Here is an 82,866-nt window from a genome sequence, read left to right on the forward strand (position 1 = left end):
GTGCCCGGCGTCGGCGACGTACGGCTCGACCTGTCCAAGAAGAACGTCACGTCCAAGAGCGCCGCGGCCACCGCGCTCGACCTGAAGGTCTCCGTCAACCCGCTCAAGCTCAACGTCGCGGACGTCAAGGGCCGGGTCACGCTCGCCGAGGCCAGCTGCACCACCGGCAAGGGCTCCGACGACGGCGGCACGGGCGGCGGCACCGGTGGCCAGACGTCCGGTGGCCAGACGTCCGGCGGGCAGACGTCCGGCGGACAGACCGGCGGCGGTGACTCCGCCGGCCAGACCTCGGGCGGGCAGGCCTCCGGCGGGCAGACGTCCGGCGGAGCGTCCGGCGGCAACGACGCGCACCCGCAGACCGGCTCCAAGCCCGGCGGCGGCGACCTCGCCGAGACCGGCAGCAGTTCGACCACCCCGTACCTCGCGGGCGGCGCGGCGCTGCTGGTCCTCGCGGGCGCCGGCACCCTCGGCCTCGCCCGGCGCCGCCGCAGCGCCGCGGCGCAGGGCGGCCGCGGCTGACAGACCCTCCCCCATTGCCTGAACGGCATGGGAGGGACCCCACCCGCTCCGGTGCCGTGGGGGCGCCGGAGCGGGTACGGCCGAGGCGCGCTGTACGGCGCGCCTCACCCCTCGCCGGGGCACCGTCGGAGCGTGGTTCGACGGGAGCCCCGGCGAGGCCGCCGGTGCGTTACGAGGCGAGCACCTCGGCCAGCGCCGCCACGAACCGGTCCGTCGTGGCCCGGTCCCGCACGGCCAGCCGGAGCCAGTCGTGGCCCAGGCCGGGGAAGGTGTCGCCGCGCCGCACCGCGAAGCCCCGGGCCCGCAGCGCGGTGCGTACCTCCGCCGCCCGTGGCAGACGGATCAGTACGAAGGGGCCTTCGGCCGGGCGGACGGCCAGGACCGAAGGGAACTCGTCCAGCCGGGCCAGCAGATGGGCCCGGTCGCCGGCGGTCCGCTCGGCCGCCTCGGCCGCCTCCGCGAGCGCCGCCGGCTCGCAGCAGGCCTCGGCCGCGGCCAGCGCCGGGCTGGAAACCGGCCACAGCGGCTGCGCCCGCTCCAGGGCCGCGATGGTGCCGGGCGCGGCCAGCACATAGCCGATCCGCAGTCCCGCCAGCCCCCAGGTCTTGGTGAGGCTGCGCAACACGACCAGCCCCGGCAGGTCGGTGCGCCCGGCCAGCGACGCCCGCTCCCCGGGCACCGCGTCCATGAACGCCTCGTCCACCACCAGGGTCCGGCCCGGCCGCGCCAGCCGGGCCAGCGCCCCCGCGGGATGCAGGACCGAGGTGGGGTTGGTGGGATTGCCGACGACGACCAGATCGGCGTCCTCGGGGACCGCGCCCGGATCCAGCCGGAACCCGTCGCGCTCATCGAGCAGCACCCGGCGCACCTCGTGCCCGGCGTCCCGCAGCGCCGCCTCCGGCTCGGTGAACTGCGGATGCACCACCACCGGCCGGCGGGCCCGCACGGCACGGGCGATCAGCACGAACGCCTCCGCGGCGCCCGACGTCAGCAGCACCCGGCCGACCGGCAGACCATGCCGCGCGGCGACCGCCCGGCGCGCCGCCCGGCCGTCCGGATACGCGGCGAGGCCGTCCAGCGACGCGGCGATCCGGGCCTTCAGCCAGTCCGGGGGAGTGCCGGAACGGACATTCACCGCCAGATCGGTGAGATCCGTCGGAGCCGTGGAACCGTCTGCCGCGTCCCGTACCTCGGCGTCACCGTGATGCCGCAGATCCGGTTCGTGCGGCGGGCCCGCCACGTCGGCGGGGGCCGGTTCCCGGAGCCGCGCGGGCTCAGCGGGCGCCGGCATGCTCACCGTGACCCTCGCCGCCCGGCAGCCCCGCGCCCCGCAGAGCGCCCGCCACCGTCTCCAGGTAGCGCTCCATGACCGCCTCGGCCAGCTCCGGACCCGGGCCGATCACATTGGCGCCGTACACCTCGGTCCCGGGGTGCGCCGCCGCCCAGCCCTCGGTCTGCATGCACAGCCGCTCCATCAGGCCACCGGAGAACAGGAAGTACGGCATCACCACGATCCGGGTCGGGCCGACCACGCCGGGAGCCGCGGTGGCCAGCGCCGCGCACCGGTCGAGCCCGGCCGGCACATCCGGCCAGGCCTGGGTGATGAACGCGGTCTCCACGCCCGCGAAGCCGCGCCCCTCGAAGAGCAGTCGCGCGGCCCGCGCCACCTCGGCGTTCGCCTGCGGCTCCGCGGCGCCCCGCCCCACCAGCAGCACCGTCGTACGGGCCAGGTCCTGCGGTCTGCGGGCCCCGCTGCCCAGCGCCTGCTCCACCCGCCGCTCCAGCGCGTCCAGCAGCTTCGGTCCCGGCCCCGGCTCGGCGGCGCAGGCGAAGCCCAGGCCCGGGTGGTCCTCCCGTATCCGCTCCAGCGCCTCGGGCAGGGCGGCCCGTACCTCACCGGTCGGTGCCAGCAGCAGCGGTACGGCGGCGATCCGGTCCGCGCCCCGCGCCACGAGCCCGGCGACGGCCTCGCCCAGCGTCGGCTCCGTCGGCGCGGGGCCGAAGAACCCGCCCGCGACGGGCACCTCGGGATGGCGTTCGCCGACCGTGTGCACCAGCGCCCGCAGGGCCTCGGCCCCGCTTTCGTCGCGTGTGCCGTGACCTGCGATGAGCAGAGCGGGAGGGGTGGTCACAACATCTCCTCGTTACCGGGTGTTTCGCTGTCGGGCACCGGACCGGTCGGCGGTGGCCGGTGCGGGGCGGAGTGTGGGGAGGTCATGACGATATCGGCAGCGTCCGCGCGGGCTGCGACCGCTCCCCGCGTACTGCCCGGCATAGCCGCATTTTCCGGACCGGTCGCCGCGGCGACGGCACACGTAGCCCCCGCCGGCCGGCCCTGCGGCGCCGACTTCCGCTTGCCGACGACCAGTTCGGCGCCCGGCCCCGCGGCCAGCAGCGCCGCCGCCTCCGCGACACTCGGAGTCCCGACGGCGTCCCGCGCGGCCGCCGACGGATCCGGCACCCGTACGGTCGCCAGCACCTCCGCGGGAAACGACCGCAGCGGCACACCGAGCGCCCTCGCAGCGCCGGTCAGCCCCGGCTCGCCGGCCTTGGCTGCCACCGTCGCCAGCGCGCCGACCGACCCCGGCGAACATCCGGCCAGCGCGAGCGTGTCCATGACCAGCTCCAGCACCTCCGCCGCCGGCACGCCCCGGCTCGCCCCGACGCCTACGATCAGGCGTCCCATGCCGCCGTCACCCGGCGGCACCCGGGACCGCCCGGACGGTGTGCCGTGCCGCGCTCGCCACCAGCCGGCTCGCCAGCGACGGCTCCGCCGCCCAGTGCACATGCAGATACGAGGCGTGCACGCCCCCGCTGACGAAGCCCTCCACCCGGCGCTCCGGATGCGTCAGACCCCACGCCGGGCGCTCGCCCGCGCCCGGCTCCAGCGTCGTGCGGTGGAACTCGTGGCCGCGCACCCGCGTCCCGGCCGCGGCCAGCGCGTTGTCCTCCAGCGCCACCGCCTCCCGGTAGCCGAGCGTGAGCCGCTCCGTCATCCGCGCCTCGGCGGGCAGCACTCCGCACATCGGCTTCCCGTCGATGGACCGGGAGAGATAGAGCAGCCCGGCACACTCGGCGGACACCGGCGCCCCGGAGGCGGCGAGCGCGGCCACCGCCGTACGCAGCGGCGCGTTCGCCGACAGATCCGGCGCGTACACCTCGGGAAAACCGCCGCCGATCACCAACCCCTGTGCACCGGGCGGCAGTTGCTCGTCCCGCAGCGGATCGAACAGTGCCACCTCGGCGCCCGCCGCGGCCAGCAGCTCGGCATGCTCCGCGTACGCGAAGGTGAACGCCGCACCGCCCGCGACGGCGATCAGCGGCCGGCCGCCGCCCGTCGCGCCCGCGGCGGGACCCACCTCCGCCGCCGGGTCCCACGCCGCGTCCGGCAGCTCCGGGACACTGCGCGCCAGCGCCAGCAGCGCTTCCAGATCGCAGCCCTCGCGCACCCAGGCGGCCTGCGCGCGCACCGACTCCAGCGCCTCGGCCCGGCGCTCGGCGACCGGCACCAGACCCAGATGCCGGGACGGCGTACGCGCCTGCTGGATACGCCGCAGCGCGCCCAGCACCGGCACCCCGGACGAGCCCATCGCGTCCCGCAGCAGTTCCTCGTGCCGGTCCGAGCCGACCTTGTTGAGGATCACCCCGGCCAGCCGCACCTCCGGGTCCCAGGACGCGAAGCCGTGCACCAGCGCGGCCACCGACCGGGACTGCGACGACGCGTCCACCACCAGCACCACCGGTGCCCGCAGCAGCTTCGCCACCTGCGCCGTCGACGACAGCTCGCCCATCCCCGACGCCCCGTCGAACAGCCCCATCACCCCTTCGACGACCGCGAGATCCGCGCCCGCCGCACCGTGCAGGAACAGCGGCGCGATCCGCTCGGTCCCGCACAGGTAGGGATCCAGGTTTCGGCCGGGGCGGCCGGTGGCCAGCGAGTGGTAGCCCGGGTCGATGTAGTCCGGGCCCACCTTGTGCGGGGACACCGCGAGACCGGCCTCGGCGAACGCCGCCATCAGCCCGGTGGCCACCGTCGTCTTGCCGGCGCCCGACGAAGGCGCGGCTATCACCAGCCGGGGGATCGCGGTCCCGTTCATGCCGTGCCCACCGTTCGACTCACCATTCGATGCCCCGCTGGCCCTTCTGGCCCGTGTCCATCGGATGCTTGACCTTGGTCATGTCCGTCACCAGATCGGCGAAGTCCAGCAGTGCCTGCGGGGCGTTGCGGCCGGTGATCACGACATGCTGCGTACCGGGACGGTCGCGCAGCACCGACACCACCTCCTCGGTGTCGATCCACCCCCAGTGCATCGGATACGCGAACTCGTCCAGCACCAGCAGCTTGTACGTCTCCGCGGCGAGATCCCGCTTGACCTGCTCCCAGCCCTCGCGCGCCGCGTCCTCGCTGGAGGTGATGTCGCGCTGCACCCACGACCAGCCCTCGCCCATCTTGTGCCAGGCGACGCTGCCGCCCTCGCCCGTCTCGCCGAGCACCTTCAGCGCCCGCTCCTCGCCGACCTTCCACTTCGCCGACTTCACGAACTGGAACACCCCGACCGGCCAGCCCTGGTTCCAGGCCCGCAGCGCCAGCCCGAAGGCCGCGGTCGATTTGCCCTTGCCCTGGCCCGTGTGGACGAACACCAGCGGGCGGTTGCGGCGCTGGCGGGTGGTGAGCCCGTCGTTCGGTACGACGGACGGCTGTCCCTGCGGCATTACGCGGCCTTCCTGTTGCCGTGAACGGTCCTGTTGCCCTGCGTGGTCCTGCTGCCCTGCACGGTCCGTACGAGCGCGGAGACGCTGTCCGCGCGCAGCTCGTCGAGGGTGACGGCGGTGCCCTGGAGCTCGCCGGCCAGCTCGCCGGCCAGCCCCAGCCGCACCGGGCCCGACTCGCAGTCCACGACCACCGAGGCGACGCCCTCACCTGCCAGCAGCCGCGCGGCCCGGCCGGCCCGCACCACGGGATCCGGGCCGCCGGTCGCCCGCCCGTCGGTCACCACGACCAGCAGCGGCCGCCGCGAGGCGTCCCGCATCCGCTCCACCCGCAGCACCTCATGAGCCCTCAGCAGCCCCTCCGACAGCGGCGTACGGCCGCCCGTCGGCAGCTTCTCCAGCCGCGCCGCACCCGCCTCGACCGACGACGTCGGCGGCAGCGCCAGCTCGGCGCCCTTCCCGCGGAACGTGATCAGGCCGACCTTGTCGCGCCGCTGATAGGCGTCGAGCAGCAGCGAGAGCACCGCGCCCTTGACCGCGCTCATCCGCTGCCGCGCCGCCATCGAACCGGACGCGTCCACGACGAACAGGACGAGATTGCCCTCCCGCCCCTCGCGCACCGCCTCCCGCAGATCGTCACGGCGCACCACCAGGCCAGGACCGCTGCGGCCGCGCGCCCGCTGATGCGGCGCCGCGGCCTGCACGGTCGCCGCCAGGTGCAGCTTGCCCAGGGCGCCTTGGGGCCGCCGGGACCCGGTCGTCCGGCCGTGCGCGGTACGCGCCCGCGACCGGCGGCCGTCCGCGCCCTCGCCCAGTCCCGGCACGTCCAGCCGCCGGGTCTTGAACGGCTCCGCCGCGCCGACGGCCGGCCGCTGCCCGCCGGAGCCCGCGGCGGGCTGTTCGGCGGGCTGCTCGGGGGCGTCCGCATCGGCCGGGTCCGGCGCGCCCGGGTCGGCCTCCGGGCCCGGCGGCGGCGCCTGCTCCGGCACGCCCTGCTGCCCGCTGTCCTGCGGGGGCTGTCCACCGCCGTCCGGGCCGCCGTCGGGACCCTCGCCGGGACCGTCGGGGCCGCCGTCCGGACCGTCCGGCTCCGGGTCGTCGTCACCGTCGGGACCGCCGAACTCCTCCAGCGTCTGGTCGAGCTTGTCCTCGTCCAGTCCTGGGGCGTCGAACGGGTTACGGCGCCGGCGGTGCGGCAGCGCCAGCAGCGCGGCCTGCCGGACGTCCTCCTCCAGCACCTTCGTCCGCCCCGCCCACGCGGCCAGCGCAGTCGCCGTCCGGGCCATCACGATGTCCGCGCGCATCCCGTCCACCTCGAACGCGGCACAGGTCGCGGCGATCTGCCGGAGTGCCGCGTCGCCGAGCTCCACGGACGGCAGCAGGGCACGCGCCGCCGCGATGCGGGCTCGCAGTTCCGCCTCCTCGGCCGCCCAGCGCGCCGCGAAGCCCGCCGGATCCGCGTCGTACGCCAGCCGCCGCCGGACCACCGCCACCCGCTGGTCGGGCTCGCGCGAGGCCGCGACCTCCACCGTCAGCCCGAACCGGTCCAGCAACTGCGGCCGCAGCTCGCCCTCTTCGGGGTTCATCGTGCCGACCAGGAGGAAGCGGGCGGCATGCCGTACGGAGACGCCCTCGCGCTCCACATAGGAGGCGCCCATGGCGGCGGCGTCGAGCAGCAGGTCGACCAGGTGGTCGTGCAGCAGGTTGACCTCGTCGACGTACAGCACACCGCGGTGCGCGTCGGCGAGCAGTCCGGGCTCGAAGGCCTTCACGCCCTCCGACAGCGCCCGTTCGATGTCCAGGGCGCCCACCAGCCGGTCCTCGGAGGCGCCGACCGGCAGCTCGACCATCCGCGTCGGGCGGTCCTCGGACGGGCCCGCCTCATGCGGCCCGTCGGGGCAGCCGGGGTCGGGCGCGGCGGGGGCGCAGGCGAAGCGGCAGCCGGTGATCACGTCCACGGTCGGCATCAGCGCCGAAAGGGCGCGTACCGCGGTGGACTTGGCGGTGCCCTTCTCACCACGGACGAGTACGCCGCCCACCGCCGGCGACACGGCGTTGAGCAGCAGCGCCAGCCGCAGATCGTCCATCCCGACGACCGCGGTGAAGGGGTACTGCGGGGTCGTGTTGTGCGCGCTTGTCATGCCTTGTCGTCCTCCACGTCGCCGGCCGGCTCCCGATTCGTCCATTGCGTACCCCTCATGGCGCCCCGGGAGGCACAAACGGCAGCCCCTCCGGCACCCCCTTCTCGATCAGCCGCAGCAGCGCGTCCGTGTCCGCGTGCTCCTCGATCAGATCGCCGAGGTGGTCCAGCTGCTCCTCGCGCAGCGTCCCGAAGCTGGTATCCGGGGCCGGGACGAACGCCCGGCCCGCGTCCGCCGCGACCCGGCGCAGGAACGCCCGCCGGAAGCCGTCGCTCTCCAGCGAGCCGTGCCAGTGCGTGCCCCATACGGAGCCGACCCGGCAGCCGTCCAAGAAGGCCTCCCCACCGGCGACTTCGGCGACCCCATGGTGGATCTCGTACCCCTCCACCGGCTCGCCCAGTGCCTCGCCGACCGGCCGGGCCAGCGTCTTCTCGGCCGCGAACCGTACCCGCACCGGCAGCAGCCCCAGCCCGTCGACCGTGCCCGCCTTCGACTCGACCTCGTCCTCGATGCGCTCGCCGAGCATCTGGAAACCGCCGCAGATGCCCAGCACCGGGCGGCCCTCGGCGGCCCGCCGGGCGACCGCGTCCGCGAGCCCGCGCTCGCGCAGCCACTCCAGCGCCCGTACCGTGCCCCGGGTCCCTGGCAGCACCACCAGATCCGCGTCGGCGAGCTCCTCGGCCCGGTCCACGAACCGCACCACGACGCCCGGTTCGGCGGCCAGCGCGTCGACGTCCGTGAAGTTCGACATCAGCGGTACGGCGGCGACCGCGACCCGCAGCACGTCGGCGCCGTGCGGCGGGGCCACCACGCTCTCGCGTACGGCACCCCGCAGGGAGACCCGGAGGCCGTCCTCCTCGTCGATGCCGAGGCCGTGCGCGAAGGGCAGTACACCCAGCGTGGGGCGCCCGGTGATACCGCGCAGCATCTCCAACCCCGGCTCCAGCAGCGTCACATCGCCTCGGAACTTGTTGACGAGATACCCGGCGACCAGCGCCTGGTCCTCCGGCGACAGCAGCGCCGTGGTGCCGAAGAAGGACGCGAACACCCCGCCCCGGTCGATGTCGCCGACCACGACGACGGGCAGTCGGCCGGCCCGTGCGATACCCATGTTCACGATGTCGGTACGGCGCAGATTGATCTCGGCGGGGCTGCCGGCGCCCTCGCAGATCACCGCGTCATGCGTACGCCGCAGCTCGGCCAGGCAGTCGGTCACCGTGCCCAGCAACTGCTCCTGCCGCCCGCTGTGGTAGCCCCGCGCGCTCAGCTCGCCCACCGGTTTGCCCAGCAGCACCACCTGGCTGCTGCGGTCGCTGCCCGGCTTGAGCAGCACCGGATTCATCAGCGCGGTCGGCTCGATCCGCGCGGCCGCCGCCTGCATCGCCTGGGCCCGCCCGATCTCCGCGCCCTCGCGCGTGACGAACGAGTTCAGCGACATGTTCTGCGCCTTGAACGGCGCCACCTTGACGCCCTGCCGGACCAGCCAGCGGCAGATGCCCGCCGTGACCACGCTCTTGCCCGCGTCGGACGTCGTACCGGCGACCAACAGGCCACCGCCGAGCTCCCCACCGGATGCCTTCAACCGCCCGTTCACCGCTGCCTCCCGCTCCTGTGCCGCACCGCGCCCAGCACGAACCGCCCCGCCACCGTCGCCACCAGCGCCAGTGCGCCCACCCGCCGCGAGAGCCGTACCGCCCGCTCGATATCGGGCACGCCGGGCGGCCGCGCCCCGCCGTTGAGCACCGGACGGTGCTCCACCCGCCCGCCGTACGCCAGCGTGCCGCCCAGCCGTACGCCCAGCGCACCCGCGAACGACGCCTCCACCGGGCCCGCGTTGGGACTCGGATGGGCGCCGCCGTCGGCCCGCCAGGCCCGCAGCGCACCGCGCCGGTCGGGCCCCGCGAGCACCGTCAGCGCGGCCGTCAGCCGCGCACCGGGCCAGCCGGCCACATCGTCCAGCCGCGCCGAGGCCCAGCCGAACCGCCGGTAGCGCGGCGACTTGTGGCCCACCATCGCATCCAGGGTGTTCACCGCACGGAACGCCACCAAGCCGGGCACACCGCCCAACGCGCCCCACACCAGGGCGCCCACCACCGCGTCCGAGGTGTTCTCCGCGACCGACTCCACCACCGCGCGGGCCATCTGCGGACCGTCCAGCGCCTGGGGATCGCGCCCGCACAGATGCGGCAGCCGCTCCCGTGCCACGTCCAGGTCACCCGCCGTCAGCGCACCGCCGATCGCCCGCGCCTCCCGGCCCAGCGAAGTGCCGCCCAGCACCGCCCAGACGGTGGCCGCGGTCAGCGCGACCCGGGCGGACGGGTGGCCGCGCACCGCACGGTGCAGCACCGCGGCACCGGCCGCCGCGCCGCCCGCGCACAGCGCCGCATGCGCCGCCCCGTACCCGCGGTGATCGCGCCACAGCCGGCGCTCGACGGCGCCCGCGGCCCGGCCGAACGCGGCCACCGGATGGCCGCGCCGGGGATCCGCCGCGATCAGATCGCCGAGAAAGCCGAGGGCCGCGCCGCACGCGTATGCCGCGTGTTCGCCGCGCATCGGATCAGACCGCCGTCGAGCCTCGAACGGCCGCCGCGGCGGCACTCGGTACAGGAGCCAGGGGGGATCTCGAACGGTGGCCGGGCATGGCGGTAGGTCCTCACTCAGGGTCCGCGCCCTGGCTCGACGTGTCGGCGACCAGAGTCTCCTGGCTCCCCGGATCGGCGCATCCCCCGGCCTTCCAGCCCGTACGCACCCGACCCTGCGGATCGAATTCGCGGCGGACCGTGGCCTTCGCTGGAGGAACGCTCCCCGGTGACAGTGGCGGGACCGCGCCGGATTCTCACCGGACTTCCTCAACTGTCGCCGAATGGCCCGCGCAGTCCACCATGGCCCGCGAAGGCCCGTCAACTCACCCTTGACCTGCGACGCAGCCCCTTGGCGGAGGGTGTGGCCAATGCCACAGGGTGGCCGTGGTGTCACGCAAGGTTGCCCACGCACCTGATCCCACGTCACTATCTGGAGGCACGGCGGGCGACGGGGCCGCCGGAAGGGGGCCGGGGGATGCCGGAGAGCGCTGACCGCCAGGAGATCCGTATCCGGATCACGGGCACCAACAATCCGCAGCAGGACAACGCGGACCTCACGGCATGGCTGGAGCGCGAGCCCTGGCTGACGCGACAGCGGCACGAATGGGTGACCCGGACCCGGCCGGTGGACAAGGCGGATGGACCGGACGGGCAGGACGGGTCGGGCGCAGCGGACGGGACCGACCTGGGGGACATGGCGGTCGGTGTCGACGATCTCGTCCTGGTCATCGTCGGCGCGATCACCGCCGAGATCACCAAGAGTCTGAGCATCGCCGTGCGGGAGTGGCTGCGGCGGCGCAAGCAGGACCGCGCGGCCGGCGAACAGCCCGCCGTCGCCGTCGGCGGTGACGGCGGCGCTCCGGCGCCCGGCGACGCGTCCCCCGAGCACCCCGATCCCGGCGGCCCGGCAAGCGAGGGCGGCAGCACCCGCGAGGGCTGAGCGGGATGTCCGAATACGACGCGCGGGGCAAGGCCAACCGGGCGCTGCTGATCTGTGTCGGCGACTACCAGCACCTGGACAGGCTGCCCGCGGCGAAGGCCAACGCCGGGGAGCTCAAGCGGGCGCTGACCGCGCCCGGCAGCGGAGTGTTCACCAAGGACGAGGTCCGCATCTGCCGGCCCCAGGAGCCATGGGAGGTGGAACAGGCGCTGGACGCCGTCACCGAGCAGGCGAGCGGACTGCTGCTGGTGCACTTCTCAGGGCACGGCTGGGTCGGTTCGGACGGCGGCAATCTGCAGCTCATGGTCGGCAGATCCGAGCCGCGCCACAAGACCGTCTCCTGGCAGAACGTGCTGTCCCGCCTCGACAAGGCAGCGGCCGACCGCATCGTGATCGTCCTGGAGTGCTGCTACGCGGGCAACGCCGACGGCGCCTTCCACTCCCTCCGCAAACCCATGTCCCTGCTGATGGCCGCACAGCCCAACCGCCGTATCTTCAGCGGCCACGAACCGGCCGGCGGCAGCCTCTTCACCCGCGCCGCCGTGCAGATCCTGGAATCCGGCATCCCCGGCAGGCCCTGCGTCACCTTCGAGGATCTCGTCCAGGCGCTGCGCGACCGGCTCGCCCACGAGCGGACCCCGATGGGCGATGTGTGGGAGCCCCGCTCGGCCAAGCAGAACACCGTCGACGACGTCGTCCTCTCCTTCGCCGCCCCGGCCGACCCGCCGGCGCAGAGCCCGCCGCGGATCCCGTCGCGCCGCCGGCTGCGGCCGTACTTACGGCACTGGCTGCGGCTGCTGCTCACCCTGGCGATCATCCTCGTACCGGCCACCGCCGGTGTCGTCCTGCTCACCGTCAACGGCGCGGAGCCGGCCTGCCCGCCCGCCCTCGAACTGCGGCTGCTCACCGCCCCCGAGGCCGAACCCGCCCTCCGCCGGGCGGCCTTCACCTACGAGATGTCCGACCTCAACACCCACCCCCTGAACGGCGAGAGCGATCTGCCGGACGGCTGCCGGCGCGCCCAGATCACCGTCTACTCCGCGGCCAAGGACCAGATCGGCCAGGGCTTCGCGGCCGCCGACCGCTGGCAGGGCGAGGCCCACGGCGCGGGCACCGGGCAGGGCCGCCCTGACGACGAGGGCATCGAGCCGCTCCACCGGCCGGGACCGCAGCCCGACGTGTGGATCCCCGAATCCACCGCCGACTACGAGGAGGCCCGCCGCGGGATGCCCGACGGCTCCCCGGCGACCCTGCGCAACACCGGTCCCGTCGCGTACACCCCGCTGGTCGTCGGCATCCCGGCGAACGCCCGCCTCGCCGACGTCGAACAGGTCGGCGCGTCCTGGCAGGACCTGCTGACCGGGACCGACGGCGACCACCGCCATCTCCAACTGCTGCGCCCCAGCCCGGTACTGTCCGGCACCGGCCTGCTGCACACCATCGGCCTCTACCTCGCCCACGACGGCTCCGAGATCGGCTCGGCGGGCCCGCCCGACGCCACCTTCGCCCAGGACGCCGAGGGCCGGCTCTCCGCCCCGGGCAGCCAGTACGCGGGGAGCACGGAGCTGCTCTGTTCGCTGCGCCCGGCCGACGCGGGCGGCCCGCCGGGCGGCGCCCTGCACACCCGCGCCGCGCCGCTGGTCTCCGAGAAGTCCCTCGCCGACTTCAACCTCGGCCGCGCCATCGGCAGTTGCCCGGCCCTCGACGCCCCGCTCGCGCCCGGCAGCCGCTACGCCGCCTACTACCCCAGGAACGTCCCGGCGCTCGACCACCCGCTGATCCGGGTCGACTGGGACGGCGCCGCCGACGCCACCGCCCGGCAGGCCGCCGTCGACCGCTTCGCCGCCTGGCTGCGCGACCCGGACGGCGGCCAGCGCACCCTCACCGCGCAGGGCTACCGCGGGGTGCCGGGCGAGGACGACCGGATGCCCCGCCCCGGCCCCGGCTCACCGCTGCTCAACAGCCGCGCCGACGCCGACCTCGACGCCCCCGTCGTCCCCTTCGACGCGGGCGGCGACCAGGTGGCGCGGGTGCTGGACGGCTACGACAAGGCGCAGAAGTCCAGCCAGGTGCTGATCCTCTTCGACACCTCCACCTCCATGGCGGAGGGCGGCAAGCTCCCGGTCGCCCTCGGCGCGGCCGCCCGTGCCCTGGAGATGGCGGGCCCGCGCCACACATACGGCCTGTGGACCTTCCCGGACCGTACGCACCCCACGGACCCCGAAGCGGTCCGCCGGGCCGTGCCGCTCGGCAGCGCCGACCCCGCCCTCGGCAAGGCCGCGCTGGACCGGATCGCCGGAAGGGGAAGGGACGAACTGGTCGACCACGGTGCCGCGATGGAGGAGGCGCTGACCGCCGCCGTACGGGAGATGAAGAAGTCCGCCGGCACCAACAAGGCCGTGGTGCTCATCCTCGACCAGGACGACGGCGGGCCGCAGCGTGCGGCGGGTGTGGAGAAGACCCTCACCTCGCTCCTGAAGGAGGAACCCGAAGTGCCGGTCCTGACGCTGGCATTGGGCAAGGACGGCTGTGACACCTTCACCCTCCAGGGGCTGGCCGAAGCCTCCAAGGGCCGGTGCGTGCCCGGCGGGCCCGACGCTCCCGAGCAGCTGGCCGGCCTGGTCGCCTCCATCGGTACGGCGGGCAAGGAGGACAGGTGACCGCCCTGCGGAGGACCGCCCCGCGCCGCACCGTGCCCGCCGCCCTGCTGTGCCTGACCCTGACGATGGCGGCCAGTGGCTGTACGTCAGGACCCGGGCCAGGGCCCGAGAAGGGCGCCATCGTCCTGGCCACCGGCAGCGATCTCAGCAGCTCCGGCGTCCGCCAGGACCTCATCCGCGCCTGGGAGAAGCGCACCGGCCGCACCGTCCGGATCGTCAGACTCCCGGACACCGCCGACGGCCAGCGCAGCCAGCTGCTGGCCGCGGGCCAGTCCGGCGACAGCCACTACGACGTGCTCAACATCGACGTGGCCTGGACGGCGGAGTTCGCCGAGGCCGGCGTCATCCGCCCCTGGGGCACGAGCCTGGACGCCGACTTCCTGGACAGCGTGGTCAAGACGGCCGAGTACGAGGGCAAGGTGTGGGGCGTGCCCTTCAACACCGACGCCGGGCTGCTCTACTACCGCAAGGACATCCTCCACGAGTACGGGCACGACCAACCCCCCTCCAACTGGGGCGAGTTGAAGAACGTGGCCATCCAGGTCGCGGACGCCCACAACCGCAAGGCGGCCAGGGCGGCCAAGCACGGGAGGAAGCCGCCCACGATGTACGGCATGGTCGCCCAGCTGCGGCCGTACGAGGGGCTGACCGTCAACACCCTGGAGTCCACCTGGGCCAACGGCGGCGACCCCGAGGCGACCAGCTTCACCAAGGGCGAGCAGGTCGGCGCGCTCCAGCAGGGCGTCGCCGATGTCAAGGACCGGCTGGACTCGATCATGCCGCACGAGGCCACCACGATGGACGAGACGGAGAGCCGCCGCTGGTTCGCCGACGGCCGCGCGCTGTTCATGCGCAACTGGCCGGTGGAGTACGCCTCGGTCGCCGAGAAGCTCAAGGAAGGCGTCCAGTTCGCGGTGGCCCAGCTGCCCGGCCGGCCCACCGACGGCAAACGGATGTCGGTCCTGGGCGGGCAGAACCTGGCGATCTCCGCCGGCAGCACCCGCCCGGCGGGCGCCCGCGCGCTGATCGAGGCGCTGACGAGCCCGGGCAGTGAGCGCTGTCTGCTGGAGCGGGGCTTCGCCGCCACCCGCGACTCGGCGTACCGGGAGGCGGCGAAGGCGCCCGACTGCCCGCTGCCGCCCGGGGACGCCGAGCGCGGCGAGCGGGGCGCCACCGGGCGGCCGGCACCGGCACCCGCCCGGGAACCGGCCTACACCCGGACGCTGTACGCCGCGCTGCGGGCCGCCGAACCGCGCCCGCGCAGCGCCCATTACCAGACCTTCAGCAAGGTCGTACAGATCCGGGTCTCGGAGTACCTCAACAGCCGTGGCGGCGCGGCCATCGCGGACGCCCTGGCCAGAGAAGCGGACGAGGCGCTCAGCGGCCGCGGCTGATGCCGCGATCGCTGAGCGCCTCGGGTGCTTCTCCGGTCGTGTCCGGTGGTGTCAGCCGGCGACGATGAGATAGATGCCGTACGACACGGCCGCCGCGCACAGTGCGAAGGCCACCACCGCGCCGGTCCGTGCGCCCGCGCCGGGCGCGGTGGCCGTGGCCGTGTCGCCCTCCACGGCCGGCTTGCGGGACGTACCGACGATGCCGACGGTGAACAGGCCCACGATCCCGACCGTCACCGCGAGGCTGACGCCGAAGACCTGGCCGAGAGCTGCCCAGTCGATGCTCATGTGAGTGATCCTTAGAGGAAGGCCGCTGGGTGAGGGCCGTTAGCTGGTGGCCGAGGCGGCCTTGGCGCGCCGGGCAGCCGGAGTGGGGGTTTCGGTGGCGGTTTCGGCAGGCTCCTCGGCGGCGTCCGCTTCCGCGGGCCGGGGAGCCACCACGCCCGCCGGGGGCGGGGCGACGGTCTGCAGCGCGGCGGTCACCACGCCGGCCGGCTCCGCCGCCGGGCCTTCGTTGACATTGGTGTGGTCGATCGGCTTGCGCCGGGACGCGGCCCAGATCGCGCCGCAGGCGGCGAGCGCGAGCACGGCGACCGCCGTCACGCCCCAGTCGCCCCGGCCGGCCAGGAACGCGGCGCCCGCGGCGACCAGACCGGCGGCCGGCAGGGTCAGACCCCAGGCGGCGATCATCCGGCCGGCCGTGGACCAGCGCACCACGCCGCCCTTGCGGCCCAGACCCGAACCCATCACGGAACCGGAGCAGACCTGGGTGGTGGAGAGCGCGAAGCCGAGGTGCGAGGAGGCCAGGATGGTGGCCGCGGCGCCGGTCTGGGCGGCGAAGCCCTGCGGCGGCTGGATGTCGGTGATGCCCCGGCCCATGGTGCGGATGATCCGCCAGCCGCCCAGGTACGTACCGAGCGCGATGGCGAGACCGGCCGAGACGATCACCCACAGCGGCGGGTCGGCGTGCGGTGCGACCACACCGCCGGTGATCAGCGCGAGCGTGATCACACCCATCGTCTTCTGCGCGTCATTGGTGCCGTGGGCGAGCGAGACCAGCGCGGCCGAGGCGATCTGGCCGGCGCGGTAGCCCTTGGCGGTGTCCGACTCGTCGCGCTTGCGGGCCAGCCGGTAGGTCAACCGGGTCGCCGCCATCGCCGCGAGGCCGGCGACGACCGGGGCCGCCACGGCCGGGATCAGCACCTTCATCACCACGGCCTCGCCGTGCACTCCGCCGGTGCCGACGGACACCAGGGTGGCGCCGATCAGACCGCCGAAGAGGGCGTGGGAGGAGCTGGAGGGGAGCCCGGCGAGCCAGGTGAGGAGATTCCAGACGATCGCGCCGACCAGGCCGGCGAAGATCACTTCAGGTCTGATGCCGGCGCTCTCGTCGATGATCCCGCCGGAGATGGTCTTGGCGACCTCCACCGACAGGAACGCACCGACAAGGTTGAGTGCCGCAGACATCGCCACCGCGGTCTTGGGTCGCAAGGCGCCGGTGGAAATGGTGGTGGCCATCGCGTTGGCCGTGTCGTGGAAGCCGTTCGTAAAGTCGAACACCAAGGCCGTGACGATCACGATCCCGATGAGAAGCGTGATGTGTTCCATTCACCCAGGCAATCAGTTCGAAGACGGTGGTCGCTCGGGACCGTACGGAGAGTGGGTGAACGGAAAGTGAACTGGAGCGGGCTCGGCGGTGACACCACCGCACTGTTCACGAGGAGGTGCCCCTCTCGTCACTTCTGTATCACCCTGCGGCAAACCTTTTGAGCTCTGTCAGCGACCCGTTCCAGCGGTCCTGGTCGCCCGGCAGCGAGCCGTGTCCGGCGTACTGCCAGAAGGTCGGCAGCGACCAGCCGGCCGGCAGCCGACCCGGGGCGGCGCGCCAGCTCGCCAGCCACAGCGGGTGGGTCGCGCCGAACGCCCGGCTGCGGCCCGTGCACCGATTCCACCAGTGCGCCGTGGTGTAGATCACAGGACGCCGCCCGGTGCCGTGGCGTATCTCGTCGCTGAACGCGTGGATCCAGCGGACCATCGCGGCCCGGCTCAGCCCGTAGCAGGGCTTCTCGGCGTCGTACGGGTTGTGCTCGATGTCCAGGGCCGGCGGCAGCGTCCAGCCGTCCGGCTTCCAGTGGCCGCCGTGCCGTAGGAAGTGCCGGGCCTGCGCGGTCCCGGAGGAGGTGTCCGGCAGCGCGAAATGGTACGCGCCGTGCAGCAGGCCCGCCTCGCGCGAGCCGCCGTACTGCCCGTCGAAGCGCGGGTTGCGGTAGCCGTCGGACTCGGTGGCCTTCACGTAGACGAACCGGCCGCCCTTCGCCCGGACGGCGGGCCAGTCGATGCGCTTCTGGTACGAGGAGATGTCGTGCCCCAGGGGCCGGTCGTGCGCGGCGGCCCTGGCGGGGGGTCCGGCGAGTGCGGCGCCGGTGAGGGCGACGGCGATACCGGTGGTTATCAGGCGGTGGGGGGTGCGGTCACGGGCCATATGGGTCCCCCTGAATGGCGACGTGCATGACAAGCACTACGAAGGTAGCGGGCGCCCGGTGCAAGACGGTCGAACTTCGGTCAATTGCCCCAAGTAGCACCACACTCCCCATATGGCGGATACCGGGAGAATGAATCCGTCGCGTACAGTGCCCCGGCCGACCCGTACGGTGGCGCGCACCGCATCTGTTTCCCTTCCGCTCATGCCGCCACCGCGCCGGAGGACACCATGACGCACCACGCCGACCGCCTCGCCGACGCCTGGACCGAGCTGGTCGCCACCGCCCGCCGAACGGCCGCCGAGGGCCTGGTGGTCGGCACCTCGGGCAATGTCTCGGTCCGCGTCAAGGACCTCGTCCTGGTCACGCCCAGCGGCGTCCCCTACGACCGGCTCGGACCCACCGACACCACCGCCGTCGACCTCGACGGGAACCAGATCATCGGCCGGCTCCGGGCGACCAGCGAACTCCCCATGCACCTGGCGCTCTACCGCGCCACCAACGCCACCGCCGTCGTACACACCCACGCCCCGCACGCCACGGCCGTCTCCACCCTCGTCCCCGAACTCCCGCCGGTCCACTACATGACCGCCGAGCTCGGCGGCCCCGTACGGGTCGCCCCGTACGCCCTCTACGGCAGCGAGGAGCTGGCCGCGAACATGCTCGCCGCGCTCCGCGACCGCACCGCCTGCCTGCTCCGCAACCACGGCACCATGGCGTACGGCGACAGCCTCGGCCAGGCGCTGGACCGCACCACCCAGCTGGAGTGGATGTGCCGGGTCTGGCTCACCGCCGCCTCCGTACCGGGCCATACGCCCAGCCTGCTGTCCCCCGATGAGCTGGCCGAAGCCGGTGCCCGGCTGCGCGGCTACGGCCAGCAGAAGGATCGCCTGAACTGAACCGCCTGAACTGAACCGCCTGAACTGAACCGCCTGAACTGAATCGCTTGAAGTGAACCGCTCGGCCCGGGAGGCCGGGGCCGGCCTCCGGCGGGCCCGTCACCCGCCCGCCCCGGCCCGCTGGCCGCGACCGGCGCCCCTCCGCACACTGAGGAGGTGCGCCTGCGTACCGCGGCGGCCGCGGCCGCCACCACCGCGATCGGTGCCGGGGCGGCCGCCGTGGCGGTCGGCCGGTACGCCGGCGACGTTGCCCTCAAACCCTCGCCCGACCGCCCCCTGCCGGGCGACTCCCGGCTCACGGTGCACTCCGCCACCGACGACCTGATCACCCTGACCCGCAGCCTGGCGTCCCTGCGGCCAGGCGTCTACGGGCTCACCGGCGCCGGCTGCCACGCGGTGCTGGGCCCCGTCGTCCACGGCAGCCCGCACCCCGCCGACACCGTCGTCCGCCGACTGACCAAGGTCACCCACGGCGTACTGACCCCCGGCGCCCGGATGCGGCTCACCCCGCAGGTGCACATCGGCAACCCCCGCGACGCCTTCGGCGCCGAGTGCGCCGACGTGGACATCCCCGGCGAACTCGGCGCCCTTCCCGCCTGGTTCCTGCCCGGCGTACGCGACACCTGGGTCATCACCGCACACGGCCTCGGCACCACCCGAGAGCACCCCATGGTCGTCATGCCGTTCCTGCGGCGTCACCAGCTCCCCATCCTCGATCTCGCCTACCGCAACGACGTCGGCGCCCCGCGCACCGTCGACGGCATGAACCACCTCGGCGACTCAGAATGGCGCGATCTGGACGCTGCGATCCGCTACGCGGTCCGGTACGGAGCCCGCGATGTCGTCCTGCACGGCTGGTCCACCGGCGCCACCATGGCGCTCCGCGCCGCCGTCAACTCCGCCCTGCGGGACCGGATCAGCGGCATCGTCCTGGACTCACCGGTCCTCGACCGGCAGGCCAGCATCCGCGCCCTGGCCGCCGCCCGGGGGGTCCCGCGCGCCCTGCTGCCGCTGGTCGTCCGCGCCGCACAGGGCGCCACCGGGCTGCCCGTCGACCGGCCGGCCGTCGACCCCGAGCGGCTGACCGCGCCCGTACTCCTCTTCCACGGCCCGGACGACACCATCGCCCCCTGGACGGCCTCCCGCTCCTTCGCCGCCCGCCGCGCGGACCTGATCACCCTTCAACCCGTCCCGCACGCGCCGCACGCCGCGATGTGGAACGCCGACCCGGCCGGCTACGAAGAGGCGCTCCGCCGCTTCCTCACCCCCCTCATGTAGCCACCCCTCCGGACCCGCCACGCGGGCCCCCGCCGCCCCTGCCGTCCCGATGGCCCCCAGGCGTACAGAGGGACAACTCCCCACATCGGGGATGGGTCGCCAGGGTGACGCCGCCCGGAAAGATCGCAAGCCCGGTTCCGATTGGGCTTTCGGGCTCACAGCGGCAAGACTGCTCCTGTGACGTCCCGTACCCCGCGCGACTCCCGGCTCCGACTCGTCCCCCGTCAACCGATTGCGGCCGCCCGCCGGGCGGTGACCACCCGGGCCGCCCGCCCGGCACCCCGCCCGCCCGAGGGCACCCCGCCGCCCGCGGAACTGGCGCGCCAGGCCCGCGCCGTCCTGGCCGGCGCGGTCCGGCTCGCCCGCTGGGCCGACGGCGCCGGCGGCACCGAAGCGGGCCTCCGGGCCGGCCCGGACGGAGCACTGCCGGCCGCCGACGTGGAACGCGCCGCCGCGGCGCTGGCACTGACACCGCAGCAGGTCCGCGCCGACTGGGACCGCGCCAGACTCGCCGGACTCGTCGAGCTGCACGGCGGCGTCGCCCGCCCCGGCTGGCGGCTGCGGGCCTGGGAACGCGACGACGCCGCCGCGCTGCGCGGCTGGGTCGCGCTGTTCGACGCCTGGTCGCTGGCCCGCGCCACACCGGACGGCGCCGGGCCGACGATCGTCGCCGAAGTCGTCGAGGCCGTACCGCAGTTGCTGTCCCTGCTGCATCTGTCGGCCGGGCCCGTCCGGCTGCCGGTCCTGCTGGACATGCTCGAACAGCGCGTCGCCGAACTGCGCACGGAGCGCTGCGAGGTCCCCTACGGGCAGGACCAGGCCGCCGACGCCGACGGAGGGGAGAGCGACGCCGCGGGGGCGTCGCTCGCCGAACTCCTCGGCTGGGCTCTGGAGGCCCTCACCGCCGTCGGAGCGCTGGTACCGCCGGACGCCGCGCGCGACGGTGCGTACGACAGCGGCCACGCCGGCCACGACGGCCCCGAGGCCCAGCTGACGCCGCTCGGCAACTGGTCGGTGTGGGTCAAACTGGAGCAGATCTGCGTGGCCGCGCAGAGCCCGGCGGGCCATATCGAACAGTCCGCGGCGGCGATGCTGCGCGGCTGCGCCCGGCTCACCCCCGGCCCGGCCCGCGCCGAATACCGCGCCTGGCTCGCCGCCCGCTCCGTCGGCGCAGCCGTCGAGGAGCTGCTGACCGTGGCCCGCGGCGAGGACGCGCTGCTGCGCGGTCTGGCCTTCGAGGCGCTGCGCGCGGTCGGCGCCCCGGCCGAGCCCGCCGTCCGCGCCGCCGCCGACGAGCCGGGCCTGCGGCCGTACGCCCTGCTGTGGCTGGTCGAGCACGAGGGCGGCGACCCCGAGGACGCCCCCGACGTGCTCACCCGCGAGGAGCTGACCTGGCTGTGGGTGGACACCGCGGCGGCCGTCGCCGACCACGGCGAGACCCAACTGCTGGTCCGCCACCTCGACTCGGCGGTGCAGGGCTCCGTGCCGCGGCTGCTGGCGGAGGTGCGCGCCGTGGGGCATCCGCGCACCGTCCAGGTGCTGGTCGCGCTCGCCGCGGCGCATCCCGACCCGGCGCTCGCCAAGGCCGTACGCCGCGCGGCGTTCCAGGTCCACACGGGCGGCGCCTGAGCGCCGCGGCGGGGACGGTGGGGGCGGCGGGCTCATCAGGTCAGCCCGCGGCCCCCGGGGCATACGTCCCGAAGCTCCAGATGTTGCCCTCGCCGTCCCGCGCCATGTAGTCCCGCGAGCCGTAGTCCTGGTCGGTGGGTTCCATGAGGATCTCCACCCCGGCCGCCCGGGCCCGTTTGCAATGCGCGTCGGTGTCCTCGACGACGATGTAGACACCGGCCGGCCCGGCCTCGCCCATCGCCTTGTCGAAGACGCCGCCGCGCCCCTTTGTGCCGAGCATCACCCTGCCGTTGCCGTACGACAGCTCGGCGTGCAGCACCGACCCGTCCTCGCCCTCGTACACCGCTTCCCTGCTGAAGCCGAAGGCCTCGGTCAGCAGCCGGATCGCGGCCTGGGCGTCGCGATAGAGCAGCGTCGGAAAGATCGTGGGCGAACCGGAGCTCGCGGTCGCGTCGGCCATGACGTTCACCATCCCTGGGCAGAGATCACCGACTCGGTGAGAGGGCCGGCGCAGGGCACCACAACCCCTCGACCGAGCAGTCTCTTTGAGACCTGCATCACAGTCTTGCAGCAGGGTCTGACAACGCATCCGCAGCTGCCGGGCGGATCGCCGTACAACCCGCCCCGCCGGCCGACGGATTCGGAGGCCGCCCGGAAATAAGCGCTTGCCCCGCACCGTTAGACTGCCCGTATGGCAGTTCTCCTTTGGGTTCATTAGACGGCGTAGACCGCTCTCGGACCGTCCGTCCAACCCGCCGTCTTCCTGCCCTGGAGTTTTTCCGTGATCACCGCCTCCGGCCTCGAGCTGCGCGCCGGCGCCCGAGTCCTCATCGAGTCCGCTTCCTTCCGCGTCGCCAAGGGTGACCGCATCGGCCTGGTCGGCCGCAACGGCGCCGGCAAGACCACCCTCACCAAAGTGCTCGCCGGCGAGGGCATCCCCGCCGGCGGCTCCGTCGCGCGCTCCGGCGCCGTCGGCTATCTGCCGCAGGACCCGCGCACCGGCGACATGGACGTGCTCGCCCGCGACCGCATCCTCTCCGCCCGCGACCTGGACTCCGTGCTCCGCAAGATGCGCGAGAACGAGGACCGGATGGCGAACGGCAAGGGCGCCACCCGCGAAAAGGCGATGAAGAAGTACGAGCGCCTGGAGACCGAGTTCCTGACCAAGGGCGGTTACGCCGCCGAGGCCGAGGCCGCGACCATCGCCGCCAGCCTCGGACTGCCCGACCGCATCCTGGGCCAGCCCCTCCATACGCTCTCCGGTGGTCAGCGCCGCCGCGTCGAGCTGGCCCGGATCCTCTTCTCGGACTCCGACACCCTGCTCCTCGACGAGCCGACCAACCACCTCGACGCCGACTCCATCGTCTGGCTGCGCGACTACCTCAAGACCTACCGCGGCGGCTTCATCGTCATCTCGCACGACGTCGACCTGGTCGAAACCGTCGTGAACAAGGTGTTCTACCTGGACGCCAACCGCTCCCAGATCGACGTCTACAACATGGGCTGGAAGCTCTACCAGCAGCAGCGCGAGGCCGACGAGAAGCGCCGCAAGCGCGAGCGGGCGAACGCCGAGAAGAAGGCCGCCGCGCTCAACAGCCAGGCCGACAAGATGCGGGCCAAGGCCACCAAGACCGTCGCCGCCCAGAACATGGCCAAGCGCGCCGACAAGCTGCTCGCCGGGCTGGACGCGGTACGGGTCTCCGACAAGGTCGCCAAGCTGCGCTTCCCGGACCCGGCGCCGTGCGGCAAGACCCCGCTCACCGCCGAGGGCCTGTCGAAGTCCTACGGCTCCCTGGAGATCTTCACCGACGTCGACCTGGCCATCGACAAGGGCTCCCGGGTCGTCATCCTCGGCCTCAACGGCGCCGGCAAGACCACACTGCTGCGGCTGCTCGCGGGCGTCGAGCAGCCGGACACCGGCGAGGTGCGCCCCGGGCACGGCCTCAAGCTCGGCTACTACGCCCAGGAGCACGAGACCCTGGACCCGGACCGCACGGTCCTGGAGAACATGCGCTCGGCCGCGCCCGACATGGACCTGGTCGCCATCCGCAAGACGCTCGGCTCGTTCCTCTTCTCCGGCGACGACGTCGACAAGCCCGCCGGGGTGCTCTCCGGCGGGGAGAAGACCCGTCTCGCCCTGGCGACGCTGGTCGTCTCCTCCGCCAACGTCCTGCTCCTCGACGAGCCGACCAACAACCTCGACCCGGCCAGCCGCGAGGAGATCCTCGGCGCGCTGCACACCTTCACCGGTGCGGTGGTCCTGGTGACGCACGACGAGGGCGCGGTGGACGCGCTGGCGCCGGAGCGCATCATTCTGCTGCCCGACGGCGTCGAGGACCTGTGGGGCCAGGACTACGCGGATCTGGTCGCGCTGGCTTGATCAAATCCGGATGGATCTTTTGATCAAGGCCGTCTGGATCATTCGGCCGACGCGTGATCCATCATCTGAGTGAGAACGGCTCGTACATCGGCGAGCCTGCGGCGCACGCCCGTGCCCCCTGGGGCCCGGGCGTCCGCTTTTCGGTCGCAGCTGCCCTGACCTGCCCATTCTCGGAGAAAACGGCGTCAGGACGGCTCGTGGGACAGCCGGAATGCATGATTCCGGCCGCTGCCGCCGGGCGCTAGGCGGCAAAGGATGTCGCACGGACCTTGGGGAAGGGGTGGCCAGGAAGCCGGGGAGGGGTGATCATGAGAGTCCAGAGCGCACTTCCCACGAGGAGGCACGGGTGGCCGAGACTCTGAAGAAGGGCAGCCGGGTGACCGGCGCCGCGCGCGAGAAGCTCGCGGCAGACCTGAAGAAGAAGTACGACTCCGGAGCGAGCATCCGGGCGCTGGCCGAGGAAACCGGCCGCTCCTACGGATTCGTGCACCGGATGCTCAGTGAATCCGGTGTGATCCTGCGCGGTCGGGGCGGAGCCACGAGGGGCAAGAAGGCCGCCTCGGCCTGACGACCGCGACTCCGAGTGCAGCGGTGCCCCCGGTCGGTCGAGCAGCCGGCCGGGAGGTTACCGTTCAGTCACTTACGCACGCGATGTGCGGCCGGCTGACTCGGAGGCGCCTCATGACTCTGCTCGACAAGGACGGTGTGCGGCTCACCGTGGACGACGCGATCGCCACGGTGACCCTCGCCAACGCGGCCAAGCGCAATGCGCAGTCGCCGGCCATGTGGCGGGCGCTGGCCGAGGCGGGTTCGCTGCTGCCCGGAAACGTACGGATCGTGGTGCTGCGCGGTGAGGGCAAGTCCTTCTCCGCGGGCCTCGACCGGCAGGCGTTCACGCCCGAAGGGTTCGACGGCGAGCCGTCGTTCATCGATCTGGCGCGCGGCTCGGACGGCGAACTCGACGCCACCATCGCCGAGTACCAGGAGGCGTTCACCTGGTGGCGGCGCAATGACCTGGTGTCCATCGCCGCCGTACAGGGACATGCGATCGGCGCCGGCTTCCAGCTCGCCCTCGCCTGCGATCTGCGGGTCGTCGCGCAGGACGTGCAGTTCGCGATGCGCGAGACCAGCCTGGGACTCGTACCCGACCTGACCGGTACACACCCCCTCGTCTCCCTCGTCGGCTACGCCCGCGCGCTGGAGATCTGCGCCACCGGACGCTTTGTGCACGCCGACGAGGCCGAGCGGGTGGGCCTCGCCAACCTCGTGGTCCCCGGCGACCAACTCGACGGCGCGGTGGCCGACTTGGCGGCCGCGCTCACCGCCGCCCCGCGCGACGCCGTCATCGAGACCAAGGCCCTGCTGGCCGGCGCCGCGGGCCGCACCTACGAGGAGCAGCGCGTCGCGGAGCGAGCCGCCCAGGCGCGCCGGCTGCGCGATCTGGCGGGCGTGGGGGAGTAGTCGCCCCCCGGGGCCCGGACGCTACGCCGTCCGGCCCGGCTCCACCGCCGTGACCAGTACGGCGACCGTCAGCGGTGCGGGCATCGCGGATGTCACCGCAGCCCGTACCGCGGCGGCGACATCCAGCGTGCGATGACCGGCCGTGGTCGCCAACTGGATCAGGGCGTGCCCGTCGGTGACCCGCACCGGGCGGGACAGGCTGCCGAGGACGGGGGCGAGACGGGCCACACCCGGAACGGCGAGCGCCGTCGCGGCGATCCCTCCGAGGCCGGACGCGGTGGACCCCGTACGGCCGCCCGGAGCGTCGGCCGGCCCGGCCTCGGCCGATGGCGGGCCGGTCTCCGCGCCCGCCGGTGACGGACCGGCCTGTCCGCCCCCCGCACCTTCGCCCTCGGCCTCCCCCTCGCCCCCGGCCTCACCCTCCTCCAAGAGGTCGCTCACCCGCAGGTCGACCGTGCTCACCACCAGACCCAGCTCGCGGTCCGCCGCCGCCAGCAGTGCCGCGCGCAGCCCTTCGGCGACGGCGGGCAGCGGGCGGTCGGCGACCGCGGCGAAGTCCGCCTCGATGCGCAGCGGGCCGGGCGGCAGCGCGCTCGGCGGTGGCGGGACCGCCGGTTCCGGGGCGCTGTCGGGGTCCGCGACGGCCAGCCGCAGCGCACCCAGCCGTACGCCGGCCAGACCGCCGACCGCCGTCCGCAGCACCTCCGCGGCAGCGCGCTCGGTGATCCAGGCCCCGTCCTCGGGCCCACCGAGGGGCAGCACCCGGCCGATCCCGAGCTGCTGCCGCACCGTCTGCGCCAACTGGTTCGCAGCCACCGCGCACCCCTTTCCCGGACTCTGCCCCCAGCCTGCCGCAGACCGGCCCGTACGGCAGGAGCTGCGCCGAACGGTGGCGGACGGAGCACTCCGCTGCCGCATCCCCGAAGCGGCCCCGGGCTGCCGGATCTACTGTGGGAACGACGCAGGCAACCCGCTTTTCCCCTTGGAAGGGATGAACGGTGATGACCGAGACCCAGCAGCAGTCGGATGTGAAGACGCTCAGCGGCAAGCGGGGCGGCGGTGATCCCGCGACCCGTGGGCGTACCACCATCGCCGATGGCGTCGTGGAGAAGATCGCCGGAATGGCGGCGCGCGACGTCGTCGGCGTCCACACCATGGGCAGCGGACTCGCCAGGACGCTGGGCGCCGTCCGGGAGCGGGTGCCCGGCGGCGGCCGGGCCGCGTCCGCGACCCGCGGGGTGAAGGCAGAGGTCGGCGAGGTGCAGACCGCGCTGGACCTGGAGATCGTGGTCGAGTACGGGGTGGCCATCGCGGATGTCGCCCGAGCCGTCCGGGAGAACGTCATCGCCGGCGTCGAGCGGATGACCGGCCTGGAGGTCGTCGAGGTCAATATCGCGGTCAGCGATGTGAAGCTGCCCGAAGAGGAAGAGGAAGAAGAGGGGCCGCGGATCCAGTAGCAGGTCCCGGCCGGAGTGGGAGCGAAGGAGCGCACGATGAGCATGGCTGTGATCGGCCTCGTGGCCGGTATGGCGCTGGGCTTCGCCGGATACTTCGGCGGCTTCGGGGCCTTCGTCCTGGTGGCGGCGCTGGGCGCCATCGGGTTCGTGGCGGGCAAGTTCCTGGACGGCGATCTGGAGCCGGGCGATTTCTTCCGGACGCGCGCCGGCGACCGCGACGACCGGCGGCGGTGAGGCCGAGTGGCGACCGTTTCCCCGGCCGCCGCCGTCTCCCCCGTACCGGCGGAGGAGCGGGGCGCGACCAGGATCGCCGACCGGGTGGTGGCGAAGATCGCCGCTCAGGCGGCGCGCGAAGCGCTGCGCAAGGAGGCCCCCACCGCGCACACCGATGCCCATGCCTCGGTGACCGTCCACCGCCATGACGGTCAGCGGCACTTCGGCGAGGCCCGGGTACGGCTGGCCGTGGAACTCGGCTACCCCTCCGACATCGGCGCGCAGTGCGCCGTGGTGCGTCGTCAAGTCACCGAACGGGTAAAGGTGTTGACGAGTATGGAGGTGCCCGAGGTCGTGGTGGAGGTCGAGCGCCTGCACTCGCCGCAGCTGGCGCCGACGGGTCGGAAGAGGGTGCGATGAGCGACGACGACGCGCAGTCGGCGGACACCCGGAGACTGCCCACGCTCGAGAAACAGCCCGGCGACGGCGGCGGGCTGGAGCAGTCCGAGTCGTCCGCCGCCTACACGGACCCGGCGGACGGGCACGGAGCCAGGCGCTTCTGGTCGGCCCGCCGCGTACCGGCCGGGCTCGTCGCCCTGGTGCTGCTCGGCGCCGCCGGACTGCTGCTGTACGACGTGATCGCGGTGCGCGCCGGCCGCCAGGCGATGGCCTGGCGGATCTGGCTCGCCGGCAAACTCGACACCGTCCACCTGGACAGTCCCTGGGAGCTGGGCGGCGCGTCGGCCGCCATGCTGATCGGGATCTGGCTGATCGTGCTGGCCGTCAGCCCCGGCCTGCGCGAGCTGCTGCCGATGCGGCGCACCGCCCCCGGCATCCGGGCCGGGCTGGACCGCTCGGCCGCCGCACTGGTGCTGCGCGACCGCGCCATGGAGATCGCCGGGGTCCAGTCCGTACGGATGACCGTCGGCCGCCGCAAGGTCACGGCACGGGCCGTCTCGCACTTCCGGGAACTGGACGAGGTCCGCGGCGACCTGGACGAGGCGCTCGGCGAAGGCCTGCGGCAGCTGGGGCTGACGCATCCGCTGCACCTGTCCGTTCATGTCCGGCGCCCGAAGAAGGGGTGAGCGCGCGATGCGTACGGGACGCAGAACCGCCAACCGGGTCCTGCTGGGCCTGATCGGTGTGGTGCTCCTGGGCACCGGCGGGCTGGTGCTGATGGGCGGACTCGACCTGCCCGCGAAATGGCACCTGGGGCTGCCCGCCGGCTGGCCCTGGACACAGCCCGGCGACGTACTGCTCTCCGCGCAGAACCGCACCCGCTGGAAGGACAGCGGCTGGTGGTGGCCGACCGTCATCGCCGCTCTCGCCGTCGTCGTCCTGCTCCTGCTGTGGTGGCTGCTGACCCAGCTCCGCAGGCACCGGCTGAGCGAGATCCTGGTCGACAGCGGCGACGGCGAGGGCGCCCTGCTGCGCGGCCGCGCGCTGGAGGCCGTCCTGGTGGCCGAGACGGAGGCGCTGGACGGCGTGGAACGGGCCGACGTGCGGCTGACCGGCCGCCGGATGGAACCCCGGGTGCGGGCGGTCCTGACGCTCGCCCCGCACGCCGACCCCGGCACCGTCCTGCTGCGCTTCGCGGACGAGTCGATGGCGCATGCCCGCGGCTCGGCGGGCCTCGACCGGCTGCCGGCCGACGTCCGGTTGCGCGGCGCGCGGCACCGGGCGGAACGGGTCAGCTAGCGGGCGCCGACGGGGACCGGGAACACCGCCCGCCGGCGGTAGGGCGTGCCGCCCGCCGTCCGCGGGAATACCGCGCCACGGCCCCCGCGTTGTGGCCCGCAAGGGGGCCTCCCAACCCCTAGGGGATCCGTTCGACCAACCCTTACGGGTCGCCTCCTACGGGTCACCTCCCACGGGTCGCCTCCTACAGGCCGGCCGCCGGTGCGACACCGGACGGCCCCACCCCGCGGCCCCCGCCCAACGCCCCGCCCCGCCCCCGGTACGTCAGAACCCGTGCCGTGCCCCGCCGTCCACCGGCACCATCACCCCGGTCAGGTACGAGGCGGCCGGCGAGAGCAGGAACGCCGCGGCCCGGCCGAACTCCTCCGGCTTGCCGTAGCGGCCCAGCGGAATCGACGCGGAGTTGCGCGCTCGGGTGCCCTCCGGGTCCCCGGAGAGCGCGTCGAGCTGGGTCATCCGGTCGGTGGCGATCCGGCCGGGCAGCACGCCGACGACGCGGATGCCGCGCGGGCCCAGCTCGTTGGAGAGCGACTTCGCGAAGCCGGCGAGGCCGGGGCGGAGCCCGTTGGAGATGGTCAGGTTGGCGATCGGCTCGTACACGGAGCCGGACAGGACGAAGCCGATCACGCCGCCCTCCTCCAGTTCGGCGGCGGCCGTACGGGCCAGCCGTACCGCGCCGAGGAAGACCGCCTCGAAGGCCGCCTGCCACTGGTCGTCGGTGTTGTCGGCGGCCGTGCCGGGTGCCGGTCCGCCCACGCTGATCAGCACCCCGTCGAAGCGGCCGAACCGCTCACGGGCCGCCGCGACCAGGCGCGCGGCGGCGTCCGGGTCGGCGTTGTCGGCCGCGACCCCGAGGGCGCGCTCGCCCAGCGCGGCGGCCGCCTTGGCCGCGCTCTCCTCGGTGCGTCCGCTGATCACGACATTGGCGCCGTCGGCGACCAGTTCACGCGCGCTGGCGAAGCCGAGGCCGCGGGTCGCTCCGGTGACGATGTATGTCCGGTCGGTGAGTCCAAGATCCATGGCCCTAGTCTGCCCCGGGGCCGTCCAGCAACCCGAAGGCGGTCCCCACCAGTCCGATATGGCTGAACGCCTGCGGGAAGTTGCCCAACTGGCGCCGGGACGCCGGGTCGTACTCCTCGGAGAGCAGGCCCACGTCGTTGCGCAGCGCCAGCAGCCGTTCGAACAGGGCGCGGGCCTCGTCGCGGCGGCCGGTCAGGGCCAGTGCGTCGGCGAGCCAGAACGAGCAGACCAGGAAGGTGCCCTCGCCGCTGGGCAGGCCGTCGATCGGGCGGCCCTCGGTGCTGTAACGGCGTACCAGACCGTCGTGGGAGAGCTCCCGGCGTACCGCGTCGATGGTCCCGGTGATCCGTGGATCGCTGGGCGGCAGAAAGCCCACCCGGGGGATCAGCAGGGTCGCGGCGTCCAGTTCCGTCGAGCCGTAGGACTGGGTGAAGGTGCCGCGTTCGGCGTCGTAGCCCTCCGCACAGACCTCGCGGTGGATGTCGCTGCGCATCGCCCGCCAGCGCTCGACGTCCCCGCGGAGCCTGGGATACGCCTCGATCGCGCGGATCGCCCGGTCCGCGGCGACCCAGGCCATCACCTTGGAGTGCACGAAGTGCCGGCGCGGCCCGCGGATCTCCCACAGCCCCTCGTCCGGCTCTCGCCAGGCGGACTCCAGGTAGTCCACCAGCGCGCGCTGGATGTTCCAGGCGTGCGGCTCCGCCGGGAGCCCGGCCGTGCGCGCGATGTGGAAGGAGTCCAGCACCTCGCCGTAGACGTCGAGCTGGCGCTGTTCGACGGCGGCGTTGCCGATGCGTACGGGCGCGGAGGCGGCGTATCCGGACAGCCAGGGGAGCTCGGCTTCCGGCAGCCGCCGCTCGCCGGCCAGCCCGTACATGATCTGCAGATCGTCGGGTGCGCCGGCCACCGCGCGCAGCAGCCAGTCCCGCCAGGCGCCGGCCTCCTCCAGATAGCCGGCGGAGATCAGGGAGTTCAGCGTGAGGCTGGCGTCGCGCAGCCAGCAGTAGCGGTAGTCCCAGTTGCGGACGCCGCCGAGTTCCTCGGGCAGCGAGGTGGTGGGGGCCGCGACGATGCCGCCGGTGGGCGCGTAGGTGAGGGCCTTGAGGGTGATCAGCGAGCGGATCACGGCGTCGCGGTGCGGACCGTCGTAGCGACAGCGCGCGGACCAGGCGTGCCAGTCCTCCAGGGTGGTGTCGAGCGCCTCGAACGGTTCGATCTGGCGCGGCCGGGGCTGGTGGGAGGGGTGCCAGGTCAGCACGAACGCGGCGCGCTCGCCCGCGGCGACGGTGAAGTCCGAGCGGGTACTGAAGTCCTTCCCATAGGTGCTGGACCGCTTCGGGGTGCGCAGCCACACCGAGTCGGGTCCGGCGATCGCGACCCTGTGTCCCCCGTGCTGCCGCACCCAGGGCACCACCCGTCCGTAGTCGAACCGCAGCCGGAGCACCCCGCGCATCTCGACGCTGCCGCTGAGACCCTCGACGATCCGTACGACATCGGGCATACGGTCGCGCTGCGGCATGAAGTCGGTGACCTTGACGGTGCCGGTGGACGTCTCCCAGACGGTGTCGAGGACCAGCGAATCGCCGCGGTAGGAGCGCTGCCGGCGGGCGTCGGAGGAGCTGGGGGCCAGACGCCAGTGGCCGTTCTCCTTGCTGCCGAGGAGGGCGGCGAAGCAGGCGGCGGAGTCGAAGCGGGGCAGGCACAGCCAGTCGATGGAGCCGTCGCGGCCGACGAGAGCGGCGGTCTGGAGATCGCCGATGAGCGCGTAGTCCTCGAGATGTGGGTGCACGCAGCGGGTCTTCCCGCCGGGTCGGCCCGCTACTCGGTGGTGGCGGCTGTCCGGGCTACGGGGTCCGGGGCGGCTGCCCCGTCAGCTGTCGGGGCCACGGGGGCGGGCGCCGCTTCCTCGCCCGCCTCGCCTGCCTGGTTCTCTGCGGCCTGGTTCTCGCCTGCCTGGTTCTCTGCGGCCTGCTTCTCGGCGGCCGCCGCCCGGTCGCGGCGCTCGCGGCGTACCAGGACGACCCAGCCGACCGGCACGGCCGCCGCGAACAGCCACCACTGGATCGCATACGCCATGTGCGGGCCGATGCTGTCGTGGTCCGGCTCGGGCACCAGCTCCGGCTTGCCGCCGGACGGGTCGGGCGCGGTCTGCTCGATATAGCCGCCGAGCACCGGCCGGCCCAGCCGCTTCGCCTGCTCCGCGCTGTTGATCAGCATGACCTGGCGGGCGGGCAGGCCCTTGGTGTTCTTGATACCGCTGTCGGCGGTGGTCTCGTCGGCCAGCATCCGGCCGGTCACCGTGATCCTGCCCTTGGGGGCGGCCGGGACGGTGGGGAACTTGGTGAGGTCGTTGCCCGCGGTGATCCAGCCGCGGTTGACCAGGACGGTGCCGCCGTCGCCGAGGTCCAGCGGGGTCAGCACGTAGTAGCCGATGGACTGCTCGTCGGCGGCGGTGCGCTGGCGGACGACGACCTCGTGCTCGGCGTCGTACGTGCCGGTGGCGGTGACCGTCCGCCACATGTCGTCCCGGGGCAGCGTCCGGCCGGGGGCGGTCAGCTCGGTGACCGGGACCGGCTTGGCGGCCAGGCTCTCCGCGATGAGTCGGTTCTGCGCGACCTTGTGTTCATGGCGGTGGAACTGCCAGAAACCCAGCTTGATCATGACGGGGATCAGGACGAGACCCACCAGGGTGAGGATCACCCACTGCCGGGACAACAGGAAGCGGTACACGGTGTCGACGGTACCTGGGAGGCGACGGCCCCCGGGCAGGGGGTCCTGCCCGGGGGCCGGGGCTGGGAAGGGGCGACGGGCTGCCGTGCCGCGGCGCCCCGTGGCGGACTCTCCGGATCCGGACCCGGTTTCGGCCCGGTTTCGGACCCGGTTCCGGCCCCGAATTCGGACCGGGTTTCAGACTCTGTCGACGATGCCCACCTTCCCCTCCGAGCGGGCGCAGTGGGCGCCGCAGTAGAAGTGCCCATCGGCCTCGACGCCCTGGCCGATGATCTGGCACCGACAGTGTTCACAGAGCGGCGCCATGCGGTGAATGGCGCAGGCGAAGCAGTCGAAGACATGCACCGCGCCCTGCGCGTGCACCTCGAACGCCATGCCGTATTCGTTTCCGCAGACCTCACAACGTGCCATGCGCCACAGGGTGCGCGTGGGGCCGGTGCGGGGCGAGGCGCGAACGGGTGTGTTGGCCGGGCTTCACCCGGACGCAGGCGCCGGACCCACCGGTCACGCCCGTGTGGTGGGAGCCGCGGGCTGCACGTCCTGGAGCAGCTGCATGAAGGCCGCCTCGTCGATCACGACCGTGCCGAACGTACGGGCCTTGGCGGTCTTCGAGGTCTGCGCATCGGGGTCGTTCGTCACCAGAAGGCTGGTCAGCCGGGACAGGCTCGTCGCGACATGGAGCCCGGCCTCGATCGCGCGGTCCTCCAGCAGCTCGCGGTCCACGGAGGTGTCGCCGGAGAACGCGACCCGCATGCCCTGGACGAGCCGGCCGCCGGCCTCGTAGCGCCCGGGGTTGGGGTACGGGCACGCCGGGCGCTTGCGGGACGGCCGCCAGGAGGTGGGGCGGTAGGACGTCGCGGAGGACTGCTGCCGGGGCGCGGGGGAGTCCGACCACTCCGTCAGCGGCTGGCAGCTCAGCAGCGGCAGCCGCAGCTTCTCCTCGGCGGCCCGCCGCAGGCTGGGGCGGAACGCCTCGGCGAGCACCCGGGCGTCGTCCAGCGCGTGGTGGGCGCGCTCCTGCACGACGCCGTAATGGGCGGCGAGGGACTCCAGCTTGTGGTTGGGCAGTGGCAGCCGCAGTTCCTTGGAGAGCGCGATGGTGCACAGTCGCTGGCGGACCGGGGCGGTCGCCGCGGCGCGGGCGTACTCACGGGCGATCATCGACCAGTCGAACATCGCGTTGTGCGCGACCAGTACCCGGTCCTCCAGGCGCTGGGACAACTCCGGGACGATCTCCGGGAACAGTGGGGCGTCGGCCAGCACCGCGCTGGTCAGACCGTGGATCCAGACCGGGCCGGGATCCCGCTGCGGATTGACGAGGGTGTACCAGTGGTCCTGGACCTCGCCCTGTGCGTCGAGTTGGTACACGGCGGCGGAGATGATCCGGTCGTCGCGGGCCAGGCCGGTGGTCTCCACGTCGACGACGGCATACCCCTGGGGATATTCGGTCGGCCAGGGAGCCGGCGGCGTCTGCGGGCCCGGCTGCCGTCCGATCTTCGGCGCGATCGAGCGGTCTGCTGCCATGCGGTCTTCGAGCATGGTCAATGAGGATACGGGCCGCCACTGACAGCCACCGAACTGCGGGGGAGACGGAGCGCTGTTTTCTGCCGTGAGCTGCTTTTGCCTCTGGCTGGTTTTTCCCCTGGTTTTTCCCCTCCGCTCGTTTTCCCCTCCGCCCACCCCCCTTCGGGGGGTGGGCGGGTGTAGTGCGCTGTTCGGGTAGGCGGGTGTGGTGCGCTGTTTTGGCGGGCAGGTGTGGTGCCTTGTTCGGGTGGGCGGGCGTAGTGCCCTGTTTTGGCGGGCGGGTGTGGTGCCCTGTTTGGGGGGCGGTGCACTGCCTTGTTCGGGGTAGGCCGGTGCAGTGCAACGCCCTGTTCGGGGGTGGGCCGGTGTAGTGCCCTGCACGGGTGTGGGCCCGTGCAATGCCTTTCGGGTGCCGGTGCAGTGCCCTGGTTCGTTGAGGTGACGTCCGGGCTACGTGTCCCCCGCCGCCACCGCGAGCAGCGACGTCACCAGGGCTTCGAGCGAGACCAGGAAGAGCTGTTCGGCGTCGACGGGACCGGCCAGCGCGCGGGCCAGCGCCGGATCGTGGCCGGCGGTGGGGGAGTCCCACAGCTCGCCCTCGCTGGGGTGCTGTGCCGGCGACCGCTCGCGGTTGCGCTCGACCAGGACGAAGCCGACGACCTGGAACTGGACGGCGCGCACCGCCTCGGCCGCCAGCTCCCCGCGCAGCCCCGCGGCGTGCGCCTCGTGGACCAGCGCCTGCTGCGCGGGCAGGAACATCCGCTCCGTCAGGCCGCGTTCGTGCACCATCGCGATCAGCTGTGGGCGCTCGCGCAGCGCCGTACGCAGTGCGCGGCCGACCGAGACGATGCGGGCGTGCGGTGTGCGCCCGGTGGGGCGGATCGCGCCCATCTCCTGGATGGTGCGCTCCACCAGGGCGTCCAGCAGTTGTTCGCGGTTGCCGATGTGCCAGTAGATGGAGGTGACGGCGGTGCCGAGCTCGGCGGCGAGCTTGCGCATCGTCAGCGCGCGCGGGCCCTGCTGCTGCACCAGACTCGCGGCCGTCTCCATGACCTCTTCGCGGGTGAGCGGATTTCGCGCCATCGGTCCCCCAACTCTCTTTGATGCACGCCTATTTACCCTTCATCGCCCTCGGTGTAACTGTGTTACAGGCGCCTCGCGCAACGTCCGAGCGCACCCTGCACGGCACACGGCACACGTCACCGACCAGCTCGACATCGAAGGTGGTCCGACATGGCACGCATACGCTACGGAGCCCGCACCGAGGCGGAGATCGCCGCGGCCCGCGCCGGCGCTTCCCGGCTGCCCGACATCTGGTCCACGGGCGTGGTGGCCGTCTGGGAGAGCGACCCGGACGTGGTCGCGGCCGTACTGCCGCCGCCGCTCAAACCCACCGCGCGCCCCCTCGTACGCGCCAACATCAGTACCGTCGATCTACCCGGCTACCCCCTGGGCGCGGGCTCGGTGGCCGTCGCGGCCGAGCACGACGGCGTCGAGGGCTGGTATCCGCTGGTCATGCCGATGACCCACGAGCGGGCCCTGATCGGCGGACGCGAGGTCTTCGGCGAGCCCAAGAAGCTGGGCGAGGTCACCGTCGAGCGCCAGGGCCCGGTCGTTCGTGCCGCGCTCGCCCGGCACGGCATCGCCTTCGTCGAGGTGCGTGGCGCGGTGAGCGGCCCGCTGCCCGTCCCGGAGCCCGCCCGGAAGACCGACTTCTACTTCAAGTTCCTGCCCGCCGTGGACGGTTCGGGGTTCGAGGACGATCCGGTACTGGTGCACTGCGTGCGCAACGAGAAGGTCCGGAAGCTGGAGCGGGTCACCGGGGACGTGGTCCTGCGGGAGTCGATGTACGACCCGGTCGCCGACCTTCCCGTGCGCACCCTCGTCGAGATCACCCTCGGTGAGAAGACCACCGACCAGAAGGGCCGGGTCGTCGAACGGGTCAGCGCCGGGGCCCTGTTGCCGTACATCCACCAGCGCTACGACGACGCCCGGCAGATCCTCGACGGCCCACCCGAAGGCGGCGTCCGACGAAAGGGCGGTGCCCGGTGAAGGGGCGGTGCCCGGTGAAGGGCGGCGTCTGATGGAGCTGCGGGCGGGACAGGTCGCCGTCGTCACCGGCGCAGCGAGCGGCATCGGCCTGGCCATGGCGCGCCGCTTCGCCGCCGAGGGGCTGAAGGTCGTGCTCGCGGACGTCGAGGAGCAGCCGCTGCGCGCCGCCGCCCACGAGCTGATGGCCGAGGGCGCCGAGGTACTGGCGCGCACGGTGGACGTCGGCGTACGCGAGGAGGTCGCCTCCCTCGCCACCGCCGCGTACCAGACCTTCGGCGCCGTCCATCTGCTGTGCAACAACGCCGGGGTGGGCTCCGGAGCCGAAGGACGGATGTGGGAACACGAGCCCAACGACTGGAAATGGGCCTTCGCGGTCAATGTCTGGGGCGTCTTCCACGGTGTGCAGTGCTTCCTGCCCCGGATGCTCGCGGGTGGCGAACCCGGCCATGTCGTCAACACCTCCTCGACGGACGGCGGGATCGCACCACTGCCCACCGCCTCCGTGTACGCCGTCACCAAGGCGGCCGTGGTGACCATGACGGAATCCCTCTACGCCCATCTGAAGGCGGAGCACGCCCCGATCGGCGCCTCGGTGCTCTTCCCGGGCCCGCACATGCTCCGTACCGGCCTGTGGGAGTCGCACCGCAACCGGCCCGAGCGCTACGCCAAGTCCCGGCCGCGCCGCACCCCGTACCGGAGCCTGGCGCAGTGGGAGGCGGCGATGCGGGAGGCCGGGCGGGAGATCGAGTTCACCCCGGTCGAGGACGTCGCGGAGCAGGTCGTCGACGGCATCCGGGCCGACCGCTTCTGGATGCTGCCGCCGAGCGCGCACACCGACGCCCAGATCCGGGCCAGGGCCCGCGCCCTGCTCGACCGCGCGGCCCCGGCGTACCTGGAGAACTTCATCCTCGACGAGAACCAAGAGCCCGACGAGAACCAAGAGCCCGACGACAACCAAGAGAAGACCGAGGGACGACCGAGCACCCCACCGACTGGGAGGGCCGACCGATGACGGCCGACGACGACCCGTACCTGATCATCTCCTCCGACTGCCACGCCGGGCTGCCCACCGAGGAGTACCGGCCCTATCTGGACGCCCGGTTCCACCGCGACTTCGACGAGTTCCTCGGCCAGCGGGACGCCCGCCGCGCCGCGATGACCCGCCTCGGCGTCCGCAACGAGGCCTTCGCCGAGAACTGGTTCCGCGAGCACGAGGAAGGGCTGCGCGGCGGCTGGGACCCGGCCCGCCGCAGCAAGGAACTGGACGGCGACGGGGTGGCGGCCGAGGTCGTCTTCCCCGACGCGGACGCCGTCGACAGCGGGACCGCCGCGCCCTTCGGCGTCGGGCTCGGTCTCTCCGGCGACCTGGACCCCGAGTTGGGCATGGCGGGTGCCCAGGCGCACAACCGCTGGCTGGCCGAACTCTGCGCGCACGAACCCGAACGCCACTGCGGTGTGGCGCTGCTGCCCATCACGGGGGACGTCGACCGGGCCGTCGCCGAGATCCACCGGGCCAGGGAATCCGGCCTGGGCGCGCTGATGATCCCCGCGATGTGGGGGGACGAGGCGCCCTACCACGACCGCCGTTACGACCCGGTCTGGGCGGCCGCCGCCGAGGCGCGGATGCCGGTCATCACCCACTCCGGCGCCGCACCCCGCCAGGAGTACGGCGACCACCTCGGCATCTTCGTCTCCGAGGTCACCTGGTGGCCGGCCCGCCCGCTGTGGTTCATGCTCTGGTCCGGTGTCTTCGAGCGCCACCCGGACCTGCGCTTCGGCGTGGCCGAATCCGGCTGCTGGTGGCTGCCCAACCTCCTCTGGTTCATGGACCGGCTCTATCTCGGCGCGCACGGCGGCAAGAAACTCTCGCCGTTCTCCGAGCTCAAGCGTCCGCCGCACGCCTACCTGGACCGCAATATCTTCATCTGCGCCACCAACACCAAACGCCGCGAACTCGCCCAGCGCTACGAGATCGGCGTCGACAACATCCTCTGGGGCTCGGACTACCCGCACCCCGAAGGCACCTGGCCGCACACCGGGGACTGGCTGCGCAGAACCTTCCACGACATCCCCGTCGGCGAGACCCGCCGGATGCTCGGCGAATCCGCCGCCGAGATCTTCGGCTTCGACCGTGCCGCGCTGGCCCCGGTGGCCCGACGGATCGGGCCCACCCCCGCCGACCTCGGCCAGCCCGCCGACCAGGGCCCGGTCGAGGCGTCCTGGCGCCGCGCCAGGGAGACCGGCCGGCACTGGCTGACCGGATGCGACTTCCCCTACGTAGGTGTGGGCGACCCGTACGGAGGTGTGGGCAATGTCTGAGACCGGGACCGCCGACGAGCGGTACACCGTCATCTCCGCCGACTGCCACGCCGGCGCCGATCTCCTCGACTACAAGCCGTACTTGGCGGCCCGCCACCACGACGACTTCGACGCCTGGGCGGCCACCTACATCAATCCGCACGAGGACCTGCTCGCCGACACGGCCGACCGCAACTGGAACTCCGACCGCCGCCTGGCCGAGATGGAGGCGGACGGCATCGTCGCCGAAGTCATCTTCCCGAACACCATCCCGCCGTTCTTCCCCTCCGCGTCCCTGATGGCGCCGCCCGCCACCCGCGAGGACTTCGAGCGGCGCTGGGCCGGGCTGCGTGCGCACAACCGCTGGCTCGCCGACTTCTGCGCACAGGCCCCGGGCCGCCGGGCCGGCGTCGCGCAGATCCTCCTCAACGACGTGGATCAGGCCGTCCGCGAAGTCCGCCGGGCGAAGGAAGCCGGCCTCACCGGCGGCATCATGCTTCCCGGCACCCCGCCGGGTTCCGGCCTGCCCGAACTCCACTCCGAGGTCTACGACCCCCTCTGGGCGGTCTGCGCCGAACTCGACGTCCCCGTCAACCACCACGGCGGCTCGGCCTCCCCGCCGCTCGGCGACGACCCCGCCGCCCGTGCCGTCTTCATGGTCGAGACCACCTGGTTCTCGCACCGCGCCCTGTGGCACCTGATCTTCGGCGGAGCCTTCCGTCGCCACCCGGGGCTCAAGCTCGTCCTCACCGAACAGGGATCGGGCTGGATCCCCGGCGTCCTGGAAATGCTCGACTACTACCACGGCCGCCTGGTGACGGCCGCCGCCCGGAGCGTCACCGCCGAGTCCCGGTTCGGCGCGGGCCTGGCGGAGAAGATGGGCGCGGCCCCGGCCGACATCTGGCGCGATCACTGCTATGTCGGCGCCAGCTTCATGCGCCCGCACGAGGTACCGCTCCGCCACCGCATCGGCCTGGACAAGATCATGTGGGGCAGCGACTACCCCCACGACGAGGGCACCCACCCCTACTCCCGCGAGGCGCTCCGCCTCGCCTACGCCGGCCTCCCGCCCTCCGAGGTCACCGCCATGCTCAGCGGCAACGCCGCCCGGGTCTACGGATTCGACCTCGCCCTCCTCGCCCCCATGGCCGCCCGTGTCGGCCCCACCCCCGCCGAACTCGCCGAACCCCTGGAGACGGTCCCGGCGGACGCGACGAGCCCGGCGTTCGCCAAGGGCGGGGCGGTGCGGGTGTGGTGAGCGGGCGGGGGAGCCCCGCTACCGACGGTAAGCCGCCGCCCGCCGCTGACGCCCCGTCTTACATACTTCTCGGTAACAACCCCTAGCGGCACCGCCGTCACCGCGCTTATGGTGCGGGGCATGCCGCACCTGCCCGATGTCGTGTTGTGGTCCGTCCCGGCCTTTGTCCTGCTCACCGTGGTGGAGATGGTGAGCTATCGCCTGCATCCCGACGAGGACGCGGAGGGCTACGAAGCCAAGGACGCGGCCACCAGCGTCGGCATGGGGCTGGGGAGCCTGGTGTTCGACGCGCTGTGGAAGATACCGATCGTGGCGATCTACGCCGCGGTCTACGAGCTCACCCCGCTGCGCGTCCCCGTCCTGTGGTGGACGGTGCTGCTGATGCTGCTCGCGCAGGACTTCTTCTACTACTGGTCGCACCGCGGGCACCACGTCATCCGCATCCTGTGGGCCTGCCATGTGGTGCACCACTCCAGCAGGAAGTTCAACCTCACCACCGCACTCCGGCAGCCGTGGACGACCTGGACCGTCTGGCCGTTCTACGTCCCGATGATCGCGCTCGGTGTGCACCCGGCCGCCATCGCGTTCTGCTCCGGAACCAACCTCGTCTACCAGTTCTGGGTGCACACCGAGCGGATCGGCAAGCTGCCCCGGCCGTTCGAGTTCGTGCTCAACACGCCCTCCCACCACCGCGTCCACCACGCCTCCCAGGGCGGCTACCTGGACCGCAACTACGGCGGGATCCTGATCATCTGGGACCGGATGTTCGGCTCGTTCGTCGCGGAGACCGAGCGCCCGGTCTACGGCCTCACCAAGAACATCGGGACCTTCAACCCGCTGCGGGTCGCCACCCATGAGTACGCCGCCATCGCGCGCGACGTGCGGGCCGCCGGCAGCTGGCGGGAGCGCGCCGGACGGGTGTTCCGCGGGCCGGGCTGGCAGCCCGCCGAGCGGACGGCGCGGGAAGCGAAGAGCACGGCGCCCGCCTCCGTCGAGGAGCCCGCCACGTGACGGCGCGCCGGCCGCGTGCCGCCGGACCGTTGCTCGGGACGTTCGCCGCGCTGGCCGTCGTGCACCTCGCGGCGCTGCTCGGCGACGTCACGGCCGTCGCACAGCTCACCAAGCCCGCACTGATGCCGGTGCTCGCCGGATACGCCCTGGCCCGCGGCGGACCGCCGCTGCTGGCCGGTGCGCTGCTGTTCGGCTGCGGCGGCGACACCCTGCTCCAGATCGGCGGAGACACCGTCTTCCTGCTGGGGATGGGCTCGTTCGCCGCCGGGCACGTCTGCTATCTGGTGCTGTTCGCCCGGCACGGGACACCGGTGGCCGGACGGCCGTCCCGTACGGTCGCGCTCGCCGCCGGCTACGGGGTCCTGCTCGCCGGCACGGTGGCCCTGCTGTGGCCGGATCTGCCGCCCGAGCTGCGGATCCCGGTGGCGGGCTACAGCCTGCTGCTCACCACGATGGCGTTCGGCTCGCTCCGGGCGGGGCCGCGGGCCGCGCTCGGCGGGCTGCTCTTCCTGCTCTCGGACACCTTGATCGCGAGCGGTATCGCCCACTGGCCGCAGCTGCCGGCCCCGCAGTTCTGGATCATGCTCACCTATGCGGCGGCCCAGTTCGCACTGGCCGACTGCGTGCTGCGGGCGGCCGCGGACAGCCAAGAGGGCCGGGCGGCGAACCACCCGGCCCTCCGGTGAAGCCACCGGCCTTACCCGTACGGCCTTTCCCTGCCTACTTCTTCACCGCGTCCAGCGCGTCGACGATGCCGTAGCCGAAGTGGCTGTTGACATGCTTCGTGCCGGTGCAGGTGGCGTCACCCGCGGGGCAGCCGGGGTTGTCCGCCTGCGCCTTGAGCAGCCACTGGATCTCCTGCGGGCTGGACTTCGGGTGCGTGCTCTTCAGCAGCGCCGCGACGCCCGAGACATGCGGCGACGCCATCGACGTACCGGCCAGATAGGCCCAGTCGCCGCCCGGCATCGTGGAGAGGATGTTGCCGTTCTTCGCGGGCAGTTCCGGCACCTGCGTCTTGTCGCCGCCCGGGGCGGCCACATCGATCGCGCCCAGGCCGTAGTTCGAGAAGTACGACTTGAGCTTGTTGACGCCGGTCGACGCGACGGTCACCGTGCCCGGCAGCTGGGTGGGCACGTCCCAGCAGGTCTTCGGGTTGATGGTGCGCTCGACGGGGGTCGAGTCGTTGGGGCTGGAGGTGTCGACGAGCTTGTCGGCCGCCAGGTCCATGTTGGAGTTGCCGGCCGCGGCGACGTTGATCGCGCCCTTGCGCTCGGCGTACTTCGCGGCCCGGCCGACCGCGTCAATGATGGCCGCCTGATCGGCGTCATCCTTGCAGTTGAACATCCACGGGTCGACGTAATAGCTGTTGTTGGTGACCTCGACGCCGTGCTCGGCCGCGAAGACGAAGGCACACACCACGCTCTCCGCGAAGAAGAGGCTCGTCTCGGGCTCGCTGACCTTGATGGCGGATATCTTCACGCCCGGTGCGACACCGGCCACGCCGAGGCCGTTGCGGGCCGCCGCGATCTCACCGGCGACATGCGTGCCGTGGTAGTCGTTCTCCGGGTCGTAGGGACGCCAGGATCCCTTGGACGTATCGGCCACGCCGCCCACGCAGTTGGCGGACTGCTTCGCCGAGAAGTTCGGCTTGAGATCGGGGTGGGTGTCGTCCACGCCGGTGTCGATGACGGCGACGGTGACGTCCTTGCTGCCGGGGTTCACCGCCGCGGCCTTGTCGGCCTTGATCGCGGGAAGGTCCCACTGCAGCGGCTCCAACGGCTCCTGGCCGTTGGCCTTCGCCGCGCTGCTCGCAGCCTTGAGCTGGTCCTTCGACAACTTCGACAGCTTCTGCGGCTTGCCGACGTCGGTGGTGCCGGAAGCCTTGAGCGGTGCCGTACGGGTCGCGCCCGCCGACTGCACACCGTTCACGCCGCGTATGGTCTCGGCGAACTTCGGGTTGGCCGAGTGGACGACGAACACGCCTATCTGCTCATGGGCGGTGATCACCATCCCTCCGGCCTTGGCTATGGCCTTTGCCACCTTGCCGACCGTGGCCTGGTCCGTCGCGGTGTTCACGACGTACGAGCGAAGCGGGCCGTCGGTCGCGACCGCGGCGGGGACGGAATCCGGCGACGCGGCGGTGGCCGCGTTCGGGAGGAAGCCGAGGGATGCCGTCAGAGCCAGTCCGAGCGGTACGGCAAGCGCCCGCGCCCGTCTGGATCGGGGATGTGCCATGGGTACTCCACATCATCCGGGAGACCGCCCGCGCGCGGGTCGCGCACGGGCGGGTGCATGACACGGGAAGCTATCGGCGATCACTGACGCGGAGCAATGGAATGGGAGAAAAACCCTTTAGAGATGGCAAACTGATAACTCGTCAGGCTATCGCCCAAGGCGCACGGAAAGCTATCACCCCCCCGGGGCGGGAGGCTGTTGCCGATGGCTTGGCTTGGCTTGGCGTGCCCCCGGAGCGCGCCCCCGTAACCCCCCGCTCAGGCCTGACGCCGCAGCGCGCCGATGCTCAGCGGGGGCAGGGCGACCCGGGGGCCGTACCAGCGGCGTCGCTCCGGCCCGGCCGGCCGGCGTACCACCGGGGCGACGGCGAGCGGTGCCGGCAGGCGGACGCTGCCGTACGGGCGCCGGGGGGAACCTGGCGGCTGCGGGGCCTGCGAGGGCGGCGGATTCACACCCGGCTCAACGAAGCGCCCCGCGAGCGGTGGCGGTCGACACGGCCATTCCTCGGGTTCTCCCGGTGTTCTCTTCGGGATTTCAACCAACGACCCTCTGTCGCAACGATTGCCACGCCTCTACCATGCGTGATCCGCGTCACTTACCCAGGCTTTATCGTCGGCCTTTCCACCAGCCACTACGTATCAGGAGATGCCGTGAGCATCGCACCCTCCAAGGACTCGGGAACACACGAGCCGCCCGACTACAGGGAAGTCCAGGCGAGCGAGGAGTTCGGCGAACTGCGCCGCGCCCACCGCTCGTTCGCCTTTCCGCTGACCCTTGCCTTCATTCTCTGGTACCTCGTGTACGTCCTGTTGTCGAGCTACGCCGGCGGATTCATGGGCACCAAACTGTTCGGCAACGTCAATGTCGCCTTCGTCCTCGGCGTCGCCCAGTTCGTGACGACGTTCCTGATCGCCTGGTGGTACTCGCGGCACGCCGCGGCCAAGCTCGACCCCAAGGCCGAGGCCATCAAGACCCGCCTGGAGGGTGAGGCATGAGCAACCTTCAGCAGCTGCACCAGCAAGGGGTCGAGCTCCAGCTCGCGGCCGGCGGCGCGGGGGAGCACCGCGCCCTGATCATCACCCTCTTCGGGGTCTTCGTCGCCGCCACCCTCGGCATCACCGTCTGGGCCGGCCGGCAGACCAAGGGCGCGGAGGACTTCTACGCCGGCGGGCGCCAGTTCAGCGGCTTCCAGAACGGCCTGGCCATCTCCGGCGACTACATGTCCGCGGCGTCCTTCCTCGGGATCGCCGGCGTCATCGCCCTCTTCGGCTACGACGGCTTCCTCTACTCCATCGGCTTCCTCGTGGCCTGGCTCGTCGCCCTCCTCCTGGTCGCCGAACCGCTGCGCAACTCCGGCCGGTTCACCATGGGCGACGTCCTCGCCTACCGGATGCGCCAGCGACCGGTCCGTACGGCCGCCGGCACCTCGACCATCGTCGTTTCGATCTTCTACCTGCTCGCCCAGATGGCGGGCGCCGGCGCCCTGGTCACGCTGCTGCTCGGCATCACCAGCGAAGCGGGCAAGATCCTGGTCGTCGTGATCGTCGGCATCGTGATGATCCTGTACGTCACCATCGGCGGCATGAAGGGCACCACCTGGGTCCAGATGGTCAAGGCGGTGCTGCTGATCGCCGGCACCCTGCTGATCACGTTCCTGGTGGCGCTCAAGTTCAACTTCAACATCTCCACGCTGCTCGGCGCCGCCGCCGAGAACAGCGGACAGGGCGCCGCGTTCCTGGAGCCGGGCCTCAAATACGGCGCCACCGCCACGTCCAAGATCGACTTCATTTCGCTGGGCATCGCCCTCGTCCTGGGCACCGCGGGCCTGCCGCACATCCTCATCCGCTTCTACACGGTGCCCACGGCCAAGGCCGCCCGTAAGTCGGTGAACTGGGCGATCGGCATCATCGGCGTCTTCTACCTGATGACCATCGCGCTCGGCTTCGGTGCCGCCGCCCTCATCAAGCCCGACACCATCACCGCCTCCAACAAGTCGGGCAACACCGCGGCCCCGCTGCTGGCCGAGGCGATCGGCGGCGGCGCCGGCTCCACCGGCGGCGCCATCCTGCTCGCCGTCATCTCCGCGGTCGCGTTCGCCACGATCCTCGCCGTGGTCGCCGGCCTCACCCTCGCCTCGTCGTCGTCCTTCGCGCACGACCTGTACGTCAACGTGCTCCGCAAGGGCGAGGCGAGCGAGAAGGAGGAGGTCGGCGCGGCCCGCTGGGCGACCGTCGGCATCGGGACCGTCGCCATCATCCTGGGCGTCTTCGCCCGCGGTCTGAACGTCGCCGGCCTGGTGGCCCTCGCCTTCGCGGTCGCCGCCTCCGCCAACCTTCCGACGATCCTCTACAGCCTGTTCTGGAAGCGCTTCACCACACAGGGCGCCCTCTGGTCCATCTACGGCGGCCTCGTCTCCTCCGTCTTCCTGGTCCTGTTCTCGCCGGTGGTCTCCGGCAAGGAGACGTCGATGTTCCCCGCCGCGGACTTCGACTTCTTCCCGCTGGAGAACCCGGGCCTGATCTCCATCCCGCTGGGCTTCCTGCTCGGCTGGCTGGGCTCGCTCCTCTCCAAGGAGGAACCGGACGTCAGGAAATACGCCGAGCTGGAGGTCCGCTCGCTGACCGGGACCGGAGCGCACTGAGCCGTCCCTACAGCTCCCCGGGCGGGGTGGCGTCGTAGATCTCTACGAGGCCGCCCCGCCCACCTCGTGCTTCCCACGCCTGCTCTCTGTCGGACCCATCACGTAGTCTCGAAGACGTACTGATCCATACAGTCAGGGAGGGGGCCCAGTGCTCATCGACACCTACGGCCGCGTGGCCACCGACCTGCGGGTTTCGCTGACCGACCGGTGCAATCTGCGGTGTACGTACTGCATGCCCGAAGAAGGCCTGCAATGGCTGGCGAAGCCCGATCTGCTCACCGATGACGAGATCGTCCGCCTGATCGACATCGCCGTGCGCGACCTCGGGATCGAAGAGGTCCGCTTCACCGGCGGCGAGCCGCTGCTCCGCCCCGGCCTGGTCGGCATCGTCGAGCGCGTCGCGGCGCTCGCCCCCCGCCCCCAGATGTCGCTCACCACCAACGGCATCGGCCTCGAGCGCACCGCCGCCGCGCTCCGCGACGCCGGGCTGGACCGCGTCAACGTCTCCCTCGACACCCTGCGGCCGGACGTCTTCCAGAAGATGACCCGCCGCAAGCGCCATGACGACGTTCTGCGCGGCCTGGAAGCGGCCCGCGCCGCCGGCCTCACCCCGGTCAAGGTCAACGCCGTCCTCATGCCGTCCCTCAACGACGACGAGGCCCCCGACCTGCTGGCCTGGGCGATCGAGCACGACTACGAGCTCCGCTTCATCGAGCAGATGCCGCTGGACGCCCAGCACGGCTGGAAGCGCGACGGCATGATCACCGCCGGCGACATCCTCACCTCCCTGCGCACCCGCTTCGAGCTGACCCCCGAGGCCCAGGACGAACGCGGCTCCGCGCCCGCCGAGCGCTGGGTTGTCGACGGCGGCCCGCACCGCGTCGGCGTCATCGCCTCCGTCACCCGCCCGTTCTGCCGCGCCTGCGACCGCACCCGGCTGACCGCCGACGGCCAGATACGTACCTGTCTGTTCGCCACCGAGGAGACCGATCTGCGGACGGCGCTGCGCTCGGACGCGCCCGACGCCGAGATCGCCCGCATATGGAAGCTCGCGATGTGGGGCAAGAAGGCGGGCTCCGGCCTGGACGACCCGTCGTTCCTCCAGCCCGAGCGCCCGATGTCCGCGATCGGCGGCTAGCCAGAGCCTGTTCGGGTGGCCGGCGCCTGTCCGAGGGGGCAGGGTCGGAAAGGCGCTGCGGCCCTGCCCCGGGCGGGCCGGCTAACGGGCCGACGCCTCCCATTCCTCCAGCGTCACCACGTCCTTGAGGAAGCCGCGCAGTCCGAGGAACTGCGACAGATGCTCCCGGTGCTCGTCGCAGGCGAGCCAGGTCTTGCGCCGGTCCGGGGTGTGCAATTTCGGGTTGTTCCAGGCCAGCACCCATACCGCGGCGGCACGGCAGCCCTTGGCGGAGCAGATGACGGTGCTCTCGTCGGAGCTGGGAAGATCAGGGGAGTTCACGGCCTCAACCCTACGTCCCGCATCCGGGTGCGGACATGGCGACGCCGGGCAGCCACGGGGGGAGCCGCCCGGCGTCGGTCCGTCGCTCCGACGGGGGATGCGGAGCGCGTACGCAGTATGTCACGGGGAATGGTGCGTGGTGCACCGGATCCACATCATTGATCTGAGCTTTTCTTGAGCTTTGCAGACCCGTAGCGGTCAGTTCCGGTCGCTCCGCGCGTCCGGAGAATCGGCGCCCCGCCGCTCCGGAACGGATTCCGCATGACCGCCCGCAGGACCGCCGGTGAGCATCGGCCGGGCCGGCGGCGCCACGAACGTCTTGGGCAGCGAAGGGGCGTTCTCCCGGCCCGCGTTGGCGATGACGACCGCGATGTAGGGGAGCGCGATCCCCAGAATCAGCGTTGCAATGGCGATCGGACGCTCGATGTTCCACAGAACGGCGGTCAGTACCACGGCCACCGTGCGCACCGACATCGAGATCACATAGCGCCGCTGCCGCCCCCGCACATCCTCCGACAGCCCCTGGCGGGCCCCCGTGATCCGGAAGGTCTCGCCGTCGCTGTGCTTCCGCATCGCGTTCCACCACCTGGTCAGTCGTGCCGGATTCTCCCCGCTTTCCGGTCGCTTCCCACGGTACGCCGCGGCTCCGCCGCCTTCGAGACCGGGTCGTGCCGACGTATGGCCAGGTACAGCAGCCCACACTGCGTACGCCCCCGTCCCGCGTGCGCCGTAGGTCATGCGGAGCGACACTGACGGAGCACCCTTAAGGGCTCCGTCGGGAGGCGTCATGACGTGGTTGTGGGCCATCATCGTGGGCCTGGTCCTGGGCCTGATCGCAAAGGCAGTCATCCCTGGCAAGCAGCAGATTCCCCTCTGGCTGACCGTGATCTTCGGCATGCTCGGCAGCGTCCTGGGCAACTGGCTGGCCACCGGCATCGGGGTGAACGAAACCCCCGGCATCGACTGGACCCGCCATATCCTGCAGCTCATCGGCGCTGTTCTCATCGTCGGAGTGGGCGACCGTCTGTGGGTGTCCGCACGGGGCGGCAGAGGCCGGGTCACCTAGCGAGCACGAAACACGACGGTGGCCGGTGCACCCTCTGCACCGGCCACCGTCGCATCCGCGAATCAGCTCCGCGAATCAGCGTCCTTGGGGTCAGCGCCCCTCGATGTGCGCCAGCTTCCGACCGGCCTTCAGGTACACGGCGCCCGGCGAGCCCGCCAGCTTCTCGGCCAGCACCGCGTCCAGCGGCCGCACCGATTCCGCCTCGGAGAGCACCACGGTCTCCTGGCCGCCCTCGCCCTCCACGACCAGCCGCAGCGCGTTCTGCTTGGCCAGCCGGCGCGCGGCCGAGGCGCTGGGCGTGAACTCCAGCACGGTCGTCAGCACCGCGGTCACCGTCTCCGCGCCGTGCTCGGCGAGATCCACGACGGGCAGCGTGCCGACATCGGCGAACGACTTCTTCGAGAACTGTGCGACGAACCCGGCCCGCGCCGCCATCGCCGCGTCCAGCCCGTACAGCGCGGTGACGACCTCGCCCGCGAGGATCTTCTTGAGGTCCATCGGGTGCAGCGACCGGTCCGTGACCCGGCCCAGGACGAGCGTGATCTCCTCGTCGGTCCACTCCGTCCACGCCTTGAGGTACGGCTCCATCAGCCGGTCCGGCACCGACATGATCTTGCCGAAGACATCGTCGGCGGGGGCGCTCAGACCGACGTAATTGCCCTTGGACTTGGACATCTTGGCGCCGGTGCCGTCCGTGCCCTCGATCAGCGGCATGGTCACCACCAGCTGCGGCCGCTGCCCGCGCAGCTCCATCAGCTTGCGGCCCATCTGCAGATTGAGCAGCTGGTCCGAACCGCCCAGCTCCACATCGCACTCCAGCGCCACCGAGTCCAGGCCCTGGGCGATGGGGTACAGCAGCTCCGTCATCGTCAGACCGGAGCCGGCGGCCAGCCGGTTGCGGAAGTCCTCGCGCTGCAGCAGCTGCGACGCCGGGACCTGGGCGAGCAGCCCGAGCAGCTCGGGGAAGGTGTACGGCGCCAGCCACTCGCTGTTCTGCCGGAAGCTGACCTTCTCGAAGTCGAAGAAGGGGCGCACCTGTTCGCGGTAGGTGGCGAGGTTCTGCGCGATGTCCTCGTCGGTCAGCGGCGGACGCTCGGCGGTACGCCCCGACGGGTCGCCGATCTTCGCGGTGAAGTCACCGATGATCAGCGTGACGTCGTGGCCCAGCCGCTGGAACCGGCTGAGGATGATCAGCGGCACCGCGTGGCCCAGGTGCACATCGGTCGCCGTCGGGTCGATACCCAGCTTGATGTGCAGGCCCTTGCCGGCTGCCCGGCGCTCCTCGATGCGCTCGGCCAGTTTGTCCACGCCCGGCAGCACCTCGACCGTACGGGCCGCGATCAGCTCCGCCTGCTCCTTGGCGGGCAGGTCCGTCAGGTCGAGATAGCGCCGCGAGCCCGTCTCCTTGAGCAGCTCCTGGACGGTCGCGTCCGAGGAGAGGTCGGCGGAGAGCAGCGTGGTGGCGCGGGCGACGGATTCGCCGAGGCGTGTCATGGCGTCCCTGATCGATCGTGGTTCCCGAAACGGGAGGACAGACGGACAGTCTATTAGCCAGGTGTGACAAGTCCGGCCGTCCCCCGGCCTCCCGGGCCTCCTCAGGGCTCCCGGCCCTCTTGCACCCACCCCCGACGGCTGTCGCTCACACCCCCTGGCTGACGGAGCTCATGTTGAAGTCCGGGATCCGCAGCGCCGGCGTCGCCGCCCGCGTGAAGTAGTCGCTCCACTCGCGCGGCAGCGTCCGCTCCGTACGGCCCGCCTCCACCGCACGGGAGAGCAGGTCCACCGGCGACTCGTTGAAGCGGAAGTTGTTGACCTCGCCGACGACCTCGCCGTTCTCCACCAGGTAGACGCCGTCCCGGGTCAGCCCGGTCAGCAGCAGCGTCGCCGGATCGACCTCGCGGATGTACCACAGGCAGGTCAGCAGCAGCGCGGGACCGTCATGGCCGCTCGCGGCCACCATCTCGTCCAGGGAACGTGAACCGCCCGCCTCCAGAAGGAGGTTGTCGATGCCGGGCGCCACAGGGAGGCCGGTCAGCCCGGCGGTGTGCCGGGTGGTGATCAGCCGGTTGAGCACACCGTCCCGCATCCACTCGGTGGCCGGCAGGGGCAGCCCGTTGTCGAAGACCGACGCGTCGTCCCCGGAGGAATGCGCCAGCACGAACGGAGCGCACTCCAGACCGGAAGCCCCCGGGTCGCTGCGCAAGGTCAGCGGCAGCTCGGAGAGCCGCTCGCCGAGCCGGGTGCCGGCCCCGGGCCGTGCCGCGTCGCCGTCCCCGTCGGCAGGCTTGGAGAAGACCGTACGGCCCTCGGCGGCGTCCCGCGCCGAGGACGACCACAGCTGGTAGATCAGCAGGTCGGCGACGGCGGTCGGCGGCAGCAGCGTCTCGTAGCGCCCGGCCGGCAGCTCGACCCGCCGCTCGGCCCAGGCCAGCCGCCGGGCCAGGTCGGCATCCAGCTCCCGCGGGTCGACATCGGTGAAGTCACGGGTCGCCCGGCCGGCCCAGGCCGAACGGGCGGCGGCCGCGCCGGGGCCCGCGGACTTGGCGTTGAGCTCCAGCGTCCCGGTGGGCTGGTCGTGCCGCAGCCGCAGCCCGGCGGAGCTGCCCAAGTAGGAGGAGACCATCTCGTGGTGGGCGAACCCGTACAGCTCGCGGCCGCCCGCGCGGGCCTGCCGGAAGGACTCGCCGAGCGCCGGCGCGAACGCCGCGAAGACCTCCGAGGAGGTCTCGGCGGGCGCGTCGGTGAAGCCGGCGGACTCCTTTGCGCCGCCGACCAGCGGCTGGGCGTCCTCGGCCGGCCCCGCGTCCCGGGCGGCCGCCTCCGCGGCCCGTACCAGCGGCTCCAGGTCGTCCGCGGTCACCGCCGACCGGGAGACCACACCGGACGCGGTGCCCTCCGCGCCGTCCACGGTCGCGATGACGGTCAGCGTCCGCCCGCGGGTGACGCCGTTGGTGGTGAGCGCGTTGCCCGCCCAGCGCAGATTGGCGCTGGACCGCTCATCGGCGATGACGACACAGCCGTCGGCCCGGGAGAGTTCCAGGGCCCGCTCGACGATCTCGTGCGGCGTGCTGGTGCTGCGGCTCATCGACCCGCCTCCTGGGTGGTGTTGAGGATGTTCACGCCCTCGAAGAGGGCCGACGGGCACCCGTGCGACACCGCCGCGATCTGCCCCGGCTGCGCCTTCCCGCAGTTGAACGCGTCGCCCAGTACGTACGTCTGCGGCCCGCCCACCGCGCTCATCGACCCCCAGAAGTCGGTGGTCGTCGCCTGATAGGCCACATCGCGCAGCTGCCCGGCCGGCCGTCCGTTCTCGATACGGAAGAACCGCTGACCGGTGAACCGGAAGTTCACCGGGGGAGCGGAGGGCATACCCCTCCGACGGGCATCTGTGCAGGTCAGGCGGCTATTCATGCTCTGCCCTCAATCCCTGTTCATACCGGTTGAAACCGGACTGTGCGGGGTCTGGTGATGACTTGGTGTCGACCTGGGAACAGAGCCTATGTTGCATCCCCGCTCGGACGCGGCGGCGCACGCACGGGCTCATGCGGAGCAGGAGCTGGGAGCCGGGCCAGCGTCCACCTCGTTCCTCGATCAGTTGCCGGCCGCCGACCCAGAGGCTGTGCAGTTCATCTGAACTGGCACACGGCTCTGCGGTCGCTGGCTTGCGGCGACTTCGCGGACACCCGTCGCCGGGCGGACGAGGTACTTCGCCGGGAGGACGTGGGCATGCGGTCGGCGACGAACTGGCGCCTGTTGCTGGCCGTACAGGAAACGGCACGCAGGAGAGACCTGGAGCATGTACGAGCTCTGCCGGCGGCACCAGGCGGTATGGCCGAGATCTTCCGCACCTTCAACCTGGCCCTGGCCCTGGCCGTCGAGGCGGCCACCGATGACCGGCCCGACTACCGCGAAGTGCTCGCCCCTGTCGTCCAAGCCCTGGCGCACGTCACCTCCGGCCGCCGTGGCGCCGCAGTGGATCTCCTGACCGACTTCGGGGAACAAGCCGAACGCATGGGGGGGGAGTCCGGATGGAACGGGAAATCGTCCAGGACACCCTCGCCCGCGCGCTGATCGACACCGGCGCACACGCTCGCGCGGCAGACCTGCTGCACCACCGCGTCGTCACACGCCGCCACCACAAGTACGGAGATCTCCTCCTGACCGCCCGCACCAACGTGCCGGAGACCGTGGGCTGCCGCGCTGAGGGCATCCGACCTGCTTAATGGGTGGAGGCATCTGCCCGCAGTTCGACACATGGCCACAACTGAGCGACAGCGGCGAGAAGATGCTGCCGCTGACCGTGAAGAAGCCCGCGACCAGCGCAAGCGGCCAGTGACGTGAGCGAGATGGCTGACGTGCTGAGCGCGCTCGGTCTTGGCTCGGAGTGTCGGCGGTCCGTCGCTGCAGAGGCGCCCGGAACGCCCCTGCCGACGCAGGGAGGCCCCTCGAACGTCCACTCCGAGGTTGAGTGGGGCTGAGGGGCCTTCGGGCCGTCCACCGTTCGGCCCGACTGCGGATCGGGCGGACACCCGAGCCCGGGCGCTGCTGCGGGTCAGGAACGGGTCCCGGCGCCGGCCTGTGACGTGGACACCGGGACCCTTCCTTTTACTAGCCGCCGATGCTGTTGTCGCAGCCCATGGTCGAGCCCAGGTGGCTGGACTGTGCACCCGGGGAGCCTTCGCCATTGAGCGCGCTGCCCGCCAGGCCGTTGAGAATCCCGACCTCGCCGAGGACGTCCACGTTCAGGTCGTGCGACCGGCAGGAGCTGCCCTGCTGGGCATTCAGGCCGCCGTGGCCGCCATGGCCGCGTTGCTGACCTTCGTCGGCGTGGGCGGCGCCGGCGCCGAGGAGGCCGACGGTGCCGAGGGCTGCGATCACAACAGCGGCTTTGCGAAGCTTGCGCATTTCATCTCCGGTGAGTTGAGCAGATGCGATCCGTGACTGATCGACTTCGTACAGTGATGAAAGGCTAATATGAAACACCGCGCAGGCAGTCAATGACGCGCCGGATTCTCTGACCCTCGGGAACTGGCGCCGGCCGCGGAACTCCGCACCCCGAGCACGTCAGGGCATCGCCTGGCCGCGACAGGTGCGGGCGCTCCCCCAACGGCTCTACCTGAGCCGGTGAAAGCGCCGGCGGGGTGCGGCTGAAGCCCGCGGTTGAGCGTCTGGAATGCGCGGGTGTCCGCTCGGAGCGGGCATCCGCTGTCGGCGAGTGCTCCCGGAACAAGGGCGGGCCCTCGCGCAAGTCTCCCTGGCGAACGGCCAGTTCGACCGGAGGCCGCATGATGGCCTTGTCTCGATCTGACCTGATGCGGCTGCTTCGGTCACTGCCTACGGCCGACGGAGTCGAGACGATCAGGGTGCTGTGCGAGCGCATTCTGCAGGAGCTCACCGAGGCCGAGGCCACTGAGGCCATCGGCGCCGCCCCGGGCGAGCACTCCGACCAGTGCACCACCTGGCGTAACGGGCGCCGGGAGAGGTTGCTGACCACCCAGGCTGGCGACCTCGATCTGAAGATCCCCAACGTGCGGACCGGGTCGTTCTTCCCCTCGCGGCTGGAGCGGCTCCGACGGATCGACCGGGCTCTAATCGCCGTGGCCATGGAGGCATACGTGCACGGAGTCCTCGGTAGATGCCGAACTCGACGCGTTCAAAGAGAGCCGGACCTTGCTCGGTATGCGGGCGACATTTTGATGACTTAGCCTTAAAAAGGCGCCTGCTTAGTCGATTACTGCTCTAGTGGGAAAGCAGGATCACATCATGTACATGATGCGCGAGGTCTACCAAGCTGAACGCGGGAAGGCGCCGGAGATCGTGGCGGCATTCAAGACCCTCACCAAGGTCTTTGAAGAGGCCGGGTACGCGAACCGGCGAATCTACGTCGATTACTCCGGTCCCATGGATACGGTCGTCTGCCAATGGGAATTCGACAGCCTTGACCAGTACTTCACCATGGAGCGAGCGTTCTTCGTGAATCCAGATGAGAACGCCCAATCACTGATCGATACGTTTAACAGCAACGCGGTATCCGGCTACAAGGAGATCTACGAGGTCATCCAGTAGCGGACCGCTGGGCGACAGAGACCACCGTCACTCGCGCGTTCCCGGGCCACGACCGGCTATACCACTCAGCGGGACACCATTTGCGTCGGCGCAGGCTGCCGACTCACGGCCGGTGCGGTGGACTGCACGGCCGCAGAGAACATCGGGCGCGCGAGCGCTCGGAGGAAGCCGATGCCCGGCAAGTACTGATCGAAGAGGTCACACCCACGGGGGTGTGGATCGTGAACCACACCGCAATGCATGTGACCGACTTGGCACTTGAAAGGGCCTGGGTAGCCGTGTTCGACACGGAGCGTGGCAGACGCTATCGCTGGGGGGGGGGCAGGACTAGTGCGCCCTGAGCCGCTCGTCGCCCCAGGAGCACGCGCGTGGTTCCCGTTCGTCTGGCTGGAGGGCCCGCTGTCCTTCGGCAGCAGTGGCCCGCCGAAAGACCTGAGCCCCGCAGCGGGCGACATCACCTTTTCGTTCCAAGACGCCCGTGGCGTCCCGTGGACTTGTATCCCCCGAACATGCCGACTGAGACGTCGCTACCGGCGCTTCGCCCAGTGGAGTCGGGACCAGGTCTGGGCCCGACTCCACCGCACCGTCCTCGACGAACTCGGCACCTGCGGTGATCTGGACTGGTCCCGGTGCGCGATCGACTCCGTCAGCCTCCGGGCAGTAAGGGGGCGGATGATCGCACGGTGTTCGAGGTCGGTCTCGGCCTCCCGCAGCCGGCCCGCCCGCCGGGCCTAGCGGGCGTATTCCTCCACGTCATGCGCCGCGTCGGCCGGGGCCTCATCAGCATCCTGACCAGGCGTCACGTCTGTTTGGTCGTGATCCTCGGCGTCCTGGCCAGGCGTCACGTCCGTGTGGTTCTGGCCCTCGGAGTCCTCGCCGGTGTCACATTCGTATGGTCCGCGTCACCGGTCGTCTGGCCGGACGGCACATCCGTATCCTGCCCGCCCTTGCCAGGCTCATCTCCCTGCAGAGCCGGAATGCCCGGACGGAGCGTGGGGTTCACACCGTCCTGGGCGCCGGCGTCAGCGTCAGGGAACGTGTAGGGAACCTCCGTGCTCCTGTCATAACACGGAAGGGTGTTGGGAAATTTGCACGAAATCTCAGTGCCGAAATAGACGCCCCATTCCAGGCCAAACTTCTGCCACCACGGGGTGTTGACGGAGTCGGCCGCATGGAGATTACGCTGGTTCTTTGAGTCCCCGAGGCTGAATGACCGCCACCCGTCCTATGGCTGGTTCCTGGACCAATTCAAGGCGGCGGCCAAGTCAGCGGGCACGCCACAGTACACGCCGAAGAGCTTCCGACACTTCTTCGTCTCCGAAGCCATCCACGCCGATATCCCGCTGTTCGAGATCGCGGCCTGGGTGGGGCACCGCACCACCAGGACCACGGAGCCGGTCTATGGCCATCTCGTGCGCAGAGCGATGGATCGAGGGGCCCGGACGGTGCACAATCGCCTTGGGCTGAAGCTGGAACCCTTCAAGGGCCTCATCGTCCCGCCCCGGCTGACCCCCGGCGAGGGGGCCGCGATGACTGGGGCGATGTGGCCTGGAGCCTGCTCGGTGGGCCAACGGCTTCCCTATCTGCAGATCGCCGAGCCCGGTGTGGACAAGTCCCAGGTGCAGGGCAGTCGGTCAGCCAGGTCAACCGCTTTGCGGGCAATGGTGGGGGTGTACTTGGGCAAAATGGGGCGCTGGTCACCATCCGTGGGGACGGCGGCCGCAGGACTCGCTGCGATGACTCCGGCTGCGGCAGTGGACAGCAGTACAGCGCCAAGGGCTCGTACGCGCATGAAAGGAAACTCCGAGGGCTCGACATAACGGCTCTTGGGGCGTTCCCCGGCTCCCATTGAGTAGACGCCAGAACCGTGCAGTTCACCCAATTGGCACCGCCGATTGCACGACGAGGTTCGTCGTGATCGCGTGTCGACCCGGTGCAGACTTCCGGCCCTGAGAGGCTGCCTTGTCAGGGGCGCCCCGACTCGGCCGAAGCGTTCAGGATGTTTACCTTCCGGAACATCGCTGAGGGGCACCCGTGAGACACCGCCGCGATCTGGCCTGGTTGGGCTTTTCCGCAGTTGAAGGCCCCTCCGAGCACGTAAGTCCGAGGTCCGCCGATGGCCTCCATGGAGCCCCAGAATTCCGGTGTGATTCCCTGGTAGGCAACATCCCGGAGCTGTCCGCAAAGGCGCCCGTTGCGGATGGCGTATGCCCTCTGCTGTGTGAACTGGAAGTTGTACCGCTGCATATCGATCGACCAGGAGCGGTCGCCGACGACATAGATGCCCCGCTCCACCCCGCCGATCAGCTCCTCCGTGGACGGCCCGTCCGGTGCCGGCCGGAGCGAGACGTTCGCCATCCGCTGCACCGGCACATGGCCCGGCGAGTCCGCGAACGCGCACCCGTTGGAGCGCGGGAAACCGGTCAACTTCGCGATTCTGCGGTCGAGTTGATAGCCGACCAGGGTCCCGTCCTTGATCAGGTCCCAGGACTGCGCGGCCACCCCCTCGTCGTCGTAGCCGATCGTCGCCAGCCCGTGCTCGGCGGTGCGGTCGCCCGTCACGTTCATGATCTCGGAGCCGTAGGCCAGCTTCCCGAGCTGGTCGAAGGTGGCGAACGAGGTGCCGGCGTACGCCGCCTCGTAGCCCAGCGCGCGGTCCAGTTCGGTGGCGTGGCCGATCGACTCGTGGATCGTCAGCCACAGGTTGGACGGGTCCACGACGAGGTCGTACGTCCCCGGCTCGACGCTCGGCGCGCGCATCTTCTCGGCGAGCTGGTCGGGGATCCGGGCCAGCTCGCCGTCCCAGTCGTAGCGGCCGTCGGTCAGGTACTCCCAGCCGCGGCCGGCCGGGGGCGCCAGGGTGCGCATCGAGTCGAACTCGCCGCTCGACGGGTCCACCGCGACCGCCGTCAGGTGGGGATAGAGCCGTACCCGCTGCTGGGTGGTGCTGGTGCCCGCGGTGTCCGCGTAGAACTTGTTCTCCTGGACGGTGAGCAGCGACGCGTCCGCGTGCGCCACGCCCGGCGCGGCCAGCAGCCGCTCGCTCCACTCCGCGAGCAGCCCGGTCTTCTCGGCGTCCGGGACCTCGAACGGGTTGATGTCGTACGAGGAGATCCAGGTGCGGTCCGGGTGCGCGGGCTCCGGGGCCAGTTCCACGAGCTCCTCGGAGCCGGCCGCGTCGATCACCTTCGCGGACAGCTTCGCCATCGCCACGGCCTGGGAAGCCACCCGGGCCGCCGCGTCCATGGTCAGATCCACCCCGGACGCGAACCCCCAGGCGCCACCGTGCACCACCCGTACCGCATACCCCAGGTCGGTGGTGTCGGAGGTCCCGGACGTCCGCGCGTCCCGCAGTCGCCAGGAGGCGCTGCGCACCCGCTCCAGGCGGAAGTCGGCGTGTTCGGCGCCCAGGGCGCGGGCCCGGGCCAGCGCGGCGTCGGCGAGGGCGCCCAACGGCAGCGCCAGGAACGTCTCGTCAAGGGCATGGGGTGAAGCGGGCACGGCGTCCCCTCGTCGTCGGCGCATGTCGGCGCATGCATCATGCCTTGTGGTGCCCGCCGGGCCCAGACGGCACGGGCCGCGGGGCGCGGCGCGCCGGCCCCACGGCGCCGACCAGGGGAAGCCGGAGGAATACGGCGGAATGCGGGGGAGGGCGTGTCGGCCGCGGCCCGGGGCGGCGGCCGGAAATTCTGTGGGGACCCGACAGTGACCGGCGCGCGTGCCTGTGTGGCCTCGATTCCTCTTCCGGGCCCCGTGACCGATAGTTTCGTATCGAACGCAGTACGACGGAACGGACAGGAAACGGAAAGGGTGATCTCTTGAGCCGCTCGGTTCTGGTCACTGGAGGCAACCGCGGCATCGGCCTCGCCATTGCCCGCGCCTTCGCCGAGGCAGGCGACAAGGTCGCCATCACCTACCGCTCGGGTGAGCCGCCCGCTGGGTTTTTGGCCGTGAAGTGCGACATCACGGACGCCGAGCAGGTTGAGCAGGCGTACAAGGAGATCGAGGAGAAGCAGGGCGCGGTCGAGGTGCTGGTGGCCAACGCCGGTGTCACCCGCGACCAGTTGCTGATGCGGATGTCCGAGGAGGACTTCGCGTCGGTCCTGGAGACCAACCTCACCGGCACGTTCCGGGTGGTCAAGCGCGCCAACCGGGCGATGCTGCGGGCCCGCAAGGGACGCATCGTGCTGATCTCGTCCGTGGTCGGCCTCATGGGCGCCCCGGGCCAGTCGAACTACGCCGCCTCCAAGGCCGGTCTGGTGGGCTTCGCCCGCTCGCTCGCCCGGGAGCTGGGCAGCCGTAACATCACCGTCAACGTCGTCGCGCCCGGCTTCGTCGACACCGACATGACCCGTGTGCTCACCGACGAGCAGCGGGAGAACATCGTGAAGCAGGTGCCGCTCGCGCGTTACGCGCAGCCCGAGGAGGTCGCCTCCTCGGTCCGCTTCCTGGCCTCCGACGAGGCCGCGTACATCACTGGAGCCGTCATTCCCGTGGACGGCGGATTGGGCATGGGTCACTGAGCAGCATGAGTGGAATCCTCGCAGGCAAGCGCATCCTGGTCACCGGAGTCCTCACCGAGGGGTCCATCGCCTTCCACACGGCCAAGGTCGCGCAGGAGCAGGGCGCGCAGGTCGTTCTCACCGGCTTCGGGCGGCTCTCGCTCGTGGAGCGCATCGCCAAGCGGCTGCCCGAGCCGACCGCGGTCATCGAGATGGACGTCACCAACCAGGAGCACCTGGACGGTCTGGCCGCCAAGGTCGGTGAGTACTTCGGTGACGACGAGGGCATCGACGGCATCGTGCACTCGATCGCCTTCGGCCCGCAGGGCGCCTTCAACTTCCTGGAGGCGGACTGGGCGGACGTCTCGACCGCGCTGCAGGTCTCCTCGTACTCCCTGAAGTCGCTGACCATGGCGCTGCTGCCGCTGATGGAGAAGCGCGGCGGCGGCTCGGTCGTCGGCATCACCTTCGACGGGTCGATCGCCTGGCCGAAGTACGACTGGATGGGCGTCGCCAAGGCCGCCCTGGAGTCCACCGGGCGCTACCTGGCCCGTGACCTGGGCGGGCGGAACATCCGCGTCAACATGGTCTCGGCCGGCCCGATCAAGTCGATGGCCGCCAAGTCCATCCCGGGCTTCGAGGAGCTGGCGGACGTCTGGAACCACCGCGCGCCGATCGGCTGGGACCTGGCCGACCCGGAGCCGGCGGGCCGCGGCGTCGTCGGTCTGCTCTCGGACTTCTTCCCGAAGACGACCGGCGAGATCGTGCACGTCGACGGCGGTGTGCACATGATGGGCGCCTGACGCCGATCCCGCATCCGCACTGCCCGTCCCGGTACGCCGGGGCGGGCAGAACGCGTTTTCGAGTCGAGAGCTGCCGGGCCTCACCACACACTGGATGAGGCGTCCGGGACCCTCCCGGCGCATCGTGGGGAGGAGGTACCGGCGTGCCCACATCCCGACGCCGTACGGCAGCCCTGACGATCACCCTGGCCGCCTTCCTGGGGGTCACCGCACCTGCCGCGCAGGCCGTACCGCCGGCCGCGTCCGACGACCCGCAGGAGCCGCCACACGCCCAGTGCCGCACCAAGGTCGTGGGCAGCATCGGCACCGCCACCTGCTTCAACCCCAACGGCAACAACAGCAGGGTGCGGCTGCACATAGAGTGCAAGCGGTGGTACGACCCGGATGTCGACACCGACGCCCGGGGTGTGACCATCGGCCCCGCGCAGCACGCCACCCTCGCCGGCCGCTGCTGGCAGGAGATCGCGGATCTCTGGGTCAGTCACGCTCCAGGCGGGTGAGCCGGCAGCCGAACGGGTGCGCGCTCGCCTCGGCGGCGGCCAGCTCGCCGTCGCCCGCGCGGATCGCCTCCACCAGGCGGGCATGGTCCATATGGGCCTCGGGCCGCAGCACCTCACCGACATCGGCCCGCAGGAAGTCGCGGAGCACACCCCCGAGGTCGGCGTAGATCTCGGCCAGCACCTCGTTGTGCGAGGCCGACACGATCGCCATGTGCAACGTTGCGTCGGCTTCCACGAAAGTTTCCGCAGCCCCCGATTCCCATGCCTCCTCGCGGCGCTCCAGCAGCGCGTCGATCTGCCGCAGGTCCTGCGCGGTACGCCGCTGCGCCGCGAGCCGGGCGGCCGACGCCTCCAGGGCGCTGCGCAGCTCGGCGACATGTCCGGGCTCGGCGCCCGCGAAGCGGCGGTTCATCACCCCCGCCAGCTCGCTGGTCGCCACCACATAGGTGCCCGAGCCCTGCCGGATGTCGAGCAGCCCGTTGTGGGCGAGCGCCCGGACGGCCTCGCGGACGGTGTTGCGGGCCACCCCGAGCTGCTCGACGAGTGCCGGCTCGGTCGGGATCCGGGAGCCCACGGGCCATTCGCCGGAGGTGATCTGGGCGCGCAGCTGCGCGATCACCTGGTCGGCCAGCGCGGACCGGCGGGGCGAGGTCAGGGGCATGGCTGAGCTCCGGAGGGGTGGATCGGGCGCGGACCGCTGAGGCTATCGACAGCTCGCGGCACCACGAGCGAACAGGGTGGACAGGGATTCATCCCATGATTCTATGATGGTGCACATGGCAGACGAAGACCTCGCGACCCTCGGCCCCGCGGCCGAGCCCCTGACGACCTCCACCACCCCGCCGTACGACGGCACCGGCCGCCCGGCCTCCCAGGGCCCCGGGGGCGATCCGGTGGCCGGGCCCGCCGCCCGCTGGCTGCCGGGCCTCGTCATCGCAGGTCTCGTCCTCGCCGCGCTCAACCTCCGTCCCGCCATCACCAGCCTCGGCGCGCTCATGGAGGAGGTACGCGACGGACTCGGCATGAGCGGCACCGTCGCCGGACTGCTGACCTCCGTCCCGGCCCTGTGCTTCGCCGCCTTCGGCGTGGCTGCTCCCCGGCTGGCCAGGCGGTGGGGCCCCGGCGCGATCGTCTGCGCGGGGATGGCCGCGATAGCCGTGGGCGTAGCGGTGCGGCCGTTCGCCGGCGGGACCGGTGGATTCCTCGCGGCCAGCGCGCTCGCCCTCGCCGGCATCGCGGTCAGCAACGTCCTGATGCCCGTCGTGATCAAGACCTGGTTCCCGGACCGGGTCGGCTCGATGACCGGCCTGTACTCCATGGCGCTGGCCCTGGGCACCTCGCTGGCCGCGGCGGTCACCGTCCCCATGACCGCTGCGCTGGGCGGCAGTTGGCGGACCGGGCTCTCCGTATGGGCGGCGCTGGCCGCCGTCGCCGTGCTGCCCTGGCTGGTGATCGCACGGCGGCGCGGCACCGCCGTGGGAGCGGTCGCCGGCGCCGCGCGTCCCGCGGAACCCGCCGTACGGATCACCTCGTCGCCGACCGCCTGGGCACTGGCCGTCTTCTTCGGGCTCCAGGCCACCGGCGCGTACATCACGATGGGCTGGATGCCGCAGATCTTCCGCGACGCCGGGGTCCCGGCCGGCACCGCGGGCGTGCTGCTCGCCGTCACCATGGCGATGGGCGTCCCGCTGTCCTTCGTACTGCCGCGGCTGGCCTCCCGGATGCGCCATCAGGGTCCGCTCGCAGTGGCGCTCGGCCTGTGCGGTCTGGCCGGCTACACCGGGCTGTGGCTGGCCCCGGCTGCCGGTGCCTGGGCCTGGGCGCTGCTCATGGGCATCTCGAACTGCGCCTTCCCGCTGGCCCTGACCATGATCGGGATGCGTTCGTCCAGCTCCGCCGGCGTCGTCAAGCTCTCGGCCTTCGCGCAGAGCGTCGGCTATCTGATCTCGATCCCGGGACCGCTGCTGGTCGGCGCGCTCTACCAGCACAGCGGCGGCTGGGGGCTGCCGATCGCGCTGATGGCCGGGCTGATGGTGCCGCAGATCGCGGTGGGGGTGCTGGCGGGCCGGGACCGGCGGATCGAGGACGGGGGCTGAGCCGTGCGGACGCCGGCCGGGCGCAGGTCGGGCGCTGGGGGCGGGTGTCCGGGGCGGCCGGGACCGCCGTGCCGGCGGTGCGGCCCGGGTGCGACACTGGGCGCATGCCAGTGCTCGAACCGAAGCCGCAGGGCGGCCAGAAGAAGCTGCTCCTCGTCCTGGGAGTCATGCTCGGCGTGACCGTCGTCATCGGGATCATCGCCAGTATCGCCGCGCCCTGACCCGTCCCGGCCGGGCCGTGGACCGTCCCCTAGGGGGCGCCTCAGGGATAAGTAGGGGACATCCCTGATAGGAACGGCCGCGGGAGATCCGTAGCTTCGAAGTACACCGCACCGCCGCGGTGGGCGCGTCGCGGACCGCGGCAGCGCAGCGCTTCGATCCGCCCGGAGGCGATCCCCATGTCCGCCGCGATGAGCCGGCCGTCCGCTCCGAAGCCCCGCGGTCTGGTCTCGCGGCTGCCGTGGTGGGCGCTGGCCCTGCCGGTGGTCTCCTTCGTCTTTCTGCTGGTGCTGCTCATATCGACCCCCGCCGAGGCGGGCGCGGTGAGCGCCTCGCACGGCCTGGCCCCGCTCCTGGAGGTCCTGGCCAGGATCGTCGGCGCGGCATCTTGATGATCTTCCCCTGCCGGGTGTCACCCGGCAGGGGGGAGCGCTCCAACACCCCGCGCCCCGCGCCGCCTTTCGTGCGAAGCTGGGACGCATGAGCGTCGATACACCCCGCCGGATTGTCCTTCTTCGACATGCCAAGGCCGAGTGGTCGCAGGAATCCGACCATGAGCGTCCGCTCGCCGAGCGCGGCCGCAAAGATGCCCCGGCCGCCGGCAGCTGGCTGGCCGGAGCCGGTATCAACCCCGATCTCACCCTCTGCTCGACGGCACTGCGGACCCGCGAGACCTGGAAGCTCTTCGTTCATGAGCTGCCGCAGCGGCCCAAGACCGTCTACGACGAGCGGCTCTACGAGGCCTCGCTCGGCGAGCTCATCGCGTTGCTCAACGAGACCTCGGACGACGTCCACGACCTCCTGCTCGTCGGGCACAACCCGGGGGTGCACGCCCTCGCCGACGCGCTCTCGGGCGAGACGGAGGGCGATCTGCTGCCGCGGATGAACCGCAGCGGCTTTCCGACCGCCTCGATGGCCGTGGTCACCTTCAACGGTTCCTGGAAGTCGGTCGAGCACGGCGTCGGCCGGCTCGTCGCCTACTGGACCCCGCAGGACTGAGCCGCCCGGCGACCACCGCCGCCTTCGCCGCGGCCGGGCCCCGGCCCCGCCCGCCCCGACGCCCGCGGACGCGCCCGCCGACGAGAAGGGCCCCGGAACGCCCGGGGCCCTTCTCGTATGTCCGGCGGGATGTCCCGCGTACGGCTGTTCCGTCGTGTCCCGCGCGCAGGACTCTCTCGTCTTATCTCTCGGGCACGGCCTCCGGCGGGCGTCTCGCCCTCCGCCCCGGCCCGGCGCCCTTGCCGCCGCCGCTCCGGCTGCCGCTACCGCTCGTGTGTGTCGGCCGCCTCGACCTCTTCGCGTGTGACGCCCAGCAGATACAGCACGGTGTCCAGGAACGGCACGTTCACCGCGGTGTGCGCCGCCTCCCGCACCATCGGCTTGGCGTTGAACGCCACTCCGAGGCCCGCCGTGTTGAGCATGTCGAGGTCATTGGCGCCGTCGCCGATCGCCACGGTCTGCGCGAGCGGCACCCCGGCCTGCTGCGCGAAGCTGCGCAGCAGCCGTGCCTTGCCGGCCCGGTCCACGATGTCGCCGGTCACCTTGCCGGTGAGCCTGCCGTCGACGATCTCCAGGGTGTTGGCGGAGGCGAAGTCCAGCCCGAGCTCTTCCTTGAGCGCGTCGGTGACCTGAGTGAAACCGCCCGAGACCACGCCGACTTGGTAGCCGAGCCGCTTGAGGGTCCGCACCAGGGTGCGCGCCCCGGGGGTGAGCCGGACCTCCTTGCGCACGGCGTCGACCACGGACGCGTCCAGCCCTTCGAGCAGCTTGACCCGGGCGTGCAGCGACTGCTCGAAGTCCAGCTCGCCGCGCATCGCGGCGGCGGTCACCTCGGCGACCTCGGGCTCACAGCCGGCGTGCGCCGCGAACAGCTCGATGACCTCGTCCTGGATGAGCGTCGAATCGACGTCCATCACGACCAGCCGCTGGGCCCTGCGCTGCAGCCCGGCCGAGACGACCGCGACATCCACGCCGAGCTTCGCCGCCTCCAGCGCCAGCGCCGTGCGCAGCGCGTCCGTGGCCGCACCGGAGACCGCGAACTCGACGGCGGTCACCGGATACTTCGCAAGGCGGAAAATACGGTCGATGTTGCCGCCGGTGCCCGTTATGGCGGCGGCGATGGCCGCGGTCGACTCCGCGGTGAGCGGGTGCCCCAGCACGGTGACATGGGAGCGTCCGCTGCCACGCGGACGGTTGTCGCCCCGGCCGGAGATGATCTCCGCCTGGAGGTGCAGCGACTCGGCCCAGCTGTGGACGGTGGCCCGCAGGTCGCCCTCGGACGAACCGGAGGAGCCCTGGGCGGGGGAGGGGGCGGTGACCAGCGCGCACAGGGTGATGCGTCCCCGGGTCACGACCTGTTCGATGTCCACGACATCGACGGAGTAGGCGGCGAGGGTGTCGAAGAGACCTGCGGTGATGCCGGGCCGGTCCTTCCCGAAGATCTTCACGAGAAGGGTCGGTACGTCATCGCCCGGTACGGCGGTGGCAGGTGGGATCTGCGATGCGCTCATGGTGCCCTTACGGTAACCGTCCGGCGCGGACGGCCGTACAGGTGTCCGTGCTTCGGACCGGCGCCTGGGGCCTGTCCGACGGGTCGTGGCCGGGCCCTGCCGTGTCGGACAGGCCCCGGCGCCGCCCGTCTCCGCTGCGGACGGGCGCGTCCTCCCGTCAGTATGTGCCCGCCTCCGCCCCCTCGCGAGCCCACCGCGCGCCCCCTCCCCGCCGCCGTCCCGCGTCGATCGTTATGGAGTCGTGTCCGGGCCGGTCAACGCGGCCGACCAGGGCGAACCAGACGAATCCCCAACTCCGTGGCTGCGGCGGCGAGTTCATCGCGACCCAGGCGCCCGGTCACGGGCCGTACAGGAGCGGGAAAGCGGCCCCGAGTGCACCGGCCCGCCCGTTCCGAGGCTGCCCGCCGGCCCGGTGGCGGCGGAAAGTCCCAGCTCACCGCGGTCATGGTGGAGGGTATGGGCGCGGCCCGACGGGCCCGTCCAGCACCCGGAGTAGCGTGACAGGTCCTCGTCAGGTGTGACGGTGGGTGCGATGTCGCATGGAACCTCCGCAATCGTTCGGTCCTCTGCGACCCCGAACCGGTGTGCCTGCCCGCTCCCCAGGGGCGTTCGGCGGTGCGCCGGGGTGCGCGCCCCGCACCCCGACAGCGTCCCGGTTTCCGGTCGGAGGGCCGAGCCTGAAATAGTTCCTCACGATGTTCGCCATCCCTAGACTTCCCATACAGGGCGTCACTCGGGGGACTATGTAATGGGGCGTGGAGTGCCTGAACTCGTACTGGAATTGAACGGAAGGACCTGGACGCTGGACCCGTCCCGGTCGTACAACGTGGGACGCGATCCGCAGGGCGACATGGTGCTCGACGACGCCAGGGTCTCCTGGCGGCACGCCACCATCCGGTGGGCCGGTCGCGGCTGGATCATCGAAGACCATGGCAGCACCAACGGCACCTACGTCCAGGGCCAGCGGATCCACCAGATGGAGATCGGCCCCGGCTCGACCGTGCACCTGGGCAATGCCACCGACGGTCCCCGGGTGAGCCTGTCGGCCGCCGGGGCGCCGGCCGCCGACGCCTACCAGGCGCAGCCCGCCATGGCGCCGCAGCAGCAGGCCGCGCAGGGCTGGCAGGCACCACCCGCCCAGCAGCAGCCGCCCGCCCAACAGGGCTGGCAGGCGCCGCCCCAGGGCCAGCAGCCGCCCTACATCCCGCAGCAGCAGGCCCAGCAGCCTCCGCAGCAGGCCGCGCCGCCGCAGCAGCACCCCGCCCAGAACGCCGGCGGCCGGCCCCCGCAGGCCCAGGGCGACCGCAGCCCGACCACCTTCCACCGCCTCGACGCGGGCCGGGTGATGCGGATAGGTCGTGCGCTGGAGAACGAGCTGGTCGTCTCCGACCTCCAAGTCTCCCGCCACCACGCCGAGTTCCGGGCCACGCCCGACGGCCGCTTCGAGATCCGCGACCTGGGCAGCCACAACGGCACCTACGTCAACGGCCAGCCGGTCCCCAAGTCCGGCACGTCGCTGATCGGCCCGAACGACATCATCGGCGTCGGCCACTCCACGTTCCGGCTGGTCGGCGACCGCCTGGAGGAGTTCGTCGACACCGGCGAGGTCTCCTTCTCGGCCCGCCACCTCACGGTCACCGTCGACGGCGGCAAGAAGATCCTCCAGGACGTCTCCTTCGGCGTCCCGGAGAAGTCGCTGATCGCCGTCATCGGCCCGTCCGGATCCGGTAAGTCGACGCTGCTCAAGGCGCTGACCGGCTATCGCCCCGCCAACCAGGGCGATGTCCTCTACGACAACCGGAACCTCTACAAGCAGTTCGCCGAGCTGCGGCAGCGCATCGGTCTGGTCCCGCAGGACGACATCCTGCACAAGGAGCTGACCGTCGCCAAGGCCCTCAAGTACGCGGCCAAGCTGCGCTTCCCCGGTGACACCGCGGAGTCCGAGCGCGAGGCCCGGATCGACGAGGTGCTGCGCGAGCTCAAGCTCGACATCCACAAGGACAAGAAGGTCACCTCGCTCTCCGGCGGCCAGCGCAAGCGGGTGTCGGTGGCCCTGGAGCTGCTCACCAAGCCGTCGCTGATCTTCCTGGACGAGCCGACCTCCGGTCTCGACCCGGGCATGGACCGCGACGTCATGCAGCTGCTGCGCGGCCTCGCCGACGACGGCCGCACGGTCCTCGTCGTCACCCACTCCGTCGCCGAACTCGGCATCTGCGACAAGCTGTTGGTGATGGCGCCGGGCGGCGGCGTGGCCTACTTCGGCCCGCCCGAGGAAGCGCTGAACTTCTTCCAGTACGACACCTGGGCGGATGTCTTCTCGGCCTTCGAGAACTACCGCGACTACGACTGGATGGGCCGCTGGCGCGGTTCCCCGCACTACCAGATGTACGCCGCGGACATCGACGCCGTCGCCCCGCAGTCGGTGACGATCCAGCCGCCGCCGGCCCGGATGCAGAAGTCCCAGAGCTGGGGCTCGCAGCTGTGGACGCTGATGCGGCGCTATGTCTCGGTCCTCGCGTCCGACCGGGGCTTCCTCGGCCTGATGCTGATCCTGCCCGCGGTGCTCGGTGTCGTCTCGATGCTGATCCCCAGCGATTACGGCCTCGGGTACGGGCCCTTCGAGAAGCACCGCACCAACCGCGACGCCAGCACCATCATGCTGATCCTTGCGGTCGGCATGTGCTTCTCGGGCGCGGCCAACTCGGTCCGTGAGCTGATCAAGGAGCGGGTCATCTACGAGCGCGAACGGGCCACCGGCCTGTCGCGGTCGGCGTATCTGATGTCCAAGGTGATCGTGCTCGGTGTGGTCACCGCCTTCCAGGGCGGCATCATCGCGGCGATCGGCTTCTCGACCCGCAACATGCCGTCCGAGGGCCTCGTGGTGGAGAAGATGCCGGCCATCGAGCTGGCGGTGGCGATCATCGCGCTCGGCTTCACTTCGATGATGTTCGGCCTGATCATCTCCGCGCTGGTCAAGACCGCCGAGAAGACCATGCCGCTGCTGGTCATGTTCGCCATCGTCCAGGTCGTCTTCACCGGAGTGCTCTTCCAGCTCTTCGACACCCCGGGCGTCGCCCAGGTCGCCTGGCTGATGCCGTCGCGCTGGGCCGTCGCCGCGATGGGCGCGACCGCTGACATGAACACGCTGCTGCCGTGGGAACTGGGCAACCCGGACCCGCTGTGGAAGCACCAGACCGGTGTCTACGTGATGGACGTGATCATCCTGGTCGCGCTGGGCGTCGGGCTCGCCTTCGTCGTCGCCCGGCTGCTGCGCCGCCACGAGCCGGAGGTCATGCGCAAGTAGCGCAGGGCCGTCAGGCCGCCGCCCGCGCTGCGGGAGCGAAACCGCCGAGGGGCGGCACCCGGTCTCGGGTGCCGCCCCTCGGCGGTAGGTGCGCGCGAACGCGGTCCGGCTGTGCCGACGGCTCAGTAGGCCGAGTTGACGTTGTCCATCGAGCCGTACTTGGCGGCCGCGTAGTTGCAGGCGGCGGTGATGTTGGCGACCGGGTCGTAGAGGTTCCAGGAGGTGCCGGCGACGTGGTACGCGTTGAACGTCGGCTGGATGACCTGGAGCAGGCCCTTGGACGGGGTGCCGTTCTGGGCGTTGATGTCCCAGTTGTTGATCGCCATCGGGTTACCGGACGACTCCCGCATGATGTTGCGGTAGATGCCGTTGTAGCTGCCCGGAATGTTGTGCTTGGCCATGATGTCCAGCGACTCGCGGATCCAGCCGTCCAGGTTGTTCGGGTAGGTCTTGACGACCGGCTTCGGCGCGAGGGCGGCGCGCTGGGCGGCCCGGCTCGCGGCCTCCTTCGCCCGGCGCTCCTTCTCGGCCTTGGCCTTCGCGGCGGCGGCGGCCTTCGCCTTGGCCGCGGCGGCGGCCTCGGCGGCGGCCTTCTTCTTGGCGGCGGCGATCTCGGCCCGGCCCTTGGCGGCGGAGTCGTCGGCCTGCTTGGTGATCGTGGCCTGCTGCGTCTTCGCGGCGGTGTTCACCGCGCTGAAAGCAGCCGGCTGCACGTTCTGGACGGCGGCGGCTTCCACCTTGCCCTGCTCGGCGTCGGCCCCCGGAACGACAGCGAAGACAAGAGCGGCGGCGCCGGCTGCGGCGACACCTGCGACAGCAAACTTATGAGTCCGATTTGGTCGGCTATGACCAGAAACTGCGTGCTTAGGCATGGGCGGGTCGACCTCTTCCAATGGGGGGACCGTCGCAAGGGCCTTTGGGGGGCGTAGAACGCCGAGTTCCATCCACGGCGCCGAGCGACGGGGCCATTCTTAGCGGCCGGAAATTAACCGGGCAAAGGTGCGACATACGATCCGGGTTAGTGGAACCCCAGGCCCGCGAATTGCGTCGCAGGTGGGAAACTCCCAGCTCACGCGGGAGATGGGGGGCCACTAACCCGGTTCGTAAGTGACGTACGTCCTATGCGCGGCGTCACATTGGGCAGAGGTTTATCTCGCCGGGTGTAATTGCGAATGCACAACCAGTAGAAGTCAGACTTCAATCAATACCTGGTCGAGGGCTTTTCGGGTCAAATCGGGCACTTCGCATTCAGGTGCCGGATATCCGACCGGAATGACCGCAAATGCCTTTTCATTGGCCGGCCGGCCCAGCACCTCCCGGAGAAACCGCATCGGACTCGGCGTGTGCACCAGCGCCGCCAGCCCCGACAGATGCAGCGCGGACAGCAGCATGCCGACCGCGATGCCCACCGACTCGTCCACGTAGTAGTGCTTGCGCTTACCGCCGTCCTCGCCCAGCCAGTGCCGCTGCTGGAAGACGACGATCAGCTGAGGTGCGTCCGTCAGATGAGGCTTGACCTCGTCCGTGCCCAGCGGCCGCAGCGCCGCCAGCCACTCCTCGCCCAGCCGCCCCTCGTAGGAGACACGCTCCTCGGCCTCCGCCGCCGCCCGGATCCTGCGACGCACCTCCGGGTCCTTGACCAGTACGAACGTCCATGGCTGCTGATGTGCCCCGGACGGAGCGGTGGCCGCGCAGGCGATCGCGTCCCGCACCACCTGCTCCGGCACCGGATCGGCGGCGAACTGCCGCACCGTCCGCCGCCCGGCCATTCGCTCACGCAGCTCGGCGGCGCGGGCCAGCGACTCCTCGGCCGGCATTCGCGCCGGCCGGTACGGCACCGGCCGGTAGGGGGCGCCATGGGTCGGAGCCCAGCGCTCCGGCGAAGGCGACGGGCGAGAAGGGGGCTCCGTTGAGTGCTCCATGCATCGAGTCTGGAACTCAGGACGGCAGCAGGAGATGCAGATCCCCGAATTCATGCCACAGGTAGCGCCGCTCCACCGCCTCCGCGTACGCGCGCCGCAGCGGCTCCCCGTCCGCCACCGCCTCCAGCATCAGCAGATGCGAAGCCGTCGGTTCGTGCAGGCCCGTGAGCAGGCCGTCCACCACCCGCGTCCCGCGCTCCGGCGTCACCACGAGATCCGTCCAGCCGGTCGCGGCCCGCACCCGCCCGTCCGGCCCGGCCGCCGACTCCAGGGCCCGTACGGCCGTGGTCCCGACCGCCACGATCCGGCCGCCCGGATCGCCCGGGGCCGCCCTCCGCCGCGCCCGCGCGGCGTTGACCAGCCACGCCGTCGTAGGCGGCACCGCGAACCGCTCCGGATACGGCGGCTCGAACGCCTCCGCCGACGCGACCCCCGTATACAGCGAGATCGGCGCGATCTGCACGCCCGCGCTGACCAGCCTGGCCACCAGCGCCGCGGTGAAAGGCCGGGCCGCACTCGGCATCTCCGCGCTGCCGCCGTCCGGCGAATCCACCGCGAACACCGTCTGATACGCGTCCAGCGGCTGGTCCCGGTCCGTGTAGCCGTACCGGATCGGCCGCCCGTACCGCCGCATCAGCTCCGGCCCGGTGCTTCCCGCCACCCGCGCCCACCACAGGCGTGGGCTCCCCGGGTCCACCGGGGCCTGGAGGACCAGCCGGGCGCCGCCCGGCAGCCGCACCACCGCCCCCGCGGGCCCGCCCGCCCGCGCCCTGCTGCTGCCCCGTCCGTCCGGGCTCCGCAGCTCCACCGCCCAGCAGCCGGCCACCGCCGGGCCCGCCGGATGCCACCGGTCCGCCCGCGTCGAGAAGTGCACCACCACCGGTTCGCCGCGCCCCCGCCCGTCCCCGATGCGGCCGTCCACCGCCGCGGGCAGCGTCCGGGAGGTGTTCACCACCAGTACGTCCCCGGCCGTCAGCAGCTCCGGCAGCTCGTCGAAGGCGTGATGCCCGACCTCGGCCGCGCCCCGGCTCACCATCAGCCGTACGGCATCCCGGCCCAGCCCGTGGCCCCGCTGCTCGGCCGGCTCCCGGGCCGAGAGCTCCTCCGGGACCAGCAGCGTGTCCGCGATCACCGGACGCCGTCCAGCAGCTCCGCCGCCGCATACCGGCCGCCGGCCACCGGGCCGTCGAGCAGCCGCAGCAGCGCGGGGACCACGGTCGCGGGCAGCGGCCGCCCGGAGTCGTCGTCGGCCGGGACGGCGGCCGCATACAGATCGGTACGCATATCGCCCGGGTCCACCCACCACACCCGAAGCTCCGGCTCCTCCACCGCCAGCACCGCCGACAGCTGATCCAGCGCCGCCTTCGACGCCCCGTAACCACCCCAGGTCTCATACGCCTCGACGGCCGCGTCCGAGCTGATGTTGAGGATCGCCGCGCCCGCTCCCGCACGCACGCGCAACAGCGGCAGCGCCTCCTGCACGAGCCCCAGCGGCGCCACCACATTCACCTCCAGTGCCGCCCGCAAACCGTCCAGCGAATGCTCCGCCAGCCGCACCAGCGGCGCCGCACCCAGCACACTCGCGTTGTTCACCAGCAGATCGAGCCCGCCCAGCTCACGGGCCGCCGCCACCAGCGCCGCCCGGTGCCCGCCGTCCGCCACATCGCCGGGCAGCGCCACCACCCGCGCCCCCGTGGCCCGCAGCTCCCGCGCCGCCTCCTCCAGCGGCCCGGCCGACCTGGCGTCCACCACCAGATCCCAGCCCCGCCCGGCCAGCGCCGCGGCGAGCGCCCGGCCCAGCCCCTTCGATGCACCCGTGATGATCGCCACCGGCATGATCGCGTCCCCTTTCCCGGGCCGGGGAAACCGCCCCGCGCCCTCGCCTTCACGCTAGGAACCGGACGTTCCGCGGGCGTCGGCCGCCGGGCGGGCCGTCACCAGGGCATTCGGCCTAGGCCGGGGGACGTAGGTGCCGGCCGCCGCAGGGCCGATACGGGCAGGTCAGCCCGCCGGTACGGTGAAGCCATGACCAATGGACCGGGCGCGGGGATCCCCGCGGTGAGCACCGCGATCCTGGCGATGAGCAGGCACCTCGAGGTACGCGACGTCCTCAAGACCATCGTCGCCGAGGCCCGCGAGCTGCTGGACGCCGAATACGCCGCGCTGGGCGTACCCGACGATCACGGCGGCTTCGCCCAGTTCGTGGTGGACGGCGTCAGCAACGAACAGTGGAAGGCCATCGGCCCGCTGCCCCGGCAACACGGCATCCTCGCCGCGATGCTGCACAACGCCACCCCCGAGCGCCTCGCCGACGTCCGCAAGGACCCCCGCTTCGGCGGCTGGCCCGCCGCCCACCCGGACATGTCCGACTTCCTCGGCCTGCCGGTCGCCGACGGCGACGAGATCCTCGGCGCCCTCTTCCTCGCCAACAAGCGCTGCCCCAAGCCGGACGGCAGCTGTGGCTTCACCGAGGACGACGAGCGTCTCCTCGGCATACTCGCCCAGCACGCCGCCATCGCCCTGACCAACGCCCGCCTCTACGAGCGCAGCCGCGAACTCACCATCGCGGGGGAGCGCGCCCGCCTCGCCCACGAACTGCACGACGCGGTCGCCCAGAAACTGTTCTCGCTCCGGCTGACCGCCCAGGCCGCCGCCGCACTCGTCGACCGCGACCCGGCCCGCGCCAAGGGCGAGCTCCACCAGGTCGCCGCGCTGGCCGCCGAGGCCGCCGACGAACTGCGCGCCGCCGTCATCGAGTTGCGGCCCGCGGCCCTCGACGAGGACGGCCTGGTCGCCACCCTGCGCTCCCAGGCCCAGGTCCTGGACCGGGCCCACGCCGCGCGCGTCACGTTCGCCGCCCAAGGCGTCCGTGCGCTGCCGGCCGCCCAGGAAGAAGCGCTCCTCCGCGTCGCCCAGGAGGCGCTGCACAACGCCCTGCGGCACTCCGGCGCCGAGTGTGTCGAGGTGACCCTCGCCCGGAACGGCCAGGGCGCGCTGCTGCGCATCGCCGACGACGGCCGGGGCTTCGACACCCGCAAGGTCCGCCGGGCCGGCCGGCACCTCGGCCTGGTCTCGATGCGCGACCGGGCGAGCGGCGTCGGGGGAAGGCTCACCGTGGAGTCGGAGCCCGGCAAGGGCACCGCTGTCGAGATGGAGGTGCCCGGTGGCTGACAACGGCGCTATTCGCGTACTGCTCGTCGACGATCACCAGGTCGTACGCCGGGGTCTGCGCACGTTCCTGGAGATCCAGGACGACATCGAGGTGGTGGGGGAGGCCTCCGACGGCGCCGCAGGCGTCGCCGCCGCCGAACAGCTGCGCCCGGACGTCGTCCTGATGGACGTCAAGATGCCCGGTATGGACGGCATCGAGGCGCTCCGCAAACTCCGCGAACTGGCCAACCCCGCACGGGTGTTGATCGTCACCAGTTTCACCGAACAGCGCACCGTCATCCCGGCGCTGCGCGCGGGCGCGGCGGGCTATGTCTACAAGGACATCGACCCGGAGGCACTGGCCGGCGCCATCCGCTCCGTGCACGCGGGCCACGTCCTCCTCCAGCCCGAGGTCGCCGGCGCCCTGCTGTCCCAGGAAGAGGGCAACAACGGCCAGGGGCGAGGCACTTCACTCACCGAACGGGAGCGTGAGGTGCTCGGCCTGATCGCGGACGGCCGCTCCAACCGGGAGATCGCCCGCGCGCTGGTCCTCTCCGAGAAGACCGTCAAGACGCATGTGTCCAACATCCTCATGAAACTCGACCTCGCCGACCGTACGCAGGCCGCTTTGTGGGCGGTCAGGCACGGTATCGGGGCCTGAGTTCCGGATGGGGCGCGGGGGGTTCGACGTCCCTTCCGTACGACAATGCGTCAAGCGGAACGTCGCCCCCCGATCCGAGATTCATACTGTCGTGTAGACGTCGCCCACATGGCGTATCCCTCCGCGCTCCGAGCCGTTTTCCAGTGCAGTCGTGGCGGACTGGTCACGGCAACGGCAACGAGGAGCAAGAGAAGTGAAGAACATCAAGCGGGCAGCGGCCATCACGATCGCGGCGGGCGGGCTCGCCGTCGCCGGTGCCGGCGTCGCCTCCGCGACCCAGGCCGACGGCGCGGCGGTCAACTCGCCCGGCGTCCTCTCGGGCAACGTCGTGCAGGTGCCGGTGAAGGCCCAGACGAACATCTGCGGCAACTCCATCCAGGTCGTCGGCATCCTCAACCCGGTCTTCGGCAACTCCTGCCAGAACAACTGACCGCAGGCTGCCGCCCGCACGATCGCAGGACCCGCGCGACCGCCTGATCCGCGCGGCCCGGACCGGCCCCGCCAACCCCTGGACGTGCGGCCGGTCCGGCTCTCCACAGTCATCGTCAGTCCGGCCATGCGCCGGCAAGTGAGGAACTCACCCCCATGAACACCGCCAAGAAGGCCGCTCTCGTTCTCGCCACCACCGGCCTCGCCCTCGGTGCCGCCGCCGGCGCGGCGTTCGCCAGCGGCGACGCGCAGGGTGCGGCCATCGAATCCCCCGGCGTCGGCTCCGGCAACGTCGTCCAGGCCCCGGTGGGTGTTGCGACGAACATCACCGGCAACAGCATCGGCGTCGTCAGTGTCCTCAGCCCCAACCACGACAACTGCTCCACCAACAACTGACCGCGGACCCGACCGCGATCATCATGACCCGCGCGGCCCCATCACCCGCGCGGGTCATGCCGGACCGGCCCCGCCTACTCCCGGGACGTGCGGCCGGTCTGCCCTCCGCACCGCCAGCCCCCGTCTTCCGGCCCCGCGCCGCCACGTGAGGAACTCACCCCCCATGAACACCGCCAAGAAGGCCGCTCTCGTTCTCGCCGCCGCCGGTCTCGCCCTGGGTGCCGCCGCCGGCTCCGCGTTCGCCCACGGTGGCGCGCAGGCCGACGGCAAGGCCACCCACTCTCCCGGTATCGGCTCGGGCAACCTGGTCCAGGCCCCCGTCCACGTTCCCGTGAACGCCACCGGCAACACCGCCACCGTCATCGGCGCCCTCAACCCCACCTTCGACAACACCAGCTCGAACGGCTGAGGTTGTCCGACCCAGGACCGAACGGCCCCGCCTGACCGGGGCCGTTCACCCCGAGGGGAACGCCGGGACCGCATATCCCCTCCCGAGGCCCCGCCGACCGCCGCTGCGGTACGGCGGGGCCTTCTGCGTCCAGGCCCTGACCCATAGGACAGGCCCTGGCACCCGCCCCCTCACCCCCGGCGCCGCTCCCGTTCCTCCACCGCGGAGTTGTACGCGGCCACCTGCGCCCGGCGGGCCGTACGCTCCACCGGCCGCAGTGCCTCGGCACGGGCCGAGATCTCCGACGAGCTCACCGCGCCGCCGTGCTCCCGGCCGTTGTCGCTGCCGGCCTGCCGGGCGATGTCGATCAGCGCGCCCACCCGCTGCGCCAGCTCCAAGACCCGCACCGCGCGCGGTGGGTACCCGGGAGCCAGCACCTGTCGCCCGGCCTCCGCCCGCGCCCGGTACGCAGCCAGGGCCGCCTCCGCGACCGGTCCTGCCCCGGCCACGTCCAGCTTCGAGAGCACCTCGGTCGCATCCCGCAGCGCCTCCGCCAGTTCCCGCTCCGCCTCGCCCAGCGACGGCACGTCGGCCGGTGGCGCCTCCCGCACCGGCAGGCAGTGCCAGACCACCTCCACATGCACATCGGGAGCGGTCCCGCCCTCCGGCCCGGCCTCGTATATCTCCGGAACCAGCCCCAGACCCGCCCCCACGGCGAGCACCGCCTCGCCGGCCTCCAGCGCCCGCGCATTGAATTCCGGCGGCCCGCTCAGCCCCAGCGGATGCCCCGGCACCGGCAGCGCCACCCGCAGGCCGGTGGCCCCCAGCGCCCGCAGCCGCCCCAGCGCGAGCGTCAGCCCGACCGGCGCCTCCTCCCCGGGCAGGTCCGTCACGCGGTGGACCGCGTCATCGTCCGCGATACGGTGCGCGGCTTCATCAGGCGAGACAAGCCCGGCCAATAGGGCATTTCCCCATGACGCCAGCCGTCCTGATCGAGGTTCATCGAGCATGGCCCCCAGCCTAGGGAACGGCACTGACAATGAGTGGCGTAGGTTTGCTGGGGGCGCCTGGAGGCGCACGCGACTGCCGAGATGCAATGGGAGACAACGCGCTCATGAGCGATGTACTGGAGCTGGTGGACGTATCCGTGGTCCGCGAAGGACGGGCTCTGGTGGAGCAGGTCTCCTGGTCAGTGAAGGAGGGGGAGCGCTGGGTGATCCTCGGCCCCAACGGCGCCGGCAAGACCACCCTCCTGAACGTCGCCTCCAGCTACCTCTTCCCGTCCACCGGCGACGCCACGATCCTCGGCGAGCGGCTCGGCAAGGTCGACGTCTTCGACCTCCGCCCGCGCATCGGCATCGCCGGCATCGCCCTCGCCGACAAGCTGCCGCGCAGCCAGACCGTCCTGCAGACCGTGCTCACCGCCGCGTACGGCATGACCGCGCACTGGCAGGAGAACTACGAGGACGTCGACGAGCAGCGCGCCCGCGCCTTCCTCGACCGCCTCGGCATGAACGACTACCTCGACCGGAAGTTCGGCACCCTCTCCGAGGGCGAGCGCAAGCGCACCCTGATCGCCCGCGCGATGATGACCGACCCCGAGCTGCTCCTCCTCGACGAGCCCGCCGCCGGCCTCGACCTCGGAGGCCGCGAGGACCTGGTGCGCCGCCTCGGCCGCCTCGCCCGCGACCCGTACGCACCCTCGATGATCATGGTCACCCACCATGTCGAGGAGATCGCCCCCGGCTTCACCCACGTCCTGATGATCCGCCAGGGCAAGGTGCTGGCCGCGGGACCGCTCGACCTGGAACTGACCTCCAGCAACCTCTCCCACTGCTTCGGCCTGCCGCTGATCGTCGAGCGCAACGGCGACCGCTGGACGGCCCAGGGGCTGCCGCTTTCCTGACCGTGACTGCCCGCCTCTGACCGATCGCGCCCTGTCCCGGGCCGCTTCGCGGATCTACCATGAACCCGTGGATCCATGGGTGTGGTGGCTGATCGCCGCCGTAGGGCTGGGTATTCCTCTTGTCGTGACCGCGATGCCCGAATTCGGGATGCTCGCGGTCGGTGCCGTCGCCGGTGCCGTCACCGCGGGAGTCGGTGGCGGCACCGTCCTCCAATTCCTCGTGTTCGCCGCGGTATCGGTCGCGCTGATCGCCGTCGTACGCCCCATCGCCAACCGCCACCGCGGCCAGGGACCGCACCTGGCATCGGGCGTCGACGCACTCAAGGGCAGAAGCGCCACGGTCCTCGAACGGATCGACGCCGACGGCGGCGGCCGCATCAAGCTCGCCGGCGAGGTCTGGTCCGCGCGCGCCCTCGACAGCGGCCAGATCTACGAGCCCGGCCAGCAGGTCGACGTCGTCGAGATCGAAGGCGCCACCGCCGTTGTCATCTGACCTGAACACGCTGCGCGACGAGCCACGACTCTGAAAGACTGATCAACCTGTAAGCCGGTCGACAACGTCCGGCACGGACCAGCTACGAAGGGCACGGGAGCCGCTGTGGAACCGATCATCATCGTCCTGATCATCCTGGTGGTGCTCGTGTTCATCGCACTCATCAAAACGATCCAGGTCATTCCGCAGGCCAGCGCAGCCATCGTCGAACGCTTCGGCCGCTACACCCGCACGCTCAACGCCGGCCTGAACATCGTCGTCCCGTTCATCGACTCCATCCGCAACCGCATCGACCTCCGCGAACAGGTCGTGCCGTTCCCGCCGCAGCCGGTGATCACCCAGGACAACCTCGTCGTCAACATCGACACGGTCATCTATTACCAGGTCACCGACGCCCGCGCCGCGACGTACGAAGTCGCCAGCTACATCCAGGCGATCGAGCAGCTCACCGTCACCACGCTGCGAAACATCATCGGCGGCATGGACCTGGAGCGCACCCTGACCTCCCGCGAGGAGATCAACGCGGCGCTGCGCGGCGTCCTCGACGAGGCCACCGGCAAGTGGGGCATCCGCGTCAACCGCGTCGAGCTCAAGGCCATCGAGCCGCCGACCTCCATCCAGGACTCGATGGAGAAGCAGATGCGTGCCGACCGCGACAAGCGCGCCGCGATCCTCCAGGCCGAGGGTGTCCGGCAGTCCCAGATCCTCACCGCCGAAGGTGAGAAGCAGTCCTCGATCCTGCGCGCCGAAGGTGAGGCCAAGGCCGCGGCCCTGCGCGCCGAGGGCGAGGCCCAGGCGATCCGGGTGGTCTTCGAGTCCATCCACGCCGGCGACCCGGACCAGAAGCTGCTCTCGTACCAGTACCTCCAGATGCTCCCGAAGATCGCCGAAGGCGACGCCAACAAGCTCTGGATCGTGCCCAGCGAGATCGGCGACGCCCTCAAGGGCCTGGGCGGCGCCATCGGCAACTTCAACCCCGCGGGCGGCGGCAGCATCCCCAAGCCCAGCACGCCGAACCGGGAAACTCCCCCGATCGACTGACGCCCGTACACCCCTCGTGCATGATCAGTGGTGGCCCCTCGACCTTCATGGCGGGGAGGCACACCCTGACCATGTGAGGAGATGGCCTTGTCCATCTGGGAAGCAGTCGCAGTCTTCGCCACCGGCATCGGAGCCGGCACCATCAACACCATCGTCGGTTCGGGAACGCTGATCACTTTCCCCGTGCTGCTGGCCATCGGCCTGCCACCCGTCACGGCCAACGTGTCCAACACCCTCGGCCTGGTGCCCGGTTCGATCAGCGGCGCCATCGGCTACCGCCGCGAGCTCAACGGCCAGCGCGGCCGCGCCCTGCGCTTCGGCGCGGTCGCCCTCGTCGGCGGCCTGACCGGCGCGATCCTGCTGCTCGCACTGCCCTCCAGCGCCTTCGACACGATCGTCCCCGTGCTGATCGCCATCGCCCTGGTGCTGGTCATCGCACAGCCCCGGCTGTCCGCCGCGCTCCGCGCCCGCCGCGCCCGCAACGGCACCACCGCACACCGCGACGGCGGTATCGCCCTGCTCACCGGCCTGCTGCTGGCCAGCGTCTACGGCGGCTACTTCGGCGCCGCCCAGGGCATCATCTACCTCTCCCTGATGGGCATGCTGCTCAACGAGGACCTTCAGCGCCTCAACGCCCTCAAGAACGTCCTCGCCGCGCTCGTCAATGGCGTTGCCGCGATCTTCTTCCTCTTCGTCGCCGACTTCGACTGGAGCGCCGTGCTCCTCATCGCCGTCGGCTCCGCCCTCGGCGGCCAGCTCGGCGCGAAGGTGGGCCGGCGTCTGCCGCCCACCGCCCTGCGCGCCGTCATCGTCGCCGTCGGCCTGGCGGCGATCGTCCAACTCGCCCTCAAATAGCGCGAGTTGGACGATCCGCCGGGCAGGCGTTTCAGGCCGGGAGCACCGCCAGCCAGTCCGGCAGCTGTTCCCGGACGGACACCCCGAGCGCCGAGACCATCGCATCCGCGGGCGTCGGCTCGAACGGCCGCCGCAGCAGCTTCATCCCCGCCTGCTCCGGCGTACGGTCCGCTTTACGGTGATTGTCCTCGGCGCAGGAGGCGACCGTATTCAGCCAGGTGTCCCCACCACCGTGCGACCGCGGTACGACATGGTCCACGGTCGTCGCCCGCCGGTCGCAGTACGCGCACCGGTGCTGGTCCCGCACCAGCACACCCCGCCGCGACCAAGCGGCCTGTCTTCGGAACGGCACCCGGACGTATCTGCTGAGCCTGATCACCCGGGGCACTGGCACATCCACCGAAGCGGCACGGATACGCAGCCCCGGGTGCGCGTGCTCGACCACGGCCTTGTCCTGCATCACCAGCACCACCGCACGCCGCAGCGACACCGTCGACAGCGGCTCGAAGCTCGCGTTCAGAACCAGCGTCTCGCGCATCCCGACCACCTCCCGGACCCCGATCGCCCCCATGGCGAAGTGGCTCCACTGTGCAGTGGCAGGTATTCCCCGGACAACGCAATTTCCGTATGCCGCAAGGGAAATGGAAAATGATCGCAAGGCGAAGAACGGGTGATGCGCGCGCCGCGCGTACCGGAATTCCATAGCGGCCGGCGCACAAGAAATGGGTCGCTCCGGATCCCGCCCCCGTGAAACACGCGGGACCCGGAGCGAACGGCAGCCGGCGAGGACGCCCGACACAAGTGCGGACTCCGGCAAACGGGGGGCGACACACCTGCGCCCCGCCGCTCCCGCCACTGCGGTACCAGCTGCCCGACGGCTCTAGCAGGCCGTCAGCCGAGTACCACTCTGCGTGCGAGGAGCGCCGGGGCGCAACGGAATTACTGGCGCTCAGCCCTCGGCCGGCACCTCGTACTCGGCGATCAACTGAGCCCGCCCGAGCGTGTGGAAGCGCAGATTAAAACCCACCACCGCGGGCGAAACATCGGCATCCGGACCGAGCTTTTCCTGGTCCACCGCATACACGGTGAACACATAACGGTGCGGACCATCCCCGGGCGGCGGCGCCGCGCCACCGAAATCCCGAGTCCCGTAGTCATTACGGACATGAACGGCACCATCGGGCAGCCCCTTCATGTCACCGGACCCGGCGCCGGACGGCAGCTCCGTCACCGACGCCGGGATGTCGAACAGCGACCAGTGCCAGAAACCGCTGCCGGTCGGCGCATCCGGGTCGAAGCAGGTGACGGCGTAGCTCTTCGTCCCCGCGGGAGCACCCTCCCACCGCAGGTGCGGCGAACGGTTCCCCTCGGCGTGCACCTGCTCGGAACGCAGCGTCCCACCCGGCTCCACCTCGTCGCTCACCACCGTGAACTCCGGTACCGGCGGATGGAAATCGTGCGGGAGCGGCCGCCGCTTCAGCTCGGACACTCGACACCTCCTGGTCGCTTGCTGACACCTGCCCGGCCAGGTTAGAGCCAGTTCCGCTTGCCGCCGACCTCCGCCAGCCAGTGGTTGAGGTAACCGGCCCAGTCGGTCCCCTCGAAGTCGTTGAGGTCCACCGTGAACTGCCGGTACGAGTCCGAGCTGCCGAACAGACCCGGCTTCTTGTCCATCTCCAGCACCACGTCCATCGCCTGCCCGTCCGCGACGAACGACAGCTCGACCTGGTTCAGCCCGCGGTACTGCTGCGGCGCGTAGAACTCGATCTCCTGGTAGAACGGCAGCTGCTGCCGCGTGTCCCGAATGTGCCCCTTCTCCAGGTCGGCGGACTTGAACCGGAACCCGAGCCGGCCGAACGCGTCCAGAATCGCCTGCTGCGCCGGCAACGGGTGCACGTTCACCGGGTCCAGATCACCGGAGTCCAGCGCACGGGCGATCGCCAGCTCCGTCGTCACCCCCACGCTCATCCCCTTCAGATGCGTTCCGAGGAACGTCGTGATCGGGGTCTCCCAGGGAATCTCCAGACCAAACGGCACGGTGTGCGCGGCGCCCGCCTGCACCTGGAACGCGCCACCCACCTGCACCTTGGTGAACTCGATGTTCTGCCGGGTCTCCCCGTCGTTGGTCTGCACCTCGACGACCGCCTGCAGCCCGACGGACAGCCCCTGGATGTCCTGCGGCACGGTCCCGCCCTGGATCCGCACCTCACCCTGCACGACACCGCCCGGGACGACGTTCTCCTCGAAGAGCACCGTCTCCACCTTGGCGCCGCCGGCCCCCATGCTCGCCATCAGCTTCTTGAACCCCATGCTCGTCCTCCCCAGGCGGAACGCCTGTGCTGTGTCTACCCCGCCGAGAACTCGGCTTGATTCCTACGAACGCGGAACGGCGCGGGCCGGTTCCACGGCCACACCTTCCCAGACCCGGGCCCCCTCATGGCCAGCCGCCCGCCCCCACCGCTGCACTACCCTCGGGCCGCATGACCGACGTACCGGAACGTATGCCGCTCAACCGCGACTTCTTCGACCGCCCCGTTCACGACGTCGCCCCCGACCTCCTCGGCCGCACGCTCGTCCGCAACACCCCCGACGGCCGCATCGAACTCCGCCTGACCGAGGTCGAGGCATACGACGGTGAAACCGACCCCGGCTCACACGCCTACCGGGGCCGGACGACACGCAACGCCGCCATGTTCGGCCCGCCCGGCCACGCGTACGTCTACTTCATCTACGGCATGTGGTTCAGCGTCAACCTCGTCTGCGGCCCCGAGGGCCGGGCGAGCGCCGTCCTGCTCCGCGCCGGCGAGATCCTCACCGGTACGCAGCTGGCAACCGGCCGCCGCCCCAAGGCCCGCAACAGCAACGAACTGGCCAAGGGCCCGGCCCGCTTGGCGACCGCCCTCGACATCGACCGCACCCTCGACGGCGCCGACCTCTGCACCGCCGACGCGCCCCTCTCCGTACTGCGCGGCCGCCCGGCACCCCCTGACCAGGTACGCAACGGCCCCCGCACCGGAGTCGGCGGCGACGGGGCCGATCACCCCTGGCGCTACTGGATCGCCGGCGACCCCACCGTCAGCCCGTACCGCCGGCACACTCCGCGCCGCCGCGCCACCACGGCAACTTGACTCCGCCATGACGACCGCCTAACGTAGCCCGAGCCGCTGGAGACGGGCAGCGCTATCTGCGCAGACCGCCAGGCGGCGAAACCACCCACTACGTACGCCTCCCCAATCGGGGTCCTTTTTCGCGTTGTCGAAATTCGATCCCAACGGCCCGATTATGAGCCGCCGGGGAGAACCGCTAAAGTAGTGACCACGCCGAAAGGCACCCCCTCCGACGGGAAATCGGAACCGAATTCGAACCACTGCGACTTCGAGCAGGGAACGAAAAAGGATCTGCTAAAGTCGGAACCGCGAAGAAGCCGAAAGGCCGAATCGCACCGGCGAAAATCAGGACCGCGAGGATCTGATAGAGTCGGAAACGCAAAACCGAAGGGAAGCGCCCGGAGGAAGCCCGAGAGGGAATCCAAAGGAAGCGTCCGTTCCTTGAGAACTCAACAGCGTGCCAAAAGTCAACGCCAGATATGTTGATACCCCGTCTCCAGCATCAGCTGGGACGAGGTTCCTTTGAAAGTCCTGCCAAGCAGAGCTTCGGCAGGCACACACAGCGAGGACGCTGTGAATCACCGGATTATTCCTCTGGTGGTTCCGCTCAACGCGAGTGTCACCCGCAGTTTTTAATTAAACGCAGTCGGGTAAAGCATTCACGGAGAGTTTGATCCTGGCTCAGGACGAACGCTGGCGGCGTGCTTAACACATGCAAGTCGAACGATGAACCGGTTTCGGCCGGGGATTAGTGGCGAACGGGTGAGTAACACGTGGGCAATC

At 71.5% G+C, this 82,866-nt stretch carries 83 protein-coding genes, 1 rRNA gene, 3 pseudogenes and 1 riboswitch (1 of these 88 only partly in view); of the genes and pseudogenes, 49 read left to right on the top strand and 38 right to left on the bottom strand.

The features are described from left to right. Window positions 1-519 carry the final stretch of an SCO1860 family LAETG-anchored protein gene (locus FCH28_RS21950; RefSeq protein WP_136741889.1) on the top strand. Its footprint begins 540 nt before the window's first position, so the window shows 519 of its 1,059 coding nt (coding positions 541-1,059); the start codon falls outside the window, past its left edge; it ends in the stop codon at window positions 517-519. A 169-nt stretch (window positions 520-688) separates the two neighbouring features. Here the strand turns inward: FCH28_RS21950 and cobC are convergent, their stop codons facing one another. The 8 genes from cobC to FCH28_RS21990 are packed head-to-tail and all read right to left on the bottom strand — an operon-like array spanning window position 689 to window position 9,923. Beyond that, complete coding sequence (cobC, locus tag FCH28_RS21955) at window positions 689-1,810, bottom strand: Rv2231c family histidinol phosphate aminotransferase CobC (RefSeq protein WP_136741787.1); 1,122 nt, start codon at window positions 1,808-1,810, stop codon at window positions 689-691. Further along, the gene (locus FCH28_RS21960) at window positions 1,794-2,651 is read right to left on the bottom strand and encodes a sirohydrochlorin chelatase (protein WP_136741788.1); all 858 of its coding nucleotides are present in this window, start codon (window positions 2,649-2,651) and stop codon (window positions 1,794-1,796) included. Before FCH28_RS21960 ends, cobC begins: the two co-directional genes overlap by 17 nt. Beyond that, a complete protein-coding gene (locus tag FCH28_RS21965; protein ID WP_169314217.1) occupies window positions 2,648-3,205 on the bottom strand; it encodes a cobalamin biosynthesis protein in 558 nt (185 codons plus the stop codon). Before FCH28_RS21965 ends, FCH28_RS21960 begins: the two co-directional genes overlap by 4 nt. A gap of 7 nt (window positions 3,206-3,212) precedes the next feature. Beyond that, complete coding sequence (locus tag FCH28_RS21970) at window positions 3,213-4,616, bottom strand: cobyrinic acid a,c-diamide synthase CobB (RefSeq protein ID WP_136741789.1); 1,404 nt, start codon at window positions 4,614-4,616, stop codon at window positions 3,213-3,215. 19 nt (window positions 4,617-4,635) lie between these two features. Then, window positions 4,636-5,232, bottom strand: a complete 597-nt coding sequence (cobO, locus tag FCH28_RS21975) for a cob(I)yrinic acid a,c-diamide adenosyltransferase (RefSeq protein ID WP_136741790.1) — start codon at window positions 5,230-5,232, stop codon at window positions 4,636-4,638. Then, entirely contained in the window at window positions 5,232-7,370 is a 2,139-nt protein-coding gene (locus FCH28_RS21980; protein WP_136741791.1) for a putative cobaltochelatase, read from the bottom strand. The genes cobO and FCH28_RS21980 overlap by 1 nt, the downstream gene beginning before the upstream one ends. Window positions 7,371-7,425: 55 nt before the next feature. Further along, the gene (locus FCH28_RS21985; protein ID WP_136741792.1) at window positions 7,426-8,964 is read right to left on the bottom strand and encodes a cobyric acid synthase; all 1,539 of its coding nucleotides are present in this window, start codon (window positions 8,962-8,964) and stop codon (window positions 7,426-7,428) included. After that, the gene (locus FCH28_RS21990) at window positions 8,961-9,923 is read right to left on the bottom strand and encodes a cobalamin biosynthesis protein (RefSeq protein WP_136741793.1); all 963 of its coding nucleotides are present in this window, start codon (window positions 9,921-9,923) and stop codon (window positions 8,961-8,963) included. The genes FCH28_RS21985 and FCH28_RS21990 overlap by 4 nt, the downstream gene beginning before the upstream one ends. A gap of 141 nt (window positions 9,924-10,064) precedes the next feature. Then, window positions 10,065-10,221, bottom strand: a riboswitch (cobalamin riboswitch). A 206-nt stretch (window positions 10,222-10,427) separates the two neighbouring features. Between FCH28_RS21990 and FCH28_RS21995 the strand changes: the two genes are divergently transcribed. Genes FCH28_RS21995 through FCH28_RS22005 form a run of 3 tightly spaced genes read left to right on the top strand, consistent with a single transcriptional unit; the run spans window position 10,428 to window position 14,946 of the window. Then, window positions 10,428-10,892: a hypothetical protein gene (locus FCH28_RS21995; protein ID WP_136741794.1), complete on the top strand. Its 465-nt coding sequence runs from the start codon at window positions 10,428-10,430 to the stop codon at window positions 10,890-10,892. A 5-nt stretch (window positions 10,893-10,897) separates the two neighbouring features. Further along, window positions 10,898-13,552, top strand: a complete 2,655-nt coding sequence (locus FCH28_RS22000; protein WP_136741795.1) for a caspase family protein — start codon at window positions 10,898-10,900, stop codon at window positions 13,550-13,552. Then, window positions 13,549-14,946, top strand: a complete 1,398-nt coding sequence (locus FCH28_RS22005) for an extracellular solute-binding protein (RefSeq protein ID WP_246103066.1) — start codon at window positions 13,549-13,551, stop codon at window positions 14,944-14,946. Before FCH28_RS22000 ends, FCH28_RS22005 begins: the two co-directional genes overlap by 4 nt. Window positions 14,947-14,997: 51 nt before the next feature. On the opposite strand, the gene FCH28_RS22010 is transcribed toward FCH28_RS22005, so the two are convergent. The 3 genes from FCH28_RS22010 to FCH28_RS22020 form a co-directional block, all read right to left on the bottom strand. Further along, complete coding sequence (locus tag FCH28_RS22010) at window positions 14,998-15,234, bottom strand: hypothetical protein (RefSeq protein ID WP_136741796.1); 237 nt, start codon at window positions 15,232-15,234, stop codon at window positions 14,998-15,000. Between the two features lie 39 nt (window positions 15,235-15,273). Next, complete coding sequence (locus FCH28_RS22015; RefSeq protein ID WP_136741797.1) at window positions 15,274-16,554, bottom strand: inorganic phosphate transporter; 1,281 nt, start codon at window positions 16,552-16,554, stop codon at window positions 15,274-15,276. A 139-nt stretch (window positions 16,555-16,693) separates the two neighbouring features. Then, the gene (locus tag FCH28_RS22020) at window positions 16,694-17,428 is read right to left on the bottom strand and encodes a lysozyme (RefSeq protein WP_136741798.1); all 735 of its coding nucleotides are present in this window, start codon (window positions 17,426-17,428) and stop codon (window positions 16,694-16,696) included. 228 nt (window positions 17,429-17,656) lie between these two features. Here FCH28_RS22020 and FCH28_RS22025 point away from each other — a divergent pair, with 228 nt between their 5' ends. From FCH28_RS22025 to FCH28_RS22035, 3 genes are all read left to right on the top strand, one after another. Further along, window positions 17,657-18,325: a class II aldolase/adducin family protein gene (locus FCH28_RS22025; protein WP_136741799.1), complete on the top strand. Its 669-nt coding sequence runs from the start codon at window positions 17,657-17,659 to the stop codon at window positions 18,323-18,325. A 156-nt stretch (window positions 18,326-18,481) separates the two neighbouring features. Next, complete coding sequence (locus FCH28_RS22030) at window positions 18,482-19,603, top strand: alpha/beta hydrolase (RefSeq protein WP_136741800.1); 1,122 nt, start codon at window positions 18,482-18,484, stop codon at window positions 19,601-19,603. A 177-nt stretch (window positions 19,604-19,780) separates the two neighbouring features. Continuing rightward, on the top strand, window positions 19,781-21,232 hold the full coding sequence (locus FCH28_RS22035; protein WP_169314218.1) for a hypothetical protein: 1,452 nt from the start codon (window positions 19,781-19,783) through the stop codon (window positions 21,230-21,232). Between the two features lie 40 nt (window positions 21,233-21,272). Here FCH28_RS22035 and FCH28_RS22040 read toward each other — a convergent pair whose 3' ends face one another. Beyond that, complete coding sequence (locus FCH28_RS22040; RefSeq protein WP_136741801.1) at window positions 21,273-21,692, bottom strand: VOC family protein; 420 nt, start codon at window positions 21,690-21,692, stop codon at window positions 21,273-21,275. 321 nt (window positions 21,693-22,013) lie between these two features. Here FCH28_RS22040 and FCH28_RS22045 point away from each other — a divergent pair, with 321 nt between their 5' ends. The 3 genes from FCH28_RS22045 (at window position 22,014) to FCH28_RS22055 (ending at window position 25,073) form a co-directional block, all read left to right on the top strand. Continuing rightward, window positions 22,014-23,612 carry an ABC-F family ATP-binding cassette domain-containing protein gene (locus FCH28_RS22045; RefSeq protein ID WP_136741802.1) on the top strand — a complete coding sequence of 533 codons (1,599 nt, stop codon included), beginning with the start codon at window positions 22,014-22,016 and terminating at the stop codon, window positions 23,610-23,612. Between the two features lie 346 nt (window positions 23,613-23,958). Beyond that, a complete protein-coding gene (locus FCH28_RS22050) occupies window positions 23,959-24,180 on the top strand; it encodes a helix-turn-helix domain-containing protein (RefSeq protein ID WP_030366669.1) in 222 nt (73 codons plus the stop codon). A gap of 113 nt (window positions 24,181-24,293) precedes the next feature. Further along, window positions 24,294-25,073, top strand: a complete 780-nt coding sequence (locus tag FCH28_RS22055; protein ID WP_136741804.1) for an enoyl-CoA hydratase/isomerase family protein — start codon at window positions 24,294-24,296, stop codon at window positions 25,071-25,073. Window positions 25,074-25,094: 21 nt separating this feature from the next. Here FCH28_RS22055 and FCH28_RS22060 read toward each other — a convergent pair whose 3' ends face one another. Further along, the gene (locus FCH28_RS22060) at window positions 25,095-25,889 is read right to left on the bottom strand and encodes a hypothetical protein (RefSeq protein ID WP_136741805.1); all 795 of its coding nucleotides are present in this window, start codon (window positions 25,887-25,889) and stop codon (window positions 25,095-25,097) included. 185 nt (window positions 25,890-26,074) lie between these two features. Here FCH28_RS22060 and FCH28_RS22065 point away from each other — a divergent pair, with 185 nt between their 5' ends. Genes FCH28_RS22065 through amaP form a run of 5 tightly spaced genes read left to right on the top strand, consistent with a single transcriptional unit; the run spans window position 26,075 to window position 28,441 of the window. Continuing rightward, entirely contained in the window at window positions 26,075-26,530 is a 456-nt protein-coding gene (locus FCH28_RS22065) for an Asp23/Gls24 family envelope stress response protein (RefSeq protein ID WP_136741806.1), read from the top strand. A gap of 36 nt (window positions 26,531-26,566) precedes the next feature. Then, entirely contained in the window at window positions 26,567-26,764 is a 198-nt protein-coding gene (locus FCH28_RS22070) for a hypothetical protein (protein WP_136741807.1), read from the top strand. A 6-nt stretch (window positions 26,765-26,770) separates the two neighbouring features. Continuing rightward, window positions 26,771-27,163, top strand: a complete 393-nt coding sequence (locus tag FCH28_RS22075; RefSeq protein WP_136741808.1) for an Asp23/Gls24 family envelope stress response protein — start codon at window positions 26,771-26,773, stop codon at window positions 27,161-27,163. Continuing rightward, window positions 27,160-27,828 carry a DUF6286 domain-containing protein gene (locus FCH28_RS22080; RefSeq protein ID WP_136741809.1) on the top strand — a complete coding sequence of 223 codons (669 nt, stop codon included), beginning with the start codon at window positions 27,160-27,162 and terminating at the stop codon, window positions 27,826-27,828. The genes FCH28_RS22075 and FCH28_RS22080 overlap by 4 nt, the downstream gene beginning before the upstream one ends. 7 nt (window positions 27,829-27,835) lie before the next feature. Next, window positions 27,836-28,441 (top strand): alkaline shock response membrane anchor protein AmaP, encoded by a 606-nt coding sequence (amaP, locus tag FCH28_RS22085; RefSeq protein ID WP_136741810.1) that lies wholly within the window; start codon window positions 27,836-27,838, stop codon window positions 28,439-28,441. 264 nt (window positions 28,442-28,705) lie between these two features. On the opposite strand, the gene FCH28_RS22090 is transcribed toward amaP, so the two are convergent. The 6 genes from FCH28_RS22090 to FCH28_RS22115 form a co-directional block, all read right to left on the bottom strand. Further along, window positions 28,706-29,461, bottom strand: a complete 756-nt coding sequence (locus tag FCH28_RS22090; RefSeq protein WP_136741811.1) for an SDR family oxidoreductase — start codon at window positions 29,459-29,461, stop codon at window positions 28,706-28,708. A gap of 4 nt (window positions 29,462-29,465) precedes the next feature. Beyond that, on the bottom strand, window positions 29,466-31,250 hold the full coding sequence (locus FCH28_RS22095) for a glycoside hydrolase family 15 protein (protein WP_136741812.1): 1,785 nt from the start codon (window positions 31,248-31,250) through the stop codon (window positions 29,466-29,468). Window positions 31,251-31,279: 29 nt separating this feature from the next. After that, the gene (locus FCH28_RS22100) at window positions 31,280-32,191 is read right to left on the bottom strand and encodes an SURF1 family cytochrome oxidase biogenesis protein (RefSeq protein WP_136741813.1); all 912 of its coding nucleotides are present in this window, start codon (window positions 32,189-32,191) and stop codon (window positions 31,280-31,282) included. A 177-nt stretch (window positions 32,192-32,368) separates the two neighbouring features. Beyond that, a complete protein-coding gene (locus tag FCH28_RS22105; protein WP_136741814.1) occupies window positions 32,369-32,602 on the bottom strand; it encodes a hypothetical protein in 234 nt (77 codons plus the stop codon). A 93-nt stretch (window positions 32,603-32,695) separates the two neighbouring features. Then, a complete protein-coding gene (locus FCH28_RS22110; protein ID WP_246103068.1) occupies window positions 32,696-33,730 on the bottom strand; it encodes a DEDDh family exonuclease in 1,035 nt (344 codons plus the stop codon). Window positions 33,731-34,165: 435 nt separating this feature from the next. Further along, on the bottom strand, window positions 34,166-34,798 hold the full coding sequence (locus FCH28_RS22115) for a TetR/AcrR family transcriptional regulator (RefSeq protein WP_136741815.1): 633 nt from the start codon (window positions 34,796-34,798) through the stop codon (window positions 34,166-34,168). A gap of 150 nt (window positions 34,799-34,948) precedes the next feature. Here FCH28_RS22115 and FCH28_RS22120 point away from each other — a divergent pair, with 150 nt between their 5' ends. The 6 genes from FCH28_RS22120 (at window position 34,949) to FCH28_RS22145 (ending at window position 41,020) form a co-directional block, all read left to right on the top strand. Next, window positions 34,949-35,767, top strand: coding sequence for an acetoacetate decarboxylase family protein (locus FCH28_RS22120; protein ID WP_136741816.1), 819 nt, complete (start codon window positions 34,949-34,951; stop codon window positions 35,765-35,767). 31 nt (window positions 35,768-35,798) lie between these two features. Then, window positions 35,799-36,779 carry an SDR family NAD(P)-dependent oxidoreductase gene (locus FCH28_RS22125; protein ID WP_136741894.1) on the top strand — a complete coding sequence of 327 codons (981 nt, stop codon included), beginning with the start codon at window positions 35,799-35,801 and terminating at the stop codon, window positions 36,777-36,779. Beyond that, window positions 36,776-38,086, top strand: coding sequence for an amidohydrolase family protein (locus FCH28_RS22130; protein ID WP_136741817.1), 1,311 nt, complete (start codon window positions 36,776-36,778; stop codon window positions 38,084-38,086). Before FCH28_RS22125 ends, FCH28_RS22130 begins: the two co-directional genes overlap by 4 nt. Next, window positions 38,079-39,323: an amidohydrolase family protein gene (locus FCH28_RS22135; protein WP_136741818.1), complete on the top strand. Its 1,245-nt coding sequence runs from the start codon at window positions 38,079-38,081 to the stop codon at window positions 39,321-39,323. The genes FCH28_RS22130 and FCH28_RS22135 overlap by 8 nt, the downstream gene beginning before the upstream one ends. Window positions 39,324-39,443: 120 nt before the next feature. Further along, a complete protein-coding gene (locus FCH28_RS22140) occupies window positions 39,444-40,334 on the top strand; it encodes a sterol desaturase family protein (RefSeq protein WP_136741819.1) in 891 nt (296 codons plus the stop codon). Further along, window positions 40,331-41,020: a lysoplasmalogenase gene (locus FCH28_RS22145; RefSeq protein WP_136741820.1), complete on the top strand. Its 690-nt coding sequence runs from the start codon at window positions 40,331-40,333 to the stop codon at window positions 41,018-41,020. Before FCH28_RS22140 ends, FCH28_RS22145 begins: the two co-directional genes overlap by 4 nt. A gap of 34 nt (window positions 41,021-41,054) precedes the next feature. On the opposite strand, the gene FCH28_RS22150 is transcribed toward FCH28_RS22145, so the two are convergent. Further along, the gene (locus FCH28_RS22150; protein WP_136741821.1) at window positions 41,055-42,569 is read right to left on the bottom strand and encodes a S8 family serine peptidase; all 1,515 of its coding nucleotides are present in this window, start codon (window positions 42,567-42,569) and stop codon (window positions 41,055-41,057) included. Window positions 42,570-42,826: 257 nt separating this feature from the next. Further along, a complete protein-coding gene (locus FCH28_RS22155; RefSeq protein WP_136741822.1) occupies window positions 42,827-43,021 on the bottom strand; it encodes a hypothetical protein in 195 nt (64 codons plus the stop codon). Between the two features lie 198 nt (window positions 43,022-43,219). Here FCH28_RS22155 and FCH28_RS22160 point away from each other — a divergent pair, with 198 nt between their 5' ends. From FCH28_RS22160 to moaA, 3 genes are all read left to right on the top strand, one after another. Further along, entirely contained in the window at window positions 43,220-43,564 is a 345-nt protein-coding gene (locus tag FCH28_RS22160) for a DUF485 domain-containing protein (protein WP_136741823.1), read from the top strand. Continuing rightward, window positions 43,561-45,210, top strand: a complete 1,650-nt coding sequence (locus tag FCH28_RS22165; RefSeq protein ID WP_136741824.1) for a solute symporter family protein — start codon at window positions 43,561-43,563, stop codon at window positions 45,208-45,210. The genes FCH28_RS22160 and FCH28_RS22165 overlap by 4 nt, the downstream gene beginning before the upstream one ends. Window positions 45,211-45,358: 148 nt before the next feature. Further along, entirely contained in the window at window positions 45,359-46,348 is a 990-nt protein-coding gene (moaA, locus tag FCH28_RS22170) for a GTP 3',8-cyclase MoaA (protein ID WP_136741825.1), read from the top strand. Window positions 46,349-46,429: 81 nt separating this feature from the next. Here moaA and FCH28_RS22175 read toward each other — a convergent pair whose 3' ends face one another. Further along, window positions 46,430-46,669, bottom strand: coding sequence for a hypothetical protein (locus FCH28_RS22175; RefSeq protein WP_136741826.1), 240 nt, complete (start codon window positions 46,667-46,669; stop codon window positions 46,430-46,432). 198 nt (window positions 46,670-46,867) lie between these two features. Continuing rightward, the gene (locus tag FCH28_RS22180; protein ID WP_136741827.1) at window positions 46,868-47,242 is read right to left on the bottom strand and encodes a DUF3099 domain-containing protein; all 375 of its coding nucleotides are present in this window, start codon (window positions 47,240-47,242) and stop codon (window positions 46,868-46,870) included. Between the two features lie 214 nt (window positions 47,243-47,456). On the opposite strand from FCH28_RS22180, the gene FCH28_RS22185 reads away from it, so the two are divergent. Further along, the gene (locus FCH28_RS22185; protein WP_136741828.1) at window positions 47,457-47,735 is read left to right on the top strand and encodes a GlsB/YeaQ/YmgE family stress response membrane protein; all 279 of its coding nucleotides are present in this window, start codon (window positions 47,457-47,459) and stop codon (window positions 47,733-47,735) included. A gap of 90 nt (window positions 47,736-47,825) precedes the next feature. Here the strand turns inward: FCH28_RS22185 and tyrS are convergent, their stop codons facing one another. The 3 genes and pseudogenes from tyrS to FCH28_RS22200 all read right to left on the bottom strand — a co-directional run. Next, window positions 47,826-49,229: a tyrosine--tRNA ligase gene (gene tyrS / locus FCH28_RS22190; protein WP_136741829.1), complete on the bottom strand. Its 1,404-nt coding sequence runs from the start codon at window positions 49,227-49,229 to the stop codon at window positions 47,826-47,828. A 145-nt stretch (window positions 49,230-49,374) separates the two neighbouring features. Then, the gene (locus tag FCH28_RS22195; protein WP_136741830.1) at window positions 49,375-50,820 is read right to left on the bottom strand and encodes a metallopeptidase TldD-related protein; all 1,446 of its coding nucleotides are present in this window, start codon (window positions 50,818-50,820) and stop codon (window positions 49,375-49,377) included. Continuing rightward, a pseudogene (locus FCH28_RS22200) lies at window positions 50,817-51,083 on the bottom strand (TldD/PmbA family protein); the annotation flags it as partial. The gene FCH28_RS22195 and the pseudogene FCH28_RS22200, both read right to left, overlap by 4 nt. A gap of 378 nt (window positions 51,084-51,461) precedes the next feature. On the opposite strand from FCH28_RS22200, the gene FCH28_RS22205 reads away from it, so the two are divergent. Both FCH28_RS22205 and FCH28_RS22210 read left to right on the top strand, forming a co-directional pair. Further along, window positions 51,462-51,806: a hypothetical protein gene (locus tag FCH28_RS22205; RefSeq protein ID WP_136741831.1), complete on the top strand. Its 345-nt coding sequence runs from the start codon at window positions 51,462-51,464 to the stop codon at window positions 51,804-51,806. Next, window positions 51,764-51,958, top strand: coding sequence for a hypothetical protein (locus FCH28_RS22210; protein ID WP_136741832.1), 195 nt, complete (start codon window positions 51,764-51,766; stop codon window positions 51,956-51,958). The genes FCH28_RS22205 and FCH28_RS22210 overlap by 43 nt, the downstream gene beginning before the upstream one ends. 385 nt (window positions 51,959-52,343) lie before the next feature. Here the strand turns inward: FCH28_RS22210 and FCH28_RS22215 are convergent, their stop codons facing one another. Further along, window positions 52,344-52,640, bottom strand: coding sequence for a hypothetical protein (locus FCH28_RS22215; RefSeq protein ID WP_136741833.1), 297 nt, complete (start codon window positions 52,638-52,640; stop codon window positions 52,344-52,346). 383 nt (window positions 52,641-53,023) lie between these two features. Between FCH28_RS22215 and FCH28_RS22220 the strand changes: the two are divergent. The 3 genes and pseudogenes from FCH28_RS22220 to FCH28_RS39315 all read left to right on the top strand — a co-directional run. Next, a pseudogene (locus tag FCH28_RS22220) lies at window positions 53,024-53,371 on the top strand (transposase); the annotation flags it as partial. A gap of 127 nt (window positions 53,372-53,498) precedes the next feature. After that, on the top strand, window positions 53,499-53,801 hold the full coding sequence (locus tag FCH28_RS22225; protein ID WP_136741834.1) for a hypothetical protein: 303 nt from the start codon (window positions 53,499-53,501) through the stop codon (window positions 53,799-53,801). 528 nt (window positions 53,802-54,329) lie between these two features. Beyond that, window positions 54,330-54,476: pseudogene (locus FCH28_RS39315) on the top strand (IS5/IS1182 family transposase); the annotation flags it as partial. Window positions 54,477-55,766: 1,290 nt separating this feature from the next. Here the strand turns inward: FCH28_RS39315 and FCH28_RS22230 are convergent. Continuing rightward, window positions 55,767-57,302, bottom strand: coding sequence for a TldD/PmbA family protein (locus FCH28_RS22230; RefSeq protein WP_246103070.1), 1,536 nt, complete (start codon window positions 57,300-57,302; stop codon window positions 55,767-55,769). A 317-nt stretch (window positions 57,303-57,619) separates the two neighbouring features. Here FCH28_RS22230 and fabG point away from each other — a divergent pair, with 317 nt between their 5' ends. The 3 genes from fabG to FCH28_RS22245 all read left to right on the top strand — a co-directional run bounded on the left by fabG (window position 57,620) and on the right by FCH28_RS22245 (window position 59,606). Beyond that, complete coding sequence (gene fabG / locus FCH28_RS22235; protein ID WP_136741836.1) at window positions 57,620-58,324, top strand: 3-oxoacyl-[acyl-carrier-protein] reductase; 705 nt, start codon at window positions 57,620-57,622, stop codon at window positions 58,322-58,324. A gap of 5 nt (window positions 58,325-58,329) precedes the next feature. Next, complete coding sequence (gene fabI, locus FCH28_RS22240; protein ID WP_136741837.1) at window positions 58,330-59,106, top strand: enoyl-ACP reductase FabI; 777 nt, start codon at window positions 58,330-58,332, stop codon at window positions 59,104-59,106. A 143-nt stretch (window positions 59,107-59,249) separates the two neighbouring features. Continuing rightward, complete coding sequence (locus FCH28_RS22245) at window positions 59,250-59,606, top strand: hypothetical protein (protein WP_136741838.1); 357 nt, start codon at window positions 59,250-59,252, stop codon at window positions 59,604-59,606. Here the strand turns inward: FCH28_RS22245 and FCH28_RS22250 are convergent. Next, window positions 59,584-60,267, bottom strand: coding sequence for a FadR/GntR family transcriptional regulator (locus tag FCH28_RS22250; protein WP_136741839.1), 684 nt, complete (start codon window positions 60,265-60,267; stop codon window positions 59,584-59,586). The genes FCH28_RS22245 and FCH28_RS22250 overlap by 23 nt on opposite strands. A 115-nt stretch (window positions 60,268-60,382) precedes the next feature. On the opposite strand from FCH28_RS22250, the gene FCH28_RS22255 reads away from it, so the two are divergent. The 4 genes from FCH28_RS22255 (at window position 60,383) to FCH28_RS22265 (ending at window position 62,920) form a co-directional block, all read left to right on the top strand. Beyond that, complete coding sequence (locus FCH28_RS22255) at window positions 60,383-61,702, top strand: CynX/NimT family MFS transporter (protein ID WP_136741840.1); 1,320 nt, start codon at window positions 60,383-60,385, stop codon at window positions 61,700-61,702. Between the two features lie 104 nt (window positions 61,703-61,806). Beyond that, the gene (locus FCH28_RS39740; protein WP_281289748.1) at window positions 61,807-61,923 is read left to right on the top strand and encodes an SGM_5486 family transporter-associated protein; all 117 of its coding nucleotides are present in this window, start codon (window positions 61,807-61,809) and stop codon (window positions 61,921-61,923) included. Between the two features lie 177 nt (window positions 61,924-62,100). Next, window positions 62,101-62,313 (top strand): hypothetical protein, encoded by a 213-nt coding sequence (locus FCH28_RS22260; RefSeq protein ID WP_136741841.1) that lies wholly within the window; start codon window positions 62,101-62,103, stop codon window positions 62,311-62,313. 88 nt (window positions 62,314-62,401) lie between these two features. Further along, the gene (locus FCH28_RS22265; protein ID WP_136741842.1) at window positions 62,402-62,920 is read left to right on the top strand and encodes a SixA phosphatase family protein; all 519 of its coding nucleotides are present in this window, start codon (window positions 62,402-62,404) and stop codon (window positions 62,918-62,920) included. Window positions 62,921-63,183: 263 nt separating this feature from the next. On the opposite strand, the gene serB is transcribed toward FCH28_RS22265, so the two are convergent. Next, window positions 63,184-64,431 (bottom strand): phosphoserine phosphatase SerB, encoded by a 1,248-nt coding sequence (serB, locus tag FCH28_RS22270; RefSeq protein ID WP_136741843.1) that lies wholly within the window; start codon window positions 64,429-64,431, stop codon window positions 63,184-63,186. Window positions 64,432-65,179: 748 nt separating this feature from the next. On the opposite strand from serB, the gene FCH28_RS22275 reads away from it, so the two are divergent. After that, window positions 65,180-67,735 carry an ABC transporter ATP-binding protein/permease gene (locus tag FCH28_RS22275; protein WP_136741844.1) on the top strand — a complete coding sequence of 852 codons (2,556 nt, stop codon included), beginning with the start codon at window positions 65,180-65,182 and terminating at the stop codon, window positions 67,733-67,735. 122 nt (window positions 67,736-67,857) lie between these two features. Here the strand turns inward: FCH28_RS22275 and FCH28_RS22280 are convergent, their stop codons facing one another. The 4 genes from FCH28_RS22280 to FCH28_RS22295 all read right to left on the bottom strand — a co-directional run bounded on the left by FCH28_RS22280 (window position 67,858) and on the right by FCH28_RS22295 (window position 71,493). After that, complete coding sequence (locus FCH28_RS22280; protein WP_136741845.1) at window positions 67,858-68,607, bottom strand: transglycosylase SLT domain-containing protein; 750 nt, start codon at window positions 68,605-68,607, stop codon at window positions 67,858-67,860. Window positions 68,608-68,925: 318 nt separating this feature from the next. Then, window positions 68,926-69,657 carry a nitroreductase family protein gene (locus FCH28_RS22285; protein ID WP_187363889.1) on the bottom strand — a complete coding sequence of 244 codons (732 nt, stop codon included), beginning with the start codon at window positions 69,655-69,657 and terminating at the stop codon, window positions 68,926-68,928. A gap of 16 nt (window positions 69,658-69,673) precedes the next feature. Further along, the gene (locus tag FCH28_RS22290; RefSeq protein WP_136741846.1) at window positions 69,674-70,789 is read right to left on the bottom strand and encodes an S-adenosylmethionine:tRNA ribosyltransferase-isomerase; all 1,116 of its coding nucleotides are present in this window, start codon (window positions 70,787-70,789) and stop codon (window positions 69,674-69,676) included. Further along, the gene (locus FCH28_RS22295) at window positions 70,786-71,493 is read right to left on the bottom strand and encodes an SDR family NAD(P)-dependent oxidoreductase (protein ID WP_136741847.1); all 708 of its coding nucleotides are present in this window, start codon (window positions 71,491-71,493) and stop codon (window positions 70,786-70,788) included. The genes FCH28_RS22290 and FCH28_RS22295 overlap by 4 nt, the downstream gene beginning before the upstream one ends. Window positions 71,494-71,682: 189 nt before the next feature. Between FCH28_RS22295 and FCH28_RS22300 the strand changes: the two genes are divergently transcribed. From FCH28_RS22300 to FCH28_RS22320, 5 genes are all read left to right on the top strand, one after another. Next, window positions 71,683-72,828 carry a GAF domain-containing sensor histidine kinase gene (locus tag FCH28_RS22300; protein ID WP_136741848.1) on the top strand — a complete coding sequence of 382 codons (1,146 nt, stop codon included), beginning with the start codon at window positions 71,683-71,685 and terminating at the stop codon, window positions 72,826-72,828. Further along, window positions 72,821-73,468 carry a response regulator gene (locus FCH28_RS22305; protein WP_136741849.1) on the top strand — a complete coding sequence of 216 codons (648 nt, stop codon included), beginning with the start codon at window positions 72,821-72,823 and terminating at the stop codon, window positions 73,466-73,468. Before FCH28_RS22300 ends, FCH28_RS22305 begins: the two co-directional genes overlap by 8 nt. Window positions 73,469-73,661: 193 nt before the next feature. Further along, window positions 73,662-73,898 (top strand): chaplin, encoded by a 237-nt coding sequence (locus FCH28_RS22310; RefSeq protein ID WP_136741850.1) that lies wholly within the window; start codon window positions 73,662-73,664, stop codon window positions 73,896-73,898. A 155-nt stretch (window positions 73,899-74,053) separates the two neighbouring features. Continuing rightward, the gene (locus FCH28_RS22315; RefSeq protein WP_136741851.1) at window positions 74,054-74,293 is read left to right on the top strand and encodes a chaplin; all 240 of its coding nucleotides are present in this window, start codon (window positions 74,054-74,056) and stop codon (window positions 74,291-74,293) included. Window positions 74,294-74,456: 163 nt separating this feature from the next. Then, the gene (locus FCH28_RS22320; RefSeq protein WP_136741852.1) at window positions 74,457-74,702 is read left to right on the top strand and encodes a chaplin; all 246 of its coding nucleotides are present in this window, start codon (window positions 74,457-74,459) and stop codon (window positions 74,700-74,702) included. Between the two features lie 170 nt (window positions 74,703-74,872). Here FCH28_RS22320 and FCH28_RS22325 read toward each other — a convergent pair whose 3' ends face one another. Next, window positions 74,873-75,691, bottom strand: coding sequence for a hypothetical protein (locus tag FCH28_RS22325; RefSeq protein WP_136741853.1), 819 nt, complete (start codon window positions 75,689-75,691; stop codon window positions 74,873-74,875). Between the two features lie 86 nt (window positions 75,692-75,777). On the opposite strand from FCH28_RS22325, the gene FCH28_RS22330 reads away from it, so the two are divergent. From FCH28_RS22330 to FCH28_RS22345, 4 genes are all read left to right on the top strand, one after another. Further along, the gene (locus FCH28_RS22330; protein ID WP_136741854.1) at window positions 75,778-76,587 is read left to right on the top strand and encodes an ABC transporter ATP-binding protein; all 810 of its coding nucleotides are present in this window, start codon (window positions 75,778-75,780) and stop codon (window positions 76,585-76,587) included. A 79-nt stretch (window positions 76,588-76,666) separates the two neighbouring features. Further along, the gene (locus FCH28_RS22335; RefSeq protein WP_136741896.1) at window positions 76,667-77,080 is read left to right on the top strand and encodes an NfeD family protein; all 414 of its coding nucleotides are present in this window, start codon (window positions 76,667-76,669) and stop codon (window positions 77,078-77,080) included. Between the two features lie 105 nt (window positions 77,081-77,185). Continuing rightward, window positions 77,186-78,121 carry an SPFH domain-containing protein gene (locus tag FCH28_RS22340; protein ID WP_136741855.1) on the top strand — a complete coding sequence of 312 codons (936 nt, stop codon included), beginning with the start codon at window positions 77,186-77,188 and terminating at the stop codon, window positions 78,119-78,121. A gap of 87 nt (window positions 78,122-78,208) precedes the next feature. Continuing rightward, on the top strand, window positions 78,209-78,976 hold the full coding sequence (locus tag FCH28_RS22345) for a sulfite exporter TauE/SafE family protein (RefSeq protein WP_136741856.1): 768 nt from the start codon (window positions 78,209-78,211) through the stop codon (window positions 78,974-78,976). Between the two features lie 31 nt (window positions 78,977-79,007). Here the strand turns inward: FCH28_RS22345 and FCH28_RS22350 are convergent, their stop codons facing one another. From FCH28_RS22350 to FCH28_RS22360, 3 genes are all read right to left on the bottom strand, one after another. Next, a complete protein-coding gene (locus tag FCH28_RS22350; protein WP_136741897.1) occupies window positions 79,008-79,514 on the bottom strand; it encodes an HNH endonuclease in 507 nt (168 codons plus the stop codon). A 411-nt stretch (window positions 79,515-79,925) separates the two neighbouring features. Beyond that, window positions 79,926-80,465 carry a YbhB/YbcL family Raf kinase inhibitor-like protein gene (locus tag FCH28_RS22355; protein WP_136741857.1) on the bottom strand — a complete coding sequence of 180 codons (540 nt, stop codon included), beginning with the start codon at window positions 80,463-80,465 and terminating at the stop codon, window positions 79,926-79,928. Between the two features lie 41 nt (window positions 80,466-80,506). Further along, entirely contained in the window at window positions 80,507-81,286 is a 780-nt protein-coding gene (locus tag FCH28_RS22360; protein ID WP_136741858.1) for a sporulation protein, read from the bottom strand. A gap of 170 nt (window positions 81,287-81,456) precedes the next feature. Here FCH28_RS22360 and FCH28_RS22365 point away from each other — a divergent pair, with 170 nt between their 5' ends. After that, window positions 81,457-82,104, top strand: a complete 648-nt coding sequence (locus FCH28_RS22365; RefSeq protein WP_136741859.1) for a DNA-3-methyladenine glycosylase — start codon at window positions 81,457-81,459, stop codon at window positions 82,102-82,104. A gap of 637 nt (window positions 82,105-82,741) precedes the next feature. Further along, window positions 82,742-82,866 (top strand): 16S ribosomal RNA (locus tag FCH28_RS22375); the annotation flags it as partial.

It is taken from the genome of Streptomyces piniterrae (assembly GCF_005048155.1).
GTDB lineage: Bacteria > Actinomycetota > Actinomycetes > Streptomycetales > Streptomycetaceae > Streptomyces > Streptomyces piniterrae.

Coding starts and splice junctions, on each gene's coding strand:
- cobC (WP_136741787.1), bottom strand. CDS start 1,810: ATGCCGGCGCCCGCTGAGCCCGCGCGGCTCCGGGAACCGGCCCCCGCC.
- FCH28_RS21965 (WP_169314217.1), bottom strand. CDS start 3,205: ATGGGACGCCTGATCGTAGGCGTCGGGGCGAGCCGGGGCGTGCCGGCG.
- FCH28_RS21970 (WP_136741789.1), bottom strand. CDS start 4,616: ATGAACGGGACCGCGATCCCCCGGCTGGTGATAGCCGCGCCTTCGTCG.
- cobO (WP_136741790.1), bottom strand. CDS start 5,232: ATGCCGCAGGGACAGCCGTCCGTCGTACCGAACGACGGGCTCACCACC.
- FCH28_RS21980 (WP_136741791.1), bottom strand. CDS start 7,370: ATGACAAGCGCGCACAACACGACCCCGCAGTACCCCTTCACCGCGGTC.
- FCH28_RS21990 (WP_136741793.1), bottom strand. CDS start 9,923: ATGCGCGGCGAACACGCGGCATACGCGTGCGGCGCGGCCCTCGGCTTT.
- FCH28_RS21995 (WP_136741794.1), top strand. CDS start 10,428: ATGCCGGAGAGCGCTGACCGCCAGGAGATCCGTATCCGGATCACGGGC.
- FCH28_RS22000 (WP_136741795.1), top strand. CDS start 10,898: ATGTCCGAATACGACGCGCGGGGCAAGGCCAACCGGGCGCTGCTGATC.
- FCH28_RS22010 (WP_136741796.1), bottom strand. CDS start 15,234: ATGAGCATCGACTGGGCAGCTCTCGGCCAGGTCTTCGGCGTCAGCCTC.
- FCH28_RS22015 (WP_136741797.1), bottom strand. CDS start 16,554: ATGGAACACATCACGCTTCTCATCGGGATCGTGATCGTCACGGCCTTG.
- FCH28_RS22020 (WP_136741798.1), bottom strand. CDS start 17,428: ATGGCCCGTGACCGCACCCCCCACCGCCTGATAACCACCGGTATCGCC.
- FCH28_RS22025 (WP_136741799.1), top strand. CDS start 17,657: ATGACGCACCACGCCGACCGCCTCGCCGACGCCTGGACCGAGCTGGTC.
- FCH28_RS22040 (WP_136741801.1), bottom strand. CDS start 21,692: ATGGCCGACGCGACCGCGAGCTCCGGTTCGCCCACGATCTTTCCGACG.
- FCH28_RS22055 (WP_136741804.1), top strand. CDS start 24,294: ATGACTCTGCTCGACAAGGACGGTGTGCGGCTCACCGTGGACGACGCG.
- FCH28_RS22065 (WP_136741806.1), top strand. CDS start 26,075: ATGACCGAGACCCAGCAGCAGTCGGATGTGAAGACGCTCAGCGGCAAG.
- FCH28_RS22070 (WP_136741807.1), top strand. CDS start 26,567: ATGAGCATGGCTGTGATCGGCCTCGTGGCCGGTATGGCGCTGGGCTTC.
- FCH28_RS22080 (WP_136741809.1), top strand. CDS start 27,160: ATGAGCGACGACGACGCGCAGTCGGCGGACACCCGGAGACTGCCCACG.
- amaP (WP_136741810.1), top strand. CDS start 27,836: ATGCGTACGGGACGCAGAACCGCCAACCGGGTCCTGCTGGGCCTGATC.
- FCH28_RS22090 (WP_136741811.1), bottom strand. CDS start 29,461: ATGGATCTTGGACTCACCGACCGGACATACATCGTCACCGGAGCGACC.
- FCH28_RS22105 (WP_136741814.1), bottom strand. CDS start 32,602: ATGGCACGTTGTGAGGTCTGCGGAAACGAATACGGCATGGCGTTCGAG.
- FCH28_RS22110 (WP_246103068.1), bottom strand. CDS start 33,730: ATGCTCGAAGACCGCATGGCAGCAGACCGCTCGATCGCGCCGAAGATC.
- FCH28_RS22115 (WP_136741815.1), bottom strand. CDS start 34,798: ATGGCGCGAAATCCGCTCACCCGCGAAGAGGTCATGGAGACGGCCGCG.
- FCH28_RS22120 (WP_136741816.1), top strand. CDS start 34,949: ATGGCACGCATACGCTACGGAGCCCGCACCGAGGCGGAGATCGCCGCG.
- FCH28_RS22125 (WP_136741894.1), top strand. CDS start 35,799: ATGGAGCTGCGGGCGGGACAGGTCGCCGTCGTCACCGGCGCAGCGAGC.
- FCH28_RS22130 (WP_136741817.1), top strand. CDS start 36,776: ATGACGGCCGACGACGACCCGTACCTGATCATCTCCTCCGACTGCCAC.
- FCH28_RS22135 (WP_136741818.1), top strand. CDS start 38,079: ATGTCTGAGACCGGGACCGCCGACGAGCGGTACACCGTCATCTCCGCC.
- FCH28_RS22140 (WP_136741819.1), top strand. CDS start 39,444: ATGCCGCACCTGCCCGATGTCGTGTTGTGGTCCGTCCCGGCCTTTGTC.
- FCH28_RS22150 (WP_136741821.1), bottom strand. CDS start 42,569: ATGGCACATCCCCGATCCAGACGGGCGCGGGCGCTTGCCGTACCGCTC.
- FCH28_RS22165 (WP_136741824.1), top strand. CDS start 43,561: ATGAGCAACCTTCAGCAGCTGCACCAGCAAGGGGTCGAGCTCCAGCTC.
- FCH28_RS22180 (WP_136741827.1), bottom strand. CDS start 47,242: ATGCGGAAGCACAGCGACGGCGAGACCTTCCGGATCACGGGGGCCCGC.
- FCH28_RS22185 (WP_136741828.1), top strand. CDS start 47,457: ATGACGTGGTTGTGGGCCATCATCGTGGGCCTGGTCCTGGGCCTGATC.
- tyrS (WP_136741829.1), bottom strand. CDS start 49,229: ATGACACGCCTCGGCGAATCCGTCGCCCGCGCCACCACGCTGCTCTCC.
- FCH28_RS22195 (WP_136741830.1), bottom strand. CDS start 50,820: ATGAGCCGCAGCACCAGCACGCCGCACGAGATCGTCGAGCGGGCCCTG.
- FCH28_RS22205 (WP_136741831.1), top strand. CDS start 51,462: ATGCGGTCGGCGACGAACTGGCGCCTGTTGCTGGCCGTACAGGAAACG.
- FCH28_RS22210 (WP_136741832.1), top strand. CDS start 51,764: ATGGAACGGGAAATCGTCCAGGACACCCTCGCCCGCGCGCTGATCGAC.
- FCH28_RS22215 (WP_136741833.1), bottom strand. CDS start 52,640: ATGCGCAAGCTTCGCAAAGCCGCTGTTGTGATCGCAGCCCTCGGCACC.
- FCH28_RS22225 (WP_136741834.1), top strand. CDS start 53,499: ATGTACATGATGCGCGAGGTCTACCAAGCTGAACGCGGGAAGGCGCCG.
- fabI (WP_136741837.1), top strand. CDS start 58,330: ATGAGTGGAATCCTCGCAGGCAAGCGCATCCTGGTCACCGGAGTCCTC.
- FCH28_RS22250 (WP_136741839.1), bottom strand. CDS start 60,267: ATGCCCCTGACCTCGCCCCGCCGGTCCGCGCTGGCCGACCAGGTGATC.
- FCH28_RS22255 (WP_136741840.1), top strand. CDS start 60,383: ATGGCAGACGAAGACCTCGCGACCCTCGGCCCCGCGGCCGAGCCCCTG.
- FCH28_RS39740 (WP_281289748.1), top strand. CDS start 61,807: ATGCCAGTGCTCGAACCGAAGCCGCAGGGCGGCCAGAAGAAGCTGCTC.
- FCH28_RS22260 (WP_136741841.1), top strand. CDS start 62,101: ATGTCCGCCGCGATGAGCCGGCCGTCCGCTCCGAAGCCCCGCGGTCTG.
- FCH28_RS22265 (WP_136741842.1), top strand. CDS start 62,402: ATGAGCGTCGATACACCCCGCCGGATTGTCCTTCTTCGACATGCCAAG.
- serB (WP_136741843.1), bottom strand. CDS start 64,431: ATGAGCGCATCGCAGATCCCACCTGCCACCGCCGTACCGGGCGATGAC.
- FCH28_RS22275 (WP_136741844.1), top strand. CDS start 65,180: ATGGGGCGTGGAGTGCCTGAACTCGTACTGGAATTGAACGGAAGGACC.
- FCH28_RS22280 (WP_136741845.1), bottom strand. CDS start 68,607: ATGCCTAAGCACGCAGTTTCTGGTCATAGCCGACCAAATCGGACTCAT.
- FCH28_RS22285 (WP_187363889.1), bottom strand. CDS start 69,657: ATGGAGCACTCAACGGAGCCCCCTTCTCGCCCGTCGCCTTCGCCGGAG.
- FCH28_RS22295 (WP_136741847.1), bottom strand. CDS start 71,493: ATGCCGGTGGCGATCATCACGGGTGCATCGAAGGGGCTGGGCCGGGCG.
- FCH28_RS22300 (WP_136741848.1), top strand. CDS start 71,683: ATGACCAATGGACCGGGCGCGGGGATCCCCGCGGTGAGCACCGCGATC.
- FCH28_RS22315 (WP_136741851.1), top strand. CDS start 74,054: ATGAACACCGCCAAGAAGGCCGCTCTCGTTCTCGCCACCACCGGCCTC.
- FCH28_RS22320 (WP_136741852.1), top strand. CDS start 74,457: ATGAACACCGCCAAGAAGGCCGCTCTCGTTCTCGCCGCCGCCGGTCTC.
- FCH28_RS22325 (WP_136741853.1), bottom strand. CDS start 75,691: ATGCTCGATGAACCTCGATCAGGACGGCTGGCGTCATGGGGAAATGCC.
- FCH28_RS22330 (WP_136741854.1), top strand. CDS start 75,778: ATGGGAGACAACGCGCTCATGAGCGATGTACTGGAGCTGGTGGACGTA.
- FCH28_RS22350 (WP_136741897.1), bottom strand. CDS start 79,514: ATGCGCGAGACGCTGGTTCTGAACGCGAGCTTCGAGCCGCTGTCGACG.
- FCH28_RS22360 (WP_136741858.1), bottom strand. CDS start 81,286: ATGGGGTTCAAGAAGCTGATGGCGAGCATGGGGGCCGGCGGCGCCAAG.
- FCH28_RS22365 (WP_136741859.1), top strand. CDS start 81,457: ATGACCGACGTACCGGAACGTATGCCGCTCAACCGCGACTTCTTCGAC.